Source organism: Haloterrigena sp. KLK7 (genome assembly GCF_037914945.1).
GTDB lineage: Archaea > Halobacteriota > Halobacteria > Halobacteriales > Natrialbaceae > Haloterrigena > Haloterrigena salinisoli.
Map to the genome: position 1 here is coordinate 2358087 of NZ_CP149787.1, position 115343 is coordinate 2473429.

Consider the following 115343-nt stretch of genomic DNA (forward strand, 5'->3'; position numbering starts at 1 on the left):
CGCCGACGCTCAGTACTCGAGATCGTCGGTGCACCAGTTGACCAGCAACACGGCGCCGGCGCCGACGAGCGCCATCGCGACGGCGACGCCGGGCGTTCCGAGCGGCGTCTCGCCGAGGTTGCTCCAGACGCGCTCGACGGGCAGTCGCAACGCGCCCACCATCAGACTCACCAGCATGGCAAGCGTCGCGGCCCGGTAGTGCTCGAGGGCGTAGCCGACCGCGTGAGCCATCGTGAACAGGCCGACGACGGCACCGACGCCGAAGACGACGACGACCGATGCAGAGTCGATCACGGGCGCCAGCGCACCGCCGTCGAGCAGGCCGATGAGCCCCTCGATGAACCCGCTCAGCGTCCCGGTCATGTACTCGTACTGGCCGAGGATCAGGAGGAAGAACGCGCCCGAGACGCCGGGGAGGATCATCGCACAGATGGCGATCGCTCCGGCGAGGAGGACGATCGGAAGCCCGTGCGGGACGTCTCCCGCGGTCGTCCCCGAGACCACGAACGCGAGCGCGATCGCCCCGACCGAGATGGCCACGCGCCCGGCCGTCCACCGGTCGATCTCGCCGTAGAGGACGATCGCCGACGCGGCGATCAGCCCGAAGAAGAAGCCGTACGTCGCGACCGGATACGTCGTCGCCGCCCCGTGCATGAGCCCCGAGAGGACCACGATCGCCGTCGCGACGCCCAGGCCGAGGGCTATCAGGAACGGGATCTCCATTCGCTCGAGCTCCGTCCGCAGCCGCGCTCGGGCCTCGGGATCGTGGGGACGCAGTACCGGGCGAAAGGCCCGCGGATCGATGGCCGTGAGCGCCCGGATCAGTCGATCGTAGATACCGACGATGAGCGCGATCGTCCCGCCCGATACGCCGGGGACGACGTCGGCCGCCCCCATCGAGAAGCCCTTGAGATACACGGCGAGAAATTCCCGCATTACCCGGAGCTATTTCGGACGGGGGCAAAAGCGTTCTCACTTTCGGAGGTCGCTGCAGCGAACCGGCTCGAGTACAGCGGATTCGGCTCGAGAATCGACCGCGCCGGCGGCGACCTGCGGTCGCCGTTAGTTGTCTTCGGGCTCGGCGCCGTCCGAACCGGTTTCGTTACCGGTCTGGTTGCCGCCGTCGGTCTGGTTGCCGTCCGCCGAACCGGTGTCGGTTTCGTTGCCGTCGTCGGTCTGGTCACCGCCGTCGGTTTCGTTCCCGCCATCGGTCTCGTTCCCGTCCGCCGACTCGTTGGAGTCCTCGAGTTCGGTCTGCTCGAACCCGTCGACGGTGACGGTGTCGCCTTCGACTACTGCGGTCTCGGGGACCGCCGTTTGGGCTTCGTAGCCGGTCTCGCCCGGCTCGCCGACGGTCACGTTGTACTCGCCGGTCGCCTCGACGGCGCTGTCCGTGTAGCCGTCCTCGACGCCGAGTTCGTCGTTGGTCGCGTACGGGACGGTCAGTTCGAACGAGCCGTCGTCTGCGACTTCGGTCTCCTGCGTGTAGTTGAACGTCCGACCGGCGTTCGTCTCGAGTTCGACCTCGACGGCGGCCGTCGTGTCGTTTCCGAGCACGCCGGCCTCGTCGTCGACGGTCCCGGTGAGCGTCGCGCCTTCGACGCGCTCGAACGTCTTCACCGCGGCGGCGCTCCGGGCGCCGAGGAGCTGCTGGGTCGGGTTCTGCTGGATGCGCTGGATCTGCTGGAATCCCATCTGCTGGACCCGTATCGACGGGCGGCCCTCGCCCGGCGCCGCGAACTCGCCGTCCTGGTAGTAGATCACGTCGCCCTCCTGGTAGCCCAGTTGCTGCAGCTCCTGGGCGGCCTGTCCCTGAATGGCGCCGGGGACGAACACCTGCGCGGCGGCCACGATCGTCGCCGTTCCGGCGTCGGTGTTTTCGTGGACGGTCCGATAGTGCTCGAGGCCGTCCGCGTCGTCGAAGTACAGCTGCGACTGCATCGTGTCGTAGTAGGGGATGGTCCCGTTCTGGTAGTCGTTGATGTTCACCGGTTCCCCGTCCTCGTGGCCCGACGGCGTCACGTAGTGTTCGTAGTTCGGGCCGGACCACGCGGTGATCGCGGAGAACTTTCCGCCGGCCATCTCGTAGTCGATCATCACGTACCGCATCTCCTCGTGGGAGGCGTTCTCGGCCATCGACTCGAGTTCCTCGTTGGACCGGTCGGCCGGGTTCTCGCCGGCGGCGATGGTGTCGAGGACCAGTTCGCCGCGTTCCTCGGACTCGGCGGTCAGGAACGCCGAGGCGGACGGCGCGTTCTGCTGGAACGGGTTCGCGTGGGGGATCCGCTCGCCCTGCGTCGTTATCAGGTGGCCGTAGTCCCACCACGACATCACGCCGTAGGAGCCTTCGGGATAGTCGTAATCCCCGTCCTCGGGGATTTGGTACGTTCCGAAGTAGTCCAACTGATCGGCGTTCTCGTGCTCGCCCCAGTTGCCCGGCTCGGGCGTGTTGTTGGCGAGCCACTCGTTCGACCCCTCCCAGACCATGGTGGCGTCGTAGGACGGGCCGGTGCTATTGGCTTGTTCCCACGAGGTCGAATCGTCGGCGGCGATCGGCGGGAGCAACGGCGCGAACAGCAGGATGACGACGAGGAAGAGCACGATCACCTGATAGGTCTCGATCCCACGGACGGCGTCGATCCCGCCGCGGATGTCGAGATTGAAGATCTCGACCACGTCCGCGATGAAGACGGCGTTGACGACCGCGACCGCGAGCACGAGGTAGTAGGTGAAGCGAACCTGCGTCGCCGTCATACTGATCAGGAACAGCGACCAGACGAGAATCAGCGTGTACTCGGCCCGGAACTCGCGGTCGCGGAACGGCCGAGCGACGAGGAGCGCGAGCCCCGCGAGCATCGTGTAGAAGGCCATGCCGAACTCCGAGCGGACGTGGTCCCTGAAGTTGTCCGGTGGCTGGGCCTCCGCAATTGTGAGTGTCCCCGTACCCGGATTCAGTGGGAGCAGTCGGCTCGTGAGGTTCCCGATTAGCGTGTTGTATAGCCCGGGAAGTGTGAGCCACATAACGAGCAGAATCGCAGCAACGATACCGCCGATCGCGACGGGATAGTATCGACGGTCAAGGTCGCGGTTGTTCCACTCCCGTGCCAGCCAGGCCATGAAGACACAGCCGGCGGCGACGAGGAGGGCAGTGAAGGGTTGTAGGTAGCTGAAAGACGTGACGTTGAATCCGGATTGCTCGATCAGTAGCATTGTCGTCAGCGCGGTCACGCCGAGACTGATTGCGCCGACGAACGCGATGTGATCCGGGGAAACGCCACGGAGGTAGTCCAGACAGAGCTGAATCGCAAAGAAGACGCCGAGGATGCCGACGAGAACGATCGCTGCCGGCCACACCCAGATATACAGCATCATCGCGACCCCCGCGAGGACGCTGTAGATCGTCGGTGCGCGGAGCGCGTTCCAGTCGCGATCGACGATCAGTTCGTAGACGGGCTTTCCCCGTTCACCCGAGCGAAGGGCGGCCATCATCGCGACGACGGCGATCGCCATGAACAGCACCTCACCAACGTGGTGATCGAGTTGCCCGACCGTCGATCTGGTGAGAAACGTCCCCGGTGCGAGTGCGAGTATCGCGATGGAGATGAGTCCGCCGAGCGTGCCGCCGAGCCGACGACCCATGTAAAACACGGGAATCGCGACCAGTGCGGCCATCGCCGGGATCATCAGTAGCGCGACGGCGTAGACGGTCTCCGGTGACGGATCACCGAGGCCGACGATCATCGCGACCGTGACGATTATCTGGTCGAACAACGTTCCGAACTGGCCAACGTAGGTCCCTTCCGGAAATCCGGACCACACCTCGTAGGGCATCGTGTTCGGGTAGTTCTCCGCCGTCCATTCGATCGTTCGCCACTGGTACCAGGAGTCGACGCCCGCGAGGGCGGGACTCCCATCGTCGGTGACAAATTGGTCGTACGCCTGGGTCCGTACCCAGAACATAAACAGCATCACAGCCCCGAGTATGGGGATGTGATACCAGTCAGACCACGTCTCGAGGAGAGAGGGTGACGTCTCGGACTCCTCGACGTGTTCGGTATCCGTACTCATTAGGTTGCACCAGACCCAAGTCAAGAATAAGCCTTGTCATCTACCCGCCCGCGATTTATACCGCTCCCCGCGGTGGGAAGTAACTCGTCACTTTCAACTGAAACAGAAAATAAAAAATTCTGATAGAATCGGAACCAACTAACGAAATCGCCGATGGAATCGATACTAAACAGACGAAATGGGGAACAGTCGCCGATTACGCGATCGGTTCCGAAAGTGGACAGATCTTCGGGCGACTTCGTGTCGAATCGGACACGTTTCGTGAAGGCAAACAGAGCCGATTACTCCAGATAGCCGAGTTCCCGTAGTCGGTCCTTTACTTCGTCTTCCCGCTCGTCGTCGCCCGAGACGCCACCACCAGTGACTGCTTCCGCGCCGATAAAGTCGTAATACTCGGGGTCGCGTTCGGCTGGCTCGGCGCTATCGGCGAAGACATCAAGGACATCGCTGGCTATCGACGTCGGCAACCGATAGCCCAGCGTGTGCAAGACCGTCGGTGCGATATCCGTCAACGTCGCGTCCTCGATGCTCCCGTCGCGGAACGACGGACCGCGTGCGAGGAATATTCCCTCGCGAGCGTGACCGCTAGTATCGACCTCGAACAGTGTCTCGTCGACGTCGAACCGCGAGGAGGCGTGGATCCCTGGCGTTTCGATGATCAGACAGAGGTCCGGTGTGTGGGGTCCGCCCCGATCGAGGCGGTGGAAACGAGCTTCGAGCCCGTTGCGTTCGATCGCGTTTCGAAGCGTGGTTTCGATGTCATCGCAGGTCCGGGCAATCGCGTCGGGCTCGTTCTCAAGGACGTAAATCATCGCGGTCTTCTGACCAACGTCCGCCAGTGCTCTCGTCTCGGACCAGTCGATCCGACCAGTGCTGATGGCGTTATCGAGCCCGAGGCTATCGCCCGTCGGAACACCGGTCAACGCACTTTCGGGGATCAGCTTTCGAGCGACCGTCAGCAGTCCTGCTCGAGCAAGTACGTCGCTGGCGATGTCACGTACCGAACCAAGCGCTGCCTTGGTCGCATCGCCGGAGTCACTCAGTGAGACGAACCCGGCGCGCTCGAGGACGACGTTGACTGCGAAGTTCGCGCGAACCTTCTCGAAGCCGTGATCGCTGATTACGACGACGTCCTCGTCTTCGTGAGCGTCGAGGAACTCTCCTAGCCGCTCGTCGACGCGGCGATAGACCTCGAACACCGGGTTGTCCGGCGAGGCGGGCGGAACGTTTTCGTCTCCCCAGTAGTGGTGTGCGACGCGATCGGTCGCTCGGATCAGACCGACCGCCAGATCGGGGTTTTCGTCTCGGATGAAGTGTTCGAACGCCTCGAACCGCTTGTCGACTAACTCGAGACTCAGATCGATGTAGGCGCGCGATCCTGGCGGTTCGTCGTTCCGGAGTTTGTATCCGTCCACGAGGTCGGTCAGTTCGTCCCACCGTTCCGGCGGATGTGCGTACTCGTCCTTGTACTCGGGAGCAGCCGCGATGATCGTGCCGTCAATGGCCTGCCACGGATAGGAGCCCGGGATGTTGAACACGACCGACGATCCGCCCTGATCGTCGACGATGTCCCACATCTTCCCGGGGACGAACTCGTCGTGACTGAGGTCGTTCTCGCGCGTTTCGCGGTTGAAGTGCGTGAACCCGTACATGTCGAAGTCCGGCGGGTCCCGCCCCGTCGCGAACGCCGGCCACGCGGGGACCGTGATCTCGGGGACCGTACTCTCCAGTTCGCCGTGAACGCTCTCCTCGAGCAGGCGCTCGAAGGTCGGAAGCCGTCCGGACTCCACCCACGGTTTGATCAGCGAAAACGTCGCACCGTCGAGTCCGAGAATGATCATGTCCGTCGTGACGCGGGCGACCGGCAAAAGGCGTATGGTCTGCTCGACTGGCGCTGTTTCGTTAAGCGTGAGAAGTGAGGCAGTACGGTTTGTGGTGCTCTATGCCAAAAACCGACCGTCTCAGTGGATGTAGCGGCTGGATCAATTTGAGTTTTGTGGAGCGAGAACGGACACCGCGTCAGCTGATGGAGTTCGGTATTCGACTACATCTTGCAGGTCCCCCGCTTTCGAATATCGTTCGAAAATTAGAGAAGTTCGGTATCAAACCCAGTCGTAAGGCAGTCTACGATTGGGTTCACAAGTGCGATCTACAGCCAGCAGATGACGAGAATCCGAATCACATCACACTTGACGAGACGGTGATTCAACTTGATGACCACCACTATTGGCTGTACCTCCCGGAGAAACACGACCTTGATGATGCCCTGTTTCTCATCGATGGAGTAAAACATCTCCAGACTGCACTCCGTCGATCTGGGCTCCGATTTTGATACGAAAAATATGGAAATCGGAACGCTGCTAAACGTGTCTTTCGTGAGATAAAATGACCCACCTCTTCGTTCTCAAACTATTTTACTCACGCACAACCGACAACAGCCGAATCGTGGCTCCAAGCCTTCACCATCTGGCACAATGCTACGAACTAAACATGGCCGAGAGCGCAAGCAGAAGAGTACAGCGTTCACGGAAGCATATCGTTACGGAGGTCGCGGAGTACGTTGACGGCATCGATACGAATCCGTTCGCTCAGTAGCAACAACGCCGTGAAGTAGGCCCCCGCGCCTGTGCCGAGCAGGATCGAAATACGGACCCAGCCGTGAGCGTCGCCTAATTGTGATTTGAGGGCGTAGACGACAGCCGTCATTAGGAGCATCGATACGATTTGAACACTGACGTCGACCAGCGCTGACGACGGAATCCGCTCGTTGAGGAAGTAAAATAGACTGGCGACACTTGCGCCGAACGCGAGTACCGTCGCACACGCGATCCCCCATGAACCAAACGTCATCGTGAGCGGAATTGATAATATACCATAGACACTAATGAGAAGAACACCACTGACTGCGTACAGGCGCGGCTGTCCCGTGCCAAGGAAGAACATCTCGAGTCCCTCTCGATAGCCGTTGAATAAGTTTGCTATACCGAGTATCGGGAGCAAGGCGTTCGCCATTCCCACCACTCCAATGAAGGGGAGCGTTAACGTCCCCGGATCGTTCGCATAAAGCGTGAGCAGCAATCCATTTCCGATGACGGCCCCACCGCCGATCATTGGAATCGCGAACAGACCAGCATAGGTGAATACGTTGGTCAGAAGACGAGAGACATGTTCGTGGTCATCGCTTTCCGTCAAAGCAGAGAACTGCGGAAACGCCACCTGTGCCAGTGCAGACGAGAACAACATTGACGCCTCGGTAATTCGAAATACGTTCTGATAGACACCTGCCGATCCGGGGCCAACGAACTGGCCGAGAAGCAGATAATCGGCCTGTTTGAATAGCTGGCTGGAAACGCTCTGGATATAGGCATACTTTGAATAGGTAACGAAGTCTCGAAACAGTTCAAGTGAAGGTCGCGCAGGAATAACACGTGCGAACCCAACGTATGAAATCAGGAATACGAGAAACTGGCCAGCTATTAGTCCCCAAATAAGCCCGAGAACGCCGAATCCTGCGACAATCAGCGCCGCCTGAATCGGTACAATAAGTGCGTATCGACCGTTTTCTATCGCCCCGACGAGAGCGACGCGCTGTTTCCCTTCTAGAAATGCTCCTGATAGTCGAAACAGGCCCCACGAGAGTACGCTGAGGGGAACGAAAGAGGCAGCGTTTACACCGACGATCCGGTTGACCGAATCCTGTAACATGAAAGATAGTATGGTGACAACAACGACACCCGCCAAGAGAATCAGTGCACCACTTGTGAACTGTCGTGCTTCTTGGTTCTTCTCGCTTACCCGCTTAACGACAGTTGGATAGAGTCCGAAACTGACTAGATTAGCTGCCACCATCTGGATACTGAAAAAGATCGCATAACTGCCGATTCCGGCGAATCCGAGCTCACGTGTAAAGATAACGGTTCCAAGAAAGCCTGCGAATGTCCCGAATACATTCGTGATGAAACGTTTCGATATTTCTGCTCCAACCTTCATTATTACAGATAACCTAGTTCGAAGAGTCGTTCTTTAATCCCGTCACTGCCGATAGCAACCATCTCTATCCCGACGAAACCGTAGTATTCTGGATCGTTTTCTATAGCTCCGATTGTCTCCACAAAAGAACAAAAGGTCTCGTCAACTTTCAAGGTCGGCAAGTGAGTGTATGGCCGGCGCATTGACTTCCCCTCTCGTTTGATGTGGCGAAAACAGCTTCCCGATATATCGTAGTCGGTCGCGTAGCAAAGTGCGGTTTCGGCTCTGTCAGAGAGACGTTCATATTCGTCGTGACGTAGTCAACTGGCAAAAGGCGTATGGTCTGCCCGACTACTCGAGGTATCCGAGATCAGAGAGCCGCTGGGCGACCGCATCGTCCTCGGTTGCGGCCTGCTCGCGGACCGCGTACTCGGGATACGACGCCGGCTCCGGCGCGTCGACCGCTGGAAGGGGATTGCCGTCCATCCCCTCGTCGGGAGCGATGCCGAGCGACGCCAGCACGGTCGGGGCGACGTCGAACAGATGTGCGCCCGATAGGTCGGCTTCCGCGTTGACGCCGGTGCCCGCGATCGCGACGATGCCGTCCCGTTTGTGGTTGTACGGTTCGGGATCGTCGAACTGCCCGCCGATGACCGCCGACAACGAGTGCTGGAAGTCGGTCGGAACGACGAGCACGTCGATGGCCTCGTCGGCATACGGCCCGTTGATGTACCGCTCACGCCTGACGACCTCCTCGAAGACCGGCGTCCCGTCCGGCGTCGTTGCCTCTGACAGTAGCGCGATCAGAGCGTCGCGAGCGCCCTCGTACTCGTCGGCAGGGACAACGCCGTCGGGATCACGTCCCTTGACGTTCAGGCGGACGCCCAGTTCGGACGGCGATCGGAGGTACGCCCGCGACGCCGTGAAATCCACGGCGTCGCTGGCGGCGAAGACGGCGCTGACGGGCACGTGCCTGCCGACGAACTCGGCGAGGCCGACCCGTTCGAGGACGGCTTTTCCCCGCTGATACGTCAGGCCAGTGCCGGCGGCGGCGGCCGCGAGCCGCTCGAGGATCGGCGACCCCGAACTCCCGTTGTCGCTCTCAGTCAACCGTTCGTCTTTGATCTGGAACCACGAGGGGACGCCCTGTCCGTCCCGCGTGGTCTCCACGATCTCCTCCTCACGGAGGTACTGATTGACCCGGAACTCGTAGCCCTCGTACTCGCCCATGCCGTGATCGCTGGCGACGACGACGGTGTCGGGGTCGCAGTCGTTGAGGATCGCTCCGACCTGCTCGTCGACCGCGCGGTAGATCCGCCGCACTTTCTCGCGGTCGCCGGGGAAGTCGTGGAACACCGCGTCCGTCTTCTGGAACTGGACGAAGCCGAACTCGGGTTCGAACCGGTCGGCGAGGTAGCAAAACGCCTCGCCGCGCAGCCGGCTGAGCTCGACGTAGTCCTCGAACTTCTCCTTGCCGGCGCGCTCGTCGGTCTCTCTGCGAGCGTAGACGCGGTAGTCACCGACCGCCTCGCGAACATCCTCGAGGATCCCCGCCGGCTGACACTGCGGGTCCTCCGAGGCCAGATAGCCCGGAATTACGGCGCCGTCGATCTCGGGCGGGGGGCTCGTCACCGGGACGTTGACCACGACGCTCGTCAGCCCCGCGTCGTCGGCGTACTCCCAGAGGCTCCGGTGGCGCACGTCGGTCGCGTTCACGATGTCCCAGTCGTAGCCGTCGAATCGCAGAAAGTCGAAGACACCGTGTTTACCGGGATTGACGCCGGTGTACAGCGACGGCCACGCGCTCGCGGTCCAGGGCGGGATTTGGGACGTCAATTTCCCTGTCACTCCGTCCGCAAAGAGCGACTTGAGATGCGGCAACTCACCGTCCTCGAACAGCGGCCGGAGCACCGGGAAACAGGCAGCGTCGAGTCCGAACAAGAGGGTTTTCATGTCTCGAAGCATCGGACCCTCGGGCTTAAATGTGCTTTTCGTCTCCGGTCGCTATCTCGTACCGCTCGTCTCAGTGTCACTCGAGCGCGTCATGAGCGCGGTGTACGGCGAAAATTCGATTGATATTGATAAGTAATAAAGAGAACTACTGCTCGCAAGCCGACCGGAACCACCCAACTCGTCACCAAGAACCGCTCCCGAGTCGGGCGTCAGCGGGGGTTTTAACCGTCCGGCCCGCACCGCCTCGACCATGAATCCCGACGCTGTCAGCGTGGCGATGCTCCATCAGGAACCACACCCAGCCCACCGCGGATTCGCGGAGGCCGTGAGTGCGGACCTCGTCGACTACCACCGCCTCTCGCTCGGTCCTCTCGAGGAGACCGTCCTCGAGGACGGGCTCAACGGGGTCGTCTATCCGGACTACGATGTCTATCTCGTCGAGGGGTCGCGACCGCTGTATGCTGCGCTCACCCGTCGGTTCACGCGCGGTGGGAAACTAGTCTATCTCTGTGCCGACCACGGCCTCTGCCAGCTCGGAAACGCGGACTTCGAGGGGGATTCGGCGCTGAAGTCGCTGATCGGCAGGTTCGGGACGCCGATCATTCGCGGCGTCGGGCGCCGCGGCATCGACGGTGTGATCGCCGTGTCGGAGTTCGCTGCGGAGTTCACTCGCCCTGTCGTCGGCCCCGAGACGCCGATCGAGATCGCTCATCCGTTCGTCCAGCCCGGGACGTACGACGCGCTCGGGGACGTGACACCCGACATCGAGTCGAACGTCGCGGTCACGGTCGCTCGTCCGTGGCGGTACAAGGGCATAGATATGCTCGTCGACGCGTGGCCGCGGGTCCGCGAGGCCGTGCCCGCCGCCGAACTCCACGTCGTCGGCGGCGGTCATCCCGAGGCCTACGGCGAGACGCCGGGCGTCCGTGTCCGAGGATACGTCGAGAACCTCGCCGACGCGTTCGCGCCCGCCTCGTTGTTCGTCCAGCCGTCGCGGATGGACACGTTCCCGGTCAGCACGCTCGAGGCGATGCGGGCTGGACTCGTTCCGCTCGTCACGCGGACCGCGGGGACGCGGTCCGAAGCCCGCGAGATCGATCCGTCCCTCGTCGTGGAACCCAGCACGGACGCGCTCGCTCGCGGCGTCGTGGAGTACTTCGAGCGCGGTCTGGCCGACCGACGTGAACTCGCGGCCCGCGCCCGGGAGCGCGGCGACCGGTTTGATCCGGACTCTAGGACGGCCGCGTTTCGCGAGTCATTCCGTGAGGTACTCAAAGCACTTTAACCCGGAGAGAGCGATTCCCCATCCATGACTGTCTACGTCGTCGGTCTCGACGGAGCCGACTGGTTGCTTCTGCGGCCGTGGATCGAGGAAGGACACCTCCCTGCGTTTTCTCGAATACTCGACGATGGCGTCGCGGGTGACCTCGAGAGCACCCTCCCGCCAGTCACGTTTCCCGCGTGGAAGTGTTATTCGACTGGAAAGACACCCGGGAAACTCGGTGTCTACGAGTGGTTCGCGTACGACCGGCGAACCAACGAGATCGCTGCCAACGATGCCAGTGACTTCCGGTCGCGGGAATACTGGGACGTGCTGGCCGACCACGGCCACCGTGCCGGCGTCGTCAACATGCCGACGACCCATCCGGCCGACGCCGGCGGGCGAACTGCTGACGACGGCGTGTTCGTCGTCGCCGGCAGCCCCGCCAGCGAGCGCAAGCAGTTTACCGCTCCCGACTCGCTGAAAGACGACTTGCTCGAGGCGATTCCCGCCTACCGCGTCAAGCCCGATCTCGTGCTCGACGAGGCGACGCCCGACGAACTGGTCGCCGAAGCGACGGCGCTGTTCGAACAGCGGTTCCGCACGGCGACGTGGCTCGCCGACGAGCGGGACTGTGATCTGGTCCACACGACGCTATTCGCGACTGACACGCTCCAGCACCGGCTCTGGGACCGGCCCGAGAAACTGCGGGCGGCATACGAACGCGTCGACGACCTGCTCGCGGACCTGCTCGAGCGCGACGACGCGGAGGCGGTCGTGCTCATGAGCGACCACGGCTTCGTCGAAATCAACGAAATATTCCTCGTGAACCAGTGGCTACTCGAGCGCGGCGACCTCGCGATCAAGGAGTCGGAGACGCGGGACCTGCTGGCGACCGTCGGCCTCACGGAGGAACGGCTCAAGCACCTCGTCGACCGGCTGGGACTGGTCAACCTCGCCCAGTCACTGGTTCCGGAGTCGGCCCAGCGGTTCTTCCCAAGCGAGAGCGGCCGTATCGCGATTCAGGACGCCGCCATCGACTGGGAGCGAACCAAGGCCGTCTCGCTTGGCCGCGGCCCGATCTACGTCAACTGGGATGCATTCTCGAGCGACAACGCCGTCACACGGTACGCATCGGAGCTTGCCGCCGACCTCGAGGCTCTCGAGACGCCCGCCGGCGATCCCGTCGCGACCACCGTTTACGATCCGGCCGACGTCTACACCGGCGACCGACCGCGCGGCCCCGATCTCCTCGTCGAGTACGCGCCGGGCGTCGACGCGCCCGAGGCGATCGGCGGCGCCGTCTTCGGCGAGACGACCGAGTGGCTCGCGACCCACCGTCGGACCGGTGTGTTCGCGGCGTGGGGGGAAGACGTCGCCGAGGGGAGCGCGGACCTCGAACTGTACGACCTCGCGCCGACGCTGCTGCATTACCTCGGCGTGCCCGTCCCCGAGGATGTCGACGGCGACGTGCGGTTCGACGTGCTGACGGGCGAGCCCGCGGAGCAGTCGATTGAGCGGGGGCCGCCGACCGCCACCGTCACGCGCCGACGGGGTGCCGGCGAGGAGGTTGAAGAGACGCTGCGGGAACTGGGATATATGGAATGATTTCCGGAGGGACTGACAAATGAACCCGCTCAAACGGTTTCCACGACTGAACAATGCTTGGATGGATCTCAAGCACCGGACCCGCCATCAACTGCGGCGCCGGGACCGCAAGGTCGCGTTCGAGGCGACCGTCGAGGAGCCGCGAAACGTGCTCGTGGTCGTCGTGGACTGCTTGCGCGCCGATCACGTCAGCGGTTTCGGCTACGACCGGGAGACGACGCCCGCGCTCGATGCGTTCGACGCCGCCGCCTTTTCGAACGCCAAGGCGCCGAGCACGTGGACGTTCCCCTCGGTGCCGTCGCTGCTGTCGGGACGATACCCCCACGAGCACGGTGGCCGGTTCGAGACCGACCCGCGGAACCTCTCGGCCGAGCAGTTTCCCCGCCGGCCTCGCGCCGACATCGCGACGCTCCCCGACCTGCTGGGGACCGCGGGCTACGATACCGGCATGGTGACGGCGATTCCGATGGCCGAGAAGGCGGTCGGCGACCGGTTCCAGTCCGTCTCGGTCCGGTATACCGCCGCCGAGGAGCGGGTGGCCGCGGCCCGCGACTGGATGGCCGACCGCGATCGGTGGTTCTGCTATCTCCACCTCGGCGATCCACACGTCCCGATGAACGTTCCCGACGCGCACCGCGAGACGTTCGACGTGCCGTCGATGGCGGAGCTCAACGACTGGCGGTTCCGGGAGACGACCGACGGCGAGAGGTTCGAGGAGTACCGCGACGCCCGCATTCGCGCCTACGACGCGGCGATCAGGGGGGTCGACGACGCCCTCGAGACCCTGCTGGCGGACGTCGACGACGAGACGGTCGTCGTGGTCTGTGGCGACCACGGCGAAGCCTTCTGGGAACACCCGGATCTCGAGCGCCGGCTGAACGACGATCCGCGGGGCTACTACGCGACCGACCACGGCCACAGCGTCCTCGAGGAGGTCGCACGGGTCCCGCTGTGGGTGCACGCGCCCGGCGTCGACCGGACCGCGTTGGATCGTCCCGTCTCGCTGGTCGACATCGCGCCGACGATCCTCTCGGCGCTGGGCGGGACCGTTCCAGATGGCGTCGCCGGCCGCTCGCTCGACGAGACCGCTGACGCGGATGCGGACGACCGGACGCTGCTCTGCGAGGAAACCGCCTACGGCTACAATCAGCGCGCGGTGTGGCACGAGGGCCGGAAGGCGATCATTGTCCCCGAAACGGAGACGACGCTGGCGTTCGCGCTCGAGGACTACCTCGAGGGCGAACCGCTGGAAACGATTCCCGATGCCCTCGAGAAGGCGCTCGAGTCGTTCGACGGCGGCGTCGAGGGAGCCGACCGGATGGCCGTCGACGACGACACGCGCGATCGACTTGAGGAACTCGGCTATCTGGAGTGAGAGCTATACGCACTCGAGAATTTGATGGATAGATAATACGTTTGATTCAGATTGTTACGCCTGAATCCGCATACAATGACATGATAGTGGATCTGAAGTTCGTTCTGACCGTAAATAGGACGTTCCGTTGCGATTGATACGGATCGATCACTAATATGAATAGAATGATCTATTGGCAAACAGGGAACAGCCAACCGGAACTACAATTAACATGTACACATAGTGTAAACCTCGATGGAACAGAAGTTGAATCTCGGTTGTGGAGACGATTATCGTGACGGGTGGGTCAACGCCGACGTTCGCTCCGAGGTTAGTCCGGATGTAGTCATCGACCTCGACAGTCTCCCGCTTCCGTTTCAAGACGATACGTTCGATCGAATACTGCTCGACAACGTCTTGGAACATACCGTTGACCAGTTGGCAGTATTGCGCGAACTGCATCGAGTCAGCGAACTGAACGCCGAAATTACGTTTCGCGGACCCCACTGGAACAGTCACGGTGCATGGATAGATCCGACGCATACACGCCCTTTCTCTCACAAAACGTTCGAACACTACCTCGTGGCCGATCTATTCGATGTGGTTCAGGTGTCTGCAAAGCGGATCCGATTCGGACGGTTACTGCCCCCTAATATCGCTCTCAAAGTCGCGGACCATATTGGACAGGTCGTTAGCGAAATCGAAGTTACCGTTCGAGTCCGCAAATGATACCCCGCCGAATAGTGCCTCAGAGATAGCCGAGATCACGCAGGTGATCCTCAACCATCGCGTCTTCCTCGTCGATGCCGACCGACCCGTCCTCGCGGAACCGACGCATCCGCTCCTGGTGGTCGTCTAACGCCTGCGAAAGCTCGTCGTACTCCGGACGCCCGTCGCCGGAGCGATCGTCGGCCGGCGATTCTGCCGGCGCCTCGGTCACGTCGAAACAGAACTCGCCGTCGTCAGCGTGGCGAAGCAGTTTCCAGCCGTCGGCTCGGCGCGCACAGCATCGTCCGTACTCGATCTGCCGCCCGACGTCGCCAAAGGCGTACTCGCGGGCGCCGATCTCGCCGTCGGCAACGGGCAGCGCAGACGCGCCCTGCCAGCCCTCGAATGGCGGTCGGCCGACCGCGTCGGCGATCGTCGGTGCCACGTCGAGGAGGCGAATCTGGCCGTCGACGGCGTCGCCGTCGCGGTCGGGGTGGTGGAGGACGAACGGCACCCGAACAATCCCCTCCCAGAACTCTGGCGGGTGGCCGGCGTGGCCATGTTCGCCGACGAGTTCGCCGTGATCGGCCGTAAACAGGATTACTGTCTCCTCGAGGAGATCCCGCTCCTCGAGGGCGTCCAGCAGTGCATCGAACTGGTCGTCGATGTAGGCGCACTCGGCGTCGTAGAGCTGGCGGATCAACTCCCACTCCTCGTCGGTGACGTCCTCGGGGTGGTGGGTACCCTTCCGGGAGAGGCCGCGGCAGCGCGACAGCGAGAGCGGTTCGTCGAGGAACTGCTGCTGGTAGGCTTCGGGCGCTTCGTAGGGATGGTGGGCGTCCATGTAGTGGAGCCACGAGAACCAGTCGTCCGACTGCTCGTCGATCCACTCGAGCGCCCGCTCGTTCAGCGACGCCGCGCGCTCGTACTCGCTGTCGGCATCGGTTGCGCCGGCCAGGAGCGCATCGACGCGGTTGTATACCGTCTCGATGGTCCTGAACAGCGCACCGTTCTTGTCGAGGTTCGACTGGACGAACTGTTTGAGCCGGCCCGCTTCGGCCGTCCCGCTGGCGTCGTACATCGTCTCGAAGCCGCGATCGTAGTGGTAAGAGCCGCTGGCGAAGTGGTTGTCCGTGTATCCGGCGGTCGCGAAGCCCGCGTCCGAGAGCATCTCGGCCAGCGTTCGAATGTCGCCGTCGGCATCGCGGGGCGGAATACCCAGTCCCTCGATGCTGGCGAAGTGACGGCTCGCGTGGATGGCCGGAAACGATGCGGGCGTTGACGGGCCATTGGCGATACACTCGGTAAACTCGACGGCGTCGTCGGCGAACGACCGGGTCGCGGGCATTACACTCGAGGTCACCCGGTCGGCGCGCAGCGAGTCGACGGTCACCAGGAGGACGTTCATGTGGACTCGAAGTCAGCGGACCCTCAAAACAGTACTTACCTGCCGACGCGACTCCGCGAGCCAGCGTACCGGTCGACGAGGCGGTCAACGACGTCGTCCCAGTCAGGAATCCCGCCGGCGTCGATCTCGCGATCGACCGCCTCGCGAACGGCGTTCGCGACCGATACCGGTGACGGATCGGTGACGCCGACACAGCCGTTGCGATTGATCCAGTCGGTCAGCGCGCCGGCCGCTCTGACGACGCACGGCGTTCCGGCGGCCAGCGCTTCGGCGATCGTCATTCCGTACGCTTCGAACGACGACAACGACACGTACGCGTCCGCTCCCGCGTAGAGGTTCGGGAGTCGATCATCGTCCACGAATCCGAGAAACGTCACTCGATCCGAGACGCCTTCCGCTCGGGCAATACGCTCGAGGGCCGATTTGTACGAACCGCGTCCGGCGACTACCAGTTCGTACGCGGGGAGATCGGGGAGCGCACGGATCACGTGCTGGACGCCCTTGTACTCCTCGAGACGACCGACTGACAGGAGATATCGCCCGTCCCGTCGTTCGGGATCGGCGGTCGCGAACCGATCGACGTGCAGGCCGTTTGGAATCACCGTGGCATCGACACCGAAGTCCGCACGGAGTTGCTCACGTTCCCAGTCGCTGACGGCGATTACGTCGTCCGCTCGCCGAACGGCCCACCGACCGAACGGGCGATAAAGCGAGAGCAACGCATCCCGAACGTCGTCGGCGCTACCGCCGTGGTAGTGAGTCGTCACAATGAACCGTTCGTCAGTAACGCCGAGAGCGGCGAAGAACAGCGGAAACGCGTGGTAATTGTGTGCGTGAACCACGTCTGCATCGAACCGACGGACCGCACGGGTCAGTTGGGGTGCGACGTAGAACGAACCACTGGGACTGACGGAGCGAAATCGGCGAACGCGAATGTCGTCGACGATACTGGTTGCCGTCACGTCGGCTCCGGCGTCCGTGCTAAATACCGCGACGTCGTGGCCGTCGGCGGCGAGCCGCGTCGCGACCTCCTTGACGTGGGTTTCGACGCCGCCGGTACGAGGCGGATAGCGGTGCGTGACGAACAGTAGTCTCATTCGAATGCCTCTCGCAATTCGGCATCGACGTCCCACGTGCCGTCCGAGTCACCGACGACCAGCGAGACGCTGGCCCGCAGCAGCGACACCTGCGCGTCGAATATCGAGTACAGCGCCTGTACGGGTCCGAGCAGGTCTTTTTGTCCGAGGTACGCGAACAGTCCGACGGTGGCCGGACCCACTAGGCCACTGATACCGAACAGCGATACGACCGCACTGGTTCCGACGACTAACGTCGCCGCCAGCAGCCACGGCGACACCACCATGAACCACCAGTTGAACGGCAACACGAGCTTCCCGTACCGTCCGTACCGGCCCAGGGCATCCCGATGTTGAACTAATAGCCGAATCAACCCCATTCCGCGTCTATCCTTCTGCTTTCGTCGTTTCACGAACTCGGAGTGGCTCGCCTCCATGTACTTCACGGCAGGGTCGAAGATAACGCGGCCGTCCTGCCGTCGGATCTTCAGCGCCAGTTCCGTGTCGTCGGCCAGCGAGTTCGGATCGATCGGTAGCAACGCGTCGTTTTCGAATGCAGAGAACGGCCCGTGGAAGATCAGCGTCGAGTCGAGATGGGATTCCAGTTGCTGAATGTGACTCTGGACGCCCCGGTAGCCGGACTCGACCTCGCTGCCGCCGAGCACTTCGACGTTGCGACCTGTCACAGCTGCAATGTCGTCGTCCGCAAGATTCGCGGCGGCCTCACGGAGGGCGTCTGGCGCGAGTTTGGAATCACAATCGGTCTTCACGACCATTTCGTTCGACGCGGCGGCGTAGGCGTCGTTGAGCGCCGGCGCGAGTCCGCGGCGTTCGTCTTCCTCGAGCAATACCAGATCGGGCGCCTCCAGGTCCTCGAAGTACTCCCGGATGATCGTCCGCGTATCGTCGGTCGAGGAATCCACTACGACGAGTTCCACTTTCTCCATCGGATACTCGAGCGCGAGCAGATCGTCGAGTTTCGTTTCGACGATCTGTGCTTCATTGTACGTCGGCAGGACGATACTAACCGTCGGTTCCGCGGGCGTTTTGTCGGCGGGCGACCCCTGTGGTCGGATCCACGCATAGAGCGCGAGGTAGCAGAGATACGGGAACGCCGTAAGGAAGAGAAGTGTGACCGCAGCGACGGCAAGTACGTTCATGGACCTCCGTTATCAGCGTTCGATGAAAATCCCTTCGTAGTCAGATAGTATCGCATAGATTCGCTCACTTGTTTGCGGCTTGTGAAATCATTCTTCATTCCACAGTTGTACCGTTGGGACTCCGCACTGGTCACAGACGATTGCGGTATTCCCCTTGTACTGATCACGAACGAGCGACCCGTCACTACAATACGTACAGTCGCGATGCTCGAGTTGAGCGAGGAGATCGCGTTCCGAAGGAACCCGTAAGCGATCGGATACAGAGGCCATTTCGCGATTAATGATTTACGGAACGCAAATACTTTCTGGGAACACCTTTCCGTCAGCTATCTTCTACGCCTGCCGTCTCGTCCAGCCAGCGATCGCGGCGAGTACGAGTTGCCGGACGCGATCGTCCTCCTCATCCAGTCGGGGCGGACCATCGACGCGATCCGAATAGACGGCTGGCGCATCGACGTAGTCTACCCGAAGACCGCGAAGCGGCCGAGAAACGCCTGTAGAACGACGATGAGGCAGTCAAAGCGGCGGCGACAGCCGAATAACGACACGACTCGAGTCACTCGTCGTCGTCGACCACCCATCGAAGCGGAATTCGCTGCCCAGTAGGACCGAACCGCTCTCGCTGACCCGCTGACGACGAACGGACCTGAGCGAAGCGAATAGCAAGCGAACGCTCGAGACCATCGAGACTAGCAGAGCCGAGTGACGACGCCCTCGAGAGACCAACAAAAACGCCCTCGAGTCCAACCCGAGGCCCTACCAGGGCTCGTTCTTCAGTCCGAGTTTGTACGCGATCATATTGGTCGTCACGTGCAGGATCGGTGTGAGGATCACGACGACGGCGATGACGCCCCACGTGAAGACGTCGGTGAACCAGTCGGTCGCGAGCAGCGCGGTCAGGGGGAGCGAGACGACGACGAAGTCCAGTTGATCGAGGCCGGGGAACATCGCGCCGCGCTGGCGGCCGGTGCGTCGCTTCAGGAACGACGCGAGGATGTCCCCGAGCATGGCCCCAGCGGCCAGTCCCAGCGCGGCGAGGGGTGCGAACTCGGGAACGTCGATGCCGGTCGCGTCGCTGACGCCGGGCGCGAGCAGCGTCAGTAGACCCGCGAGGGCGAGACCGGCGGTGATCCCGGCGGCGGTGCCCCGCCAGGTCTTGCCGTCGCCCAGCATCCGCGTGTCGCCCCACATCCGGCCGCCGTCGATCGGGCGCCCGCCGCCGGCCAACACCGCGGCGTTGTTCGGAACGTAAGCGGGCAACATCGCCCAGAACGCGATCACGATTGTCTCGAGTATTGCCATATCCGCCGGAACGAACCGGGGTGTCTTAACCGCCGGTGGTTCGACACGAACGAGTCGGCACTTCAGTCGCCGTAGCCCTGTATCAGCGGCATCGCTCACGGCACATCATTGTGAACCCTCGAGGACGACTCCACGCCCAGTGTAAACAGTATCTGTAATAACTATACACGAAAAACTTTTAGCATTCCTCGTCGATCCTCGTCGTAGGGCCTGTTATCATGTCCCGAGATATTTTCGACGACGCCGAATACGAACGCCGGGTCTCCCGGACGAAGGAGCGATTGCGCGAGGAGGACCTCGACGCGATCGTCGTCTCGGATCCGGCCAACATGAACTACCTCACCGGCTACGACGGCTGGTCGTTTTACGTCCATCAGGCGGTCATCGTCACGCCCGACCGCGACGAACCGGTCTGGGTCGGCCGCCAGATGGACGGCGGCGGCGCTCGAGCGACCACGTACCTCTCCGACGAGAGCATCCTGTCCTACAGCGACGACCACGTCCACTCGCCCCACGATCTCCACCCGATGGACTACGTGGCCGGCGTCCTCGAGGACTTAGACGTCGCGGACGGTCGCATCGGCCTCGAGATGGACGCCTCCTACTTCACCGCGAAGTCCTACACGCGCCTCCAGCAGAACCTCCCCGAGGCCGAGTTCGATGACGCGACGCTGCTGGTCGGCTGGGTCCGGATCAAGAAGTCCGAGCGGGAACTCGAGTACATGCGCGAGGCCGCGCGCATCTCCGAGAACGCGATGCAGGCGGGGCTGAACGCCATCGAGGAAGGCGTCCCGGAGTACGAGGCCGCCAGAGCGATCTACGATGCCCTCATCGCCGGCACCGACGAGTACGGCGGCGACTACCCGTCGATCGTTCCGCTGATGCCCTCGGGCGACCACACCGATACGCCCCACCTGACCTGGACCGACCGCGAGTTCGAGGACGGCGACCCGGTCATCATCGAGCTCTCGGGCTGTCGCCACCGCTATCACTCCCCGCTGGCTCGCACGACGTTCGTCGGCGACCCGCCCGCGGAACTCGAGGAGACCGCCGACATCGTCGTCGAGGGGATCGAGGCCGCGCTCGACGCCGTCGAACCGGGGGTCACCTGCGAGTCCGTCGAGCGGGCCTGGCGCGAGACGATCGCTCAGTACGGCCTCGAGAAGGAGGACCGCATCGGCTACTCGATGGGGCTGGGCTACCCGCCGGACTGGGGCGAGCACACCGCGAGCATCCGTCCCGGCGACGAGACCGTCCTCGAGGAGGACATGACCTTCCACATGATCCCGGGCATCTGGACGGCGGAAGTCGGAATGGAGATCAGCGAGACGTTCCGGGTCACCGGCAGCGGCGCGGAGACGCTGGCCGACTTCCCGCGGCAACTGTTCACGACGTAACCCGGGCCACACCGACCATGGTACACTCGCCATACTACTGACCACGCGATCACTATCCGACAGATGACTACGACACCCCCCACGGAAGCGGCCGAAGCCGAACCGGACGAGACGCTCGATTCGGCGCTCGTCACCGCCCGGCGCCAGTTAGAGCGCGCGGCGACCCACGTCGACGTCGATCCCGGCGTGATCGAGCGATTGAAACACCCGACCAAGGTCCAGCAGGTGTCGGTCCCCCTCGAGCGCGAGGACGGGAGCGTCGAGGTCTTCACCGGCTACCGCGCCCAGCACGACGATGTTCGCGGTCCATACAAGGGCGGACTGCGTTTCCATCCCGAGGTGACCGCCGAGGAGTGTACCGGGCTCTCGATGTGGATGACCTGGAAGTGCGCGGTGATGGACCTCCCCTTCGGCGGCGGCAAGGGCGGTATCGCCGTCGATCCGAAGGGCCTCAGCGAGGACGAGACCGAACGGCTCACCCGACGGTTCGCCGAGGAGTTGCGCGACGTCGTCGGACCGACGAAGGACGTCCCCGCGCCGGACATGGGCACCGACGCTCAGACCATGGCGTGGTTCATGGACGCCTACTCGATGCAACAGGGCGAGACTATCCCCGGCGTCGTCACCGGCAAACCGCCCGTCATCGGCGGCTCCTACGGCCGCGAGGAGGCGCCCGGTCGCTCGACGGCGATCGCCGCCCGCGAGGCCGTCGACTACTACGACCGCGATCTCTCGGACACCACGGTCGCCGTCCAGGGCTTCGGCAGCGTCGGCGCCAACGCCGCCCGCCTCCTCGAGGACTGGGGCGCGACCGTCGTCGCCGTCTCGGACGTTAACGGCGCGATCCACGACCCCGACGGGCTCGACACCCACGCGATCCCGACCCACGAGGAGGAGCCGGAGGCCGTCCTCGAGCAGGACGCCCCCGAAACGCTCTCCAACGAGGCGATCCTCGAGCTCGACGTCGACGTCCTGATCCCCGCGGCCGTCGGCAACGTCATCACCGCGGACAACGCCGAGGCGATCGACGCGGACATCGTCGTCGAGGGCGCCAACGGTCCGACCACGTTCGCCGCCGACACCATCCTCGAGGAGCGCGGCGTCCACGTCATCCCCGACATCCTCGCGAACGCCGGCGGCGTGACGGTGAGCTACTTCGAGTGGCTCCAGGACATCAACCGCCGGCAGTGGTCCCTCGAGCGCGTCAACGAGGAACTCGAGGAGCACATGCTCGAGGCGTGGGCCGACGTCGCCGCGGAAGTCGAGGCGAAGGAGCTGACGTGGCGCGACGCCGCCTACGTCGTGGCGCTGTCGCGGATCGCCGAGGCGAAGGAGACGCGCGGGCTCTGGCCGTAAGTTTCTCGCAGGGCTACTGTCCAGACGTTCTCCTGCCGGCCGTGTGAGCGGCCGATAGCGGGATATCGATCTCCTATCTGCGTATTCGAGAGTCGTATCGCTCGAGGTCCAGTAGCCTCCTCAGACGGTAACTATTCGATCGGGCCGACGGACAGGTCACTCGAGACCGATGTACGATCCGAGCTGCTCGGTGACTTCGTCGACGATCCCCTCGGCCAGCACGCCGAGTTCGCGATCGATTCGAGTCGCTTCGACTGACGCGACCGCCCACGGGAGAATCGAACTGCTCTTCGGCAGACCGCCGTCGACGAGATCGTCGTCGTCGATCGGAACGCGTTCGTCGTACCACGTTTTCGTCGAGAGCGTGAGTGCGATGTACTGCTCGCCGTGAAACGGCGTCTCGTCCGTACCGATGATCAGCCACGGCCGACTCGCATCGTCTCCTTTGAACGGATCGTCTGCGAAGACGATCGAACCTCTCTCGTACGTCATTCCCGTGCCCGCTCACTCGCTTCGACCCACTCGTCGTGATCTTCCTCGCCGTAGAGTTCGTTGAACCGCTGGATCGTCCGATGAAACTGGTGTGCACGACGGAGCCGTTCCGTGTCGTCCGTAATGGCCCAGTACGATCCCTTGTGCCGGACGAGATCCCGTTCCTTCAGCCGGTTGAGTACTGCCGATATCGAGTTTTCGTTGACGCCGGCTCGGTCGGCGATCGTCGACGCCTTCCACGCCTTGTCCCTGTTCTCGTAGAGGAACCGGAGCACTCGTTCGGCGTTGCTCGGCTCCTCGAGTTCCGCAGGGGATCGCTCCTCGAAGTCCTCGATATCGATCGACATACACGTGACAACGTTCTGTATCGACAAAAGCGTATCTATGGTACTATTAGTACGCTATGTACGGACGTATGTATTGTATCTACCGTACTCTCAGTCAGCGTTTCGATGGTGATGCCGAACCGGCGCCAATCGGAGTCGGTTATCGAGCGAGGACGAGGATCCGCGAGAGCACGCGTCACCGCACCCGATCGTCTAGACAGACTTGTTCCGTCCGACGAACATGTATTTCTGGAAACAAAAACGTAATCGGTACGACGAGAGACACGTCGATATGGCCAGTTTCGTCGGATTCCTCACGAAGGGATTCGAACTCGCCGCCGCGGTCGGCAACCTCGAGGTCGCCCGCCGAACGGACCGTGGCATCGACCGCGAGTACCTCGTCTTAGGCTTCAGCCTTGGCATGGCGTACCGAATCCTCGAGTCGGAGTACGTCGGCCGATTTCGAGAGCACCCGCTGCGATACCTGACCTTCCTGTCGCTGTGGCTCGCGATCACGCGGGCCGTCCTCCCGATGGACGACGAGTCGGTCAACTACTCGGTCGGGAGCGGCGTCGGCATCGGCTCGCTCGTCTATGCGGTCGTCGACCGAAAGCGGGAGTCACAGTAAGTTCGCACTGGGCTCGAGTCCCCTCGTCGCTGACTCGAGTCACCTCACTACGGCCGCGAGTTTCTCGACCGGGTGGGCCGGATAGTCCCCCTCGTGGCCCTCGAGTTGGGTCCGACAGGAGGCCCCGGGCGCGACGACTTCCTCGCCGTCGCTGTCGGCGACCTGCTCGAAGAGGATCGATCCGATCGTCCGGCTCAGCGAGTAGTGTTCGGCCTCGTAGCCGAAGCTCCCGGCCATCCCGCAACAGCCCGAATCGAGGGCGTCGACCTCGTAGCCGGCGGCCTCGAGGACGCTCGCGGCGTGGCCGTCCTTCTTCGTCGCCTTCTGGTGGCAGTGGCCGTGGTAGGTCAGCCGGCCTCGAGCGGCCCCCTGGTCGACGCCTGCCTCCGCGAGCAGGTCGAACCGATCGACGTACTCCATGACGCCGTAGGTGTTCGCCGCGACGCGCTCGACGTCGCGGCCCGAGAGCAGGTCCAGGTAGTCCGACTGGAGCATCACGGCGTCGGAGGGCTCGACGAGGACGACCTCCCAGCCGTTCGCGACGAACGGCTCGAGGGCATCGACGTTCGTCCGCGCGCGCTCCCGCGAGAGATCGAGGAAGCCCTTCGAGTGGGCCGGTCGCCCCGTCGAGGTGATCCCGTCGGGGACCGTGACGTGAACGCCCGCGGCCTCGAGCACCCGAACCGCGGCCTTCCCCGCCTCTGGGTGGTTGTAGTTCGTGTACGTGTCTGGGATGAGCACGACCCGTCGACTGGCCGACTCGCGCGGTATCTGCGCACCGCCCCGCTTCTCGAACCAGTCCTCGAGGCTCTCGCTCGCGAACGTCGGCAGATCGCGCTCGCGGGCGATTCCGAGGATCTTCTCGGCGATGGCGTCCGATCCGGGAAGCGACGCCGCCCAGTTCGACAGCGGCGCGAGCGCGCTCCCGACGGCGTTCAGCCGGTCGACGTTCGCGAAGAGCCGATAGCGGAGGCTCGCGCCGTTCTTCTGATGGGCGGCGTGCTCTACTTCGGCCTTGAGCTTCGCCATGTCGACCTCGCTCGGGCAGTCCCGCGCACAGCCCTTGCAGCCGATACAGAGGTCCATGATCTCCGCTACGAACTCCTCGTCGGTGGCGTCGGTCTCGAGGTCGCCGCTCATCGCCTGTCGGAGCATGTTCGCCCGCCCGCGGGTGCTCAGGCTCTCCTCCTCGGCCGCGCGGTAGGTCGGACACATCACGCCGCCGGTGGTCTCCTGCTCGCTCCGACAGCCGCCGCAGCCGTGGCAGAGTTCGACCATCCCCTGGAAGCCGTTGTCGGTGTCCCACTCGAGGGCGGGTTCGAAGCCGGCCTCGAACTCGTAGCTGGGGTCGAACCGGAGGTTCTCGGTCATGCGGTGGTCGCCGCAGACGTTTCCGGGATTCAGGAGCCAATCGGGATCGAACGCCGTCTTCAACTCGCGGAACAGCTCCCAGACGTCGTCACCGTAGAGCTTGCGGTTCCACTGGGTGCGGGCGCGGCCGTCGCCGTGCTCGCCCGACACGCTCCCGCCGTACTCGACGACGAGGTCGGTCACGTCGTCGGCGAGGGACTCGAACGCCTCGAGTCCGGCCGCCGACTTCGTGTCGACCAGCGGCCGCATGTGCATGCAGCCGGGACCCGCGTGGGCGTAGAAGCTCGCGAACGTGTCGTACTCCTCGAGGACTTCCTGAAAGTCCGCCACGTAGTCCGCGAGGTTCTCAGTTGGGACGGCGGTGTCCTCGATGAAGGAGATGTGCTTCTCGTCGGAGGTGCGAGAGAGCAGAATGGGCGCCGCGCTCTTGCGGAGCTTCCAGAGTTCGGCGATCCCGTCGGGGTCGTGGGCCTCGAGGGCGTCGAACGCGCGGATCGGCGCCGAACTGCCGATCTCGGAGTCGCTCGAATCCGGCACTTCGTCGTCGGGCAGCCGATCGGCCAGCAGGTCCGCGACCTGCTCGCGGCCGTGGTCGTCGTCCTCGCCGTAGAACTCGACGAGCAGCGCGGTCTCGGTGCCCGCGGGGAGTCGCTCGGCGACGGCGGCGAACTCTTCGGTATTTTCCGCGAGTTCGATCAGGACGTCGTCGATCGCTTCGACGGCCGCCGGATCGTGGTTCCGGACGATGGTGTCGACGTCGGCCATCGCCTCGAGCAGGTCGCGGTAGGTCAACAGCACCACCGACGTCGTTTCGGGCACGGGCTCGAGCGAGACGGTCGCCTCCGTGACGACGCCGAGGGTCCCCTCGCTGCCGGCGAAGACGCGGGCGAGGTTGACGGTCGCGTCGGGGTCGGGTTCGGAGTCGGCGTCGATCGCGACCGACTCCGCGGCGGTCTCGTCGAAGGCCTCGGGCGTCCCGTAGGCCTCCGCGACCAGCCGGTCGAGGTTGTACCCCGAGACGTTGCGCTTCAGTTGCGGGAAGACATCGCCGATCGCCTCGGCGTCGTCGTCGATCACGCGGCGCAGCGCCTCGTGGATTCGCTCGAGGAGCGCCCCGTCGAGGTCGGCTCGCTCGCGGAGCTCCGCCACCGTCACCTCGCCGAACCGCTCGACTGAGCCGTCGGCGAGGACGACCTCCACTTCCTCGACGTAGGCGTCGGTCTTCCCGTACTGCAGCGAATGTGCGCCGGTCGAATTGTTGCCGATGGCGCCGCCGACGGTGCTGCGGTTGCCCGCCGCGGGGTCCGGCGCGAACTTCAGCCCGTGAGCCTCGAGGGAACCGTTCAGATCGGCGAGGACGGTTCCGCCCTGGACGGTCGCCCGCCGCGCGTCGGGGTCGATCTCGAGCACGTCGCCCATGTGCGCCGTGAAATCGAGGACGACGGCCTCGTTGACCGCCTGTCCGGCGAGGCTCGTGCCGCCGCCGCGCGGGAGCACCGGGATACCGTGCTCGGCGCAGTAGCCGACGACGCTCGCGACGTCGTCGGTCGAGCGCGGGAGGACGACGCCGATCGGCGTCATCTCGTAGGCGCTCGCGTCCGTCGCGTACAACTGGCGGCTGTACTCGTCGAAGCGCACTTCGCCGTCGATGCGCTCGCGCAGCGCCGCCACGAGCGCGGGGCGGTCGACGTCGCCGCCGACGTAGTCGTAGTCGGCCCGCGGATCCGCTGCCGGATCTCCCTCGCGGGGATCCGCCGGCGGCCCGAGTTGGCTCTCGTCCGGAGTCGACGTCTGGTCGCTGTGGTCGGTCGTGGAACGCTGGTCTTCCGTGGCCATCGTACTGATTAGCTCCCGCCCGGCTGGTAGACGGCGTTCTCGAGTTCGCCCTCCTCCGCCTCGAGCGCCCGGAGGTTATTCGCGACGACGTCGGCCAGCCGGTCCCAGTGTTTCGGCGTGTGGCCGCCGGTGTGGGGCGTGAGAAGGCAGTTCTCGAGGTCCCAGAGCTCGTGGTCGCTCGGGAGCGGTTCGGGGTCGGTGACGTCGAGGGCGGCCCCGCGGATCCCCTCGTACTGCAGCGCCGAGACGAGCGCGTCGGTGTCGACGATGCCCCCGCGGGCCGCGTTGACGAGCACGGCCTCGGGCGGCAGCGTCGCCAGCGCGTCCTCGTCGACGAGATTGCGCGTCAGGTCGTTCAATGGACAGGCGAGCACGACGTAGTCGCTGCGGGCGAACGCCTCGTGGACGTCGTCCTCGCCGAAGCCGAGCACCTCGTCGGTCGGGCCGCCCTTCTCGGGCGTGTAGCGGATCCCGATCGTCTCGACCTCAAAGCCCTCGAGGCGCTGAACAACTGCCTGCCCGATCGAGCCGAGACCGACGATCGTGACCGTGCTGTCGGTAAATTCGTGTGACTGGAAGTGGCGCCACTCGTTGTTCTCCTTGCGGCGCCAGCCCTCGTGGAGGTTCCGCGCGAAGACGAGCATGTTGGCGATCGTCTGCTCGGCGATGCCGGGCGCGTGGATCCCGCCGGCGTTCGTCACGGCGACGCCGCGGTCGGCCAGCGCGTCCATCGGCACGTGGTCGGTACCGGCGAACGTACAGGCGAACAGCTCGAGGCGGTCGGCCTCGGCGAGCAGCGCCTCGTCGATCGTGATGCCGGTCACGACGCGCGCCTGTGGGACGAGTTCGCGCTCCTCCCTGGGCGTCCGCGCGAGCGCGACGGTGTGCTCGGGCAACCGCTCGCGGAGGGTCTCGGCGTACGATTCCATCGACAGCCCTTCCGTCCCCTCTCGGAGGACGACGACGTCTGGATTCGTGCTCATATGCGGTGGTGTGCGTCCCGACGACGCGTTACCGTACGGTTGTCATCGATTCTCTTATCCCTTTTGTGTAGTCGACGTCAACACTGATTGTGTATAATTAAGTCACTGGGCCGCGTCAGCGACTCGCATGAACGTGCCGATCCGGGACCGACTCGTCAGCCTCCGACGGAGCCTGCACCGCCACCCCGAACCCGCGTGGCGCGAGTTCTACACCACGGCCCGCCTCGTCGAGGAGATCCGGGCCATCGGCGTCGACGAACTCGCCGTCGGGCCGGACGCCTACGACCCCGCCGACCGCATGGCCGTGCCTGACGACGACCTCGAGCCGTGGATCGAACGCGCCCGCGAGCGCGGCGCCGACGAGGCCCTGCTGGAGCGCATGAGCGGCGGTAACACCGGTGCGGTAGCGGTGATCGACCGCGGCGAGGGGCCCGCGATCGGGCTGCGCGTCGACATCGACGGGCTGTTCATCGAGGAGTCGACCGACGCGGACCACGACCCCGCGAGCGAGGGCTTTCGCTCGGAGATCGACGGGACGATGCACGCCTGCGGCCACGACGCCCACATGACCTGGGGACTGGCCGTCCTCCAGGCGATCAAAGAGAGCGACTTCTCGGGTCGCTTCGTGGTCTTCTTCCAGCCCGCCGAGGAGACCGGCGGCGGCGGGTGTCCGATGGCGAGAAGCGAGTTCGCGGACGGGCTGGACTACCTGCTCGCCGTCCACGTGGGCCTCGACCATCCCACGGGAGAGGTGATTGCAGGGATCGAGAAGCCGCTCGCGATGTGCCACGTCGATCTGACGATCGAGGGCACCTCCGCCCACGCGGGGAAGGCGCCCAACGAGGGCGACAACGCGATGCACGCGATGGGGGCGGCGATCGAGAACGCCTACGGCATCCCCCGCCACAGCGACGGGATGACCCGGGTGAACATCGGCAAGGCCGAGGCGGGGACCGCGAGCAACGTCATCGCCGAGCGCGCTCACATGGAGGCCGAAGCGAGGGGCGAGACGACCGCGTTGATGGAGTACACGCGGGATCGCCTCGAGCGGACGGTGCGGAACGCGGCCGAGATGCACGGCTGTCGGGCCGAGTTCGACGTCGTCAGCGAGTCGCCCCGCGCCGACAGCGACCCCGAACTGCAGTCGCTGGTCAGCGAGGTGGCGGGCGAGGTCAGGGGAATCGACCGCGTCGTCCCGGCGGCCGACTTCGGCGCGAGCGAGGACGCCACCTTCCTGATGGAGCGCGTCCAGAAAGACGGCGGCCTGGCGACGTACATGATCGTCGGCACCGACCACCCCACGAGCCACCACACGCCGACGTTCGACGTCGACGAGCGCAGCCTCGAGCACGGCGTCGACGTCCTCGTCGGCTCGATCCGGGAACTCGAGCGCCGGCATCCGGTCGCACGGACGGAGGCGGCGACGGACCCGGTCGCGGACGCCGGGGAGGGCGGCGAATGAGCGGGAACCGATCGACGAGCGGGCCGCTCGTCACCCGCGCGGACGTCGAGACGGCCCGGGAGCGCATCGACGACGTCGTCCACCGGACGCCCCTCGACACCTCGCGGACGTTCGCCGACCTGAGCGGCGCGGCCTCGGTCGGGCTCAAACTCGAGAACGTCCAGCGGACGGGCTCGTTCAAGATCCGCGGGGCGTACAACACGATGGCCCAGCTCTCGGACGCCGAACGCGAGGCGGGGGTCATCGCCTCGAGCGCGGGCAACCACGCGCAGGGCGTGGCGCTGGCCGGCCAGTTGCTCGGTATCGAGACGACCATCGTCGTCCCCGAGGTGACGCCTGCCGCGAAGATCGAGGCCACCCGCGGCTACGGCGCCGAGGTCGTCGTCGAGGGCGACATCTACGAGCGATCCTACGAGTACGCCGTAGAGCGCGCCGACGAGACCGGCGAGACGTTCGTCCACCCCTTCGACGACGCGGCGATCGTCGCCGGTCAGGGAACGATCGGTCTGGAGTTACTCGAGCAATACCCCGACCTCGACACCGTGCTGGTCGCGATCGGCGGCGGCGGGCTGATCGCGGGGATCGGGACGGTGCTGAAGGCCCACGATCCGGATATTCGAGTCATCGGGGTCCAGCCCGAAGGTGCGGCCCACGCGAAGCCGTCCCTCGAGGCCGGCGAGATCCGCCAACTCGAGGCCGTCGACACCGTCGCGGAGGGGATCGCGGACACGCGGATGCTCGAGACGACCTTCGAGATCGCCCGCGAGGTCGTCGACGACGTGGTCAGCGTGAGCGATCGCGAGATCGCCGCCGCCGTGGCGCTGCTGGCCGAGCGCGCGAAGACGGTCGCCGAGAGCGCCGGTGCGGCGCCGCTGGCGGCCGCGCTTTCGGACGAGGCGGCTCGCGACCTCGAGGGCGAGCACGTCGGCGTCGTCGTTTCGGGCGGCAACGTGAACCTCACCGAGCACGCGGAACTGACGCGAACGGGCCTGCACGAACTCGAGCGCTACGCGGACGCGAGGCTCGCCGTCGAGGGGTGGCCGACGACCGTCGGCGAGGTGGCCGAGACCGTGGAATCCGAAGGCGCCGAACTGGACGTCCTCGAGCGCGCCCGCCGGACGTCGGTCGACGAGCCGAATCGGGTTCCGATGACGATCGGCCTCGAGGGCAGTGGACGGGGGCATCTCGAGGGAGTTCTGGAGTCGTTAGACGCGCTCGAGGGGGTGTCGGTCCTCGAGCGCTCGCTCGAGTAACGGTTCTCTCTCAACGGGCCGTCCGATTACTGTTGGCGCGCTGAACCGCGACGGAGTCGCGGTTCGACTACCGCGAGGGATGAGTGAGGGAGCGGGAGCGACCGAGCGAATCGGCTGGGGAGGGCGTGGCGTTCCTCGTTGCCACGATTCGTGAGTCGATGGTGATGTCGCTGTTTCGAATCGAGGGATGACGAAAACGAGTCCGCTGCTCGTACTGGCACCTGGGGATTTCCACACCCACCCCAGCCGATTCGTTCGCTCCCACCGGTCGCTCACTCATCCCTCGCGCAGGATCGGATCGGGGCTCGACGGTCGCTCGCCCCGATACAGCGCGCGCCACCGCAGTCAATACTCGAGTTGTAAAACGATAGTGAAACAGTATCCGTTTACCGAACCGATTCGCGACGGTCGGCGACGCGCTCGAGCCGCGCGGAGAAACGGAAATCGATCGCGGAAATCGACGGTCGTCCTTACGCGACTTTCGCGCTCGGGCTGACGGCCTCGATCGCTTCGAGGAAGATGCCGATCCCCAGTTCGATCTCGCGCTCGCTCGAGTCCAGCGGCGGCAGCAACCGGATCGTCTTCTCGCCACAGCCCAACGTCAGCAGGCCGCGCTCGAGGGCGGCTTCGACGACGGCGGACCGCCGTTCGGGGGTATCGAACTCGACGGCGAGCATCAGGCCCTTGCCGCGGACGTCCACGACGGAGTCGGGCGCGTCGTCGCGCAGGAGTTCTTTGGCCTGCTCGCCGCGCTGGGTCGCGTTGTCCAGCAGGTCGTGTTCCCGGATGGCCTCGAGGGTGAACGCGCCCATCATCGAGCCGAGCAGATCGCCGCCGCCGAAGGTCGACCCCAGCCGGTTCTTCTCGCTGGGGAAGACCTCCGAGCGGGAGATCGTCGCGCCGACGCGCAGCGCCTTCGCGCTGGCGATGACGTCGGGTTCGATCGGGTAGTGATCCGAGGCCCAGATCTCGCCGGTGCGGCCGACGCCGGACTGGATCTCGTCGACGACCAGCGGGATGTCGTACTCGTCGGTGACGTCGGCCACTTCCTGCATGAACTCCTGGCTGGGAAAGCGGTAGCCGCCGACGCCCTGAATCGGCTCGAGCGCGAGGAAGGCGATCTCGTCGGGGTTGACGTGGCCGCCCTCCGGCGAGAGCATGTTTCGGAGCTGCGAACTCCCGCCGGCGAAGAAGCCGCAGTCGCAGCTGTCGGCGTCACAGCCTCGATCGGCGCAGAACGGGACCGTCTCGATCCCGCTGATCTCGGGGTAGTGGCGCGTGTAGACCTCCTTTGACTTCGTCAGCGAGAGCGTGCCGAGCGTGCGGCCGTGGAAGCTGCCCGCGAAGGCGACGCCGTACTTCGCGGGGGCTCGATAGTCGTGGGTGATCTTCATCGAGTTCTCCATCGCCTCGGCGCCGGAGTTCGAGAGGAAGACCGTGTCCATCCCGTACTGACTCGATACCGCGGTCAGTTTCTCCATGAGGTGACTCGAGCCGGGGACGTCGGCCTCGTCGGGGTTCGGGCCGGAGCCGAAGTACATGTCCTGGCCCGCGATCTTCATCGGTTCGACGAGGTCGAACTCGCGGACCTTCTCGAGGACTTTCGGGTTGTTGTACCCCAGCGGCGCTGCACCGATGTGGCAGGTGAAGTCGAGGAGGACGTTGCCGTCGACGTCGGTGACGAACGGGCCGTCGGCCGCCCGCGTCACGTCCCAGACGAAGTCGTGGGAGTACTCGCTGGGCGCGGAGTGCTCCTGATGGAAGTCGACCCATTGCTGCGCGTTCGGACCCGGAAGCGCGTCCGCGTCGGGTTCCGCCGTGTCCCTATCCATACACAGTTTATGTATACCTCGTACATTAAAACTTGTTATCGGTTGTCGAAGAGCGCGGCGCGGAACGCGAGCGGACGCCGACGAAAACGGGCAGCATGACGGCCGACGCGGGTCGGCCGGCGCGGCGGAGGGCCGCAGGCGATTCAGTCGTCGTCCGTTTCGACGGCGCCGCCGGGACCGGACGGCGATTCCGTTTCCGGCTTCCTGCTCGAGCCGATGAGGACGGTTTCGTCCTGCAGGAGGACTCGACCGTAGTTCGATCCGAAGTCCTTGATCAGCGAGCACATCGCGAGGAAGCAGACGAAGGCGAAGGGCGTTCCGGTGATGATTGCCGCCTGTTGGAGCGTGTTCGCGCTGCCGGTCCCGCCGAGGATCATCAGGATCGCCGCGGTCATCCCGAGGACGACGCCCCAGAAGATCCGGTTGATGTTCGAGGGTCTGGCCTTCCCGCCGGTCGTCATCATCGAGACGGCCAGCGTCGAGGAGTCCGCGGACGTGACGAAGAACGTCGTCACGAGGACCAAGAACATGTACATCAACGCGGTTCCGACGGGAATCGTCATCGAGGAACCGCCGACGTTCAGCGTGAACTGCAACGCCTCGAAGAGGATGAAGCCGGAGACCTCCGCACCGGCCTCGCCGGCGATCACCGCACTGAAGTCCGCGACGCCGTTATGCTGGGCCCAGACGGCGGTGCCGCCGACGAACGTGAACCACGGAATCGTGGCCCCGGAGGTCGCGACGATTCCAGTGAAGGCGACTTCGCGGACGGTTCGACCTTTGGAGATGCGGGCGATGAACAGGCCCGCGAACGGCGACCACGAGAGCGCCCACGCCCAGTAGAAGACGGTCCAGGCGTTCATCCACTCCGTGGCCGCCGGGTCTCCCGCACCCATCGGTCCGGCCCCGGTGAAGAGGCTCATCGAAACGAAGTCGCTGATCATCCCGCCGAACGCCTGCGTACCGAGCAGGATCAGGAACAGCGTCGGCCCGACGATGAACGTCCCAAACATGAGGACGACGAAGAGGATCATGTTGAAGTTCGAGAGTCGCCGGATCCCCTTGTCCACCCCGAGTACCATCGAGGTCGTAAACAGCAGCGTCATGAAGGTCACCACGGCGAGGATCCCGATGTTCCCCATGCTGATACCCCACTGGTAGTCCAGCCCGGTGACGAACTGGCTCCCGATGAAGCCCAGCGAGGTCGCCACGCCGCCGATCGTCGCGAACACCGCGAGGATGTCGACGACCTTCGCGGTCGGTCCGTCGAGGTTCTCCGCACCGAGGATCGGCGTCAGCGCCGAAGACACCCGAAGCGGGACGTTCTCGTAGTTGTACGCGAAGTAGCCGATCGCGATCCCCATGATCGTGAACACCGCGAGCTGCGGGAGCGCCCAGTGGAACAGCGTCTGCTGGACGGCGACGGTCATCGCTTCGGCCGAACCGCCCTCGACGCCGCCGAACAGCGGCGAGGGGCTATCGTAGTAGAACAGCGCTTCGGTCGGCCCCCAGAACACGACGCCCGCCGCGAACCCCGCCGAGTACAGCATCGCGAAGAACGACAGGAAGCTGTACTCCGGCGACTCGTCGCCTAACCTGATCGATCCCCACGGGCCGACGATCAGGAACAACAGGAACACGACGATCAGGAAGACGATCAGCAGCAGCGCCCAGTTGAACGCACCGAGCATCGAATCGTTCAGCGAGGAAATGCCGCTCTCGACCGTACTGGGACTGATGAAGAACGCTGCGATCACGCCGACGGTCAACAGCGCCCCGAACGCGAAGACGATCGGATCGATCTCCTCGAGGAACGTGTCGACCGCTCCCTTCTCGGCGTCGCTCATCGTCTCACCCCCGTACCCGGACAGCAGCGTGCTGATTGACCGTGCCTCCACCTGCCAGCCGCCATGCTGCGTGATGGCATACCGAGTCAATCGACAGCGTACACAATAAGTGTTTCTCACTCCGCAGTAATATCTACGAATTGCGTTTATTGGACGTTCGCTCGAGTGGCCCGACCGATCTCGAATCGATTTTAGGCATTTGAACGCGGAAACCGGGAGGAGGCGTACGTTCATTTAGATACACTCCGTGAAAAACACATACCATAACTATCTGACGGGTTTGGGGCGAACTGTGTGCCCGTTCGAGCGGCGAGGGTAGCAACGGTCGCCGCGGTCTCGAGTCGCGTCCCTCGCCGAGACGCGCTCGGCGAGGACGGTGTTCGCCGGCGAGAACGGTGCCGGTCGTCGATCGACGCGGACTCGAGTTCGTCCGAGCGGCTGGCGAGAACGCGCAGACGCGTGGGTGCCGACCGATGGCCGGCTCGAAGACGTGCGGGTATCAGTCGACGTTCGACGGCGATTTCGCCACGTCAGTTCGTCAGTTCGTCGAGTTTCCGGTCGCGTACCTCGGCGCTCTCGCTGACGCGGTCGGCGAACTCGTCGACTCGGTCCTTGATGTCCTCGCGGGTCGCCTCGGGAGAGAACCCGTCGGACATCGTCAGCAGGCGGACGAACGCCCGGAGCTCCTCGTCGGTCAGTTGGGCGAACTCCTCGTTTTCGAGCTTCTCGATGACCTCGTCGACGTCGATCTGGCCGACCGGTTCGACGTTGAACTCGACGTTGACCATCCGGTAGTTCGAGCCCGCGAGGCGCTGTTCGGCCTTGCCGACGCCCTCCGAGAGCATGTCCTTGAACGGGGTGTGATACCCCATCGTCCCGAGGTGGAGGAAGGCGAGCATGTCGGTGATTCCCTGCGTGTAGGCGTCCCGATCCTCGTCGTCGGGATCGAAGACGGTCTCGCGGTCGCGTTCCTCCATGTACTCGAAGAGGATGCTGAAATCGAGAATCGCGTTACGCACCCGCCGCCGGATACGGTTGCGCTTCTGTTTCTTCGAGTGATCCGTGTAGTCGGTCTTCCGACCGAGCAGGAAGTCGCGATCGGAGGGGGTGAGAATGCCGCGCGGTCGATCCGAGTCGGCCGCCGTCCGTAGGGACTCCGGCACGTCGTCCTGGCTCATACAGGACACACAGTCGGCCCGTGAATTAACGTTTCTGTTGCGGAGAACGTGATTATCACCGGACAGCTTCGTCCCTCGGGTCGGGTCTGCGCCGGAACGAACTGCGTTTGGCAGGGTGGAGCCGACGGCTCACGTCCGGAGCGTCTCGAACGTCTCGAGGACGCGCGGCCAGTGGTCGCGGTCCGCTTCGGCGTAGCCGTCCGCCGAGCCGCCCGTGACGAACTGCGCCGTTCGCTCGCGGTCGGCCGTCGGCAGATACGGGACGGTGATCGCGTGCCCCGCGTCCGGATACACCAGGTGCTCGTAGTCGCAGTCGTGACGCTCGAGTCGGTCGACCGCGATATCGTGGAGCCGCACGGAGTCCCACATACGGTCCGAACCGCCCGAGACGAGGAGCACCGGACCCGCGATCGACTCGACGGGGATCGTCGCCTCGGCGATCGTCCCCTCGTCGGCGTCTTCGAGCGACTGCGAGTAGCCGGGCTCCATCTCCATCGGCGGCCGCACGTCCCAGACCGAGTGATCGTCCGTGTAGGGGACGGACGAAACCGGCTCGTCGTCCGCCGTCCACGACGGGCCCGGCGGGAACTCCCGCCGTGAGATGCCCGCCCAGACGACGCCGCTCCCGTTGACCGAGACGACGGGCCCGACCGACTCGAGTCGGCTCCCGACGAGGAGCGCGAGTTCGCCGCCCTTCGACGTCCCGAACAGCCCCACGTCGGGGCCGCGAACGCCGTCCCGTTCGCGCACCGACTCGACGGCGTTCTCGACGGACTCGAGTGGCACCGCCACGAGTTCCGTCGGGAGGTTCTCGCGTCGACCCTGCCAGTCGAAGTACTGCAACGCGAGCGCGGCGAACCCGTGCGACGCCAGCAACTGCGCGATCCCGTCGGCGGGTTCCCCGCTCGATCCGTGGAGTACGATCACCGCCGGCGCCGGTTCCTTCCCCGGCGGCTCGTAGAGCCGGCCGACGAACGACTCGCCGTCCACCGGTTCGGACTCGACTCCCGGGCCGCCGAACTCGCGTTCGATCGTCGTCGAACCGAGCGGTTCTCCGTCGCGTTCGACGCGGACGGTCAGTTCGTCGCCGTCGCGTTCGGGTTCGTACGGGTCCGACCCCTCGGCCGGCGTCGCTCGCTGGACGAGTTCGATCACGCCACCCGTTATCTCGCCGTCCGCAGACGTCGCGGACTCGAGGTCGAGTGTCCCCGCCGGCGTGTCGTAGGTCGCGCTCGCTGCCCAATCGCGGCCGCTCCGGTCCGTCAGCGAGACCCGGATATCGACGGTTTCGACGGGAACGTCCGTGATCGTGAGGTCGATCCGCTCGTCGACCGAAACCGCGGTCGGACCTTCGAATCCGACGTCCGTTCCGGCTCCTTCGTTCGCGCCTTCCCGCTCGGTCGGAGCAGACGCGCCGTCGTCGCGTTCCGCTTCTCCAGTCATGCGTTACGGGACAGTGTACCGCCGGTCGCCCAATAGGTGTTCGGAGAAATACATTTCGGTAAGCGATCTTCGAGAAGGATATTTCAGTCCCGGATTTGATACGAACACCGACGTTCCCGACGAAGATGGCTACCGAACGACAGGTCGATGTCGGTCGCTCGCGATGGGAGCGTATGGACGGAGACGTGGATCCGGAGGCGGTCGCGGAGAGCCTCTCCGCGCTGGCCAACCCGTTACGGGTTCGAATACTGCTGGCGCTCGCGGAGACGCGCCGGCCGAATTGGGACCATCGGGGCATGAGTTACAGCGATCTCCGGTCGGCGGTGGACGTCGAGGACGGCGGACGGTTCAACTATCACGTCAACGAACTCCGCGATCGGTTCGTCCGGAGGGAGGAGGGACGGTACTGGTTGACCACCGCCGGGTCGCGCGTCGTGGACGAGATCTACGCCCGGACCTTCTCGGGCGGTCACGAGTCGGTCTCGGGACCGCTCGAGTGGACGTGTCCGGCCGGCGGGAAGCGACTCGAGGCCGCGGTCGATAACGGCGTCATCACCGCGTCGTGTCCGGAGCACGGCGTCCTGTTCGACATGATGCTCTCGTTCGGTTCGCCCCGAAACCGCGACCCCGACGAACTGTTCGCGTGGGCCAACCGTCGGGCGCTGTGGTATCTCGAGTCCGTCTCCTGGGACGTGTGTCCCCACTGTGCGGGACGCTTCGGTGAGGCGACGATCACGACCCACAGTCCGGAGCCGGGGAGCCGGCTGGAAACGTTCGGGTTGGATGCCTCGACGCTAGTGATGGCCGAGATGCGCTGTCGACAGTGCGGCGTCTCGTTCCGGATTCCCGCGTTCTACTACGCGCTGACGCGGGCGCCGACCGTCGCGTTCCTGCACGACCACGGCATCGACTACCGGACGCCCGAACTGGAGTACGGATCGACCGCGTGGGACTGCGAGAGCGAGGCGCTCGAGGACGGCGTGTTGGTTCGGTTCGAGATCGACGGCGACCGGTTCGAGATCGAACTGGACGGCGCGCTCGATACCCGGACGTACCGACGCGCGTCGGCGACCGAGGACCAGTGACTGGTCTCGCAGAAGCCGTCCAGTCCGTCCGCGACGTCGCGAATCGGTTCGGTAGCTCGATCTACCTCAGACCGGCCGTCGGGAGAGTTCGATCGCGGTCTCGGCCAGCACCGAGACGCCGATCTCGAGGCTCTCCTCGTCGACGTCGAACGTCGGCGTGTGGTGGTTCGTCGGGTGATCCGTGCCGACGAGCACGTACGACGCGAGGCCGCCGTCGTCCTGCACGCGGTCCATGAGGTACGTGACGTCCTCGCTGACGCCGAACTCCGTCGACGGCACGACGCGCTCGACGCCGTCGACCTCGCGAGCGACTCCCCCGACGAGGTCTCGGAGCGCGGGATGGCTGTCGGCTCGCGGCGACTCGCTGATGACCCGCGGCGTGACGTCGCAGTCGTGCATCTCCGCCGCGGCGTAGCAGACCCGCTCGAGCTCCGTGCGCATGTACTCCATCAGGCCCGTGGTCTCGCCGCGGACTTCGGCTTCCATCGTGATCTCCTCGGCGATGACGTTGCTCGCGGTACCGCCCTCGATGTGGCCGACGTTGACTCGAGTCATCCCGTCGCTGTGCCTGGGGATCGCGTAGGCGTTCTGGATCGCGGTCGCGGCCGCCTGCATCGCGTTGCCCCCCTCGTTGGGTGCCTTCCCCGCGTGAGCGCTCGCGCCCTCGAAGGTCGCCGTCAGGTGGGCCATCGCCAGCGGCTTCTCCACGCCGGCGACGATCTCGCCGGTGGGGTGGTCGAGGCCGACGTGGACCGCCAGCAGGTAGTCGACGTCGTCGAGGTAGCCGCCCTCGGCCATCGCCTTCCCGCCGCCGGAGATCTCCTCGGCGGGCTGGAAGAACACCGTCAGCGTTCCCGAGAACTCACCGCTGTCCCGAACGGCCTCGATCGTCCCGAGGGCCATCGCGATGTGGGCGTCGTGGCCGCAGGCGTGCATGTAGCCGTCGTGTTCCGAGCGAAATCCTTCCGCGACCGGTCGGTGGTCGTCGGCCGTCGACTCCGTCATCGAGATCGCGTCGAGATCGACGCGCAGTCCCACGTTCGGTCCCTCGCCGCACTCGACGACCGCGACGACGCCCGTGTGACCGCCCGCGGTTCGCTCGAGGACGTCCTCGCGAACCCCCGCCTCGCGCGCCCGCTCGATCCAGGGCTCGAGTTCCTCGTCGTCGGGCACGGCCATGCGGTCGTCGGTCGCCAGCGCCTCCCGCCCGACGGCGATCTCGTCGACGCCGAGTCGCTCGAGTTCGTCGACGATCCGGGCAGTCGTCTTGAACTCCCGCCAGCCGGGTTCCGGATGACGGTGGAACGCCCGCCGGAGGTCGGACAGCCTGGTTCGCACGTCGTAGGACATTCTTGCCGGTACTAGGCGCGGGAGATACTTAACCGTAGTCAACGATCGTTTATCGGTTACGCAGTATCAATTGAAAACCGATCGCCACGGCGGGAACCGGGTGGGGAATCGGAACGCTACTCAGCCGACGTACGCCGTCGCGTCCATCTCGACGCGGACGTCCTCGGGGAGCCGCGAGACCTCCACGCAGACGCGGGCCGGCGGTTCGTCGCCGAACCGCGCGCCGTAGGCCTCGTTGACCCGCTCGTAGTCCTCGAGGTCGGTCAGATAGACGGTCACCTTGACGACGTCCTCGAGGCCGTCACCGCCGGCGTCGTCGACGACGGCGGCGATGTTCTCGAGGACGCGGTCCGTCTGATCCCGGATGTCGCCTTCGACGGGCTCGCCCGTCTCGGGGTCGACGGGCCCGTAGCCGGAGACGTAGCACGTGTCGCCGGCCAGCACGCCCTGCGAGTAGGGGTTGTCGGTGCTCGGTGCGCCGTCGGTCTCGATGGGGTCGGTGTCTGCCATGGTGACTCGAGTGGAGGTGGATCGGATTCGGCTCAGGCGGCCCGTTTCGCTTCCGCGGTCGCGTGCTCGATCGCTTCGACGACGACGTCCAGCGCGGTCTCCGCGAGGTCGCGGGTGAGCACGAGCGGCGGGAGGAACCGCAGGACGTTGCCCGTCCGGCCGGCCGTCCAGACGAGGACGCCGTGCTCGAAACAGTACTGCTGGATCGCGTCGACGAGGTCGCCGTCGGGCCGGCCGTCCGCGTCGACGAACTCGGCGCCGATGAACAGTCCCTTGCCGCGGACCTCGGCGAGTCGGTCGGTCTCGTCGGCCGCTTCCCGGAGCCGTCCCTGGATGTACTCGCCGAGGTCGCGAGCGTGGGCGAGCAGGTCGCGGTCCTGGATGTACTCGATGGCGCGGGTGCCGGCGCGCATGCCGACGACGTGGCCCCGGTAGGTGCCGGCGTGGTCGCCCGCGCCCCACGTGTCGAGATCCTCGTGGTACATCGTCGCCGAGAGGGGGAAGCCGACGCCGCCGAGCGCCTTCGCGGAGGTCATCACGTCGGGGGTGACGCCCTCCCAGTCGCTGGCCCACCACTGGCCGGTGCGGCCCAGTCCGCTCTGGATCTCGTCGAAGACGAGCGTGATGTCGTTGTCGTCCGCGATGTCGCGCAGCCCCCGGAGGAAGCCCTCCGGCGGCGTGACGATGCCGCCCTCGCCCTGGATCGGTTCGACGATCATGCCGGCCGGATTGGCCAGGCCGCCGTAGGGGTCCTCGACGATCGCCTGCACCTCCTCTAAGGCGTGATCGACCGCCTCTTCGGGGGTCTTCCCCTGCCGGAAGGGGTAGGGGTACGGCGCGTGGACGACGTCCGACAGGAGGGGGGTGTAGTGGCCCTTGAACTTCTTGTTCGACGTGACGCTCATCGCCCCCGTCGTCGCGCCGTGGTAGGCGCCGCGGAACGCGATGAGGCCGTCGCCGCCGGTGTTGTACTTGGCGAGTTTGATCGAGGCCTCGATGGCGTCGCTGCCCGTCGGGCCGCCGAAGACGACCTTCTGGTTGCCCTGCAGCCCCGACGGCGCGATCTCGTCTAACTTCTCGATCAGCTCGAGTCGGGCCTCCGTCGGGAAGTCGACCGTGTGGACGAACTTGTCCGCCTGCTCGTGGACGGCCTCGAGCACGTACGGGTTCGCGTGGCCGACGTTCAGGACGCCGATCCCCGCGAAGAGGTCGATGTAGGTGTTGCCGTCGGCGTCGCGGACCGTCGCACCCTTCCCTTCCTCGAAGGCGATCGGGATGTCGTCGGGGTACGCGACCGCGCTGCTGTCGATCTCGCGCTGTCTCTCGAGCAGCTCTCGGGTGTTCGGCCCCGGGACGGAGTCGACGTTCGGTGCGTCATCGAAGTGGAGTTCGTCGATCGGCGGTCCTGCCGTCATACGTCACTCCAGGTGAAACAGATATTAATAGCTTGTCCACAATATCCATACCAACCATACACAGATACCGATGACATATGGTGGGCACGGATCGACTCGGGCTCCGCGTGACGCTTCCGTTCTTCCGTCCAGTTTTCGGGTCGAACGGCCCCGAACCGACAGTGTACGTGCTCAAGCATCGACGGAGCGAGCGAACCCGCTACTCGAGCCGGTTCACCGTGGAAATCGGGAACGGTGTCTCACGCTTCGGTGACCGAGCGTCGGGTCCCATCGCATCGAAGCGAACGGATCGATCTGAGAAACGGACAAACACCCTTCTGATTCGCGGCCGAATGACCGACTATGATCCCGCCGATCGCGAACCACTTCGTCGCCGGGGAGTCGCCGGCGACGGCCCTCGAGCACGTCCGCCGGCTGAACGATCGCGACGTGAAGGCGATCCTCAATCTGCTGGGCGAACACTACGACGACCGCGACGCCGCGGCCGCCGACGCCGCCGAATACCGGCGACTGGTCGACGACATCGCGAACTCGAGTCTCGAGGCCTGCATCTCGGTCAAGCCGTCGCAACTGGGACTGGATCTGGGCGAGGACGTGTTTCGGGAGACGCTCGCGGGCGTCGTCGACGCGGCCGCGGACCGCGACGTCTTCGTCTGGATCGACATGGAGGACCACACGACGACCGACGCGACGCTCGACGCGTACGAGGAGCTCGCTCGAGCGCACGAGGGCGGCGTCGGCGTCTGCGTACAGGCGAACCTCAAGCGCACCCGCGAGGACGTCGAACGGCTCGCGGACGTGCCGGGCAAGGTCCGGTTCGTCAAGGGGGCCTACGACGAGCCGGCCGATATCGCCTATCGCGACGCCGACCGGGTCGACCGGGAGTACGAGGCGCTGCTCGAATACGCCTTCGAACACTACGACGGCGGCATCGCGGTCGGTAGTCACGACCCCGCGATGATCGACCACGCGATCGACTGCCACGAGACCCACGGCACCGACTTCGAGATCCAGATGCTGATGGGCGTCCGCGAGGACGCCCAGAACGAACTCGCCGCGGAGTACTCCGTCTACCAGTACGTCCCCTACGGCGACCGGTGGAAATCGTACTTCTACCGGCGGATGACCGAACGGACGGCGAACGTCCGATTCGCGCTCCGTGCCCTCCTCGACCGCTAAAGGGAAGGGCTCATTAGCCCCTAGTGTGAGGTGCTGTACATGGCTTCGTGGAAGCGGGATTTCGCGAGCGGGCTGATCGTCCTCGGCCCGATTCTGGTCACTCTCTACGTCATCTACTGGCTCTACGGCCTCGTCGCCGGGCTCACGCCGGGGCTCATTCTCCAGCCCGAGGCCCTCCAGCCGTTCATCCCCGGTGACGGCGCCCAGGCCCAGCAGACTCGGGAACAACTCGCCCAACTCCTCCGGGTCATCGTCGCGCTGACCGTCTTCACCATCCTCACCTTCTCCGTCGGCTACCTCATGCGGACGACCGTCGGCGGTCTCGTCGAACGGGTCGTCGACAACGTCGCGAACCGCGTCCCCGTGATGCGGGTCGTCTACAACGCCTCGAAAATGGCCGCCGAGACCGCGTTCGGCGAACAGGACTCGCTACAGAAACCGGTCAAAATCGAGACGTGGGACGGACTCCGGATGACGGCGTTCAAGACGGGAAAGACGACCGACGACGGCCGCGAGGTGCTCTTCTTGCCGACGTCGCCGAACATCACGACGGGCTTCGTCGTCGAAGTCGAACCCCACCGCATCACGGAACTCGACGAGGACGTCGAGGACGCCCTGACGCGCGTTCTCAGCGCCGGTTTCGGCGACGCGAACCGCAACCGCGGGATGGACGCCGGCGTCTCGATCGACGTCGTCGACGAGACGAGCGCCGGCGCGCTCGAGGACGCCGACGACGACTGACGCTCGACGCGGCCGTGCGGCCGTTTTTTCGGTTCCGATTACGACGCCTGCCGTTCGCCGTTCCCAGACTACGGTCGCCGTTCCGAGACTACAGCCACTGCTTCGGACTCCGAACGCGAACCGGTGCGACGGTCGGACGCGGCTCGGTGCGATCGGCCCCTAGACGCCCTGACTCATCAGGTGACTCCGCAGCACGTCGCCCTCCTTGTTCCCGGCGGTCGTGTTGACGATGACGACCGTCTCGTCGCCGTCGAACTCGCCGCGCTCGGCCAGCTCCCACGCCCCGCTCGCCGCCGCGGCCGGGCTCGGCGCCAGCTCGAGCCCTTCGTGCGTGGCGACCCGAACGCCGGACTCGAGGATGTCCGGATCCTCGGTCGCGACCGCCCCGCCGTCGGTCTCGCGGACGGCCTCGAGGACGCGCGAACTCGCCGGCGGATCGGCGATCTCGATCTCGCCGCAGATCGTGTCCGGTCGTTCGACGGGTTCGTGTTCGTCGCGATCGCTCTCGAGGGCGTCGACGATCGGCGCACAGCCCGCGGCCTGCGCGGCGTACAGCGGCGGGAGCTCGTCGATGAGTCCGAGTTCGCGGAGCTCCGTCGCTCCCTTGTACGCCCCCACCAGTCCGACGCCGACACCGGTCGGGTAACAGATCGCGTCGGGGACCTCCCACTCGAGGCCCTCGAGGATCTCGAAGAGCGTCGTCTTCGCCCCCTCGTGGCGGTACGGCGTCTCGAAGGGCTGCAGCGAGTACCAGTCGTCGTGCTCGCCCATCCCCTCCTCGTAGGCACCGACCGCGTCGTCGAACCGACCGCCGACGACGTTCATGTCGCCGCCGTGGACGTTGATCATCGCCTTGTTCGTGAAACTCGAGCGCGAGGGGACGTAGACGTGGGACTCGAGGTCGGCTCGGCCGGCGTAGGCCGCGGCCGCCTGGCCGCCGTTGCCCGTCGACGCGAGGGCGACGTCTGTCGCCCCGTGCCGGGCGGCGGCCGTCGCGGCGACCGATGCCCCGCGGTCGGTGGTCGACCCCGTCGGATTCCGGCCGTCGTCCTTGATCAGGACGCGTTCGACGCCGAGTTCGTCGGCCAGGTCGGGACAGTCGACCAGCGGCGTCGCCCCTTCGTTGGTCGTCACCGCCGACTCGCGGGGGAACGGGAGCAGTTCCTCGTAGCGCCACTGCGAGTCGAACGGTCGGTCCGCGAGGGTCTCCCGGTCGAGGTCGATCGCGTCGTACTCGTAGCTCGGATCGAGAAAGCCGTCGCAGTCGGGACAGCGGTGCGAGACGGCTTCGGCGTCGTAGGTAGCCCCGCAGTCGACACACTCGAGTCCGGCGAAGGCGTCCGTCGTCTCCATACGCGAGTGTTCGCGGGGTCGGACTTGTAGTCACTGAAAGCCAATACGCACCTGCTCGCACTCGCGCGAGCAGTGTGCGACTCGTTTCAGTTGCTACAACGGGCTGTTCATCGGTGGACGGCCGTCGTTCGCCGCGGCTGACCGTCGTTTGACGGGGTATCGCGTTCGACGGCGGAAAAAAGCGAACCGGTTCAGACCGCGGGCCGTTCGGCCGACGGTCGTTCCCGCGTCTCCTCGAGCGAGACGGGGTGAAGTCGCTCCCAGGTCTGCCCGATGACGTAGTAGGCGCTCACGAGGGCGTAGAACGACACGATCGCGCCGAGGATCGCCCCGAGAATCGCGATCTCGGCGAGTATCCCGGAGAGCAGCGCGCCCGCGAAGACGATCCCGACGGCCTGCAGCCAGCCGACCGCGTACGTCCCGGTCGCGAGGCTCGGACGCAGCGCGTCGAACTCGAAGCCGGCGCCGAGTCGGCCCTCCGTCGCGAAGCGGGCCAGCGCGGCGGGGACGGTGTAGGCGACCGCGGCCATCGCCGCGAGCGTCACCAGACTACTGATCCCCAGCGCCACGGCGCCGAGCGTTCCCGGGTCGCTGCCGACCGCCAGCCAGACGCCCCCGAACAGGAGGCCGCCGACGACGAACGGAAGCAGGCCGTACGCCAGGAGGATCGCGATCGCTTTTACGCCGTCGACCGTCAGCGCGCCCCAGTCGTCGAATTCCGGCGCCTCGTCCTCGCCGCGGCTCGTTCGCTCGAGCACGCGGACGACGTAGCCCCAGACGAGAACGGCGGGGAGCACCAGCACGCTCGCCAGTACGAGCAGTCCGCCGATAATCGTGATCTTCCAGGCGTCGTCGCTGTTCTTCAGGTAGGTTACCGCGGTAGTGAGCATCGTCTCGTCCTCGACCGACTGCCGTCTCCAGCGTGGTCGTCCTAATATACGCTTGACAACTATATAAAGCTGCGTGAGGCGCGGAATTCGACAGGTAGGATTCCTGTAGTTCGAGAACTCGAATATCGAATACCGGTTTTAGTCAGGGAAGAGATGGCATCATCGCGTCGCTATCGCGGCGTCTCGAGCGACGGTCTCACGGCCCGAAGCACGCACTGCGTCACCGCTGTTCGAGTCGCGTCGCTGGCGCGATCGGAGTTCGAAGGGAGAGAGAAAATCCGTCAGTTGTCGCCGGTCTTCGACTGCCACTCGTAGTCGCGGCGCTTGGCGGACTTGCCGAAGCCACACGACGAGCATTCCTTCTTCTTGGTGTGGTAGGACTTCTCTCCGCAGCGACGACATTTGGTGTGGGTCGTCTTGTTCTTCTTTCCTTGGCTTGGGGTTCCTGCGCCAGTCATGGAGTGATCGAAACGACGTTGTCGCCGCGTATAATCGTTGTGTCTTCGACCGGCGCCTCTTCGTCGACACCGGCTTCCGGGATCGTCACGTCCTCGAGCACGAGGTTCATGTGCTGGTCGTAGCCGGCGAGATCGCCGACGTACTCGCCGCCACTCTTGAGTCGTACCGTGACGCGTTCGCCGAGCGACGCCTCGAGGACGTCCAGCGGTCGTCCACTCATACGAAAGACCGCAGGTGACGGACACTTAATCGTACCGGTCCTGTGTCCGACTCGACGGTTCGACCGGGCATAATCGCTCGTTTCCGATCGGTGGACGGTAGCACGGATCGATAGGGAGACCGATCAGTTCGGCTGAGTGGTTCTGAATGACGTGCTGGTCCGACTCGAGATACCGATACGCACCGCCGAGGACCGAGAGCTTCCGAGGACGAGACCGTCTGCGTGGCTTCGAAACGCGACGGCCGGCAAACAGTATAAGTATCCAGTCGTCGAATCGCTACACATGGGCGATACGAAGTTCACCCTCATCGAGTTGCATCTGGACGGCGACACCCAGTTCGGCCCCGGATCGATCGGCAGTGCACTGCCGTTCGGCTCCACCGAAACCGAGTCCGAGGAGACGCCGGAGTACGAGCCCGAGACCGACGTCGACGACTCCGAGGACGAGGAGTCCGGCGGCAGCAAGGCCATCGGCGCCGTCATCGCGCTCGTTACGCTCGTGGCCATCGCGGCGGCCGCCAAGAAGTTCCGCGGCGACGACGAGGACGACCTCGAGGCCGAGGAGGAACCGGACGTCATCGTCAACTGATCGGCGACTGACGAAACTGACCGACGGCGAGCGACCGAACGCTTTTGCGCGTCCTTCCCGTACCCGTAGCCGTGAATCTCTATCGCAGCGCCCGGGCCGTTGCCGGGGCGTCCGGTGACGATATGATCGACTGGCAGTCCGCGGCAGACGCCGCGAAGGCGGTGACCGAGCCCGGCTCGCTCGAGCTCGAGCCGGGCGAGCGCGAGGCCTACGCCCGCGACGTGCGGGAGGCCCGCGAGGCCATCCGATCGGTCTCGGGCGTCGAGTTCGACGTCCCCGACTCCATCGAGATCCAGAACCGCCACCACTGGATGGACGCCAACATCGCGACCTTCGAACGCGTGATGGGCACCCTCGAGGACCAGGTGCCGGCCGGCGCCTTCCCCGGCGTCGCCCGAACGATCAACACGGGGACGATGACCGTCCTGCTGGCCTTCCTCGGACGGAACGTCCTCGGCCAGTACGACCCGCTGCTGCTGGCGAACGACCCCGAAGAGACGCACGCGCTGTACTTCGTTCGACCGAACATCCTGGGCGCGGCGGAGAAACTCGAGGTCGAACCCGACCGGTTCCGCCGCTGGATCGCCTTCCACGAGGTGACCCACGCCGCGGAGTTCGGCGCCGCGCCGTGGCTCTCCGACCACCTCGAGGAGCGCATGGAGGAGGGCATCGCGAAGCTGTCGGACGGCTCGTTGGACCGCGCGTCGTTCCAGGAGCTCGACGCCGCGATGACCGTCGTCGAGGGGTACGCCGAACTGCTGATGGACCACGCCTTCGACGACGAGTACGCGGACCTCCGCCGGAAACTCGACGCCCGCCGACAGGGCCGCGGGCCGCTCCAGAAGCTGTTCCGCCGTCTGCTCGGTCTCGGACTCAAGGAACGGCAGTACGAACGCGGGAAGCACTTCTTCGAGACGGTCGTCGAGAACCGCGACCTCGAGACGGCGAGCCTCGTCTGGGAGGGGCCCGAGAACCTCCCGACGCAGGACGAACTCGACGCCCCGACGATGTGGCTCCAGCGCGTCGATCGCTGATCGCGAATCGATCGATTCCCCGCTCTCCCCGTCGGACTCGAGCCGTTCCTACCCGAGGACCCAGAGCAGGTACCACAGTAACGCGCCGCCGGCGACGAGTCCGCCGACCGTCATCAGCCCGACGATGACCGGCGGCGCGCCGCCCCCGAGTGCCATCGTGCCGCCGGAGAGGCCGACGAGCAGGACGAACACGCCCTTGAGCCGGATCGACGGCTCCGTCAGCGAACTCGAGTCGGCGGACCGACGCCTCGAGTCGCGGTCGGGGCCGCGACTCATAGCTCGTCGGCCGTACTGACGTGCATCGTCGCGAACCGCCACGCTGGCCCGTCTCCGGTTCCGTTCCCCTCCTTATCGCCGCTCTCGTTCCGAACGAGTGTCCCGCTCCATCGCGTCTCGAACCGCTCGTTCGCACCGGTCTCGGTGTCCGTCCACGTCATCGTCACTTCGTCGGCGAACGTCGCGAACGCGTCGCGCTCCGAGACGACGAGGCCCTCGCTCTCGACGGTCCAGTTCGCGGTCGTCGCGGTCTGCTCTCGCAGCGCCTCGCGGACCGACTCGAAGCCGAACAGCGACTCGCTGATCCCGAATTTGACGGTCGACTCGTCCTCGAGGAAGTACGGCGCGAGGGGCTCGCCGCTCCGGAGCGCGTCGTAGTAGTCGCGGACGACGGCCGCGGCTCCGTCAGCGTCTCCGTCGCTCATACCTGGTGCCTCGGAAGCCGATCCCATAGAGTCACCGGACGCAGTCGCAGGCGCGTTCGGGGGACTCGAGGTGGGAAGCACGTCTGCTCGTCGTGCGACGAAAGTGCTGCTCGAGTGTTCGCGAACGAAGTGAGCGATTACCCGCCGGAGCGGGGTGAAACCCCGCGGAGGCGGCCTTTTTCATCGAAGTCCGCGAGAGCGGCGCTCTCGCGGGCCCATCAGAAATCGAAGATTTCTGAGGACGTTTTTGCGCCGAGTGGTTCGCCGTAGGCGAACCCGAGGCGGAAAAAGTTCGGTGGAAAAACTTCGGTTCACATAAAGCCGCGATCGACCTCGTCGGTCTCGATCAGGTCCTCGAGTTCCGCGTTCAGCAGTTCGTCGGCCTCCTCGAACCGCTCCGAGAGGTCCTCGAGTTCGTCGGGGCGGTCGTACTGGTCGTACTCCATCGGCCCGAACGCGGGGCTCTCTAAGGCCTCCATGACGTCGTCGAAGAGGTCCTGCGGTCGCGTCGGCGCGTCGGCGTGGGTCTCGAGGACGGTCTCGAGTCGCTTCGAGACCGTCTCGGCCTGCTCCTCGTCCTCCGGAGGCGACTGGACGGCGAACCGCCCGCCGGTCTCCTCCTCGGGGAGGAAGGCTCCGATCTCGTCGTCGAGGCTGCGGGCGACCCGCGTCCCGACGCCGCGGACCTCGAAGGGGTTCTTCGCGTAGGTCTTCAGGAAGAAGACCCCGGCACCGGGATGCGCGAGGTACATGTCTTCGCCGACGCCGGCGGCGCGGTCGCCGGCGACCGCGCGCCAGTCCTCCGGGTCGACGTCTCGCTCCGTGACGTCCTCGAGTATGTCCTGCCACTCGCGAATCCGCATACGCGTTCGTTGTGACGCGGACAGAATGAACGTATCGGTCGCGCCGAAAGCCGCCACTGCCGCCGAGTCATCGTCGCTTTCGCCCCTCTCGCTCGTCGGTAAGAACCGAAAGGGATACGATGCCTCCCCTGACAGGGAGAGTAACCACTGCTTGCCATGTCCGCCCGTCAATCACCTTCGTTCGTCGAACTGTTTCTCGCTACGCCGGCGAAGAGTTGCCTGCTCGCGCTCGGCCCGCTCGCGCTGGCGCTCGGCCAGCTCGGGAACAGCTACGTGAACGGCATCTCCCCCGCCGTCTCGATCGGCTTCGCCGTCGTCATGATCTGCTTCGCCGTCGTCGCGACGCGTCACCACGCCGCCGAACACCGCCTCCGGCGACTCGAGAGCGACCTCGAGTCGAACTTCGGATCGACGCGGTAAGCAGCACTCGTTTTGGACGCGGTTACGGGCTCCGTTCGATCCCGACGCAGTCCCGGATTCGTATCGGCCCGTCGGGGCTCAGGCCCGCGCGGAGTCCGTCGCGACCGACCGCGCCTCGCGCGCGCCGTAGGCGTTGTAGCCGGCCAGCGCCGCGATGAGCAGTCCGGAGGCGAGCGTGCTCCAGAACGGGCTCTCCGACAGTCCCAGCCCCGCTTCCATCTCGAGCAGCGCGGGAGCGACGATCAGCCAGACGCCCAGCAGCGCGACCAGTCCCGAGACGCCGACGCTGAGCGGGATGTCGTTGGCGAGCCGGTAGTAATTGTAGGCCGCCGCGGCGAAGACGACGGTCCCGACGAGGACGTTGTTCCAGAACGCGGCTCCCGAGACGTCGTAGAGGACCACGACCGACAGGGCGACCCACGCGCCGATGACGGCGATGATCCCGCTGATGACCGAGATCTTTCGCCGGCGCTCCTCGTTCGCGATCTGGGTCGTCTCGTCGCGGCGGTCTCGCCCGGGATCGTCTCGGTCCCCGACCCCGGTCCCGGAGTCGACGTCGTCGGACGGCGACCGCATTCCCTCGTCGCGGTCGGCGCCCCCTTCGACACCGCCCGATCCGTCTCGATCGCGGTCGTCGCGGTTCGAGTCGCTCATCTCGGTCGACGGTTCGACGGAATCGACAAAAACGACGGCGACCGTTCCAGCGTCTGGTACGAACAATCGCCGGTAATCGATCGTTACGCTGACGAATGCGGGCGATTCGACGCGTAACCGTTCGCCGCTCCGACAGCTTCCGGACGTCGTGCCCGCACCGGCGACCGATAGCGTTTTTGATGGCTCGCCCCTGACGGATAGCCGTGCACGTACGCGGAACCGTCGCGGGCGAGGTCGAGGTGCGCTCGGTGTCGACGAAGTACGGCGAGAGCGACCTGGCCGAAGTGCCGCTGCGCCTCGAGAGCGACGGCGACGATTCGACGAGCGCTGACGCGCCGACTCGAGACGCCGGTACCGGAACTGACGCCGGCGGGCAGACGACCCTCGCGGACGCCCGTGAGACGACGACGGTCACGCTGTGGAACAAGTGGACCGAGTCGGCGGAGTACCTCGAGCCCGGGATGGAGCTGCTCGTCACCGACGCCGAGGAAGAGGAGTATCAGGGCGAAACGCGGTACGAGACGACCGGCGACTCCTACGTCGTCGTCGAGCCCTCTTTCCTCGTGAACGTGACGTCGCTGCGCAACTGGGTCGAGTGTCCCCGCCTGTACTACCTGAACAAGCTCTCGGGCGTCCCGCTGAACTACCCCGTGGTGAAGGGGACGCTCGTCCACGAGGTCTTCGGCGACCTGCTGCGGGGCCGCGACCTCGAGGAGTCCATCGAGGCCCGCGTCGAGGAGCGCGGCCTCCAGCTCGGCCTGCTCGGCGAGACCCCCGACGCCGTGGCGGAGGACGTCCGCGAGAACGCGAAGGCGATCGAGGGCTGGCTCGAGCAGGGCCGCCTGACCGAGGAAGACAGCTGGCGCTCGGAGCAACTCCTCATCAGCGAGACCTTCGGAATTCGGGGCCGCGCCGACGCGATCCGACGGGGCGCGCCGGTCGAACTCAAGACCGGGAAGAACCTGAAGAAGGAACCTCGGTTCAAGGACAAGGTGCAGGCCGCCTGCTACGCGCTGTTGCTCGAGGAACACGGGGGGAGCGTCGACACCGGCACGCTGCTCTACACCAAGAACTCCACGCTGGAGCGAAACGAGGAGACCGGCGACCTCACGCCCGCCAAGGAGTTCTCGATGGGCGACGGGCTGCTGAAGTTCGTCGTCCGCCTGCGCAACGAGCTCGCCGCGATGGAGATCAAGGGCGACGTTCCCACGGGGTACGAGGGATCTGCCAAGTGCGAGTACTGCTTCGAGCAGGACACCTGCATGGTCGTCTCGGGGCGGCTCGATCAGGAGTCGAAGGCCGGCCAGATCGGCGCGGCCCTGCCCGAGGAGGAACGCGACTACTTCGATCGGTTCTATCGGGCGATCGAGGAGGAGCGCCGCGAGGTCCACCGCGAGTACGCCAAGCTCTGGGAGCAGACGGCCGAGGAACGCGCCGACGACGACCGCGCGCTGATCGACCTCGAGTTCCTCGAGCGACGGAAACTCGCGGAGGGTCGCTGGGAGTTGCGCGCCCGGCGAACCAGCGGCGCGAACTCGAAGCTCCGGGAGGGCGATCTGGTACTGGCCAGCGACGGGGACCCAGTGCGCGGTGATTCGGAGCTCGCCCGCATCGAACGGTTGGACGACGAAATCGTTCTCACGGCCGACGAGCCCGTCGAGGTCACGCGGCTGGACGTCTACCCCTCCGAGTTGACGACCGACCGGCTGCTGGTCGCCATGCACGACTTCCTGCTGAAGGGCAGCGACCGCCGCAAGGACGTGCTCTTCGGTCGAGCGGAGCCGGAGTTCGAAGCCATTGACGAGATCTTCATCGACAACAACGACGCGCAGGACGAGGCCGTCCGGATGGCCGTCGGCGCCGAGGACTTCGCGCTGATCCACGGCCCGCCGGGCACCGGGAAGACCTACACGATCGCTCGCGCCATCCGCGCGATGGTCGAACGCGGCGAGCGCGTCCTGCTGTCGGCGTTCACCAATCGCGCGGTGGACAACGCGCTGGAGGCCTTACTCGAGCAGTTAGACGACGTGATCGACGAGGACCGCGTCGTCCGCGTCGGCTCCGAGAGCGGCGTCCGCGAGGACATGGAGCCGTACCGCCTCGAGCGCGCCGGCGATCCCGAGGAGCGCGTCGCCGAACTCGAGAACGCGCAGGTCGTGGCCGCGACGACGGCGACCTGCGGCTCTCGAGTCATGAAGGAGCAGTCGTTCGACGCGGCGCTGGTCGACGAGGCCGCCCAGCTGACTGAACCCGGCACGCACGCGGCGACGAACCTTGCCGACCGGTTCGTCCTCGTCGGCGACCACGAGCAGCTACCGCCCGTCGTGCGGGCCGAGAACGACCTTACCGAATCGCTGTTCGAGCGCCTCGTCGACCTCCACCCCGAGGCCGGAGTCATGCTCGACCGCCAGTACCGCATGAACCAGCGCATCCAGGTCTTCGCCTCCACCGAGTTCTACGACGGGGGATTGCGGCCGGCGACGCCCGAGGTCGCCGGGCGAACGCTGGACGACCTCGAGGGCGTCGCCCGCGAGGCCCTCCCCGCCGAGCTGCGGGATCCGGTCTCGTTCGTCGACGTCGAGGGCGACGGCGGACGGTACACCGACAGTGAAGAGGCCGCGCGGATCGCCGACCTGATCGAGACCTACGAGGCCGCGGGGCTCGAGCGCTCGGAGATCGGTGTCATCGCGCCCTTCCGCGCGCAGGTCTCGGAGATATCGAAGCACGTCCCCGACGACGTCGCGGTCGATACCGTCGATCGTTTCCAGGGCTCGAGTCAGGAGGTCATTATCGTCTCCTTTACCGCGACCGGGACGCTCGAGGGGCCGATCTTCGAGGACTACCGGCGGATCAACGTCGCGCTCACGCGGCCGAAGCGCGCGCTCGTGCTCGTCGGCGATTCGAACGCGCTGGCGACGGACCCCGTCTACGAGCGGATGCTCGAGTGGGCGACCCGCTGAGGTGTCGGGCACCGGCGGTCCACCGTCGCCGCCGTCGCTGCGGTCGGACGCTGCCGTCGATTTCGGTGGCGACGCCCCTCACTCGGGTTCCCGAACGACGATTTCGCCCGTTTCGCGGACGGAGACGCGGTAGCCGTGTATCGTGAACCTAACTTCGGTGCTCCCGTCGCCCGTGTGAGCGATCAGCCGGTCGAGGGCGATCGGATCGATGTAGTCGTAGAGCGTGAATTCGAGGGCGGTCGGATCGACGTTCTCGAGCGCGGCGATCGTGCGCACGACCGCGATACTGGTCGGCGTCTCGTCGTCCGGCGCGTACTCGAGCACGACCGGCGCGCCGTCACCGTCGTCCGGAACCCAGCGGTCGGTGGACATCCAGTGGACCGTTCGTCGCTCTCGTCCGTGATGCTGTCATGCGGACAGTCAGGGTTTTTAAGTTCCCGTCGGGCGGGAATCGGTGATCGGCGCTCGGAACGCCGCCCGAGGGAACCGTCACTGATCGTCGGCTCGAGAGCGCGCGTCGGCTTCGTCGAACTCCGCCGATAGCAGCCTCGATATCGCGCGCCGAAGGCGTTCGGAGACCGACTGATCCGAAATGTCGAACTCGTCGGCCAGTTCCGTAATCGACACCTCGCGGGGGACCTCGTAGTAGCCGCGCTCGATGGCGGTCACGATCGCTTCGTACTGCTCGGTCGTCAGTCCGAGACGTTCCGGTCCCGCGGTCGACCGCTCCCGAAGACTCGCGACCTCGACGTCGATGTCCCGCTCGAGGAGGCGACGGTAGGTCTGGGTGGCGCTCTCGCGCTCGGCGAATCGCATCCGGACCGACCACGTTCCGCGGGTGGCCGACGCCGCGAGTATCGTCCCGCCCTCCTCGAACAACACCGACCCGTTCTCGTAGATATCACAGGCGTCGGGAGCGAATCGAATCTCGTACAGCCACTCGTCGCCCGCAGCGTCGACCAGCGAGTACGCGTCGACGGTGGGATCCGTCTCGAACGCCGACTCGAGCGCCGATCGCTCGACGCCGCCGAACCAGAGCCCGGGGACGTCGCTCGCGGCCGTCTGCTCCATGCGACAGTAACACGACGGCAGACGGTCGAACACGTCGTCGAGAGCGGCGTTCGCGGCCGCCAGCTCGAATTCGACGAACGTCGCCATCCTATGGTATTAATTGGCATACATCGCTATTAAAACGCGGGGCTTACGGTCCGACCCGGTTCGACTCGATTCGGGCAGTCTCGCCGAAAGACGAACGTTTAGGTTCGGAAGTGAGAAACGAGAATTGACATGCGTCTCGAGGAGCCCAGCGCGGCGATCCGCGAGGCGTTCCCGGCGGCGTACGCCGACCTCGTCGTGTTCGTCACGGAACTCGGCGGGACGACGGTCCCGATGCTCGTTCTCGCCGTCCTGTTCTGGTCGGGGCGTCGCCGCCGGAGCGCGCTCGTGATCAGTTACGCGGTCGCCGGACTCGGGCTCTTGCTGTCGATCAAGACCCTGCTCGGACTGCCGCGACCGCCGGCGGACGCCCTGTTGATCCCCCTCGAGGGCGAACGCGAGGGGTACGGCTTCCCGAGCGGCCACGCCTTCGCCGCGACGGTCGTCTACGGCGGCCTCGTCGTCGCGTACGATCGGACGCGGGACGGCCGCGCGCTGGCGGCCGCCGGAACGCTCGTCGCGCTCGTCTCGCTCTCCCGAGTCGTCCTCGGCGTCCACTACCTCGGTGACGTGATCGTCGGCGCGGCGCTCGGAGTCGCCTTCCTCGCCGCGATGACTCGTCTCACGAAGGGCGATCCGCGCCGCGGCTTCGCCGTCGCGTTCGGACTCGCGCTCGTCACCGTCGTCGTCGCGGGCGCCAGCGACGACTCGCTGCTCGGCCTCGGCGGAGCGATCGGCGGTCTCTGCGCCGCCGGGTGGATCGATCGCCTCCCCGAACTCCGAACCCGACTCGAGACGGCCGTGCTCGTCGCCGTCGGTAGCGTCGGCGTCGCCGCGCTCCAGTTCGCCGAAGCGCTCGTCACGGCCGCGCCGGCGCTCGTCGCGCTCTACGCCGCACTCGTCGGATGGGTGCTGCTCGCCCCGATCGCGGTCGGCCGCCTCGCTATCGGTGCGGCCGACGCGTCCCGGGCGTAATCGAACGCTCGCCGCGTCGCGTCTCGAGTCCGAGAGTCCGAACGCGGACCGGCGACGCTTTTCACGGTTCGCGTGCGACCCGTACGCATGGACATCCCGCTCGGAACCGGCACGATCGACGTCTCCCTCCCGGACTGCGAGGTCACGGTCGCGCGACCGGCCGGCGGCACCCCCGTCGACGTCCGCGCGGCCGCCGAACGCGCGCTCGAGGAGCCGATCGGCCCGCCGCTCGCGGACCGCGTCGATCCCGACGACGCGATCGCGATCGTCGTCACCGACATCACTCGAAAGGCGCCCGACGACGTGCTACTGGACGTCCTGCTCGAGCGCCTCGAGAGCGTCGGCGTGGCCCGCGAACAGGTGACCGTGGTCGTCGGACTCGGCCTCCACCGACCGATGACCGACGACGAGATCGTGGAAATGCTGGGACCGCACGCGGATCTGGCGGTGAATCACGATCCCGAGTCGGTGGTGGACGTCGGCGCGGTCGGACCGGACGGCGACGTCCCCGTCGAAATCGGCGAGCCCGTCGCCGCGGCCGACGCGGTGCTCTCGACGGGCGTCGTCGAAACCCACCAGTACGCGGGCTTCAGCGGCGGGGCGAAGACCGTCGTCATCGGGACCGGCAGCGAGTCGATCATCCGATACACGCACGGTCCCGAGATGCTCGCCCGCGAGGGCGTCCGCCTCGGCCGCGTCGCGGGCAACCCCTTCCGCGAGACGATCGACGCGGCCGGCGACCTCGCGGGGGTGGACTTCTCGATCAACCTGAGCTACGGACCGGCGGGCGTCCTCGGCGTCCGCGCCGGCGACGGACGGCGCGTCGTCCGCGAACTCGCCGCGGTCGCTCGAGACGCCCTCTCGGTGCCGATCGACCGCGAGTACGACGCCGTCGTCTGCGGCGTCGGCGCGCCGAAGGACGCGAACCTCTATCAGGCGACCCGCGGCGCGACCTACGTCGCGCTCGGCGACCGCAATCCGCTCCGCGAGGGGGGCCGGCTCGTCGTCCCCGCCGCGCTTCCGGAGGGAGCGGGCGACGGAACGGGCGAGAAGCGGTTCTATCGCCGCCTCAGCGGCGCGACCGACGCCGACTCGCTGTACGAGGCGATGCGCGAGGGGTACGAACCCGGCGCCCAGCGGGCGTTCGTCGTCGCGCGGGTCCTCCGCGAGCACGACCTCTACGTGACGAACAGCGAGGCGCCCGATATCGTCGAGGAATGTCTCATGCACGCCGCGAGCGACGTTTCGGACGCCGTCGAGCCCGGAAGCGACGTGCTCGTCGTTCCCGACGCCCTGAACACGCTGCTCGTCGACGGCTGAGCGACGGTCGACCGGACGGCGAACGACGCTCGGGCGGTCACGCTGCCGGCTCGTCGACCGCGGGCAGCGTCACGGAGAACGTCGAGCCCTCGCCGGGTTCCGACTCGACCCAGATCTCCCCACCGTGGCGCTCGACGATTCGCTCACAGAGCGCCAGCCCGATGCCGGTTCCGTCGTACTCCTCGCGGCTGTGCAGGCGCTGGAAGACGTCGAAGACGCGGTCCTGATCCTCGGGGTCGATGCCGATCCCCTCGTCGACGACCGAAATCTCCCACATCGCTCCCTCGTACTCCGCGGCTTCACCGCTTCGTTTCGAGGCGCTACGCGCCTCGCACCGCTCGGCCTCGAGGTACACCCGCGGCGGCTCGTCGCCGCTGTACTCGAGGGCGTTCGACAGCAGGTTCTGGAACACCTGCCGCAGCTGGCTGGCGTCGCCCCGCACGCGAGGCAGCGGTTCGGTCTCGACCTCGGCGTCGGTCTCCTCGAGCTGGAGCGAGAGGTCGTCGAGGACGTCATCGAGCAGGCGCTCGAGGTCGACCGGTTCGAACGGATCGCCCCGCGTTTCGACCCGGGAGTACTCGAGGAGGCCGTCGATCATCTCGCGCATCCGATCGGCGCCGTCGACCGCGAACTCGAGGAACTCCTCGCCGTCCTCGTCCAACTCGTCGGCGTACCGGCGCTCGATCAACTGGAGGTAACTCGAGACCATTCGCAGGGGCTCCTGGAGGTCGTGGCTGGCCGCGTAGGCGAACTGCTCTAAGCGTTCGTTCGACTCCTCCAGTTCGCGCTCGCGCTGTCGGTGCTCGGTGATATCGCGAGCGATCGCGATCATGTACTCCTGATCGAGTTCGACGTGGGCGACGTTGACCTCCGCCGGGAAGGTCGTCCCGTCCTTCCGCACGTGTTCGCCCGTGATCGTCATCGATCCCTGCGCCTTCACGTCCTCGACGTGGGATCGCCAGTCTCCGATGTCGTCGAACACGTGGTCCATCTCGGGCACCGTCAGATCGAGCAGTTCCGCTCGGTCATAGCCGAGGCGACGGCAGGCCGTCTCGTTAGCGTCGAGGAACCGCCCCGACTGCGGATCGATCACCAGCACGCTGTCGTTGGAGTAATCGAGGAGCGTCCGGAACAGCTCGAGTTCCCGCTCGCGCTCCTTGCGCTCGGTGACGTCCCGGAAGTAGACCGACAGCCCCGTCTCCGAGGGATAGGCCCGGACCTCGAACCAGCTGTCGAGCGGCGCGGGATAGTACTCCTCGAACGAGACGGTCTCCTGGTCGTACATCGCGCGTTCGTACTCCGTCTTGAACTGCTGGCTCATCGCCTCTGGGAACTCGTCCCACACGTACTTCCCGACGAGCGTTCGCCCCTCGGGGTTGATCAGTTCGTGGGCGCGCTCGTTGAGGTACGTGAAGTTCCAGTCCCCGTCGAGGGCGAAGAAGGCGTCCGAGATGCGGCCGTAGATCTCCTCGAGCTCTCGCCGCGTCCGCTCGTTCTCGAGCGCCGACGCGAGGACGTTCGCGACGCTCCGGAGGAAGGTGGCGTCGCGGTCGGTGAACTCGCGGCGCTCGGTCGCGTACGTTCCCAGTACGCCCCACGGGTCGTCGACCGAGCCGACGATCACGCTGACGCCGCTGGCGACGCCGTGGTCGGCGAGCAACGCGGGCTCGGAGAGCCGTTCCTCGGTGCGGATATCGTCGACGACGATCGGCGCCTCGGTCAGGAGCGTGACCCCCGCCTGCGAGTCCGGGTCCGCGGGCACCGTCGCTGAGCCGACCAGTCCCTCGCGCCAGCCGACGCCGTCGCGCAGGAAGAGTTCGTCGCCCTCGGGCAGCAACTCGAGCAGCTCCACGTACTCGGTCTCGAGGACGTCCGAGACGGCGACGACGGCCTCGTGGAGCAGTCGATCGAGATCGTCGGTCTCGAGGGCTCGCTGTCCGAGCTCCGCGACGACTTCCTGTTGCCGAACCCGACGACGGAGCTCCGCGTCGGCCTCGGGCGTCGAATCCATTACCGACGTATAGGGGTGAGCCGTGGGTAAAACCTTCTATCGCACTGTCATTATTTCGAGAATATTCAGTATATTGACCCGTGTCGGACGGGGAATCGTCGGAACGAGAACCGGCGTCCGTCCCTCCGCTGCGTCGACGATCGATCGTCCGCGCCGAACTCGGAGTGAACCGTGGCGGTGACCGTTCGCTAGGCCGACGAGTAGTCCGCCTTGCCCTCGTCCTCGCTCATTCGGACCCAGTACACGCGGGTGTACGGCAGGTGAATGTAGCCGTCGTCGAGTTTGATCCGAAGGCCCTGAACCTTGCCCGAATCGGTGATGTTGCCGGCGTCGACCGTTTCCTCGGCGGTCCCGTCCGGTCCCTCGTATGCGACTGTCGCCATGGCAGAGGAAGCGCAGCCGTGCCAATAAGACGCATGCAAGCGAATTCGGGCCCTCGGTCGCAGTCGTTCCGGGCGGAGCCGGACGTCAGTCCTCGCCGTCCGCGTCCGCCCAGAGCGGGTAGAGATCGTCCTCGATCGGATCGGTGATCGACTCGCCGTCGAGCACGAGCGCGGGGTCGCCCTCGCCGACCGTTCCGATCTCGCTCCCCTCGAGACCGGCCGCCTCGAGCGCCGCGAGACAGTCCGCGACGTCGTCGCTCGGAACCGTCGCGAGCAGCGCCCCGGAGCCGAAGATCCGCAGCGGATCGACGCCGGCGGCCTCACACAGTTGCGCCGTCTCCTCGCGGATCGGGATCGCCTCGCGATCGACGTCGAGTCGGACGCCCGACGCGCGGGCGATCTCGAGCAGGCCGGCCGCGACGCCGCCCTCCGTGGGGTCGTGCATCGCGGTCGCGTACTCGCGGACCGCGCGGGCGTCGGGGACGACGCTGATCTCGTCGACGAAGGCCGCGGCGCGCTCGCGGACGGCGTCGTCGACTCCGAGGTCGTCGCCGAAGTCGGCCGCGAGGATGGCCGTTCCCTCGAGCCCCGCGGCCTTCGTGATGACGACGCTGTCGCCGGGTTCGGCGCCGCCGGTCGGGACGAACGAGTCGGCGGTCCCCATCGCGGTCAGCGACAGGAGGGGACGCTCGAGCTGGTCGACGTACTCCGAGTGGCCGCCGACGATCGTCGCGCCGACGTCTCGGGCGGCCGCGTCGAGGTCGCCGGTGATCGCCTCGAGGTCCGTCTCCTCGTCGGGGAGCATGATGACGACGGTCAGCCACCGCGGGTCGGCGCCGGAGGCGGCGACGTCGTTGCAGGCGATCGGCACCGCGAGGGAGCCGACGCCCTCCGCGGCCAGCGAGATCGGGTCGGAGCTGACCACGAGGGTCTCGTCGCCGCCGAACGGGGCGATGGCGGCGGCGTCCTCGCCGTTGGCCGGCCCCTGGAGGACCGTCTCGTCGTCGGTTCCCGTCCGCTCGAAGACGTGTGCGAGCAGGTCGTCCGGACTCACCTTGCCGGGCATACCACGAACTCCGTCGATCCGCGGTTTGTAGCTGTCGAAGGAAGCGGTGACGTCGACGGAGCGGAAGACCGCTCAGGCGTCGGGCGCCACCGCGTCCATCGTCCGCCGGATCTCGTCCTCGTCGGCGCCCCGCGGGAAGCTGACCGCGACGGCGTCGATCCCGTCGACCGCCTCGTAGCGTTCGAGTTGCTCCCGAGCAGTTTCGGGGTCGCCGAACGCACAGAGATCGTCGAGGATGTTCTCGTCGACCAGTTCGAGGGCGCGCTCGCGGTCGCCGTCCTGCCAGGCGTCGTGGACCTCGACGGCCTCGTCGTACCCCTGGCGCTCGAGGGCGTCCCGGTAGAAGGTGCCCATTCCGCCGACATAGAAGGCGACGTGCTGACGGGCGAGCTCGCGGGCCCGTTCGGTGTCCTCGAGCGCACAGCAGGTGACGCCGGCAGTGATCCGTACCTCGTCCGGGTCGCGGTCGCCGAGTTCGGCGCCGCGCTCGATGTCTTCGACGCGGTCCGCCATGCCCTCGGGCGTGAGCATGATGCCGTGCCAGCCGTCGGCGAACCGACCGGCGAGTTCGACGGCCTTCGGTCCCATTCCGGTGACCTCGACCGGCGGCTGGGGGTCCGGGGCCTCACAGCGCAGCCGGAAGCCCGAGAGCTGGAAGTCGTCGCCGTCGTACTCGACCGTCTCGCCCGACAGGACCTGCCGGACGATCTCGACGGTCTCACGGGTTCGCCTGAGCGGGTTGCCGTACTCCATCCCGTGCCAGTTCTCGATCACGACGGGGCCGCTGGGCCCGAGGCCGAGTCGGAATCGCCCGTCGGAGACCTCCTGGAGCGTCGCCGCCGTCTGGCCGAGCAGCGCCGGCGATCGGGAGTAGGTGTTGAGGATGCTCGAGCCGATATCGATCGAGTCGGTCCGTTCGGCCATCGCCGTCAGGACGGTGACGCCGTCCCGCCCCCACGTCTCGGGGAGCCACGCGCAGTCGTAGCCGCCCTCCTCCGCGCGTTGCGTGTAGTCGACGATCGAGTCGACGGTCGGCTGGGCCGCGACCGGCAGGTGAACGTCTCGGTCTGTCATCGTTGTGCACAGACCAGCGCCGTCCTTTTGGGTGTATGGGAATTGGCAGCACGATCACTCCCGTTTACGGATCGCCTCCGGCGGACGGGCGGTCGTCGTTCGGCCATCTGCTCCCGACGGAGCGCGCTGGCGAACCACAAGGTTCCGTTCGCTACGCGGTGAGCGGCTCACCGACGGAATTCGGCGGCCGCTCCTCGACGGGAACGGTGAAGTAAAACGTCGATCCATCGCCCGGCGCCGACTCGACCCAGATGTCTCCGTTGTGGCGCTCGACGATCCGTTCGCAGAGCGCCAGGCCGATGCCCGTTCCGTCGTGCTCGTCGGGGGGATGGAGGCGCTCGAACACCTCGAAAACGCGGTCGGGTTCGTCCGTGTCGATGCCGATTCCCTCGTCGCGGACGGCGATCTCCCACTCGTCCCCGTCCCGCTCGGCCGAGACGCGTACGCGGGGCGGCTCCTCGCCGCTGTATTCGATGGCGTTGTCCAGCAGGTTCCGGAACACCTGTCGAAGCTGCTCTCCGTCGCCGTAGACCTGCGGGAGCGAGTCGACCGCGATCTCGGCGTCGCTCGCTTCGATTCTCGGCCGGAGGTCAGCGCGGACGTCGCTCAGGACGGTATCCAGCTCGACGGCCTCGAACGTGTCCGTCTCCTTGTCGACCCGGGAGTAGTCGAGCAGGGCGTCGATCATTCCGCGCATTCGATCGGCGCCGTCCACCGCGAAGTCGATGAACTCCCGGGCCTCGGCGTCGAGTTCGTCGGCGTACCGGTTCTCGAGCAGTCGGAGGTAACTCGAGATCATCCGAAGCGGTTCCTGCAGGTCGTGAGAGGCGGCGTAGGCGAACTGCTCCAACCGTTCGTTCGATTCCCGCAGATCGCGTTCGTACGCGACTCGTTCGGTGACGTCCGTGCAGGTGAGCACGGCTTTTCGCCGCTCGTCGTCCCGCAACGGTTTGCCGCTGATCAGTAGCCACACGCGCTCGCCGTCGGCTCGCTCGAACCCGATCGGACCCTCGTGAACGGTCTCCCCGTGCTCGACGATTCGATAGGACGGACTCTCCTCCGGAGCGAGCGGCGTCCCGTCCAACCGGATCGGATCGAACAGGTCCGTGCGCTCCTCGTAGCCACCGATAGCGTCCGACGTGTACCCGAAGAGGTCCCGAATCTGATCGTTGAGGAAATCGAACGCGCCGTCGCCGTCGAGCGTCGCGATCCCGATCGGCGCCGTCTCGACGAGTTCCTCGATGAAGTTCCGTTCCTCGCGCAGCGCCTGCTCGCTCCGCTCGGCTTCCGCCGCGCGCGTGAGAGCCCGTGCTTCCATCACTCCGACCCCCAGACCGGCGATACTACCGACCGCCGTCTGCAGACCGATCTCCCGTATCGGGTCGCCGAGGGTGGCCTCGGGATTGAGCGCGAGCAGGCCGGTGACGCCGAGCAGCAGTACCAGACCACCGAAACACCAGCCGACGATGCGCGGATACCGATCGGGCGGGAGATCGCTTCGTCGTATCCGATACCCCCCGTAGAGGAGGACGACGGCGGGTCCGGCGAAGAGAACGAAATCGGCGAGCGCTTCCCTGACGGAGCTATCCGCCATCACGTCCTCGCTCACCTGAACTGCTCCCACGAGGACGAACAGTCCCCCGAGCGCCGAGACGAAGCGGATTCCGTTCGCGGTCGCGAAACGCCTCCACGGGGACATACCGTCCGTTGCCATCCATCGAGTTGTGAATGTTGGGATCGATGCGGCCGTTTCCAATAGGGCGCGACGGCGTCCCCGTCCGCTGGCCGTGAGGAGGCGGAGTCGATCGAACGGAGACGGGCGATCCTAGACGTCGCTCTCTTCGCTGATCTGCGGGACGCCCTGGGCCGTGATCGTCTCGCCGACGATGTACGACGAGGCCGGACTCGCGAGGAACTGCGCGAGGTCGGCGATCTCCTCGACGGTACCGATGCGGCGGGCGACCTCCTCGCGGTCGATGTTGTCGGCGGAGACGCCCATCTGGCTCTCGACGCCCGGCGTGGCGACGAAGCCGGGAGCGATGCAGTTGACGCGGACGTCGTCGTCGGCCCACTCGTAGGAGAGCGTCGTCGTGAGGTTGATGACCGCGGCCTTGGCGGCGCCGTAGGGGCTCATCATCGGCGAGCCCCGCTGGCCGGCGACGCTGGCCAGGTTGATCACCGAGCCGCCGCCGTCCTTGAGGTGCTCCGCGGCGGCGTGGGTACAGTGGTACGTGCCGTTGACGTTGATGTCGATGATCGTCTCCCAGCCGTTCGGCGAGATGTCGTCGAAGTCGGCCATGAAGGAGGCGCCGGCGTTGTTGACCAGCACGTCCAGCCCGCCGAACTCCTCGACGGTCGCCTCGACCAGCGCCTCGACGGCGTCGCGGTCGGTCACGTCGCATTCGACGGCCAGCGCCTCGCCGGGGCGCTCGCTCTCGTTGATCTCCTCGGCGACGGGGTCGACGTTCTCCTGTTCGCGCGAACAGACGACGACGTCGACGCCGTCCGCGGCGAACCGCTTCGCGATGCCCCGCCCGATGCCGCTCGAGGAGCCCGTGACGATGGCGACGTCGCCGTCGACGCTGAACTGCTCGGTGCTCATCCGCGATCACCCGTGACTCGCTGTTTCGCTTCCATTGTTAGTTCCACTCGAGTATACGCAGAGTTTGTTAATAAAGGTGAGCACAGACACCGTACCGTTAAGTGAGTGGCAACCGGTGACACGGATACGCAGACAGCGGCGGGTCGGGCGCGGAGCTCTCCGGCGACGGCTCGCGAACTCTCAGCTATGACAGACGACACCCCTCAGAACGATCCGACGGACGAAGATTCGGACGACGCACCGTCGAACGAAGCTCCGGACGACGTACCGCGGTACGGACCGAACCGACAGCAGGAGGTCTACAGCCGCGGCATGCTCGAGGACGAACCGCCCGAGTTCCCCGTTTCCTACGAGGACCTCGTCGAGCGCGCCCGCGAGGAGCTCGACGAGGAGGCGTTCGCCTACGTCGCCGGCGGCGCCGGCTCCGAGTCGACGGTCCGGGCGAACGACCGCGCCTTCGAGAAGTGGCAGATCGTCCCTCGAATGCTGCGGGACGTCTCGAGTCGCGACCTCTCGGTCGAACTCTTCGGCACCGAGTACCCCGCACCCGTCCTGCTCGCGCCGATCGGCGTCCAGGAGATCCTCCACGAGGAGGCCGAACTCGCCGTCGCCCGCGCGGCCCGCGAGTTCGAGATTCCGATGGTCCTGAGCTCCGTCTCCTCGCACACGTTCGAGGACGTCGCGGACGAACTGGGCGACAGCCCCGGCTGGTTCCAGCTCTACTGGAGCGCCGACCGGGACGTCGCCGCGAGCTTCCTCGAGCGCGCCGAGGACGCGGGCTACGAGGCCGTCGTCGTCACGCTCGACACGCCGAAGATGGGCTGGCGCGAGCGGGACATCGAACTCGGCTATCTCCCCTTCCTCGAGACCCACGGCCTGCAGAACTACTTCGCGGATCCCGCGTTTCGGGACCGACTCGAGGCCGATCCCGAGGACGACCCCGTCTCGGCGATCCTCTCGTGGAAGGAGTGTTTCGGCGACGCCTCCCTGACGTGGGACGATCTCGAGTGGCTCCGCGAGCAGACCGACCTGCCGATCGTTCTCAAGGGCGTGCTCCACCCCGACGACGCCCGCGAGGCGGTCGATCGGGGCGTCGACGGCCTGATCGTCTCGAACCACGGCGGCCGACAGGTCGACGGCGCGATTCCGGCGCTCGACGCGCTGCCGGACGTCGTCGACGCGGTCGACGAGGCCACGGAGGCCGACGAGGAGTTCTCAGTCCTCTTCGACAGCGGTATCCGCCGCGGGAGCGACGTCTTCCGGGCGGTCGCGCTCGGCGCCGACGCGGTCCTGCTGGGCCGGCCTTACGCGCTCGGCCTCGGTATCGGCGGCGAGGACGGCGTGCGCGCGGTTCTCGCGAACCTGCTGGCCGACGTCGACCTGACGGTGGGCCTCTCGGGGTGTGCGAGCATCGACGAGGTCGACCGCTCGACGGTACGGAGGGCCGAGCGATGAGCGGGGACGACGTCGGTACCGGTGACGGCAGCGATGCGGGCGGTGCCGACACCGACGCCAGCACCGCGCCCCCGGAGTGGGAGGCCGTCTTCTGGGACATCGGCGGCGTCATCCTCGACCTCGAGTCCGTGCAGGGCGCCCACGCGGCGTTCGTCGAGGGCCTGGTCGACCAACACGGCCTCGAGCTGAGCGTCGAGGAGGCCGTCGACGTCTGGCGGACGGCCGTCGGCGACTACTTCCGCGAGCGCGACGGCACCGAGTTTCGCTCGGCCCGCGAGGGGTACGCGAAGGGGGTCGAAGCCCTCGTCGGCGAGGAACTGCCCCGCGAGACGTGGGAGCCCGACTTCGAGGAGACCGTCAATGCATCGATCGAACCGATCCCGGGCGCGCCGGAGACGATCGAGGCCCTCGCCGAGCGCGACCTCCACGTCGGCGTCATCAGCGACGTCGACGACGAGGCGGGAAAGGAGATGCTCGAGCGGTTCGGCGTCCGCGAGCAGTTCGACTCGATCACGACCTCGGAGGAGGTCGGCCGGACGAAGCCCGATCCCGTGATCTTCGAGACGGCCCTCGAGAAGGCCGGCGTCGCCCCCGAGCGATCGCTGATGATCGGCGACCGGTACGACCACGACGTGAGGGGCGCCGACGAGGTGGGAATGCACGGCGTCGCGTTCGGCGCCGAGGACGGCCCGGCCGTCTCCTATCGGATCGAATCGCCCGAGGAGGTGCTCGAAATCGTCGACGGGACGTGACTCTCGCGCTCGCGCCTCCGCGTCCGCGTCGTCCGCCGGCCGCTGTACTCTCGACGGAGATCGAACCGCTCGCGACCGTCGCGACCGTGCTGATTGATAACTCTCACCTCATGAACATTGTAAGAAAGAGATTCCAGCGAAACTATTTTCGTAAAGGAGAGAGGCGTTAGTACTGTCCACGAATGTCGAGCGCGCATCGCGATCCGACGGAGTTCGCCGCATCGTCACCCCTCACGCCATGAGCGACGAGTACTACGACCGACTGGTCGACGAAGACGCGCTGGTCGCGTACCTCTCCGAGCACCTCGGGGAGGTCGACGACTACGAGATCGAGCGCCACCAGGAGGGCCACTCCAACGAGACGCTGTTCGTCACCTGGGGCGGCGAGGAACTGGTCATCCGGCGGCCGCCGCCGGGCGAGACCGCCGACACCGCCCACGACGTCCTCCGGGAGTACCGGGTGACGAAGGCGCTTTCCGACACGGACGTCCCCGTCCCCGAGACGAAGGTGGCCTGCGACGACCACGACGTCATCGGCAGCGACTTCTACGTGATGGAACGCCTCGAGGGCGACGTCCTCCGGGAGGAGGAACCCGAGCGGTTCGCCGACCCCGACCACCGCCGTCGGATCGGTGAGGATCTCGTCGACACGCTGGCGAAGATCCACCGGCTGGACTACGAGGAGATCGGCCTCGGCGAGTTCGGCCGACCCGCGGGCTACACCCAGCGCCAGGTCGACCGCTGGGGCAAGCAGCTCTCGTGGGCGTTCGAGGTCACCGAGGACGAGCGCGAGGTGCCCGACCTCTACGACGTCGGCGACTGGCTCCAGGAGAACGTCCCCGAGGACCACCCGCACTCGCTGGTCCACGGCGACTACAAGTTGGACAACGTGATGTTTGCACCCGGCACGCCGCCGGCGCTCAACGCCGTCTTCGACTGGGAGATGGCGACGCTGGGCGACCCGCGGGCCGATCTGGGCTGGATGCTCTCCTACTGGCGCGATCCGAAGGATCCCGACCCCGAGATTCCGGAACTGGTCACGCGGTTCATGGAACGCGAGGGCTACCCGACCCGCGTCGAACTCGTCGACCGCTGGGAGGAGCTGACCGGCCTCGAGTTCGAACGCGAGCGGTTCTACCGGACGCTCGCGGTCTACAAGCTGGCCGGCCTCGGCGAGATGTTCTTCCGCCGGCACCTCGAGGGCAACGCGGACAACCCGCTGTACCCGAAGATGGAAGACCGCGTGCCGGCGCTGGCCGCGCGGGCGAAACGGATCCTCGAGGGCGACGAACCGCTGTAGCTGGGCCCCGAACGGCAATTTCGCTTTTCGGGGCGTGCGTTTCTCGAGCGAGATCCGTCCGGTCGTCCAGCGGCCGTATTGGCCGCTATCGGCCCGAATCGGCTGGGGAAGGCGTGGAACCATCGCCGCCGCGTTGCGTTCGAACGGCAGGCCGTAGATATGCGATCGTCGTCGAGAGTGTGGACGACTTACCGTCGCGACGGGGAGTTTCGTGACCGTTCAACCGCGCGCGACGGACGGCCACAGCGTTATCCCGCTCGCAGTCGTAACTTCGAGGATGGCAGACGATAAAAAGGGCCGAAACAAGCAAGCGGACGACGAGGAGCGACGCCAGCGAGAGCGAGAACTCCAGGAAGCGCGCGACCGCGGCGATGAACCCGAACCGGTAGACGCCGCGCTCGAGGACGCACTCGACGATCTGGACGACAACCTCGAGGACCGCGAGTACCCGACGACGGCCGACGAACTCGTCAGCGCCCACGGAGACCGCGAGATCGAGACGGAGGACGGATCGAAACGCCTCGAGGACGTGTTCGATCCGGTCGACGACGAATCGTACGACTCCGCCGACGAGGTTCGGAATCGGATTCGAGAACTGACTGACCGCTGACCGGGTGATCGATCGCTGAGCGGAGCGGCCGACTCGAGCGGACCCACGAGCAGTCACAGCCCGCGAAAGTAAACTCGACTCAATATTACTTCCGTTCATCGAGAAACCGAATCGACGAACGCACTGTACAACCGAAGACAACGCGCTTAACATTGCTAAGCAAGTGTCGGTGGTATTAAGACGATTCCGAGCGACACCATGACTATGTCACTCGACAGCATCGACCGCGTCGCCGTGCTGGGCGCGGGGAACATGGGACACGGGATCACCGAAGTGACCGCGATGGCCGGCTACGACGTCACGATGCGCGACATCAAAGACGAGTTCGTCGAGGACGGCTACGAGTCCATCGAGTGGAGCCTCGAGAAGCTCGAGGAGAAGGAACTCATCGACGAATCGGCCGAGACGGTCCTCGAGCGAATCGACACCACGACGGATCTCGAAGCGGCCGTCGCCGACGCCGACCTCGTCATCGAGGCCGCCCCCGAGGACCTGGACCTGAAACACGACATCTTCTCGGACCTCGAGGAGTACACCAGCGAGGACACCCTGCTGGCGACCAACACCTCGAGCCTGCCGATCACGGACATCGCGGAGGCCGTCGATACGCCCGAGCGCGTGCTCGGTCTGCACTTCTTCAACCCGCCGGTGAAGATGGACCTCGTGGAGGTCATCTACGGGCAGGACACGAGCGACGAGGCGGCCGAGGCCGGCTACGAGTGGGTCGAGTCGATCGGCAAGACGCCGATCTACGTCCGCAAGGACGTCCGCGGCTTCGTCGTCAACACGATCGTTGGCCCGTTCGGCGGCGAGCCCGCGTTCATGGTCTCGAACGGCGAGGCGACGATCCGGCAGGCCGACGCGACGATGGTCCACGAGCGGGGCTATCCGATGGGACCGTTCGAACTCGCCGACCTGACCGGCATCGACGTCGGCTACCACGTCCGTAAGGAGGGGGGGAGTCCGATTCCGCCGATCACGGAGGAGAAGGTCGAGGCCGGTGAGCTCGGCCAGAAGACCGGCAAGGGCTTCTACGACTACGAGGACGGCGACGGCGCCGACTACGAACCCGAGGACGCGGGCGACTTCGACTGGCTCCGCGTCGAGGCCCGCATGATCAACCGCGCCGCGTTCCTCGTCGGCGAGGACGTCGCCACTCCCGAGGAGGTCGACACCGGCGTCCAGCTCGGGCTCGGCTTCCCCGAGGGCATCTGCCGCCGCGCGGACAAGATCGGCCTCGACGAGGTCTTAGAGAAACTCGAGACGCTCCACGAGGAGACGGGCGCCGACCGCTTCGAGCCCCACCCGTACCTCGAGGAGCTCGTCGCTGAGGGCGAGACCGGCGAGGACGCCGGCGCGGGCTTCTACGACTACGGCGACGACGAACTCGGGCCCTACCACGACCTGAACTACGACCTCGAGGACGGCGTCCTGCAGGTCGAACTCGACCGCCCCTCGCGGATGAACGCCCTCTCGGGAGACCTGCTCGCGGAGATCGACGACCTGTTCTCGTCGATCGACACCGACGAGGTTCGGTGTGCGACCATCGAGGGCACGGGCGACCGCGCGTTCAGCGCCGGCGCCGACATCTCCGAATTCAGCGACGCCGAGCCGACGGACCTGATGGACGTCACCCCCGCGTTCGAGACGGTCAACGATTTCCCCCGTCCCGTCCTCGCGAAGATCGACGGCTTCTGTCTCGGCGCCGGACTCGAACTCGCGCTCGCCTGCGATCTGCGCGTCGCGACCGAGCGCTCCGCGTTCGGCGCCCCCGAGATCACCCTCGGGCTGATCCCCGGCGGCGGCGGCACCCAGCGGCTCCTCCGCGTGCTCGGGGAGACCCGCGCGAAGGAACTGGTCTTCCGCGGCAACCACATCGACGCCGACCGCGCCGAGGAGTGGGGACTGATCAACCGCTCGGTCGAGCGCGACGACTTCGACGATACCGTCGAGGAGTTCGTCTCCGACCTGCGAAACGGCCCGCCGATCGGCCTCGAGGTCGCCAAGAAGGTCATGAACGAGGGCCAGGACGCGAGCATGGAGGCCGCCCTCACGATGGAGAGCCAGGGCTTCGGTCTGCTGTCCAGCACCGACGACGTGCTCGAGGGCACGACGGCCTTCGCCGAGGACCGCGATCCGGAGTTCGAGGGCGAGTAACGGGATGCAGGAGTCAAACGACGCGACCGATGCAACCGATGTCCCCGATACGGACGACGCCACCGGCTGGCCCGAGTGGCAGTCGTTCGTCGACAGCCACGGCTACCTCTCGTGGCTCGACGTCCGCGTCGAGTCCCTCGAGGAGGGCCGTGCAGTCCTCGCCATCGACCACGACGAGGAGTTCGAGAACCCGGTCGGCAACGACGGGTACGACCCGATCCACGGCGGCATCGTCGCCACGCTGATCGACACCGCCAGCGCGTTCGCGCTTCGCTCGACGTTCGACGACCCGAGCGGGGCCGGGTTGACGACGACCGACCTCAACGTCTCGTATCTCCGGCCGGCGACCGGCGACCTCCGGGCCGAGGCGGAGGTCGTTCGCGCCGGCAAGACGTCCGGCGTCACGCGGGTGTCGGTCACCGGCGCCGACGGCGAGGCGGCCGTCGGCCGGACGACCTATCGCCTCTTCCGGAGCGGCGGCGCCGAGAGCGCGGCTGATCGCTGACTCGGCGCAGTCGTTGGCCGGTACGGGACCGGCCCGGCCCCCGCTGACCGACGTGGAGTCGACGAAAGACGGGATGGGACCCGCGTACTACTCGGTCTGATCGCTGCGCAGGTCCTCGTAGATCTGCGGGTCGGTCCGGAACTTGAGCACGTTGTGGACCGAGGAGTTTCGGATGTTCGCGATGACGTCGCCGTGTTTCTTGTAACAGTCGTGGATCCACTTCGAGATCTGCTCGGAGCTCCGGAACATCATGACGGTCTTCCACTGGTACTCCCCGTCGGAGAGGAAGTAAAACAGCGTGTGTTTGCTGCCCTGAATGTACTCCATCGCGTCGCGCCACCCGTCCTCGAAGTGTTCGGTGTTGAACTTGAACTCGAACAGCGCGAAGGTGTAGTACTCTTCGTTGGGGATGATCGCCTCCCTGAACACGCCCTCGTCGCGCATTCGGCGGATCGACTCGCTGACGGTGACGTGCGAGACGTCGATGTCGTATTCGGACTTGAGGACGCTCGTCAGTTCTCGCGAGGAGAGCTGTGGGTCCTTCGAGAGCTCACAGAGGATGGCGATGTCGCGATCCTTGAAGTCCCAGTTCGGTTGGTCGTCATCAGTCATATAAGTGGTCTGTTTTATACGCTGGCATTATGTTTCCATTCATTTCAGAAAGTCGAGCAGGCGGTCGCCGTAGGCGTCCGATCGGTCCTCGGGGACCCAGTGATAGGCGTCCGACAGCGGTTCGAGCGTGGCGTCGTCGATGTCTTCGGCCAACCGCTCGGCGTAGTCGTAGGGTTGCATCACGTCGTCTTCGCCCCACAGCAACAGCGTCTCGGCCTCGATCGCACCGTAGTCGATCTCGGTCGTGTGGTTCGTGTTCGTCGCGACGGCGTCGCGGACCAGCGACACGTGACCCGCGTCGGTCAGCCACGGGGCCTTCATCCCCGCGACGAACTCCGGATCGGCCTCGCCGTAGGCGCCGTCGACGAACGCCGACTCGAGGCGGGCCTCGAGCTCCTCGCGCTCGAGGTCGGCCGTCGACGGGAGTCCGAGGGTCGAGACGAACTCGACGGGCCAGGAGTCGTAACAGACGGCGTTCGAGAGCACGAGCTGCTCGACGGCGTCCAGGTTGTGCGCGGCGAACCGCAGGGCGACCCCGCCGCCGATGTCGTGGGCGACGAGGACGACTCGGTCGATACCGAGGTCCTCGAGCAACCCCTCGAGCATCGCCTCCTGGGCGCGGATCGAGCGGTCGAAGCCGTCGTGCATCGCGGAGTTCCCGTAGCCGACCATGTCCGGCGCGATCGTCCGGCGCTCCTCGGCGACCGCGGGGACGATATCGCGCCAGAGGAACGACCAGGTGGGGATGCCGTGGAGGAAGACGACGGGCGGTTCGTCGTCCGCGCCGTCCGCCGCTGGGCCGTCCTCGTGGTAGGCGACCTCGAGGTCGTGGCCGTCGACGGTGACGGTGGTCGTCGCCTGCTCGTCGCTCCACGTCTCGTGGTCGACCATCTAGCCACCTCCGCTCGCGGTTGCGAGCGCCGAAACGGGCCGACCGTCCGAAATCGTTCGTGCCTCCGACTGTGCCATACACCCGATTTGGTTTCCATTGTAAAGTTAGTTTGGGACCACGGTTTCGGACCGCCGACCGACGAACGTGTGGGATCTACTGTCTATCATGCTGGCAGAATAATATTTTAGGTGGTAGGAATAGTATAGTGTCTTAGAGAAATTATGTGTAGCGTTGAGCGAGAGTCGAATTGAATTCGACGAAACGATAGTCGATAGCGGACCCCTCGGTCGTACGAGCTGGAACCGATAGCTGCGTGGTTCAGGCGTACCACGCGGCGAATCGAGGCGAAACGGACTGGAAGCGAGATTCGGATCACCGGATGTAATACGATCATCGTCTCGGAGACGAGATAACCACCGACACCGGCTTAATCGCCTCACTCGTAGCCGATAGGCGCGCGATCGACGTCTCTTCTCGCGGATCGCTGATCGATGTATACGGCGACGTGGTGCCCGTTGTATCGAGTTCACTTCGACCAGAATACCATATTAGTGACTATGAAGAATATATGATATAGTCGCTGTCGGATAGCCGCTCTCGTGTCGGAGCGGGAACGGTGGTCACGTGAAGTTTCGGAGAGGCGATCGGACGCCGGTAGCGACGGAACGCCGGCAGCGAATCAATGGAAAGCGAGCGCTGGATAATTCGGGACCAGATCTCATGCGCTGCGGTCGGATAGCTATCGATCTCGCATCGCCGTGGTCGCCACCGAGTATCGGACCGAGGCAACGAACCGACTGTGATCGGACAGTTTCGATGGCCGGATCGATACGGATGCGATTCCGACGAACGGGTCCGAACCGATGGCCTCCGTCGGCGACGCCGCGTTCTGCGCGCTATTCCTTTCGTTTGATGAGGAACTTCATGTCGCCCTGAAACACGACGGTGTCGTCCTGGTTCGTCATCTCGGTGTCGAGGACGACGATCCCGGCGTCGTCGTGTTCGACGTCCTTCTTCTCGCTGACCTCCATCTCGAGCGAGAGCGTGTCTCCGATGTAGACCGGATTCGGGAGATCCATGTAGTTCATCCCGAGGAAGGCGTACGCGGTGCGCTCGACGATCCCGGTTCGGTAGACGAAGCCCGTCGCCTGGACGAACGTCATCGGACCGTGAGCGATTCGGCCGTCGAAGGGACCGTCCTCCGCGTACTCCTTGTTCGTGTGCAGTTCGGTCCAGTCGCCGGCCAGCGCCGAGTGCATGACGAAATCGCTCTCCGTGACGGTTCGGCCGACGCTCTCGAACTCCTGGCCCGGTTCGAAGTCCTCGAAGTGATGCGGCTCGTAGCTATATGCCATACGTGAACGTCCCTCTCATGACACAAATAATTTACCTCAGTGATGGGTAACAGAGACGCGACCGAGATCGATGCGAGTCCGCGATCGATGCTGCTCGAATCGATGACCCTACTGCCGGGGCGTCCGTACACCACGGAGATATCACTACGGTCGGTCGACGCTGTCGGCGTCGGTTCCGACGCGACCGGTCGACTCCCTCGCGTGTCCGATCGACGGTGCGACTCGACGCGACGTCCCGAAGTGGCTATCTGTGGTCGTACACGCGTTTCACTTTGCCGACCTTCGTGCGCTCGATACTGCCCGGTTCGACGACGTTCAGTTCGTCCGGCGTAAACGAGAGGACGTTCGATAACCGAGTGAGGATTCGGTCTCGAAGCTCCGCGACGTCGCCGTCGAACCCCTCTTCCAGTTCGATCGTGAGTTCGAGGGTGTCGAGCGTGTCCTCGCGATCGAGGTCGATGCGGTAGTAGGGCGCGACCGCCTCGAACTCGAGGACGACGGCTTCGATCTCGCTGGGATAGAGGTTGACGCCGCGGACGATGATGAGGTCGTCGGCGCGGCCGGTGACGTTGTCCATTCGGACCATCGTGCGGCCGCACTCGCATTCCGCAGACGTGAGCGTAGTGAGGTCGCCGGTTCGGTAGCGGAACACGGGCAAGGCCTCCTTCGTGAGCGTCGTCAACACGAGTTCGCCCTCCTCGCCCTCCGGAAGGGGTTCTCCCGTCTCCGGGTCGACCACTTCGGGATAGAAGTGGTCCTCCCAGATGTGCAGTCCCTCCTGCGCTTCGTGACACTCGTTGGAGACGCCGGGACCGATGATCTCGGACAGCCCGTAGATGTCGATCCCCGTGACGTCGAGGCGCTCCTCGATCTCCTCGCGCATCGGATCCGTACAGGGTTCCGCCCCGAAGATCACCGTCGACACCGGCAGCTCGCTGACGTCGACGCCCATCTCCTCGGCCGTCTCCGCGAGATACAGCGAGTACGACGGGGTACAGGTGAGGACGTCGCTCTCCAAGTCCTGCAACAGCTCCACCTGCCGCTGGGTCTGCCCGCCGCCGATCGGGATGACCGTCGCGCCGAGTTCCTCGATCCCGTAGTGGAGGCCGAGCCCCCCCGTGAACAGGCCGTAGCCGTAGCCGTTCTGGACCGTTTCCCCCGGTTCGACGCCGGAGGCGGCGAGACACCGGGCGACGACTTCGCTCCACACGTCCAGATCGTCCTCGGTATAGGAGACGATCTTGGGTTTGCCCGTCGTGCCCGAGGAGGCGTGGATCCGCCGGACGTCGGCGTCGTCGACGGCGAAGAGGCCGTCGGGGTACTCGTCGCGGAAGTCCTCCTTCGTCGTGAACGGGAGCTTCTGGATATCGTCGACCGTCTGTACGTCCTCCGGCGCGATGCCCGCGGCGTCGAGTTCCCGACGGTAGTAGTCGACGTTCTCGTAGGCGTGGCGCACGGTTTCGCGGAGCCGTTCGTTCTGTAGCTCCCGGATCTCCGACCGGGGGGCTGTCTCTATCTGCTTATAACTCATCCTCACTCAACAATCCGCAGTCCCTCGATAAAAATCATGTGGTGGTTACACATACCACTGAGAAACAACAGAATTGACAGGAGGAACCGACCGAGACCCTCGTCGGGCAGCGAACGATGCAGTCGTCCGAGTCCCGTCGCGACGCCCGTCGAACCCGCCGCACATCGCCGCCAGACCGAACCGCGCCGCTACGGACGCACCGGTCGCTCCGCGGGCGGCAACCGGACCGCCTCGACGATCGGTTCGTCGAACGACAGTCGCATTCGGAGCTCGTTCCCGCTCCGGTCGATCGTCTCGAACCCCATCCGGCGGTAGACGTGGACGGCGCGTTCGTTCGCCGCATCGACGTCGAGTACGAGCGCCTCGTGGCCGGCGTCGGCCGCGCGGGCGACGACGTGTCGACAGAGCTCGCTCCCGATACCGCGGTCGTGATAGCTCGGATCGACGAACACGACGAACTGCGGTTCCCGACTCGAGCGCGGCGAGTACGCCGCGTGACCGACGATTCGTCCCTCGGACGCGGCGACGACGTTGGTGCCGCGCTCGAGCAGCCCCTCGAGCCAGTCTTCGATCCGATCGCGGGTCGCCGGCGGGAGTCCCATCGACCGGTGGCGATCGGGATAGTCGACGTACATCGAGACGAGGTCATCGAATCGAGACGCCGAATACGGGACGACGAGGACGGGGTCGCCGTGCCTGTCGATAAACCGCGGGCAGCGCGGCGGGCAGTCAGCCGTTCCGGTACAGTGCTCGGGGTTCCAGACGGGGCAGGCATCGGTCGACATGGGCGTTCACGTCCGAAACTGAGGCGCCCCTGAACCACAATACCACACCCCGTATATCTGCGGTGTTTATCCCGCAGCGGGGGACTGTGCGATCTCCTCGAGCCCCGTTCCCGTTCGTCGTTGCGGGTCGGACGACAGTCGGCGGTCACTCGTCGGGGCTGACGGTGACGACTGGCCTGTCGGTTCCGAGGATGACCGACTGGGTCACGCTCCCGAAGAGCACTTTCCCCGTCGGCGTCCGTTTCCGGCCGGCGAGACAGATCATGTCGACCTCCATCTCGTCGGCCGCCGCGATGAGTTCCGACGCCGGGTCGCCGCTCGTCTCGTAGTACTCGTAGTCGACGCCGCTCTCGTCGAAGACCGTAGCGGCGTGGCGGACGCCGGCGAGTTGCTGGACAGAGAGCCCCTCCGGGTTCTCTTGGAACACGTGCGCGAGGACGGCCGTGATCTCGTCGGACGAACCGGGAAGCGATTCGATCGTCGACGCCTGTGCTCGCGCGCGATTTTCGTCGGTATCGAGTCCGACCAGTATCCGAAACATATCTCGCGAATAGACACCATTTCACATAATATTCCGGTTCGTTCCCGCACGGTGGGTCGTCAGAGCGGACACCTCGGCCGTCCGTTCGTCGAATGCGACCGGAACGAAATCGACGAGCGTCGGCGGATATCCGGACTCGACGGGCCGCTCGAGTCCCGATCCGACCTCGAGGGCCGAACGGCGGTTCGACGGGCGCATTCGTCAGTATACTTGCCACAACCGGGGACGGATCGTCGCGGGATATCGGCGACGACGACCTATAAAACCGCCATAAAACGGGGTCGATTTTTATAGGATGGTGTAATCTACTGGAGGTATGGTTCGGGATAACAGGCCGCGTGGCCGGAGACGTGACGTACTGAAAGCAATTACCGCTGGTAGTACGATCGGGATATCCGGACTGGCCGGTTGCGTCGGCGATCCGGACGAGCTGGGTGGCGGGGACGACGAGAACTTCGACACGGTGCAGTTCGGCGTTCTCGAGCCGAGGACCGGCGAGTTCAGCTCCCTCGCGAAGGAACATTACCAGGGAACCGAACTGGCGATCCGGCAGATCAGCGACAGCGACGAGTACGACTTCGCGATCGAACACGAGGAGTACGACACGCAACTCGACCCGGCGACGGCGACCCAGCAGGCCCAGCAGGCGGTGCAGTCCGACGGCGCGCAGTTCATCAGCGGCTGTATCTCGAGTTCGGCCGCGCTCGCGATCAACAGCTTCGCTGCCGATAACGAAGTCGTCTACACGCCCGGAGCGGCGGATATCTCGATCACGGGCGAGAACTGCAACGAGTACGTGTTTCGGTTCGAGACGAGCACCGCACAGATCGCGGAGGTGATGGCCCAGTGGACCGCCGACGAACTCGGCGATCGGATCGTCTATCACATCGCGGACTACGCGTACGGCGAGTCGGTACTGAACGAAGTCGAGACGCGAATGGAGTCGATCAGCGACTCCTACGAGCGGGTCAACGTAACCCGGTCGGATCAGGGCTCGACGAACTTCGAGGCGTTCATCAGTCAGATCGCGGACGTCAGCGACGAGGCCGACGCGCTCGTCGTGGGGATGACGGGTGCCGACCTCGCGATTTTCCTCTCGCAGGCCAGTTCGCGCGGCCTGCCGGACGAGATCCCCATCGTGACGACGACCGGATCGTTCCGGGCCGTACGGGCGGGCGGCGGGGCGGGAGTGTACAACACCTACAGCGGCGTCCGGTACGTTCCGGAGCTCGAGACCGGAGACAATCAGGAATTCGTCGAGGCCTACGAGAACGAGTACGACGCCCCGCCGGACAACTTCTCGCGCGTCGGCTACGAATCGATCCGTATGGTCGCGAACGGCATCCGCGAGGCGGGGTCGCGCGCTCCCGCGACGGTCAGGGAGACGCTCTCGGGCATGGAACACGACACGATCTTCGGCTCCAACCAGTTCCGGCCGTGCGACCAGCAGGCGATGAATCCGGTCTGGATGGGCGAGTGCGTCGAACCGGATTCGGGGGAGCTCGCCGACGTCGAACTCCTGACCCAACTCTCCGGTGAAGAGGCCGCACCCAGCTGCGAGGAGACCGGCTGTGAACTGTAACACGCCCATGAGGAACGTCATTCGATAACCAATGGTTGGTGGAATCTTACAACAACTGGTCGACGGGCTGACGATCGGCGTGGTGTACGTCCTCTTGGCCGCCGGGCTGTCGGTCATCTTCGGCGTCATGCACGTCATCAACTTCGCTCACGGCGAACTGTTCGCGCTGGGCGCGTACTTCGCCCTGGCGCTGATCGCGCCGTTCGGCGGGACGGCGTTTTTCGCCGCGTTGTTCGTCGCACCGCTGCTCGTCGGTCTCCTCGGCGTCGCGATCGAACGGTACACGGTGCGACCGTTGTACGGACGGAATCCGCTGTACCACATTCTGTTGACGTTCGGGCTGGTGCTGGTCATCAACGACCTGATCTACCTGATCTGGGAGCCCGGCAACGTCAACCTCCCGACCCCGGCGGTCCTCTCGGGAACGATCGACGTCGTCGGACTCAACGCCAGCGTGTACAACATGTTCGTCATCGTCTTCGGCGCCGCGATGGCGCTCTCCGTCTGGGCGACGCTCGAGCACACGAAGTACGGTCTGATTATTCGTGCGGGTTCCCAGGACCGGCAGATGGTCCGGAACCTCGGTATCGATATCGATCGCTACTATTCGCTGGTCTTCGGAATGGGGGCGGCGCTCGCCGCGGTCGCCGGGATCATCCTCGGCGGCTACCAAACGGTCAGCCCCGAGATGGGGATGTCGGTCATCATTCCGGCGTTCGTCATCGTCGTCCTCGGCGGCCTGGGCAGCTTCAAGGGGGCCGTCGCCGGCGGGCTCCTCGTCGGCATCATTCAGACGCTCCTGCGGACGTACGCGCCGATCCTCGAGGGAATGGTGATCTTCCTGCTGATGATCGGGATTCTCCTCGTCCGGCCCCGCGGACTGTTCGGAGTCGAGATGGAGGAGGAAGGCGGCGAACTGCTGACCGGATCCGGCGGCGTCCTCGACGATCGGACCCGGAAGCGGGTCGGACTCGCGGCGATCGGGCTACTCGCCGTGATCCCGCTCGGGGCGGGGACGTTCTATTCGACGTACACGGTCACGCTCGTGATCGAGATTCTCGTCTGGGCGCTGTTCGCGCTCAGTCTGGACTTCGTGATGGGGTACACCGGACTGGTCTCGCTCGGTCACGCGCTGTTCTACGGGCTCGGCGCGTACGCCGTCGCGATCGCGTTACTGCACGTGAGCCAGTCGGCGTTCGTCGCGATCGCGCTCGCGATCGTCATCTCCGCGGCCATCGCGTGGGTCGTCGGTTACCTCTCGATCCGCGTCTCCGGCGTCTACTTCGCGATGATCACGCTCGGCTTCGCCGAACTGTTCTACAACATGCTGTACCGACTCGAGATCACCGGCGGCTCCGAGGGGTTGTTCGGGATCTCGACGTACTACGGGATCGCCGGGACGGGAGTGGCGCTCGACGAGATCGGTCTCTTCGTCGGTCCGGTCGCCCTGACCGGGCAGTCGCTGTTCTACTACATCGCGTTGACCGCCCTGATCGGGTCGTTCCTCCTCACCCGACGAATGCTCAACTCGCCGTTCGGGTCGGTCCTCAAGTCGATCCGCGAGAACGAACAGCGAGCGACGTTCCTCGGTTACGAGACGACCCGGTACAAACGCCGCGCGTTCGTGGTCAGCGGGGCGCTGGCCGGCCTGGCCGGCGGGCTCTTCACGCTCAACTCGGGGTACGCGGCGCCGTCGTTCGCCTACTGGCTCCACTCCGGCGAGGTGATCGTGATGGTCATTCTCGGCGGGATGGGGACGCTCTACGGGCCAATCATCGGCGCGACCGTGTTCTTCGGCCTCGAGGAGATCCTCACCGACTTCACGCCGCGATGGCGACTGGTGCTCGGGACGATTTTCGTCCTGTTCGTGATCTTCCTCCCGCGCGGACTGGTCTCGCTTCCGGCTCGGCTCAAACCCCTCGTGACGAGGGATTCGGGTCGGGGCGCGGAACCGACCCCGGACGACTCGGGCGTCAGAGGTGACGACTGATGGCTACGGAACCGATCGAAACGGACGACCGAGGCGCGGACGAGACGATCCTCCGAACGGACGAGCTGGTCAAGAAATTCGGGCAGTTCACCGCGACCGATCGCGTCGATCTGACGGTCGAACGCGGCGAGTTCCGCAGTATCATCGGTCCGAACGGTGCGGGAAAGACCACGCTGTTCAACCTCGTCACCGGCGCGTTGCCGGTCACCGACGGCCGGATCTACTTCGACGGCGAGGACATCACGACGCTCTCGCCCGCGGAACGCGTCCGCCGCGGCATCGGCCGCTCGTTCCAGATTTCGAATATCTTCGGCGGACTCAGCGTCCGCGAGAACGTCAGGTTGGCGGCGCAGTCGATCGACCGTGATCGGTACGGGTTCGTCGAATCGCTGTTCAAACCGACCGACCGGTACGACGGGATGAACGACCGGACCGACCGGATCCTCGAGCGCATCGGACTGAGCGACGTCGCCGACGAGGAGGCGAACGCGCTCGCGTACGGCGACAAGCGACGGCTCGAGATCGGCGTCGTCCTCGCGACCGAACCCGACCTGGTGTTGTTCGACGAGCCGACCGCCGGCATGAGCGTCGAAGAGACCAGGGAGACGATCGAGCTGATCGAAGACGTACTGGTCGACCAGACGCTGCTGCTCATCGAACACGACATCGAACTCGTCATGGAACTCTCCGACCGCATCACCGTGTTGAATCGCGGGCAGATCCTCGCGGAGGGGACGCCCGACGAAATCGCCGCGAATCAGGACGTCCAGGACGCGTATCTCGGGGGGATGATGGAATGAGCGCCGAACCGCTGCTCTCGGTCGACGCGATCGATTCGGGATACGGGGACACGCAGGTGCTTCGCGAGCTATCGCTCTCGATAGCCGAAGGCGAGGTCGTCTCGCTGGTGGGCCGCAACGGCGCCGGCAAGACGACGACGCTGCGGACGATCATGGGTATCCTCGAACCGTCGAGCGGCACCGTCCGCTATCGGGGCGAGGATATTTCGACGCTCGACGCGACGGAAACGGTCGCTCGCGGGCTCGCGCTCGTCCCCGAGGAGCGCCAGATCTTCCCCGAACTGACCGTTCGAGAGAACCTGCAGATCGCCGACTACGGCGGTGCGTCTGACGTCGATTCGCTGTCGATCGAGGAAGCCCTCGAGATGTTCGAGAACCTGAAAGCGCGGACGGCGAACGCCGGATCGTCCCTGTCCGGCGGCGAACAGCAGATGTTGGCGATCGCCCGCGCGCTCGTCGGCGGCGCCGATCTCATCCTGCTCGACGAGCCGACCGAGGGACTCGCGCCGTACATCGTCCAGGACGTGATGGACATCGTTCGCGAACTCAACGACCGGGGCATCACCGTCTTGCTCGTCGAGCAGAACGTCCACGTCTGCCTCGAGCTCGCGGACCGGAACTACGTCATCAATCAGGGCGAGATCGTCTACGAGGGGACCGCCGCGGAGCTCGAGGCGAACGACGAGATCCTCGATCGGTATCTCGGCGTCACCGCGTAATCGCCGCTCGAACGCGTTTTTCTGCGCGGTACCGTCTACAGCGCCGTCGTCTCGTCGGCACCGTGTCGGTGAACCGGTACGCGGAAAATCGGTGAACCGGTACGTGGAAAACAGTGGAACGCCCGCGACTGAAGTCGCGGGAGTAGTCACGGTTTGTACACGCGTCCTCGAAACGTCGCGATCCGATCGTCGGCCTCGTCCGTGACGACGACCTCGTACTCGGCCGTCCGACCGCCGCCGTGGGTCTCCGCCGCGGTCGCGGTGAGAACGGCGCCGACCTCGACGGCCTCGAGGTACGAGACGTTCGTCTCCAGTGCGACCGCGGTCTCCCCGTGGGAGTTCGACGCCGCGGCGAAGGCCGCGTCGGCCAGCGAGTAGATCGCCCCGCCGTGGGGCGTACCGTGGAAGTTCGTCAGGTCCTCGCTCACTTCGAGGCGAGTGCTCGCGGCCCCCGGCTCGAGGTCGACGAGTTCGATACCGAGGGTCTCGCAGTAGGCGTCGCTCTCGATGCGCCGACGAACCGTTTCGATGTCTGCCATACGGTATCACACCGATACGGAGGTAAAAGTATCTAGCGGCGGCTGAATCTCAGCTGAAAATCTGGCGGAACAGCGCCGCCTCGCCGCGTCGGAGTCGCTCGAGAAACGCCGATTTACTGATTCCGAGCTCGTCAGCGACCGCCTCCGACGAGACGCCCCGGGGGATAGTGAAGTATCCCATCTCGAGGGCCGTCCGAAGGCACTCCTCCTGGGCCGGCGTGAGGTTCCATCGGTTGCCGGGAGATTCCTTCGCTTCGGCCCGCATGGGATAGACGCGCTCGAGCGTGACCCCGACGGTCTCGCCGGCGGCCTCCATGACGCCCTTGAGGACGTCGCGACCGACGACCGCGCCGAAGATCATCGCCGCGCCGTCGCGGTATCGCAGCGTCTCGACGATGAGTCCGCCGTCGATCAGTCGGTGGACGACGCAGGGCTCTTTCGACAGGCAGCGGTACCGATAGCGGCCGTCGGTCCTCGAGACGTGCAGGTACGAGATCCGGTCGTCGTCGTCGAGCACTCGAGTGAGCCGCTCGCTCTTGGGCGAACTGAACTTAAGGAGATCGTAGCCGTCGCTGCGGTGCTGTGGCGGCTGCGCACCGATCTCGACGTCGACGTCCCGCGTCGCCTCCGAAAGCGGGCAATCGTCGTTCTGAACGCGGAATTCGACCGCGAGACATTCGTCGATCATGACGGATATGACCTCCGTTAACACCCGACAGTATTTAAAACCGCGTTATACGGCGGTCAACCCCTAAGGGTCTATCCGTCGTTCGTTCGGACGAAACGATGGACTTGGAGACTGCCAAAGAACGCGCGGGGCCGCGGGAGTTCAGCCCCGCCGACGACCTCCCCGAGGAGTACCGGAAAGCGGCCACGCGGATGATCGAGTTCCACGCGAACAGCGAGATCATGGGCGCGTACTTAGAGCGCCCGTTCATCCGTCAGGCGCCGAGTATCGATCGCAAGCTGGCGTTCTCCGCGAAGGTGCAAGACGAGATCGGCCACGGACAGCTGCTCTACCGCGCCGCCGAGTCGCTGGGCGTCAAGACGCGCGAGGAGATGCTGGACGACCTCGCCAACGGCGACGGGAAGTTCTTGAACTGCTTCCACTATCCGATGGAGGACTGGGTCGAGACGCCGATGATCGCCTTCTTCGTCGACGGCGCGGCGATGCGTCGGCAGGCGACGCTCCGACGGACCAGCTGGGAGCCGTACGCCCACGCGATGGACAAGGTGTGTTTCGAGGAGGGGTTCCACGTCAAACACGGCGAGGACATCCTCGCGGAACTCATGTCGGGCTCGAAGAAGGAACAGCGGATGACTCAGGAGGCCTTCGAGGAGTGGTGGCCCCGCATCATCCAGTTCTTCGGTCCGACCGACGACAAGAGCACCCACCACGACTTCGCGGCCTCGGTGGGGCTCAAACAGCAGTCCAACGACCAACTGCGCAACGCGTTCCTCGACCAGTACATCCCCAAGGCCCGAAAGTACGGCCTCGAGATCCCGGACGAGCCCCGGATTCGCGAGCGGGACGACGGCACCTACGAGGTCGCGGAGGACGACCTCGACTGGGACGAGTTCTTCACGATCGCGAAGAACGACTACGAACCCGGTCTGGACCAGATCAACGGCCGTAAGGCCGCACAGGAGGCCGTTCAGTGGGTCCGCGATACGATCGAGGGAGACGCTTCCGCCGCCGGCGGCCACGCGCCGCAGGCGGCCGACTGACCATGATATGGGAAGTATTCCGCCAGGAGAAGACCGGCCGATATCACACGCACTGTGGCAACGTCCACGCGCCGGACCGCGAGATGGCCAAGCAGTTCGCCGCCATCCAGCACGGTCGGCGCAAGCCGACCAACAGCCTCTGGGTCGTTCCCAGGGAGGAGATCGGCGAGATCGACTCCGAAGACGTCGCGTTCGGCGGGACGACCGACAAGAGCTACCGGTGGGCGACCGCGTACAACACGACCGGCACGGACGCGAGCGAGGTCGTCGAGTCCGAAGACGAACAGGCGACCGCCGAACGACAGCGGGGTGACGACTGATGGCGGCGAGCCTCGAGAACCCCGACGAACTCGACGAGCGCGAGCGGACGGCCCTCGAGACGCTGCTGAAGCGGCTGGCCGACGACGAGTTCGTGCTGGCCGAACGCTACACCGAGTGGCAGGTCCGCGCGCCGAGCCTCGAGTCCGACCTCGCGCTGGCGAACAACGCCCAGGACGAACTCGGCCACGCCCGCCTGTGGTACGACGTCCTCGGCGACGTCGGCCTCGAGGAGCGGGACCTCGTCTACGAGCGCGATCCCGGCGACTTCCGGCACAGCACGCTGGTCGAACTCCCCTTCGAGGAGGGCGACTGGGCCGACGCCGTCCTCCGGTCGTACCTCTACGACGTCGCCGAGGACCTCCGGCTCGAGGCGCTCGTCGACTCCACCCACCCGAAGATCGCCGACCGCGTCGGGAAGATCCGCAGCGAGGAGGAGTACCACCTCGAGCACGCCCAGAACTGGCTGGAGCGGCTCGCCGACGACGGCGAGGGCCGCGAGCGCCTGCAGGACGCGCTCGACCGGCTGTTCCCGTACGCGTTCACGCTCTTCGAACCCGTCGACCCCGACGTCGAAGACGATATCGTCGACCTCGGGCTTCGCGACGCGACCCTCGAGGAACTCGGTGAGGAGTGGCTGTCGATCGTCGTCCCGTACCTCGAGTCGCTCGACCTCGAGCTGCCGGTGGACGGGCGCGCGGGCGACGATACCGACGAGTTCGAGTTCGAAGTGACCGAGGACATGCTCCCCGAGGAGCGCGGTCGCGACGGGACCCACACCGACGCGTGGTTCGACCTCTACGAGGAGTTCACCCACACCTACCGCGAACTCGGGCGCACCGAGACGACCAGAATCATGGACAAACCAGAGTGATGAGTAGCAATATTCCGGACGACACCGACGCCACGCCCTGTGCGTACACCGACTACGACGAGGGCGAGGCCGTAGACGACCTTCCTGCGACCGGCGCCGACGCGACCGGCCTCGCGGCCGACGTGTGGGACGCCCTCTACGGGATCGAAGACCCCGAGATGCCGATCAGCATCGTCGATCTCGGCCTGATATACGGCGTCGACGTCGACGACGGCGCCGTGACCGTCGACATGACGCTCACCTACTCGGGGTGTCCCGCTCGAGACATGCTCACCGAGGACGTCGAAGCCGCGGTCGCCGCCGTCGACGGCGTCGACGACGTCGAGTTGCGACTCGTCTGGAGTCCGGAGTGGACCGTCGAGATGGTGACCGAACGGGGGGAAGAAGACCTGCGAGAGTTCGGGCTCAGCGTATGAGACGGAACCTCGATCCGAGCGTCACGACCAGCGGGGAGGCGACGGGCGCCGAGTGTCCCTACTGCGAGTCGACGGACACCGTCCGCGAACACCCGAAGGGGCCGTCGCTCTGCCGGTCGATGCACTACTGTAACAGTTGCGAGCAACCGTTCGAGAAGTTCGAGTGATCGGCCTCGAGCCCGCGAGGGCTCGAGACCGGCGACCGAGCGAAGAATTTTGCTACTCGATACCGTGCCCTAGCGCGGGCGACCATGTCAGAGACTATCCAACACACTCGCCGGGAGGAGCTGCGGGAACTGCAGTCCGAACGACTCCGCGAGACCGTCGCGTACGCCTACGAGAACGTCCCCTTTTACCGGGTAGCCCTGGACGAGGCCGGCGTCGCGCCGTCGAATATCGAGCAGATCGACGACGTCCGAATGCTTCCGTTCACGACGAAGGAGGACTTCCGCGACGAGTACCCCGACGGCCTCTTCGCCGTCGACGACGCCGACGTCCGGCGGATCCACGCCTCCTCGGGCACGACGGGCAAACCCAAGATCGTCGCCTACACCGAGGACGACCTCGAGCTGTGGGACGAGGTGATGGCGCGGTCGATGGACGCCGCGGGCCTCGAGCCGGGCGAGACGTTTCAGAACGCCTACGGCTACGGGCTCTTTACCGGCGGGCTCGGCTTCCACGGCGGTGCCGAAGCGTTCGGGGCGACGGTGATCCCCGCGAGCGGCGGGAACACCCAGCGCCAGGTCGAACTCGCGCGCGACCTCGAGAGCGACGCGATCGGCTGTACGCCGTCGTACGCGCTCTACTTCGCCGAGACGGCCGCGGAGATGGGCGTCGATCCGCACGAACTGCCGCTCTCGACGGTGCTCTACGGCGCCGAACCCTGTACGGAACCGATGCGGGCGGAGATCGAAGAGCGTCTCGACGCGACCGGCATCGAGAACTACGGACTCTCCGAACTGATCGGTCCGGGCGTCGCCGTCGAGTGCCGCGAGGCCCAGAACGGGATGCACATCTGGGAGGATCACTTCTATCCCGAGGTCGTCGATCCCCGAACCGGCGAGGTCCTCCCGGAGGGCGAGGAGGGCGAACTCGTGCTCACGTCGCTCACGAAGGGGGCCCTGCCCGTGCTCCGCTACCGAACCGGCGACCTCACCACGCTCACGACCGACGAGTGCGAGTGCGGTCGCACGATGGTCCGAATGGACGGCGTCACCGGCCGCGCCGACGACCTCATCATCGTCCGCGGCGTCAACCTCTACCCGAGCCAGATCGAAGCCGTCGTCCTCGAGTTCGAGGCGGTCGCGCCCTACTACCGCATCGATCTCGATCGCGAGGACACGCTCGACACCCTCGAGCTCACGATCGAACTGGCCGACGACTTCGACGGCGACCGGGACCGACTCCGAGGCGAGATCCTCGAGCGACTACAGAACGCGCTGTCGTTCACGCCCGACGAACTCGAACTGGTCGAGTACGGGACCCTCGAGCGAACGGAGGTCGGGAAGGTCAAACGCGTCTACGATCACCGCTGAACCGGATCGCGGTCCCCCGAGTGACGTCGAACGCGTCCCGCCGGACGGCACCGACTCCCACTTTTAATACGGTTCGCGAGACAGTGTCGTGCATGGACATCGAAGCCTTCTTCGAGGGCATGCCGTTCGCCTCCCTGCTCGGGATCGACGTCACCGAATGCGAGGACGGGCACGCCGAGGGCCGCCTCGAGATGAGCGAGGACCTCTCGTGGAACGAGGACCGGCTGATGGCCCACGGCGGCGTCACGTTCACGCTCGCGGACACCGTCGGCGGCGCGGCGCTGGTCTCGCTGGTCGAGCAACCCGTTCCGACGATCGACATGCGGATCGACTATCTCAACGCCGGCACCGGCGACCTCTACGCGGAGGCCGACGTCGTGCGCTGCGGGAGCGACGTCGGCGTCGTCGACGTGGACGTCTACGCCGAAGACGACGGGGAGTCTCCCGGCGACGGCGACGCCGACGGTACGCACATCGCCGACGCGCGCGGGGTCTACAAGACCGGCTGATCGCTGCGCGTTCCCTCCGCGTTCCGTTTCGTCCCGTCCGGCTATCGACCCGGCCGTCCGCTCTACTCGAGTTGCGGAGCGACGTCCTCACCGAGCCGATGGATACAGTCGATCATCTCGTCGGTGCCGACGCCGGGATGGTACGTCCGGAAGACGAAGTGGACGTCGTCGCCGAGCGCCTCGCGATACCGCTCGAGTTCGTCGACGACCTGCTCCGGCGTCCCGAAGATCGCCTGCTCTTTCAGCTCCCGCTTGCGCTCGGGCTCGAGTTCGTCGACGGACTCGCCGGAGAAGATCTCCTGGTACCGTCGCTGGATGTAGAAGTAGCCGTCTCGCATCGTCTCCCAGGCGTCCTCGCGGGAGTCGCCGACCCAGCCGTGCTGGAGGACGTAGATCGTGAAGTCGCCCTCGAGGCCCTCCTCCTCGCGGACCTGCCTGATATCCTCGACGCGCTTGCGAACGCCCTCGACCGAGAGCGCGGAGGGAGCACACCACGCGTCGCCGATTCGAGCCGCCCGCCGAACGGCCGGCTTCGCGCCGCCGCCGAGCATGATCGGGACCGTTCCGTCGACGGGCTTCGGCGTGATCGAGACGTCCGTCGGCACGTCGTGGAACGCGGAGTCGTAGCCGAGGTCGCCCCCGCTCCAGGCGCCCCGGAGGAACGGCACGAGGTCTGCGAGCCGCTCTGCCCGCTCGTCCTGTGGGACGCCGAAGACGTCGAACTCCCGCGGGTTCGAGCCGATCGCGAGCCCCAGCGTCAGTCGGCCGTCGGCGAGCAGATCGACGGTGGCGGCGTCCTCCGCGAGCCTGATCGGGTCGTACAGCGGTCCGAGTGCGACGCAGCTGCCGATCTCGAGGTCGTTCGTCTCGGCGGCCATTGCCCCGAGCGCGGGCATCGTCGCCGAGAGGTAGCCGTCCTCGGCGAAGTGGTGTTCCGAGACCCACGCGCTGTCGAGCCCCGCGGCCTCGATCTCGCGGGTCAACGCGAGTACCTCGTCGTACAGATCGCTCGCCTCGCGGTCGTCGTCCGGCCGCTGCTGGGCGGTGAACAGGCCCGTCCCGAGTTTCATACGCTCGATATCACGCGGAATCGGCTTAATTCTTGGCGAGTCGGCTATTCGTCGGGCTCGAGCGTAGTGTAGCGTTCTCCGGAGTCATCGAGGACACTACGAAAGCCCCTGGCCCCTTTCATTCCCGCCCGTACCGGCTGGTCGAGCAAGCCACCGCGGGTGGGAGTGAAAGGGGGCTGGAACCGTCCGGTCGATGGACTCGTTGCCGTTGTGCGCGCTCCCTCGGTCGCGTGCGTACGTCGTCCGCCTTCCCGGACGGTTCCAGGGCCTTTCGCGGTGTTCGTGACGAGTTCACCGGCGTTCGAGGTGTCTCGAACCGGGCGGCTAGTGGTCGATGACGGTGATCTCCTCGACCGGCCACTGGCTCAGAATTTCGACGCCGTTTTCGCGGACGACGACCATCTCCTCGACGCGAACGCCCTGCCGACCGGCCGGCTCCTGGGTCTCGACGGCCATCGTCATCCCCTCCTCGATCTCGATGGGGTGATCGGGCGAGAGGCCGCGCCAGATCAGCGGCACCTCGTACAGCTGCAGTCCGAGTCCGTGGGCCCAGTGGTTCGTGGTCAGCTGCCAGTGTTCGTCGGCGTCGTAGTAGTCGGCGTGTTCGCCCTCCATGTCCGGGAACCCCTCGGCGATCTCGTCGGTCGTCGCGCCGGGTTCGATGCGCTCGAGCACGTCGTAGAGGTTGTCTCGAGCCGTCTCGTACGCCTCTCGCTGCTCGTCGGTCGGCTCGCCCACCGAGAAGGTGCGGTAATAACACGACCGGTAGCCGAGGTAGCCGATATTATAGAAATCGGCGTAGACGAGGTCGCCGGGGCGGATCGTCCGGTCGGTGGTGTTGGCCTGGTGTTTCGGCCACGTGTTGGGGCCGGAGGTGAGGTAGCCGCCGCCGACGAACGCGCCGTGGCGCCACAGTTCCTCGACCGCCTCTCCCCAGACCTCGTTCTCGCGCTTGCCCGGTTTCGCCGCGTCCGTGATCCGCTGGAAGCCGGCCTCGCAGATCGACGCGACCTGACGCAGGCACTCGATCTCGTCGTCGGTCTTGACCTTGCGGGCGTCCTCCATCACCGACTGCGCCGTTCCCGGATCGATCTCGAGGCCCTGGTCCTCGAGCGCGGCGAGCAGCCCCCGGTTGCCGACGTCGACGCCGAGCGTCTCGTCGGCGACGCCGTACTCGTCCATGGCCTCGTGGACCGTTTCGGCCATCTTCGAGAGCAGGAACTGCCGTGCCGACGGGCTGCCGGAGGCCCGCGGAACGTTCCCGAGGCCGGGACAGGCGTAGCGGATGTCGTGCAGCCAGGGACAGTTGAACCGCTGGTTGCTCGCGTGGTCGGCGGTGTCCCAGTGGACGACGTCGCCGTTCTCGGTCAGCAGCGTGTAGTGGTCCGCGCCGCTGCCGCCGGTCATCGCCAGTCCGGTGACGTACCGGATGTTCGGATCCGAAACGAGCAGCACCGCGCCGAGATCCGTCTCCCGAAGGCGCTCGAGGGCTCGCTCTTTGCGCTCTTCCCGAAGTCGCTGCGTGTCGATCCGTCGCTCCCAGTCGACGGCCTGCGTACCGCGGGTGCCTTCCATGAAGTCCCGCTCGTAGAACGTCATGTCGTGGCGTATCACAGGGATTCACTAAATCGTACCGCTGGCGGTGATCGGCGAGGGACACCCGTCTATAAGGTCGTCGACGTACTGTGTTCCCACATGCCAATACCCGGCTACGATCCGGAAGATATCGACGAGATGCTCGAGTCGCGCCTCGGAGACGACGAGATCGAGAGCAAGCTGACCGAATCGGAACTCGAGCGCTACCGAGCCGGCGACGAGAACCTGATGGACCTCCTCGACGAGGAGGAAATCGAGCGGGTCCGCGAGCGCGGGGAGGGCTCGGACTGAGTCGAACCGCCGAATACGGCGGGTCAGACCGGGTCGAGGCCCGCTTCCTCGCGCAAGACGTTGATGTACTTTCGGAACCCCGACTCGAGGTCGTACTGGACCTCGTACCCGAGGTCCTCCTGTGCCGTCGTCATGTCGAGGTTCTGCGTCCAGGGGAGTTCGCCGTCGTCCGAGACGTCGACGTCGGCGTCGGGCAGGATCGATTCGACGGTCTCGGCGGCTTCGCGGACCGTCGCGAGCACGCCGCGGACGTTGTACACTCGCTGCGACAGGTCGTCTTCGGGCGTGAACGCCGCCTTCCGGAACGCCTGGGCGATGTCCTCGACGTGCTGCCAGTCGATCGCTTGGTCGCCGTACTCGACGCTGTAGGACTCTCCGAGGGCGGGTTTCTCGATGATGTTCGCGAGGAACGCCGACCCCCCCGTTTCGCGGTAGGGACCGTAGGCGACGGTCGGGCGGAGCGCGACGTGGTCGAGACCGTAGTCCTCGTGATAGACCCGGGCCTGATGTTCGTTGTACTCCTTGGTCGCGCCGTAGAGCGTGTCCGGATAGACGAGTTCGTCCTCGTCGACCCACTCCGCGTCGTAGTTGCCCGGTGGGGCGTAGACCGCCGCCGAGGACGCCCACGCGACGCGCTCGATCTGATCGTCCAGCGTGCACGCCGCCTCGAAGACGTTGTTCGTCCCCATGACGTTCACGTCGGCCGCCGCGCGGGGGTTCTCGCGCGCCGTCGTCGTCAGCAGCGCCGCGAGGTGGACGATGTGGGTCGCCCCGGTCTCCTTGACCGCGCGGATCACGTCGGTCGACTCGGAGACGTCGCCGCGCCGAACCTCGACGTCGTCGGCGACGCCGAGTTGCTCGAGGATCTCCGTGTCCGTCGAGAGGTCGTACGCGACGACGTCGTGTCCGTGTTCGAGCAGGTCCTGTACCACGTAGGAACCGATGAAGCCGGTTCCGCCGGTTACCAGTACGGTAGCGTCGTCTGTCATGTGTGGATAGTGTGTCGCTGGGTCACGTATAGGTTGGTGATCGTTCTCAGCCGCCCGCGGATCCCGTCGTCGCGCATCGCTCGTCACTCGTGGAGCCCGCCGACCGATTCGTAGAACGAGGAGGCCAACGTGGCGGCCATGTCCTCCTCGCGGTCGATTCGCACGTCGATGACGTGGGGGACGTCCGCCGCCTTACCGTCCTCGAGCGCCGCGGCGAACGCCTCGGGATCGGTCGCGCGCGTCCCGACGGCGCCGAAGGCTTCGGCGGCTTTCACGAAGTCCGTGTCGTGGAACTCGACGCCGGCGATGTCGCCGTCCTCGCCCTGCATCTGTCGGACCATCCCGAGGCTGGTGTCGTTGAGGACGACGAACGTGGGCGCGACGCCGTATTCGACGGCGGTCTCGACGCTGTTCATCGTCATCGAGAACCCGCCGTCGCCGGCGACCGCGACGACGTCCTTCCCGGTGGTCAGGGCCGCGGACACCGCGGCCGGGTTCGCCCAACCCATTCCGCCGACGCCGCCGCTGCCGAAGTAGGTGCGGACGGCCGGGGTCTGCAGGTAGTACAGCAGCCAGAACCGGTTGTTCCCGGAGTCGGCGGTGACGACGGTGTCCTCGTCGACGACCGCTTCGATCTCCGCGACGGCGCGCTGGGGCTTGATCGGGCTCGAGTCGTCCTCGCACTCGGGCGCGGCGAACCACTCTCTCGCCTCGGCCGCCCGCTCTATCGCCCAGTCGTTCGACGCCTCGCCGGCGTCCGCGAGCGCGGCGAGGCTCTCCTTCGCGTCGCCGACGAGACCCACGTCGGCGGGGTAGACCCAGCCGGCGTTGCGGGTATCGACGTCCGCGTGGACGATCGTCTGCTCGTCGGGACGGATGAACTCGGGGGCCTGCCAGTTCGTGTCCATCGGGTTCAGCCGGCAGCCGACGACGAGCAACGTATCGGCCTCGCTGACGACCCGATTCGCGCCCTCGTGTCCGAACGACCCCATGACGCCGGCGGCGCGGTCGTCGGTCTCGGGATAGGTCGATTTGCCGAGATAGGAGGTAACGACGACGCAGTCGTACGCCTCGGCGACCGCCGCGAGTTCGTCGTAGGCCTGCGCGGCGTGGACGCCGTTGCCCGCGACGATCACCGGGCGTTCGGCGGCCTCGAGCGCCTCCGCGGCCGCCGCGACGTCGCTCGCGGTCGGCGCGGCGTCCCAGGTCCGCGTCTGCTCGGACGCGTCCCACGCGGGCGGCGTCGGATCGTCGGGCACGTCGTCGGTGATCGCGTCGCCGTCCAGGATGACCGCGGTCGGACCGGGACGACCGGCGACGGCGTGTTTGAACGCCAGCTGCGTCGAGCGCAGCGTTTCGACCGGCGTGCGCGGAAACCACCACTCCTTGGAGACCCCGTCGAGGATCGAGGGGAGGCTGAACCCGCCGTAATCCCCGCGGGCTTGCTGGTACGGCGCCAGCGTCGAGTACTCGCCGCGTTCGGAGGCCTCGGTGAGCACGACCATCGGCGACGACGACAGCCGCGCCTCCATCTGACCGATCATCCCGAGACTGCCGATCCACGGTCCCTGTCCGGCGAGAACGCCCGGCCGCCCCGTGAGCCGGCCGTAGGTCTCCGCCATGACGCTCGCCTCGCGCTCGTCTCGCGGTCTGACGAGGTCCACCGCCGATTCGGGGAGGTGCTCGAGCAGTTCGATGACTCGGCCACCCGGATAGCCGAAGACGTACTCGACGTCGAGGTCCTCGAGCGTCTCGACGAGTGCGGACGCGGTCGTCGTCATTCGTCGGCGTCCACGTGCACGGTCTCTTCGACGACCATTCGCGGCCCCGCGCCGGGGTCGGTGAACTCCGCGGCGTCGTCCATGACCTCCCGACCGACGTCCGACTCGAACGCCTCGTTCATGGCCCGTCCGTCCTCGAACGCGAGCTCGAGGACGCCGTCGTACTCCGCGTCGTCGGGGTTCGTCGGTACCGACGTGCTGTACCGTTCCAATCCGGGGAGTTCGCGGGCCATCTCGGCGTGGTCGCCCTGCCACCGTTCGACGAACTCGTCGTGGCTGTACTCGACGTCCCGGACGAGAAACTCGACCAATGTTATCATGCATCCACACTGTTGCCACCCGGCGACTTTGTTCTATCGGTGCGGTATGTTCCCTTCGATCACGGTGACTGTCAACACGAACCGAAAAACTATGTGCGTCGACCGCGGTCTCCATTGTATGCCCGAGATGCCAGCGATGCGCGTCGATCACGTCGGGATCGCCGTCGAATCGATCGGCGACGCCGAAGAACTGTTGTTCGTCCTCGGTTGCGAGAAGATCCACGAGGAGGCGAGCGAGTACGGTGCGTTCACATGGGCGACGTACGTCCTCGGCGACGCCTCCCGGCTCGAACTCATCGCTCCCGAGGACGGTTCGGAATCGTTCCTGACCGACTTCCTCGAGCGACGCGGCCCCGGCCTCCACCACGTCACGCTCGAGGTCGCCGACCTGGAGCGCGCAGCCGACGTCCTCGACGCACGCGGCGTTCCGGTCGCCGATTACGCCGAATTCGAACACTGGGGCGAAGCGTTCGTGGCGCCGTCGAACCCGACGGGCGCGTTGCTCCAGCTCATGGAGTACTACGACGGGTACGCGGAGACCCGCGAGGCGGGTCGGCGGCTGTTCGTCCGCGGCGAGCCTCTCTGACACCGCTGCGTCGGACGGTCGGCGTCGGGGTTTTCGGACCACGACGGCGTGCGGGGCGGTCACAGCCCTCTCCATTTATTGTACTGTGCGGAAAACACAGTCGTGATGTACAAACACGTCGCGTTACTGGTCCGTAAGGACGGGATGTCCCACGAGGAGTTCGTCGACTACTGGCAGGAGAATCACACGCCGATCGCCCGCGAGATCGAGGGCGTCGTGCGCTATCAGCAGGTGTTGCCGACTGAACCGGACCACGCCGAGTTCGACGGCCTGGCGGAACTGTACTTCGAGGACCTCGAGGCGCTCCACGACGCGCTCGGCAGCGAGGGCTCGCGCGACTACGACCCCGAGAAAGGGAAGGCGAAGGAGGCTCGCGAGGACGTCGACAACTTCCTCGCGATCGAGGAGCGACCGCGGTTCATCGGCGAGGAGATCGTCCAGAAGGACGAGATCGACGGCGACAGCGTGGAGCGTAGCTCCACGAGCAACCGGACGAAGTCCGGTGACACCGACGGTCTGTACAAACACTCCGCGTTCCTGGTCCGCCAAGACGGGATGAGCCACGAGGAGTTCGTCGACTACTGGCAGGAGAATCACACGCCGATCGCCCGCGAGATCGAGGGCGTCGTGAAGTACAACACGGTCCTCCCGACCGATCCCGAGAACGCCGAGTTCGACGGCGTCGCCGAACTCTACTTCGAAGACCTCGAGAAACTGTACGACGCGCTCGGCAGCGAGGGCTCGCGCGACTACGACCCCGAGAAAGGGAAGGCGAAGGAGGCCCGCGAGGACGTCGACAACTTCCTCGCGATCGACGAGCGGCCCCGGTTCATCGGCCGCGAGCGCCTCGTCAAGGCTGCGGAGTGATCGCATGTCTACCACCGACCGCGACTTCGAGAGTCAGGTCCGCGACGCGTTTCCCGAACTCGAGCACATCGACGACGCCGACCTGCGGGACCGCGTCGTCGAGGCGTGGGTCCTCGGGTTAGAGCGCGGCGGCTGGCGGCGGATCGAAGACATCCCGTACGCCTGGAACATCCACGACGTCACGAACGTCGAACACGTTCGCGGCGTCGCGCGCATCGCGCTCGAGACCGCCCGCGAACAGCGGGAGTTCCACGGCGCCGATCCCGACATCGACGTGATCGTCGCCGCGTGTCTCCTCCACGACGTCGGCAAGTGCTACGAGTATCCCGACTTCGTGGACGACGACCTGCTCGCCGATCCCGATCCGCGATACGTCAGCGAGGAGATCCCCCACTCCATCTCGGGGTACGCCCTCGCCCACGAGGTCGGCTGTCCGCTCGCCGTGCAACGCGCGATCCCGCACTTCCTCGGCGAGGTCCCCACGCGCACGCTCGAGGCCGAACTCGTCAAGAGCGCGAACTCCGCGTCGTCGAACGCCATCACGCAGGCGACGATGGGAATCACGCTCCAGGAGTGGGTCGAGGAGTACTCCCAGACCTCGTAGTCGTTCGACCGTCGCCGGCGCGGGTTCGCCGGTCTCTCGGTTCGATCCGGCGAACCCGCGTTCGAACTCCGCGAACGAAACCGAGAGGCGTTCGAACAGCGGGAACAACTTTTTGCCAATCCGTCACGATTGTGAACGCATGGCAAGCGAATCACAACACAGGTCGGTCGAAACCGTCGAGACGGCCTTCGACATCGTCGACGTGCTCAAACGCAACGACGGTGCCGGGATCACCGACATCGCCGACGAACTCGCCCTCGCGAAGAGTACGGTTCACCGACACGTGAAAACGCTCGAGTCGCGGGGGCTGCTCGTCCGGGAGGGCGACGTCTACCGCATCAGTACGTGGTTCCTCGACTACGGCATTCACGTGCGCAACCGCCACCGGTTGTACGACGTCGTCAGGCCCAAAGTCGACGAACTCGCCGCGGAGACCAACGAGAAGGTCTGGTGCGTGATCGAAGAGCACGGGATGGGCGTCCACATCTACGGCGCCGAAGGACGACACTCCGTCAAGACCCACGCGCGGATCGGACAGCGGACGTATCTCCACCAGTTCGCCGCCGGTAAAGCCATCCTCGCGAACCTGCCCGACGACCGCATCGAGTCGATCCTCGAGGACTACGGCCTCGCCGCACAGACCGACCAGACGATCACCGAGCGCGACGCGCTCTACGACCAGCTCGCGACGATCCGCGACAGGGGATACGCGTTCAATCGCGAGGAGTCGGTCATCGGCGTCCACGCCGTCGGCGCCCCCATCAGAAACGAGTCGGGAACGGCCATCGGCGCGATCAGCGTCGCCGGCCCCGCGAACCGACTCCGCGGTGACCTGATGACCGAGGAACTCCCCAACCTCCTGCTCGGGGCGACCAACGAAGTGGAGATCAACCTCGCTCACTCGTAGCGTTCCCACCGTCGCGCCTGCTCGTAGCAGCGCTTACTCTCACCTGCTCGTCACTGAACTCGTTTCTGCCTCCTCTCACCGAACACACCGACTCGTCTCACCGACGAACTCGTGCTCTCCGCCGGTTCGTCGCCGAGTGACCGCCACCGAGTTCGAATCTTTCGAACGGTATTCGGCGCGCATCACTCTGGAGAACCGATTCCCTTGATATCCGGCGTCTCGAGCGCTCGTTCCGGGATTCCGTTGTTCGTCCCTCGGGCCAATCCGGTCTGTACTTACAGCGGTGCCGATGTAATATATCGGTGTAAGAGGCAATTGATTACAAGGGTACTACTGTAATTCAGTTGGCCGCGTTCGTGACGACGGTCGTTTCCGTAATTCGAACGGGGGAGGGGAGGAGAAGTCGGTTCCCCGAGACCCGAGCGACTCGCTCGACGGACACTGATCGACGGGCGGCAATCCGACTGGGGGCGACCAGACCGCGCGGATCGACGGTTGCGGACGGCTGACGGACTACAGATCGAGGAACGCTTCTGCGTTCTCCCAGAGGATTTTCCGCTGGGTTTCCTCGTCGAAATCGAGGGCGGCGAACTGCTCGAGCCACGGTTGCGGTTCGAGCATCGGGTAGTCGGTCCCGAACATCACCTTGTCCGCGAGGAGGGACTTGGCGTACTGCAGCACCTGTTCGTCGATGTATCTCGGCATCCACCCCGAGAGATCCATGTAGACGTTGCCCTTCTGCTGGCAAATCGCGAGCTGTTCTTTCTCCCAGGGGTAGGCGGGATGTGCGATGAGAATCCGGAGGTCCGGGTGGTCGGCCGCCACGTCGTCGATCAACATCGGGTTGCCGTACTTGATCTTCAGGCCGCGACCGCCCGGTGAACACGCGCCGAGAGTAGAGTTGCCTCCGTGAAAGACGACTGGAACCCCGAGGTCCTCGATGGTGTCCCACAACTCCTCGTACTCGGGATCGGACGGGTCGAACCCCTGGGCGATCTGCTGGAACTTGAATCCGGAGAGATCCAGATCCTCGACGCAGCGGATCGCCTCCTCGACGCAATCGTCTTTGAGCGGATCGACGGAGCCGAACCCGATGAAGAAGTCGGAATACTCGTCACGGACCTCGGCGACGTAGTCGTTCGGCACGGGCGGATTGCCCGTGTTCGTTTCCGCGTCCCAGCCGAGCAACACGGCTCGGCCGACCCCGGCCTCCCGATACTCCGCGATCATGTTTTCGTACGTGTCCGGCTCGAGGTCGGCACCGAACCGATCGGCCGCGTCTCTCATCATCTGTCCGCCCGCGTCGTGGAGGAACTCGCTCGTCGGCTGGTGAGCGTGCGTGTCGATCGCGCGCGACTCCTCGAGTACCGTGGGAGAACCCATACCACGACCGACGTGAGGACGGCATATGTATTTTCCCACGAAAGACGAACGCGCTCGAACATCGGTACCGGCAGTCGACGATCTACTCGACAACGATGATTATCGGATAAAATATAGATATTTAGTCCAAACATCTCGATTATATGTTTGGGAGAACCCATCCAGTAATTCATATAGCGACGCTAGAGGGACCATATACTGCTTTTAGACGGCTTATCTCTTCTGACGGATGTTAGATGTGATAATGTCGCCGGTCATCTCTATCTGACGATTTCGAGATCATTGGACCCTATATACCGTGTCCCCCATACCTACGGCACAGTAGACAATATATCTATATATTTGTAGAATGTCATAGAAGACTATCTGGTAGTAACCGCGGACAGTATGCTGTTGGAGAACCATATCGAAGGGGACCGACCGCTAATCGTTCAATTCACTTATATATCTCCGGACACGTGGCGGGGGTCGGTGATTCCGATATCGAGTGCGAGAGAACCGACGCGCTCGAGCGCGTCGAGAGAGTCCACGAGCCTGCTCGGGAGACTCGCGTCTCGAGCGCCTAGTCCGTGGAGAGTCCGCGAAGCGACTCCTCGCCGATCTCCGCTAGGACGTGCTCGTGGAACGCCTGCAGGGCGGCGCTCTCGTCCTCCGCGAGGACGACGTCGCTGGCCGACAGCGTCGCCAGCCCGAAGGCCCGCGGCGTCGGCGAGTCGAGCAACTGTCGTTCGATCTCGAGGTCGCCGGCCGCGATGTCGCCGACGATCGCCTCGATTTCCGCGACGTTGAGTTTGTCCTCCAGTATTTCGCGGTAGGTCTCCTCGATGACCGCGAAGTCGTCGAGATCCTCCGCGAAGCCCAGCAGCATCTCGCTCGAGACCTGCTGTTCGCTCGCCGACTTCTCGTAGCCCTTGTAGCGTTTGAGGATCATCAGCGAGCGGGTCGCGTTGATCCGGAAGTACCGCTGGAGGAGATCGGTGCCTGAGAGGGCGTTCCGGAGGTCCTCGCGCACGTCGTCGGCCTCGAGGTCGTCGACGATCCCCTCGATGTCGACCTTGCGGTTGAGGGGCATCGAGAGGACGAACCCGTTGTCCGCGACGGCGACGCGAACGTTGGCGGTCGCCTCCTGGGCGCACCGGTACGCGAGGAGTCGCGAGAGGCCGTCGTTGAACTTGCGGCCGTAGGTGGAGTGGACGTAGTAGTGGCGCTCGTACTCGTCGCGGTCCCGGACGACCTCGATCGCGAGTCGGCCCTCCGTGCTGACGCTCTCGGCGTCCGCGTAGCGGATCTGGTGTTCGAACAGGCGCGCGATCGCGCGGACGCTGTCGTCGTCGAGCGGGAACTGCCGGAGCCACGCGCGGACCCGCGGGGGACCGCCCTCCTCGTAGCGCTCGAGGAGGGCGCCCTGGAACTCGAGGATCTCCCGCCCGAGGTCATAGGAGAGCGGCAGGCGCTCGGAGTACCACGAGGGGACGGTCGGCCGCGCGCTCGTGCGGTCGACGTAGACCTTCGACCCGCGGCGGTAGCTGTACTCGAAGTGGTCGCCGCCGAGGACGAAGACGTCGCCCTTCTCCAAGGTGTCGAGGTAGTTCTCGTCTAACTGTCCGACCCACTCGTCGCCGGCGCGCGTGTAGACGTCACAGGTGAAGGAGTCGGGGATCGTCCCGATGTTGGTCATGTAGATGACGCGGGCGAGTCGGCCGCGCTTGCCGATCAGCGGCTGGCCGACGGGATACTCCTCGTGGTGGTGCTCGCCGCTGGGCGGATCGTTCTCGTCGCGCCAGATCTTCGCGTAAACGTTCTTCTCCTCTAACCCGGCGTAGTCCGCGGTGAGGTATCGGGCGAGCGACTCCCACTCCTCGTCGGTGTAGTTCCGGTAGGGGTAGGCCCGCCGCAGCGTGCCGATCACCTCCGACTCGGGACGGATCTCCGCGATCGCCATCCCGTAGACGTGCTGGGCGGCGACGTCCTGGGCGTTCTCGGGGATCGCGACCGAGTCGACGAACCCCTCTTCGGCCTTTTTCAACATCACGGCGCACTCGAGGAGTTCGTCCCGGTCGAGGGCGATCACCCGACCCGTTACCGTTTGGCCGACGCGGTGGCCCGCGCGGCCGACGCGCTGGAGCAAGGCCGCGACGGACTTGGGCGAGCCGACCTGGACCACGAGATCGACGTGGGGCATGTCGATCCCCAGTTCCAGTGAGGTCGAGGAGGTCACCACGTCGAGGCTCCCCTCCTTCAGCCGCCCCTCGACGTCGTGGCGGACCTCCTTCGAGAGGCTGCCGTGGTGACAGCCCGAGTTCTCCTCGTCGTAGGCGTCGAACCCCTCGCGGAGGTTGTGCAACACCCGTTCGGCACCGGATCGGGTGTTCGTGAACACGAGCGTGTTCGTGTGTTCCTGAATGTGCTCGTGGAGCATCCGATAGAACCGCTCCTGGACGACCTCGCGGGGCGTGTGAATCAGGTCGTCGGTCGGACACTCGAGTTCGATGTCGAACTCGCGGGCGAAGCGGGCGTCGACGATCTCGTAGTCTCGCGACGGCCCGCCGGGCTCTTCTCGGCCAACCAGAAACTCCGCGACCCCTTCGAGCGGTTCGATCGTCGCCGAACAGCCGATCCGGGTGATGTCGTGGTCGACCATCGCCTCGAGCCGCTCTAAGCTCACCGACAGGTGGGTGCCGCGCTTGCCGGAGGCCAGCGAGTGGATCTCGTCGACGATGACGTACTCGACGGTCCGGAGCTTCTCGCGGAACTTCGGCGAATTGAGGAGAATCGCGAGCGTCTCGGGCGTCGTGTTCAGGATGTGGGGCGTCTCCTCGAGCATCTTCTGGCGGTCGCTCGAGGAGGTGTCGCCATGGCGGATGGCATGGCGGATCTCGCCCATCTCCGCCCCGTCGTCCCGTTCCGCAATGACGGATTCGATCCCTTCGAGGGGCACCTCGAGGTTGCGGTGGATGTCGTTCGCGAGCGATTTGAGGGGAGAGACGTAGAGACAGTAGACGGAGTTCTCGAGGCCGTCTTTCGAGTCGCGATCGAGCTTGTACAGGTAGTTGATGATCGAGAGGAACGACGACATGGTCTTCCCGCTCCCGGTCGGCGCACAGACCAGCGTGTTCGTTCCCTCATGGATCTTCGGGATCGCCCCCTGCTGTGGCGGCGTGAAGAAGCCCTCGTTCTCGGGAACGAACTCGCCGAACTCCTCGAGCCACCACTCCTGGACCGCCGGCTCGAGGAGATTGAAGACGTCGCCGTCCTCGATCGTCGCGGCGTCCGGATCGAAGGGGAGGTCGGCGTCGGAGACCGGCAACTCGAGGCGCTCGTTCCCGCTCATTACCGTCGTCTCCGGGGCCGGTATGTAAGAGGGTTTGGACAGCGGGGTGAAAGTGAATGCGTTCGAACGAGGGCGGCGTGGCAGTTGCAAGCCTCGTATATATGTTGTCGATCGGCGACAGACCGAATCGGAAGAAGTGCGGTCGTCCTCACGTAACTGCGGAGTTGGACGAGCCGATTAGTCGCCGTGTCCCGCCGCTCGAGTCGCGTAGTCGCCACTGCGGACAGCCCATACTCGACCCATATCCATGACTCGACTGACTCGGCGTCGACTGCTCGGTGCGCTCTCGCTTTCGACCGGCGCGGGCGCGCTGTCGATCGCAGCGCGAGAGTTCGGTCCGTTCGCGTCGGATTCCGAGTCCGATTCGGACGCCGACGCGATTGCGTTCGACCCGGCCGTCGACGGATTCGGGTTCGATAACTACGCGACGCCCCCCGAGTCGCCGTCGCCGAGCGAGTTCATCTCCCGGAGCGACCTTCGGGACCGTTTGACGTCGGTCGTGAACCCGTCGCTTCTCGACTGGGGCGGGCTCTCGCTGGACGGCGCGCTGCGGTCGGGGATCGGCGCGATCGTCGATCGGCTCCTCTCGAACGCCGACTGGTTGTTCGGGACGAAGGGGTACTGCTACGGCATGGCCGCAGTCGCGCAGTGGTACGCCGAAGTACCGACCGCCGTTCCCGTCGCCCGGGACTCGGCCAGCGAGATAACCCGGATCGACGTGCCGGTCGACCGCTCCGCGACGCCCGTGCGGGACGATATCGAACGGTTTCATCGAAGCCAGTTCACCGATGTCAACTCGTGGGTGCAGCGGTGGCCGCTTCTCCGCCCGGAACGGATCGACTACCGGTCGCAGGCGCGCACGCTCCGCGACGCGATCGACGAGTACGGGTCAGCAGGGGTGACCATTACCGGTGAAAACGTCGTCGAGGGCCACTACGTGCTCTGCTACGAGTACGACGAGGGCGACACCGACGTGACGTTCGCCGCCTACGATCCGAACGTCGCCGCGGACGAGTACGCGACAGCGGCGACGTCTCGGACCATCGGGATCGACACGTCCGCCGGCGAGCCGCTGCTAGGGTCGTACGCGGCGGAGTACGATCGGTTCCTCTTCACTCGCGAGGACCGAGTCACGAACGAGCAGGCCAGAGCGGACAGATCGGAACGGGGTCGATAGCGCCGATCGGATCGCGTTCGGCACTCCGTCGGTTACAGCTCCGTCACGACTTCCACGCCGCGGGTCTCGTAGTCGCTCATCGCGGCGAGCCGATCCGAGACGTCCTCGAGTCCCACGCGCCGCGTGACCAGTTTCTTGGGCTCGAGACGGTCGCCTTCGATCATTCGAAGGAGCTCGTCGTACCGCGAGGGCGGCATCCCGCGGGAGCCGACGACGGTGACGTCCCAGCGGGTCAGCTCGTCCATCGGCAGCGAGACCTCCCCCTCCTCGGCGCTGGTCGTCAGCCCGATCTGAACGTGCGTCCCGCGAATGCGGAGGCAGTCGACGCTGTTGCGGCAGGTCTCGGCGCGGCCGAGCGCGTCGACGGAGACGTGGGCTCCGCCGTCGGTGATCGACTCGATCGCGGACGGGACGTCCGCCGCTCCGCCTCCGTCCTCGAGGGCCGACGCGTCGATCGTCTCCTCGGCGCCGAGGTCGGCGGCCATCCCGAGCGGTTCCTCGCGGACGTCGACGGCGATCACCCGTCCGCCCAGCGCGGTCGCGATCTGGACGGCCGCGAGGCCGAGGCCGCCGCAGCCGTGGACGGCGACCCAGTCGCCCGCGTCGATGTCGGCCCGGTGTGCGAGCGCGTGGAACGCCGTGACGTACCGACAGCCCAGCGCGGCGACCGCTTCCGGGGCGACCCCGTCGGGCAGCGTCGTGACATTGAACTCGGCGTGGGGGACGTGGACCTGTTCGGCGAACGCGCCGGGAACGCTCGACTCGAAGCCGAGCGCGTAGCCGTCCTCGCAGACGTTGCCGTGGCCGTTGCGACACTGGTAGCACGACCCCTCGCCGAGGTTGAACGGGACGGCGACGCGGTCCCCGACCGCGAGCGCGTCGACGTCGTCGCCGACCCGCGCGACTCGGCCCGCGGGTTCGTGGCCCAGAATCTGTCCGAGCGGTACCTGATCGTCGGCCCACTCGCCGTGGCCCCGCCAGGCGTGCCAGTCGCTCCGGCAGATGCCGCAGGCCTCGACGTCGACGACGACGCCGTGGGGTGCGAGTTCGGGCGGATCGACCGACTCGATCGACAGCGGTTCGCCGTAGGCCTCGAGCACAGCAGCGCGCATACCGCCGCCAACGAGTGCGGGGGAGGTAATGGCTCCGACATGCGGTCCGCCAGCGGGCTCCCCGCCTACCGGGGCGAGCGGACAAGACTATGCTTATCGGTCAGGGCGTGCGAGAGTCCAGCATGCGCGTCACCTTTCTCGGAAGCGGCAGCGCGATGCCGACCGGCGAGCGGTTCCAGACGGGGATCCTCGTCCAGAACGACGGCCGAACCCTGCTGATCGATTGCGGATCGGGCGTCCTCCACCGCCTCCAGCAGTCCGGCGTCGGCTACGAGAACGTCTCGAGCGTGCTCCTCACGCACCACCACCTCGACCACGTCGCCGACCTGCTCCCGCTGATGAAGGCCCGCTGGCTCGCCGGCGAGGAGCACCTCGAGGTCGTCGGGCCACAGGGGACGAAGGCCCTGCTCGACGACCTCCTCTCCGTCCACGAGTACATGCAGGGCAAACTCGACCTGCAGGTGCGGGAGGTCGTCGCCGGCGAGTTCTCCGTCGCGGGGTTCGACGTCTCGGCCTACGAGACGCGCCACTCGCTGCCCTGTCTCGCCTACCGGTTCGGCGATCTGTTCACCTTCAGCGGCGACAGCGAGGCCTTCCCGGGGTTGGCGAACTTCGCCGACGGCTCGGCCATTCTGGCCCACGACTGTTCGTTCCCCGACGACGTCGACGTCTCGAACCACCCCACGCCGGGGACGCTCGGCGAGGCGCTGGCCGGCCACGAGATCGGCCGCGTCTACCTGACCCACCTCTATCCGCACACGGACGGTCGCCACGACGAGATGCTCGAGTCGATCGGCGCCCGCTACGACGGCGACGTCCGGTTCGCCGAGGACCTGAAGACGATCACGATCGAGTGAGCGACTGATCGCTCGCGAGTGAGCGGCCGATCGCCCGCGAGCGGACGGTACTGCAGGCGAATCGCGGTCAACCGGCGACACGGCTTCGCGGTCGGATTTGCGATTCTTTCACATCCTGACAGGAACATCCGAACTGGTATATGGCCCAAGTTTGTAGGATCATAACAACAGAATGGTCGCCAGAGTCGAAACGGTTGATTTCGGAGGCGAGATCGGATGAGCGTGCCGGATAGGATCGCAGACGCGGTGACGAGTCACTCGCTGATCGTCATCGCTGTACTCCTGCTCCTGACGGCGGCCGTCGGCGCCGGAATGCCGATGGTCGAACAATCCTCGTCGCTCGATCAGTTCGAGAGCGAGTCCGAGGAGGCGAAGGCCCTCGAGCGCATCCAGGGCAACTCCGAGGGCGGGATCGACCCCTACTTCGCGACGGAGGGCGACGAGAACACGACCAGCGTTCAGGTGATCGTCCGCGGTAACGGCGACAACGTCCTCACGCAGGAGTCGCTGGTCTCGTCGCTCGAGTTCCAACAGGAGCTCCGAACCGACGAGTCGATCAACGAGACGCTGGCGGAGAACCGGTCGATCACCGGCGTCGAGAACCTCGTCGCGTTCACCGCGATCAGCGGCGATCTCGCCGAACGAGAGGCGGTGCTCGAGAGCGGACTCAACGACACGCTGACGCTGCAGCGCGAGTACCTGAACGAGACCGCCGCCGGCGACGAGGAGGCGGCCGCCGAGACCGAAGCCGAGATCAACGCCACGATCGAACAGTCGGCCGAAACGGCTGAACTCGACGACCAGCAGGCCGCCGAGTACGAGGAGTTGGTCCAGCAGGCTCGAGAGGTCGAGTCCGGCCGCTGGGAGATCGAACAGCAGACCGACGACTACGAGGCGAGCGAGGAGTACCGGAATCTGACCGCGAACCTCGAGCAGATTCGCCTCGGTGCGACGACCGGGATCTTCGAAGCCGAATACGCGCAGCTACAGGAGGGTACCGTCCCGCTCGAGGAGCAGATCGCGGCCCTCGAGAGCCTCGACGACGAGGCGTACGAGCGGGTCCTCGTGCAGACGCTCTCGGACGACGGTAGCGGGGAGAACGTCGCGCTCGCGCTGATGCCCTCCTCCTACGAACCGGGCAGTACCGAGGCCGAGACGCGGATGACGTCGGTGACGCAGGCGACCGCGAGTGAGACGACGGGCGGCGGGATGGGCGGCGGTGCGATCAGCGATCGAATCGTCGAGAGCCAACTCGAGATCCGCGACCTCGCGAACGCCCAGGACGAGGACTACATCGTCTTCGGGGGCGGAGTCATCACCGACGAGATCGACCGTTCGATGGGCGACAGCCTCGCCATCGTCGGTCCGTTCGCCCTGCTGTTCGTCGTCGTCGCCCTGCTGATCGCTTACCGGGACCTGATCGACATCGTGCTGGGCGTCGTCGGCATCGTCGCGGTGCTCGTCTGGACGTTCGGCTTCATGGGCTGGGCCGATATCGCGTTCAACCAGATGTTCGTCGCGGTGCCGGTCCTGTTGATCGGGCTCTCGATCGACTACGCGATCCACGTCTTCATGCGTCATCGAGAGCAACGCGAGGAAGACGGACGGACCGGGTCCGTCCGCGGCTCGATGAAGATCGCGCTGGCCGGCGTCGGCGCCGCGCTCCTCTGGGTGACGGCGACGACCGTCATCGGCTTCCTCTCGAACCTCGTCAGTCCGATCGGCCCCATTCGGGAGTTCGGGATCGTCAGCTCCGTCGGGATCGTCGCCGCGCTGATCATCTTCGGCGCGCTGATCCCCGCGATGAAGGTCGAACTCGACGAGTTCCTCGAGTCGCGCGGCTTCGACCGGCGCAAGCGCGCGTTCGGGACCGGCGGCGGTCGCTTCAGCGAGGTGCTGACAGTCGGCTCGACGGCCGCCCGGAAGGCGCCGCTGGTCGTCCTCGTCCTCGTCGTCCTGCTCTCGGTAGGCGGGGTCTACGGCGCGACGCAGGTCGACACCAGCTTCCAGGAGGAGGACTTCCTCGCGGAGAGCCCGCCGGCGTGGACCGATAACCTGCCGGGCGGGATGAGCCCCGGCGAGTACCAGGCCAAGGACGATCTCGACTTCGTCAACCAGCACTTCCAGCGCGAGGACAGCCAGGCCCAGATCCTCGTCGAGAGCGACGGCGGCGGCGTCGACGACCCCGAACTGCTCGCGGCGATCAACGAGACGCGCGACGACGCCGCGGAGAGCGACGTCGTCTACACGATGGCGAACGGCGACGCCGACGTGCGGGATCCGCTGTCGACGATGGAGTCCGTCGCCGCGCAGAACGAGTCGTTCAACGAGTCGTTCCGGGCGGCCGACACCGACGGCGACGGCGTCCCCGACGAGAACGTCTCGGCGCTGTACGACCAGCTGTTCGAGACCGACGAGGAGGCCGCGAGTCAGGTCCTCCACCGGACCGACGACGGCGAGTACGACGCTGCACGGATGGTCATCGGGATCGAGGGCGGCGCCAGCGCCGCCGACACGACCAGCGAGATGCGCACGTTCGCCGACGACATCGAAGACGACAGCGACGGCCGCTGGACCGCCATCGCGACCGGCGATCCGATCGTCAGCCACATCGTCGAGCAGGACCTGCTGAACACCGTCCTCGAGAGCCTGCTGATCACGCTCGTGGCCGTGTTCGTCTTCCTGTCGGCCGCCTACTGGCTGACCGGCGACAGCGCGGCGCTGGGCGCCGTGACCCTGCTGCCGGTCGCGTTCACCGTCAGCTGGATCCTGGGGACGATGTACCTCATCGGCATGCCCTTCAACGTGCTCACGGGGATGATCACGAGCCTCACGATCGGGCTCGGCGTCGCCTACAGCATCCACGTCAGCGACCGCTACACGCTCGAGCTCGAGCGCCAGGGCAACGTCTGGGCGGCGCTGCGGACGACCGTCACCGGCACCGGCGGCGCGCTGCTCGGCAGCGCGGCGACGACCGTCGGCGGCTTCGGGACGCTCGCCTTCGCCATCCTGCCTGCGCTGCGCCAGTTCGGGATCATCACCGGGCTGACGATCACCTACGCGTTCCTCGCCAGCGTCATCGTCCTGCCGTCGCTGCTGGTGCTGTGGACGCGGTACTTCGGTCCCGACGTCTCGTTCGACGCGCCGGGATCGCCCGCCGGAACGGCGACCGCGAGCGACGGCGGCCGCGAGACCGAAACGGACGTGGCGACCGACGCGAGAGACGGAGACGATTCGGAGGGAGAGGAGTGACGACCGACGAGAGTGAGGCCGTCGACGCGTTCGAGCGCCTCGGACTCACCAGCTACGAGGCCAAGGTCTTCATCGCCTTACACCGGCTGGGGTCCGGCGCGGCGCGCGACGTCGCCGACGTGACCGACGTGCCCCGCTCGCAGGTGTACAGCGTCGCCGAGAGTCTGGAGAACCGGGGGCTGCTCGAGATCCAGCAGTCGAACCCGATCCGCTATCGGCCGGTGAGCATCGAGGAGGCCCAACAGACCCTCGAGGACCGGTTCGAACGCGAACGGGAACGGGCGTTCGACTACGTCGACGCGGTCAAACAGGAGGCGACGAGCGAGGAGACCCAGGAGGACATCTGGACCGTTCGGAGCCGCGAGCGCGTCGACGACCGCGCCGTCGACCTCCTCTCGGGGGCGACCGAGAAGATCGTCATCGGGATGCGGCTCCCGGAACTGCTCACGGAATCGATCGTCCGGACCCTCGAGGAACGCGCCGCGGCCGGCGTCTCGGTGATCGCGATCAGTCGGACCGACGAGATCCGGGAGCGACTCGACGCCGTCGACGGCGTCGACGTCGAGACGCCGCCAGCCTATCGAGAGGGCGACCAGCGATCGGGACGCATCGTCATCGCCGACGACGACGGGATCCTGTTGAGCGTGGTCGACGACGACGGGAGCGAAACGGCGATCTGGAGTTCGGGATCGCTGTTCGCCTCCGTGTTGATCCAGTTGATCGACGCCAGCGACGAACTGCGACACGACCCCGAGTAACGTCACGCCGGCGCTCGGTTTTCGCCGCTACTCGAGTCGATACCGTACCAGCGCCGCGATCTCGTCGAGATTCGACGGCTGCTGGCCCGGGGGAACTCCGGAACCTTCGCCGCTCTCTCTCTCGTTTCGTCCCGTTCCACGCCGCGGCACCAATTTTTCACTCGAATTATTGTAAATGCAGGATATCGTCCGATAGATCTATGATCGATCGAGATTTCCACTTACAATCGATTATTATGTATAATATTTATTATATTTATGGATTGTGGGCGTTCGCCCACCGTGATTCGGGAGTGAGATAATATTTATCACGATAGTAAATCCCACAGTGCCGATCAATGGCACGGAACAACCGAACCGACGATGATGACGAAGCCGATCCGATCGACTATCCGCGTCGATCGGTGTTACGAGCGGGAAGTATCGCCTCAGTGGCCGCACTGGGGCTCTCGGCGACCGGTCTCGGGACGAGCGACGACGGAGACGGAGGCGGAGACGATATCACGGCGCTCGTCGACGAGTTGACCCTCGAGGAGAAACTCCAGTTAGTCCAGGGAGAAGGGTTCTCCGAACAGGTCGACGGCGAGCAGGTCGCGACCGGGTACGTACAGCCGATCGAGCGCCTCGGGATTCCGTCGTTCGAGATGATCGACGGTCCCGCCGGTGTCGCCCCGCCACCGGAGCGAGAGGCCACCGCCTTTCCCGCGCCGATATCGCAGGCGTCGACGTGGAACACGGACCTGCTCCGCCGGTTCGGCGTCGCGCTCGGAGCGGAAGCGAAGTCCGACCGCTGGGATATGGACGTCATGCTCGCACCCGGGGTCAACATCACTCGCGTTCCGCAGGGCGGGCGGACCTTCGAGTACTTCGGCGAGGATCCCCACCTCACGTCGCGCGCAGCGGTCGAGATCATCGAGGGCGTCCAGTCCGAAGACGTCATCGCGACGGTCAAACACTATGCGGTCAACAACTGGGAAGGGAACCGACACACCGTCAGCGCGAATATCGACGACCGACCGCTACGCGAGATCTATCTGCCGGCGTTCAGAGCCGCCGTCGAGGAGGCCGAGGTCGGCTCGGTCATGTCGGCGTACAACCGGGTCAACGGGACGTACGCCAGCGAGCACCACCGTCTCCTGACCGATATCCTGAAAGAGGAGTGGGAGTTCGACGGCTACGTCGTCTCCGACTGGTGGGCGACCCAGAGCGCGGCTCCCTCGGCGAACGCGGGCCTCGACCTCGAGATGCCCGGCGGCGGGGGCTTCGGCGATCCGTACTCGGGCGAGTACTTCGGCGACGACCTTCGGCAGGCGGTCGAGGACGGCGAGGTCAGCGAGGCGACGATCGACGAGATGGTCACCAGGATTCTCGCCACTCGAGCCCGGTTCGGGCAACTCGAGGGCGACCGGGACCCGGGTGCGATCGACACGCCCGAACACCGGGCCCTCGCCCGACAGCTCGCCACGGAGGGGTCCGTCCTGCTGAAGAACGAGGCGGAGGTGCTGCCGATCGACGCGGGAGCGATCGACTCGATCGCGGTCGTCGGTCGCGCGGCCGACGAAGCGACGACCGGCGGTGGCGGCAGTTCGCAGGTCGTCCCGTCCTACGCCGTCAGCCCCCTCGAGGGCGTTCGGGAACGAGTCGGCGACGACGCGAGCGTCGAGCACGTGGGTGCCGACGGAGACGACGCCGTTGTCGACATCGACGAGGCCGCCGCCGCTGCCGAGGAGACGGACGTCGCGCTGGTGTTCGTCGACCGACCGGCGACCGAGGGCGACGATCAGGAACACCTCGACCTCCCGGGCAACCAGGCGGAGCTGATCGAGCGCGTCGCCGGGGCGAACGACCGCACCGTAGTCGTCCTGAACACCGGTGCGCCGACGATCATGCCGTGGATCGATTGCGTCCCCAGTGTGCTCCAGTCGTGGTTCCCCGGCCAAGAGGACGGGACCGCCACGGCCTCGCTGCTGTTCGGCGATGCGACCCCGTCCGGAAAGCTCCCGATCACGTTCGCGGAGCGCGAGGCCGACTATCCGGCCACCGAGGAATCGGAGTATCCCGGCACCGACCGCGGCGACGGCTACCCGGTCGCCGACTACACGGAGGGAATCTTCGTCGGCTACCGCTACTTCGACGAACACGACATCGAGCCGCTGTTCCCGTTCGGCCACGGCGAGTCCTACACCGAGTTCGAGTACTCGAACCTGCGGGTAAACCCCGGTCGCGTCGATCCCGACGGGACGGTGAACGTCGTCGTTCACGTCGAGAACGTCGGCGACCGCGAGGGTGCCGAGGTCGTCCAGGCCTACGTCGAGGACCGCGAGGCGAGCGTCGATCGACCGCCGAAGGAACTCGCGGGCTTCGAGAAGGTCCGGTTGAAACCGGGCCAGCGGCGCGCGGTGACGATCCAGATCGACGCGGACGACCTCGCGTTCTACGACGAGGACGCGGGCGAGTGGACGCTCGAACCCGGTCCGTTCGCGGTCCGCGTCGGACGCTCCGCCGGCGATATCCGACTGCAGGAGTGTTTCGAGGTGGCAGCGAAGCCGCCGGAGCGCGACGGCTAGCCGACCGACGGCGGACTCACTCGAGTCGATACCGTAGCAGCGCCGCGATGCCGCCGAGGTTCGACAGCTGCTGACCGGGCGGGAACTCGCTCGAGAAGACCGTCACCTCGCCGCCCTTCTGTTCGGTCGTGCGGACGATTTCGTCGACGCTCAACTCCCACTCGCCGTCGGGGCCGCGTTCCTTCTGTAATCGATCGTCGAGGACGAGCAGGTGCTCGATCGCGCCGAACTCGGCGGCCTTCTTCACCTGGTCGGGACCGTAGGCCGCTTTCGCGCCCTCGGCCATGCGGCGCGTGAGTTCGTCGATGTACTCGGCCTCGCTCTCGATGCGGGTCTCCTGTTGCACGTCGGCGACGGCGCCGCGCTTGAGCACCTCGTGGACGCCCCGGTCCCCGACGCTGGCCGTGTCGACCATCGTGATCTTCTCGGTGAGTTCGGATTCGTTCTGCTCGATGTGCTTGTAGGCGTCCTGCTTCGTGAAGCCGGGCCCGGCGAGGATGATCGCGTCCGCGTCCTGTCGCTTCAGGACCGTCGCGAGTTCGTCGAACAGCTCCGAGCGCCCGCGGGCGTACTCGCCTTTCCCCGTCGTCCCGGTGATCGTCGCCCGCTCCTCGGTGCCGTACTGGGCGACCGTGTGGACGTGGGCCTGCCCTTCCTCGACGGTGGCGATGGCGACGTCCGGGTTCTCGGTGGCCTCCTCGGCCTCCTCGAGGCGGGCCTCTTGGTCCGGTTTGAAGCGCTTCTCGATCGAGAGCTCGTCGCGTTCCTCGACGTTCAGCGTGTGGTGAAAGCCCAGCTGGTCCTCCCGCGAGCAGGCGACGATCTCGCCGCCGACCCGCAGTCGATTGGCGAACTTGTGGAACTCGACGTCCTCGACGGCGATAGCGACCCACATGTGCTCGCGCTCGCCGCCGGTGTCGCGCATCTGGTCGTCGTTGCGCTGGATCCGTCGAGTCGTATCGCCCGCGACGCGGTCGCCGGGCTCGAGGACGTACTGGAGGTGCCAGAGGTCGTCGACGCTCTCGGGGACGACGGTCACCCGTTCGCGTCCGCCCTCGACGTGCTCCCGGTCTTTGATCTGCATGGGCGTGGCTTCGCGTGGGTGGGGTAAGTGGGCTGCGATCCTCGAGACGACGTCTGCGGCCGAATCGCTCCGTCGAACGGGCGCTCGAGTCCGTACGCGTCACCGGACGTGGTCCGCGTGGCTCACCGGTCGCGGTCCGCGTGGCTCGCAGTGAGGGATGGTATCGCGGATCGTCGTCTCGGACCGCTGTACCACCTCTTTTGTATCCCCCACACCACGGGACGGGTAAGCGATGAGTTCCGAGACCGGGCCGACGCCGCCGTCCGATCGGATCGTCGGCCTCGACGTGCTGCGGGGAGTCGCGCTCCTCGGGATTCTACTGGTCAACGTTCGAGTGTTCTCGATGCCGTCGGTGGTGCTGACGAACCCGACGACGTACGGCGACCTGACCGGGGCGAACTACTGGGTCTGGTTCGTCGGCCACGTCTTCGGCCAGCAGAAGTTTCTCACGATATTCACGCTCCTGTTCGGCGGCGGCGTCGTGTTGTTCACCCGCAGCGCCGAGAAACGCGGCCGGTCCGCGGTCGACGTACACGTCCGGCGGTCCGTCTGGCTCGTCGTCGCCGGACTCGCACACGCCTACCTGCTGTGGTACGGCGACATCCTCGTCGCCTACGGGATCTGCGCGATCGTCGTCGGCTTCCTTCGCGATCACGACGCGCGGGATCTGGCGGCCTTCGGGCTCGCCCTGCTGGCGGTCCCGTCGCTCCTCGAGGTGGCGTCGGGGCTCACTACGGATCCGGCCGCGATCGCGGACTCGTGGCGGCCGGCCGAGGCGGTGCTTCGGTCCGAAATCGAGACGTATCGCAGCGGCTGGCTCGCCCAACTCGACCATCGGGTCCCGACCGCGTTCCAGCGCCAGACGTCGGGCTTCTTCGGCTACAGCGCCTGGCGCGTCACCGGCTCCATGCTGCTCGGGATGGCGCTGTTCGAGTGGGGCGTCCTGACGAACGACCGCTCGTCGCGGTTCTACCGCCGGCTGATCGGCGTCGGGGCCGTCAGCGGGCTCGCCGCGATCCTCGCCGGCGTCTGGTACATCGAGGCGAACGACTGGGCTGCCGGTGCGGCCCTGTTCTGGCGGCAGTTCAACTACTGGGGGAGTTTCCCCCTCGCCGGCGCGTACATCGGGATCGTGATGCTGTTCTGCCGGTGGCGGCCCGCGGGACTCGCGACCCGTGCGTTGGCCGCCGTCGGCCGGACCGCCTTCAGCAACTACATCCTGCAGACGGTCCTCGCCACGTCGATCTTCTACGGCCACGGGCTCGGGCTGTTCGGGCGGCTGACCCGAGTCGAGGCCCTCGGCGTCGTCCTGCTCATCTGGGCGATACAGATCCCGCTGTCGGTCCTCTGGCTGCGGTACTTCCGGTTCGGCCCGCTCGAGTGGCTCTGGCGCGTACTCACGTACGGCGAACTGCAGCCGCTTCGGTACGGCCGACGCGAGGACTGACTGCCGACGCGGACGGATCTCACCGGCGAGGCCGGGCTTCACTGTTAGGGCGCAGCGGTATCCCCGGTGGGTGCTAATATGTAGCATGAAGCTCGCACACGTCACGCTCCTCGAGGACTTCGGTACGCGCTCGGTCGCGGTCCACGCGCTCATGGTGCTCGCGTTCGCCAACGCGGTGCTGGCGGGGCTGTTCCTCGCCGGTCAGGTCGGACTCGTCTCGTTCGTCGCGCTGCTCAACTTCACCGCCGGGCTGTGGGTCGCCCACTCGGTCCACTCGCTCGGGAACGCGGTGGGCGACGGCGAGTACGCGGGGGTCCTCAACGAACTGGTCGACGGCGGCGCCGACGAATCCGATCGCGGGCTGAACACGGGTCGGTTCGGTCGACTGCTCGCGCTCGTCGCGGCCGTGACGGCCGTCGCGCTGTTGACCTCGGCGCAGGTCCTCCCGGGAGACGTCGTCCCGATCGCGATCGTCGCCGTCGGCAGTATCGCCGTCGTGACCGCGATCACCGGGTTCCTGATCGCCCTCGGCGCGTCCTACGACGAGAATCAACGGCAGACGATCGACCGGATCGATCGGAACGAAGCGGCGGACGGCGGCGAGATCGACGGCTGACGCCGGCGGAGTCGAACGCCGATCTCAGGAGAGTTGCGCGGTGACGTCGGTCGAGGAGACCATCCCGAGGTAATCGTCCCCCTTCACGACGGGCAGGTGTCCGATGCCGAGGCCGGTCATCATCGCGGCGACCTCCTCGAGGTAGAGGTCCGGCGGCACGGTCTCGACGGACTCCGTCATCACGTCCCTGACCGCGACGGCGGTCGGGTCGCGGCCCTCGGCGGCGGCGTTCACGAGATCGGTGCTGGTGACGATCGATGGGGGATCCGTCGTCACGACCAACGCGGTGATTTCCTCGTCGCGCATTCTCGTCGCGGCCTCCTGAATCGTCGCGCTCTTCGAGATCGTCTCGAGCGGCGTCGACATCACGTCGTTGACGCGGGTTCCGTTCGTCGGTGACATACGCCTACGTACGGTAACATCCCTCATGGCTTTTACCCACGCCCGTACGAATTCGCGTCCGCATTCGACGCGCAATCCCGTCTCGGACGGCGCCGTCACGCCGGCGACCGACCGGTGTCAGTCCCGCATCTCCTCGAGTTTCCCTTTCGCCTTCTCGATCCCGGACTCGAACGTCTCCTCGATCTCTTCGACGGTGCGTTCGACGTAGCGGACGCGCTCTTTCGGAACGCGGCGAACGACGTCGTCGCCGTTCTCGTTGGTCCCGTACGCGAACAGCCAGTGATCTTGGAAGTAGGCGATGTGGTCGTTGTCGACGGTCGCGCGCTCGAACTCGCCCGTCGCGGTCTCGTAGACGATCGTCGCCTTCCCCAGCTCGAGGTCGGTCTCGGTGTCGGTATCGATATCGGCCATGATCGGTTCGTCTACAGTCGGCGGTGTAGACCTGGACCCGGCACGTGCAGCCTGACCGACGGAGACCGCCCCGTTCGTCTCGGGATCGGGGCCTGGCCGACGACCACCCCGTTCGTCAGCAGCGTCGCGTGTGCAGGTGCTGTGACGGCA

At 65.8% G+C, this 115343-nt stretch carries 103 protein-coding genes and 2 pseudogenes; 49 read left to right on the forward strand and 56 right to left on the reverse strand.

Going from position 1 to position 115343, the window contains the following annotated elements:
- Positions 1–9 precede the first annotated feature (9 nt).
- From WD430_RS11605 to WD430_RS11615, 3 genes are all read right to left on the reverse strand, one after another.
- Positions 10–936, reverse strand: coding sequence for a DUF368 domain-containing protein (locus WD430_RS11605; protein ID WP_339102609.1), 927 nt, complete (start codon positions 934–936; stop codon positions 10–12).
- Between the two features lie 126 nt (positions 937–1062).
- A complete protein-coding gene (locus WD430_RS11610; protein WP_339102610.1) occupies positions 1063–4068 on the reverse strand; it encodes an oligosaccharyl transferase, archaeosortase A system-associated in 3006 nt (1001 codons plus the stop codon).
- 281 nt (positions 4069–4349) lie between these two features.
- Positions 4350–5909 carry an alkaline phosphatase family protein gene (locus WD430_RS11615; RefSeq protein ID WP_339102611.1) on the reverse strand — a complete coding sequence of 520 codons (1560 nt, stop codon included), beginning with the start codon at positions 5907–5909 and terminating at the stop codon, positions 4350–4352.
- Positions 5910–6010: 101 nt separating this feature from the next.
- Here WD430_RS11615 and WD430_RS11620 point away from each other — a divergent pair.
- Positions 6011–6556, forward strand: a pseudogene (locus WD430_RS11620) (IS6 family transposase).
- Between the two features lie 35 nt (positions 6557–6591).
- Here the strand turns inward: WD430_RS11620 and WD430_RS11625 are convergent.
- Positions 6592–8058 (reverse strand): oligosaccharide flippase family protein, encoded by a 1467-nt coding sequence (locus WD430_RS11625; RefSeq protein WP_339102612.1) that lies wholly within the window; start codon positions 8056–8058, stop codon positions 6592–6594.
- Positions 8059–8388: 330 nt separating this feature from the next.
- On the reverse strand, positions 8389–9990 hold the full coding sequence (locus tag WD430_RS11630; RefSeq protein WP_339102613.1) for an alkaline phosphatase family protein: 1602 nt from the start codon (positions 9988–9990) through the stop codon (positions 8389–8391).
- 250 nt (positions 9991–10240) lie between these two features.
- On the opposite strand from WD430_RS11630, the gene WD430_RS11635 reads away from it, so the two are divergent.
- From WD430_RS11635 to WD430_RS11650, 4 genes are all read left to right on the forward strand, one after another.
- On the forward strand, positions 10241–11275 hold the full coding sequence (locus WD430_RS11635) for a glycosyltransferase family 4 protein (protein ID WP_339102614.1): 1035 nt from the start codon (positions 10241–10243) through the stop codon (positions 11273–11275).
- Positions 11276–11299: 24 nt separating this feature from the next.
- Entirely contained in the window at positions 11300–12859 is a 1560-nt protein-coding gene (locus tag WD430_RS11640; protein WP_339102615.1) for an alkaline phosphatase family protein, read from the forward strand.
- Between the two features lie 61 nt (positions 12860–12920).
- Positions 12921–14234, forward strand: coding sequence for a sulfatase-like hydrolase/transferase (locus WD430_RS11645; RefSeq protein WP_339102616.1), 1314 nt, complete (start codon positions 12921–12923; stop codon positions 14232–14234).
- Between the two features lie 234 nt (positions 14235–14468).
- The gene (locus tag WD430_RS11650; RefSeq protein WP_339102617.1) at positions 14469–14942 is read left to right on the forward strand and encodes a methyltransferase domain-containing protein; all 474 of its coding nucleotides are present in this window, start codon (positions 14469–14471) and stop codon (positions 14940–14942) included.
- A 19-nt stretch (positions 14943–14961) separates the two neighbouring features.
- Here the strand turns inward: WD430_RS11650 and WD430_RS11655 are convergent, their stop codons facing one another.
- The 4 genes from WD430_RS11655 to WD430_RS11670 form a co-directional block, all read right to left on the reverse strand.
- Positions 14962–16329 (reverse strand): sulfatase, encoded by a 1368-nt coding sequence (locus WD430_RS11655; RefSeq protein WP_339102618.1) that lies wholly within the window; start codon positions 16327–16329, stop codon positions 14962–14964.
- Positions 16330–16364: 35 nt separating this feature from the next.
- Positions 16365–17426, reverse strand: coding sequence for a glycosyltransferase family 4 protein (locus tag WD430_RS11660; protein WP_339102619.1), 1062 nt, complete (start codon positions 17424–17426; stop codon positions 16365–16367).
- Positions 17423–18565 carry a glycosyltransferase gene (locus tag WD430_RS11665; RefSeq protein ID WP_339102620.1) on the reverse strand — a complete coding sequence of 381 codons (1143 nt, stop codon included), beginning with the start codon at positions 18563–18565 and terminating at the stop codon, positions 17423–17425. The genes WD430_RS11660 and WD430_RS11665 overlap by 4 nt, the downstream gene beginning before the upstream one ends.
- A gap of 87 nt (positions 18566–18652) precedes the next feature.
- A complete protein-coding gene (locus WD430_RS11670; protein ID WP_339102621.1) occupies positions 18653–18835 on the reverse strand; it encodes an HVO_A0556 family zinc finger protein in 183 nt (60 codons plus the stop codon).
- 43 nt (positions 18836–18878) lie between these two features.
- Here WD430_RS11670 and WD430_RS11675 point away from each other — a divergent pair.
- A pseudogene (locus WD430_RS11675) lies at positions 18879–19065 on the forward strand (UTP--glucose-1-phosphate uridylyltransferase); the annotation flags it as partial.
- A gap of 256 nt (positions 19066–19321) precedes the next feature.
- Here the strand turns inward: WD430_RS11675 and WD430_RS11680 are convergent.
- Positions 19322–19867 carry a CDP-2,3-bis-(O-geranylgeranyl)-sn-glycerol synthase gene (locus tag WD430_RS11680; protein WP_339102622.1) on the reverse strand — a complete coding sequence of 182 codons (546 nt, stop codon included), beginning with the start codon at positions 19865–19867 and terminating at the stop codon, positions 19322–19324.
- A gap of 218 nt (positions 19868–20085) precedes the next feature.
- Between WD430_RS11680 and WD430_RS11685 the strand changes: the two genes are divergently transcribed.
- Together WD430_RS11685 and gdhB are read left to right on the forward strand one after the other, a co-directional pair.
- Complete coding sequence (locus tag WD430_RS11685; protein WP_339102623.1) at positions 20086–21264, forward strand: M24 family metallopeptidase; 1179 nt, start codon at positions 20086–20088, stop codon at positions 21262–21264.
- A gap of 63 nt (positions 21265–21327) precedes the next feature.
- A complete protein-coding gene (gdhB, locus tag WD430_RS11690; protein ID WP_339102624.1) occupies positions 21328–22620 on the forward strand; it encodes a glutamate dehydrogenase GdhB in 1293 nt (430 codons plus the stop codon).
- Positions 22621–22776: 156 nt separating this feature from the next.
- On the opposite strand, the gene WD430_RS11695 is transcribed toward gdhB, so the two are convergent.
- Positions 22777–23112: a type II toxin-antitoxin system PemK/MazF family toxin gene (locus WD430_RS11695; RefSeq protein WP_339102625.1), complete on the reverse strand. Its 336-nt coding sequence runs from the start codon at positions 23110–23112 to the stop codon at positions 22777–22779.
- Positions 23109–23459, reverse strand: a complete 351-nt coding sequence (locus WD430_RS11700) for a MarR family transcriptional regulator (protein WP_339102626.1) — start codon at positions 23457–23459, stop codon at positions 23109–23111. Before WD430_RS11700 ends, WD430_RS11695 begins: the two co-directional genes overlap by 4 nt.
- Before the next feature lie 271 nt (positions 23460–23730).
- Between WD430_RS11700 and WD430_RS11705 the strand changes: the two genes are divergently transcribed.
- Complete coding sequence (locus WD430_RS11705) at positions 23731–24066, forward strand: hypothetical protein (RefSeq protein WP_339102627.1); 336 nt, start codon at positions 23731–23733, stop codon at positions 24064–24066.
- 39 nt (positions 24067–24105) lie between these two features.
- On the opposite strand, the gene WD430_RS11710 is transcribed toward WD430_RS11705, so the two are convergent.
- The gene (locus WD430_RS11710) at positions 24106–27273 is read right to left on the reverse strand and encodes an FAD-linked oxidase C-terminal domain-containing protein (protein WP_339102628.1); all 3168 of its coding nucleotides are present in this window, start codon (positions 27271–27273) and stop codon (positions 24106–24108) included.
- Positions 27274–27281: 8 nt separating this feature from the next.
- Complete coding sequence (locus tag WD430_RS11715) at positions 27282–28256, reverse strand: D-2-hydroxyacid dehydrogenase (protein WP_339102629.1); 975 nt, start codon at positions 28254–28256, stop codon at positions 27282–27284.
- Positions 28257–28383: 127 nt separating this feature from the next.
- Here WD430_RS11715 and WD430_RS11720 point away from each other — a divergent pair, with 127 nt between their 5' ends.
- Together WD430_RS11720 and ilvA are read left to right on the forward strand one after the other, a co-directional pair.
- A complete protein-coding gene (locus WD430_RS11720; RefSeq protein ID WP_339102630.1) occupies positions 28384–29718 on the forward strand; it encodes an amidohydrolase in 1335 nt (444 codons plus the stop codon).
- Complete coding sequence (gene ilvA / locus WD430_RS11725) at positions 29715–30971, forward strand: threonine ammonia-lyase (protein WP_339102631.1); 1257 nt, start codon at positions 29715–29717, stop codon at positions 30969–30971. The genes WD430_RS11720 and ilvA overlap by 4 nt, the downstream gene beginning before the upstream one ends.
- Positions 30972–31441: 470 nt before the next feature.
- Here ilvA and WD430_RS11730 read toward each other — a convergent pair whose 3' ends face one another.
- From WD430_RS11730 to WD430_RS11745, 4 genes are all read right to left on the reverse strand, one after another.
- Positions 31442–32803 carry an aminotransferase class III-fold pyridoxal phosphate-dependent enzyme gene (locus WD430_RS11730; RefSeq protein ID WP_339102632.1) on the reverse strand — a complete coding sequence of 454 codons (1362 nt, stop codon included), beginning with the start codon at positions 32801–32803 and terminating at the stop codon, positions 31442–31444.
- 143 nt (positions 32804–32946) lie between these two features.
- Positions 32947–34650: a BCCT family transporter gene (locus tag WD430_RS11735; RefSeq protein WP_339105816.1), complete on the reverse strand. Its 1704-nt coding sequence runs from the start codon at positions 34648–34650 to the stop codon at positions 32947–32949.
- 530 nt (positions 34651–35180) lie between these two features.
- Positions 35181–35828 (reverse strand): hypothetical protein, encoded by a 648-nt coding sequence (locus WD430_RS11740; RefSeq protein ID WP_339102633.1) that lies wholly within the window; start codon positions 35826–35828, stop codon positions 35181–35183.
- A 129-nt stretch (positions 35829–35957) separates the two neighbouring features.
- Complete coding sequence (locus tag WD430_RS11745; protein WP_339102634.1) at positions 35958–37271, reverse strand: acyl-CoA thioester hydrolase/BAAT C-terminal domain-containing protein; 1314 nt, start codon at positions 37269–37271, stop codon at positions 35958–35960.
- Between the two features lie 173 nt (positions 37272–37444).
- Here WD430_RS11745 and WD430_RS11750 point away from each other — a divergent pair, with 173 nt between their 5' ends.
- A complete protein-coding gene (locus WD430_RS11750) occupies positions 37445–38356 on the forward strand; it encodes a winged helix-turn-helix domain-containing protein (protein ID WP_339102635.1) in 912 nt (303 codons plus the stop codon).
- Between the two features lie 66 nt (positions 38357–38422).
- Here the strand turns inward: WD430_RS11750 and WD430_RS11755 are convergent, their stop codons facing one another.
- From WD430_RS11755 to WD430_RS11765, 3 genes are all read right to left on the reverse strand, one after another.
- A complete protein-coding gene (locus WD430_RS11755) occupies positions 38423–39706 on the reverse strand; it encodes an amidohydrolase (protein WP_339102636.1) in 1284 nt (427 codons plus the stop codon).
- A gap of 120 nt (positions 39707–39826) precedes the next feature.
- Positions 39827–40216, reverse strand: coding sequence for a Rid family detoxifying hydrolase (locus tag WD430_RS11760; protein ID WP_339102637.1), 390 nt, complete (start codon positions 40214–40216; stop codon positions 39827–39829).
- 32 nt (positions 40217–40248) lie between these two features.
- Positions 40249–41631 carry an aspartate aminotransferase family protein gene (locus WD430_RS11765; protein WP_339102638.1) on the reverse strand — a complete coding sequence of 461 codons (1383 nt, stop codon included), beginning with the start codon at positions 41629–41631 and terminating at the stop codon, positions 40249–40251.
- A 342-nt stretch (positions 41632–41973) separates the two neighbouring features.
- On the opposite strand from WD430_RS11765, the gene WD430_RS11770 reads away from it, so the two are divergent.
- Positions 41974–42810, forward strand: a complete 837-nt coding sequence (locus WD430_RS11770) for a proline dehydrogenase family protein (protein WP_339102639.1) — start codon at positions 41974–41976, stop codon at positions 42808–42810.
- Positions 42811–42849: 39 nt separating this feature from the next.
- On the forward strand, positions 42850–43551 hold the full coding sequence (locus tag WD430_RS11775; protein WP_339102640.1) for a DUF502 domain-containing protein: 702 nt from the start codon (positions 42850–42852) through the stop codon (positions 43549–43551).
- Positions 43552–43710: 159 nt separating this feature from the next.
- On the opposite strand, the gene WD430_RS11780 is transcribed toward WD430_RS11775, so the two are convergent.
- The 4 genes from WD430_RS11780 to WD430_RS11795 form a co-directional block, all read right to left on the reverse strand.
- On the reverse strand, positions 43711–44904 hold the full coding sequence (locus tag WD430_RS11780) for a threonine synthase (RefSeq protein WP_339102641.1): 1194 nt from the start codon (positions 44902–44904) through the stop codon (positions 43711–43713).
- 191 nt (positions 44905–45095) lie between these two features.
- Complete coding sequence (locus WD430_RS11785; RefSeq protein ID WP_339102642.1) at positions 45096–45794, reverse strand: DUF4013 domain-containing protein; 699 nt, start codon at positions 45792–45794, stop codon at positions 45096–45098.
- A 281-nt stretch (positions 45795–46075) separates the two neighbouring features.
- Entirely contained in the window at positions 46076–46252 is a 177-nt protein-coding gene (locus tag WD430_RS11790) for a 50S ribosomal protein L37e (protein ID WP_138244220.1), read from the reverse strand.
- Positions 46249–46473 carry an LSM domain-containing protein gene (locus WD430_RS11795; protein WP_008894159.1) on the reverse strand — a complete coding sequence of 75 codons (225 nt, stop codon included), beginning with the start codon at positions 46471–46473 and terminating at the stop codon, positions 46249–46251. Before WD430_RS11795 ends, WD430_RS11790 begins: the two co-directional genes overlap by 4 nt.
- 283 nt (positions 46474–46756) lie before the next feature.
- Here WD430_RS11795 and WD430_RS11800 point away from each other — a divergent pair, with 283 nt between their 5' ends.
- The gene (locus WD430_RS11800) at positions 46757–47062 is read left to right on the forward strand and encodes a hypothetical protein (protein WP_339102643.1); all 306 of its coding nucleotides are present in this window, start codon (positions 46757–46759) and stop codon (positions 47060–47062) included.
- A gap of 71 nt (positions 47063–47133) precedes the next feature.
- Entirely contained in the window at positions 47134–48096 is a 963-nt protein-coding gene (locus tag WD430_RS11805) for a zinc-dependent metalloprotease (RefSeq protein ID WP_339102644.1), read from the forward strand.
- Positions 48097–48144: 48 nt separating this feature from the next.
- Here WD430_RS11805 and WD430_RS11810 read toward each other — a convergent pair whose 3' ends face one another.
- From WD430_RS11810 to WD430_RS11820, 3 genes are all read right to left on the reverse strand, one after another.
- Positions 48145–48372, reverse strand: a complete 228-nt coding sequence (locus WD430_RS11810) for a hypothetical protein (protein WP_339102645.1) — start codon at positions 48370–48372, stop codon at positions 48145–48147.
- Positions 48369–48797: a nuclear transport factor 2 family protein gene (locus WD430_RS11815; protein WP_339102646.1), complete on the reverse strand. Its 429-nt coding sequence runs from the start codon at positions 48795–48797 to the stop codon at positions 48369–48371. The genes WD430_RS11810 and WD430_RS11815 overlap by 4 nt, the downstream gene beginning before the upstream one ends.
- 311 nt (positions 48798–49108) lie before the next feature.
- Complete coding sequence (locus WD430_RS11820; protein WP_339102647.1) at positions 49109–49660, reverse strand: hypothetical protein; 552 nt, start codon at positions 49658–49660, stop codon at positions 49109–49111.
- A gap of 156 nt (positions 49661–49816) precedes the next feature.
- Between WD430_RS11820 and WD430_RS11825 the strand changes: the two genes are divergently transcribed.
- Entirely contained in the window at positions 49817–50080 is a 264-nt protein-coding gene (locus WD430_RS11825; RefSeq protein WP_339102648.1) for a hypothetical protein, read from the forward strand.
- A gap of 78 nt (positions 50081–50158) precedes the next feature.
- Here WD430_RS11825 and WD430_RS11830 read toward each other — a convergent pair whose 3' ends face one another.
- Entirely contained in the window at positions 50159–50734 is a 576-nt protein-coding gene (locus WD430_RS11830; protein WP_339102649.1) for a hypothetical protein, read from the reverse strand.
- 203 nt (positions 50735–50937) lie between these two features.
- Between WD430_RS11830 and WD430_RS11835 the strand changes: the two genes are divergently transcribed.
- Positions 50938–53694 (forward strand): AAA domain-containing protein, encoded by a 2757-nt coding sequence (locus WD430_RS11835; RefSeq protein ID WP_339102650.1) that lies wholly within the window; start codon positions 50938–50940, stop codon positions 53692–53694.
- Positions 53695–53772: 78 nt separating this feature from the next.
- On the opposite strand, the gene WD430_RS11840 is transcribed toward WD430_RS11835, so the two are convergent.
- Entirely contained in the window at positions 53773–54066 is a 294-nt protein-coding gene (locus WD430_RS11840) for a HalOD1 output domain-containing protein (RefSeq protein ID WP_339102651.1), read from the reverse strand.
- 117 nt (positions 54067–54183) lie between these two features.
- Positions 54184–54852 (reverse strand): helix-turn-helix domain-containing protein, encoded by a 669-nt coding sequence (locus WD430_RS11845; protein ID WP_339102652.1) that lies wholly within the window; start codon positions 54850–54852, stop codon positions 54184–54186.
- A 129-nt stretch (positions 54853–54981) separates the two neighbouring features.
- Here WD430_RS11845 and WD430_RS11850 point away from each other — a divergent pair, with 129 nt between their 5' ends.
- Together WD430_RS11850 and WD430_RS11855 are read left to right on the forward strand one after the other, a co-directional pair.
- Positions 54982–55824 carry a phosphatase PAP2 family protein gene (locus tag WD430_RS11850; RefSeq protein ID WP_339102653.1) on the forward strand — a complete coding sequence of 281 codons (843 nt, stop codon included), beginning with the start codon at positions 54982–54984 and terminating at the stop codon, positions 55822–55824.
- A gap of 87 nt (positions 55825–55911) precedes the next feature.
- Positions 55912–57144, forward strand: a complete 1233-nt coding sequence (locus tag WD430_RS11855; protein WP_339102654.1) for a lactate racemase domain-containing protein — start codon at positions 55912–55914, stop codon at positions 57142–57144.
- Positions 57145–57181: 37 nt separating this feature from the next.
- Here the strand turns inward: WD430_RS11855 and WD430_RS11860 are convergent, their stop codons facing one another.
- The 6 genes from WD430_RS11860 to WD430_RS11885 form a co-directional block, all read right to left on the reverse strand.
- On the reverse strand, positions 57182–59155 hold the full coding sequence (locus WD430_RS11860; RefSeq protein WP_339102655.1) for an ATP-binding protein: 1974 nt from the start codon (positions 59153–59155) through the stop codon (positions 57182–57184).
- Positions 59156–59343: 188 nt separating this feature from the next.
- A complete protein-coding gene (locus tag WD430_RS11865) occupies positions 59344–59538 on the reverse strand; it encodes a hypothetical protein (RefSeq protein ID WP_339102656.1) in 195 nt (64 codons plus the stop codon).
- 85 nt (positions 59539–59623) lie between these two features.
- The gene (locus WD430_RS11870; RefSeq protein ID WP_339102657.1) at positions 59624–60604 is read right to left on the reverse strand and encodes an AIR synthase family protein; all 981 of its coding nucleotides are present in this window, start codon (positions 60602–60604) and stop codon (positions 59624–59626) included.
- A 72-nt stretch (positions 60605–60676) separates the two neighbouring features.
- A complete protein-coding gene (locus tag WD430_RS11875; protein ID WP_339102658.1) occupies positions 60677–61678 on the reverse strand; it encodes a TIGR04024 family LLM class F420-dependent oxidoreductase in 1002 nt (333 codons plus the stop codon).
- A 151-nt stretch (positions 61679–61829) separates the two neighbouring features.
- Positions 61830–63377 carry an ATP-binding protein gene (locus WD430_RS11880; RefSeq protein ID WP_339102659.1) on the reverse strand — a complete coding sequence of 516 codons (1548 nt, stop codon included), beginning with the start codon at positions 63375–63377 and terminating at the stop codon, positions 61830–61832.
- A 126-nt stretch (positions 63378–63503) separates the two neighbouring features.
- Positions 63504–64280, reverse strand: coding sequence for a glucose 1-dehydrogenase (locus WD430_RS11885; RefSeq protein ID WP_339102660.1), 777 nt, complete (start codon positions 64278–64280; stop codon positions 63504–63506).
- Positions 64281–64466: 186 nt separating this feature from the next.
- Between WD430_RS11885 and WD430_RS11890 the strand changes: the two genes are divergently transcribed.
- The 6 genes from WD430_RS11890 to WD430_RS11915 all read left to right on the forward strand — a co-directional run bounded on the left by WD430_RS11890 (position 64467) and on the right by WD430_RS11915 (position 71059).
- Entirely contained in the window at positions 64467–65735 is a 1269-nt protein-coding gene (locus tag WD430_RS11890; protein ID WP_339102661.1) for a lactate 2-monooxygenase, read from the forward strand.
- Positions 65732–66487 (forward strand): HAD family hydrolase, encoded by a 756-nt coding sequence (locus tag WD430_RS11895; RefSeq protein WP_339102662.1) that lies wholly within the window; start codon positions 65732–65734, stop codon positions 66485–66487. Before WD430_RS11890 ends, WD430_RS11895 begins: the two co-directional genes overlap by 4 nt.
- Before the next feature lie 238 nt (positions 66488–66725).
- Positions 66726–67787 carry a phosphotransferase family protein gene (locus tag WD430_RS11900; protein ID WP_339102663.1) on the forward strand — a complete coding sequence of 354 codons (1062 nt, stop codon included), beginning with the start codon at positions 66726–66728 and terminating at the stop codon, positions 67785–67787.
- Between the two features lie 277 nt (positions 67788–68064).
- Entirely contained in the window at positions 68065–68397 is a 333-nt protein-coding gene (locus WD430_RS11905) for a DUF5789 family protein (protein ID WP_339102664.1), read from the forward strand.
- A gap of 204 nt (positions 68398–68601) precedes the next feature.
- A complete protein-coding gene (locus tag WD430_RS11910) occupies positions 68602–70554 on the forward strand; it encodes a 3-hydroxyacyl-CoA dehydrogenase NAD-binding domain-containing protein (protein WP_339102665.1) in 1953 nt (650 codons plus the stop codon).
- 4 nt (positions 70555–70558) lie between these two features.
- Positions 70559–71059, forward strand: a complete 501-nt coding sequence (locus WD430_RS11915; RefSeq protein ID WP_339102666.1) for a PaaI family thioesterase — start codon at positions 70559–70561, stop codon at positions 71057–71059.
- 87 nt (positions 71060–71146) lie between these two features.
- On the opposite strand, the gene WD430_RS11920 is transcribed toward WD430_RS11915, so the two are convergent.
- The 6 genes from WD430_RS11920 to WD430_RS11945 form a co-directional block, all read right to left on the reverse strand.
- On the reverse strand, positions 71147–71671 hold the full coding sequence (locus tag WD430_RS11920; protein ID WP_339102667.1) for a winged helix-turn-helix domain-containing protein: 525 nt from the start codon (positions 71669–71671) through the stop codon (positions 71147–71149).
- 39 nt (positions 71672–71710) lie between these two features.
- The gene (locus WD430_RS11925) at positions 71711–72562 is read right to left on the reverse strand and encodes an alpha/beta hydrolase (protein ID WP_339102668.1); all 852 of its coding nucleotides are present in this window, start codon (positions 72560–72562) and stop codon (positions 71711–71713) included.
- An 897-nt stretch (positions 72563–73459) separates the two neighbouring features.
- Positions 73460–73918, reverse strand: coding sequence for a MaoC/PaaZ C-terminal domain-containing protein (locus tag WD430_RS11930; protein ID WP_008894191.1), 459 nt, complete (start codon positions 73916–73918; stop codon positions 73460–73462).
- Positions 73919–74162: 244 nt separating this feature from the next.
- Entirely contained in the window at positions 74163–75449 is a 1287-nt protein-coding gene (paaK, locus tag WD430_RS11935) for a phenylacetate--CoA ligase PaaK (protein ID WP_339102669.1), read from the reverse strand.
- A gap of 188 nt (positions 75450–75637) precedes the next feature.
- Positions 75638–76234, reverse strand: a complete 597-nt coding sequence (locus WD430_RS11940) for a GNAT family N-acetyltransferase (protein WP_339102670.1) — start codon at positions 76232–76234, stop codon at positions 75638–75640.
- 145 nt (positions 76235–76379) lie between these two features.
- Positions 76380–76775: a universal stress protein gene (locus tag WD430_RS11945; RefSeq protein ID WP_339102671.1), complete on the reverse strand. Its 396-nt coding sequence runs from the start codon at positions 76773–76775 to the stop codon at positions 76380–76382.
- Positions 76776–77091: 316 nt separating this feature from the next.
- Here WD430_RS11945 and WD430_RS11950 point away from each other — a divergent pair, with 316 nt between their 5' ends.
- Genes WD430_RS11950 through WD430_RS11965 form a run of 4 tightly spaced genes read left to right on the forward strand, consistent with a single transcriptional unit; the run spans position 77092 to position 81866 of the window.
- The gene (locus WD430_RS11950) at positions 77092–78357 is read left to right on the forward strand and encodes an ABC transporter substrate-binding protein (RefSeq protein WP_339102672.1); all 1266 of its coding nucleotides are present in this window, start codon (positions 77092–77094) and stop codon (positions 78355–78357) included.
- A 31-nt stretch (positions 78358–78388) separates the two neighbouring features.
- Positions 78389–80347 (forward strand): ABC transporter permease, encoded by a 1959-nt coding sequence (locus WD430_RS11955; protein WP_339102673.1) that lies wholly within the window; start codon positions 78389–78391, stop codon positions 80345–80347.
- Positions 80347–81147 (forward strand): ABC transporter ATP-binding protein, encoded by an 801-nt coding sequence (locus tag WD430_RS11960; protein WP_339102674.1) that lies wholly within the window; start codon positions 80347–80349, stop codon positions 81145–81147. Before WD430_RS11955 ends, WD430_RS11960 begins: the two co-directional genes overlap by 1 nt.
- Positions 81144–81866, forward strand: coding sequence for an ABC transporter ATP-binding protein (locus WD430_RS11965; RefSeq protein ID WP_339102675.1), 723 nt, complete (start codon positions 81144–81146; stop codon positions 81864–81866). The genes WD430_RS11960 and WD430_RS11965 overlap by 4 nt, the downstream gene beginning before the upstream one ends.
- A gap of 146 nt (positions 81867–82012) precedes the next feature.
- On the opposite strand, the gene paaI is transcribed toward WD430_RS11965, so the two are convergent.
- Both paaI and WD430_RS11975 read right to left on the reverse strand, forming a co-directional pair.
- Positions 82013–82405, reverse strand: coding sequence for a hydroxyphenylacetyl-CoA thioesterase PaaI (paaI, locus tag WD430_RS11970; RefSeq protein WP_339102676.1), 393 nt, complete (start codon positions 82403–82405; stop codon positions 82013–82015).
- Between the two features lie 49 nt (positions 82406–82454).
- A complete protein-coding gene (locus WD430_RS11975; RefSeq protein ID WP_339102677.1) occupies positions 82455–83093 on the reverse strand; it encodes a helix-turn-helix domain-containing protein in 639 nt (212 codons plus the stop codon).
- Positions 83094–83191: 98 nt separating this feature from the next.
- Here WD430_RS11975 and paaA point away from each other — a divergent pair, with 98 nt between their 5' ends.
- The 7 genes from paaA (at position 83192) to WD430_RS12010 (ending at position 87785) form a co-directional block, all read left to right on the forward strand.
- Positions 83192–84133 carry a 1,2-phenylacetyl-CoA epoxidase subunit PaaA gene (gene paaA, locus WD430_RS11980; RefSeq protein WP_339102678.1) on the forward strand — a complete coding sequence of 314 codons (942 nt, stop codon included), beginning with the start codon at positions 83192–83194 and terminating at the stop codon, positions 84131–84133.
- 2 nt (positions 84134–84135) lie between these two features.
- Entirely contained in the window at positions 84136–84453 is a 318-nt protein-coding gene (gene paaB / locus WD430_RS11985; RefSeq protein ID WP_339102679.1) for a 1,2-phenylacetyl-CoA epoxidase subunit PaaB, read from the forward strand.
- Complete coding sequence (gene paaC, locus WD430_RS11990) at positions 84453–85325, forward strand: 1,2-phenylacetyl-CoA epoxidase subunit PaaC (RefSeq protein ID WP_339102680.1); 873 nt, start codon at positions 84453–84455, stop codon at positions 85323–85325. The genes paaB and paaC overlap by 1 nt, the downstream gene beginning before the upstream one ends.
- Complete coding sequence (gene paaD, locus WD430_RS11995) at positions 85325–85741, forward strand: 1,2-phenylacetyl-CoA epoxidase subunit PaaD (RefSeq protein WP_339102681.1); 417 nt, start codon at positions 85325–85327, stop codon at positions 85739–85741. Before paaC ends, paaD begins: the two co-directional genes overlap by 1 nt.
- A complete protein-coding gene (gene paaE, locus WD430_RS12000) occupies positions 85738–85908 on the forward strand; it encodes a 1,2-phenylacetyl-CoA epoxidase subunit PaaE (protein WP_339102682.1) in 171 nt (56 codons plus the stop codon). Before paaD ends, paaE begins: the two co-directional genes overlap by 4 nt.
- A gap of 84 nt (positions 85909–85992) precedes the next feature.
- Entirely contained in the window at positions 85993–87276 is a 1284-nt protein-coding gene (gene paaK, locus WD430_RS12005; protein ID WP_339102683.1) for a phenylacetate--CoA ligase PaaK, read from the forward strand.
- A gap of 92 nt (positions 87277–87368) precedes the next feature.
- Complete coding sequence (locus WD430_RS12010) at positions 87369–87785, forward strand: PaaI family thioesterase (protein WP_339102684.1); 417 nt, start codon at positions 87369–87371, stop codon at positions 87783–87785.
- A 62-nt stretch (positions 87786–87847) separates the two neighbouring features.
- On the opposite strand, the gene WD430_RS12015 is transcribed toward WD430_RS12010, so the two are convergent.
- Together WD430_RS12015 and WD430_RS12020 are read right to left on the reverse strand one after the other, a co-directional pair.
- Entirely contained in the window at positions 87848–88855 is a 1008-nt protein-coding gene (locus WD430_RS12015; RefSeq protein WP_339102685.1) for an LLM class flavin-dependent oxidoreductase, read from the reverse strand.
- Positions 88856–89179: 324 nt separating this feature from the next.
- Positions 89180–90454, reverse strand: coding sequence for a M24 family metallopeptidase (locus WD430_RS12020; RefSeq protein WP_339102686.1), 1275 nt, complete (start codon positions 90452–90454; stop codon positions 89180–89182).
- Between the two features lie 96 nt (positions 90455–90550).
- Between WD430_RS12020 and WD430_RS12025 the strand changes: the two genes are divergently transcribed.
- Positions 90551–90742: a hypothetical protein gene (locus WD430_RS12025; RefSeq protein WP_339102687.1), complete on the forward strand. Its 192-nt coding sequence runs from the start codon at positions 90551–90553 to the stop codon at positions 90740–90742.
- A 23-nt stretch (positions 90743–90765) separates the two neighbouring features.
- Here WD430_RS12025 and WD430_RS12030 read toward each other — a convergent pair whose 3' ends face one another.
- The 3 genes from WD430_RS12030 to WD430_RS12040 form a co-directional block, all read right to left on the reverse strand.
- A complete protein-coding gene (locus WD430_RS12030) occupies positions 90766–91731 on the reverse strand; it encodes an NAD(P)-dependent oxidoreductase (protein ID WP_339102688.1) in 966 nt (321 codons plus the stop codon).
- 83 nt (positions 91732–91814) lie between these two features.
- Positions 91815–93512, reverse strand: a complete 1698-nt coding sequence (locus WD430_RS12035; RefSeq protein WP_339102689.1) for a thiamine pyrophosphate-binding protein — start codon at positions 93510–93512, stop codon at positions 91815–91817.
- On the reverse strand, positions 93509–93832 hold the full coding sequence (locus WD430_RS12040; protein ID WP_339102690.1) for an EthD family reductase: 324 nt from the start codon (positions 93830–93832) through the stop codon (positions 93509–93511). The genes WD430_RS12035 and WD430_RS12040 overlap by 4 nt, the downstream gene beginning before the upstream one ends.
- A gap of 118 nt (positions 93833–93950) precedes the next feature.
- Here WD430_RS12040 and WD430_RS12045 point away from each other — a divergent pair, with 118 nt between their 5' ends.
- From WD430_RS12045 to WD430_RS12060, 4 genes are all read left to right on the forward strand, one after another.
- Entirely contained in the window at positions 93951–94418 is a 468-nt protein-coding gene (locus WD430_RS12045) for a VOC family protein (RefSeq protein ID WP_339102691.1), read from the forward strand.
- Positions 94419–94523: 105 nt separating this feature from the next.
- A complete protein-coding gene (locus WD430_RS12050) occupies positions 94524–95285 on the forward strand; it encodes an EthD domain-containing protein (protein WP_339102692.1) in 762 nt (253 codons plus the stop codon).
- A gap of 4 nt (positions 95286–95289) precedes the next feature.
- Complete coding sequence (locus WD430_RS12055; protein ID WP_339102693.1) at positions 95290–95889, forward strand: HD domain-containing protein; 600 nt, start codon at positions 95290–95292, stop codon at positions 95887–95889.
- Positions 95890–96028: 139 nt separating this feature from the next.
- The gene (locus tag WD430_RS12060; RefSeq protein WP_339102694.1) at positions 96029–96796 is read left to right on the forward strand and encodes an IclR family transcriptional regulator; all 768 of its coding nucleotides are present in this window, start codon (positions 96029–96031) and stop codon (positions 96794–96796) included.
- Between the two features lie 513 nt (positions 96797–97309).
- Here WD430_RS12060 and WD430_RS12065 read toward each other — a convergent pair.
- Positions 97310–98179 (reverse strand): amidohydrolase family protein, encoded by an 870-nt coding sequence (locus WD430_RS12065; protein WP_339102695.1) that lies wholly within the window; start codon positions 98177–98179, stop codon positions 97310–97312.
- A gap of 562 nt (positions 98180–98741) precedes the next feature.
- Positions 98742–101510 carry an ATP-dependent helicase gene (locus WD430_RS12070; RefSeq protein ID WP_339102696.1) on the reverse strand — a complete coding sequence of 923 codons (2769 nt, stop codon included), beginning with the start codon at positions 101508–101510 and terminating at the stop codon, positions 98742–98744.
- A 247-nt stretch (positions 101511–101757) separates the two neighbouring features.
- On the opposite strand from WD430_RS12070, the gene WD430_RS12075 reads away from it, so the two are divergent.
- Positions 101758–102687 (forward strand): hypothetical protein, encoded by a 930-nt coding sequence (locus WD430_RS12075; RefSeq protein WP_339102697.1) that lies wholly within the window; start codon positions 101758–101760, stop codon positions 102685–102687.
- Between the two features lie 32 nt (positions 102688–102719).
- Here the strand turns inward: WD430_RS12075 and WD430_RS12080 are convergent, their stop codons facing one another.
- The gene (locus tag WD430_RS12080) at positions 102720–103799 is read right to left on the reverse strand and encodes a zinc-dependent alcohol dehydrogenase family protein (protein ID WP_339102698.1); all 1080 of its coding nucleotides are present in this window, start codon (positions 103797–103799) and stop codon (positions 102720–102722) included.
- Between the two features lie 122 nt (positions 103800–103921).
- Between WD430_RS12080 and WD430_RS12085 the strand changes: the two genes are divergently transcribed.
- The 4 genes from WD430_RS12085 to WD430_RS12100 all read left to right on the forward strand — a co-directional run bounded on the left by WD430_RS12085 (position 103922) and on the right by WD430_RS12100 (position 111233).
- On the forward strand, positions 103922–104656 hold the full coding sequence (locus tag WD430_RS12085; protein ID WP_339102699.1) for an MBL fold metallo-hydrolase: 735 nt from the start codon (positions 103922–103924) through the stop codon (positions 104654–104656).
- Positions 104657–104872: 216 nt separating this feature from the next.
- Positions 104873–107908: an MMPL family transporter gene (locus WD430_RS12090; protein WP_339102700.1), complete on the forward strand. Its 3036-nt coding sequence runs from the start codon at positions 104873–104875 to the stop codon at positions 107906–107908.
- Positions 107905–108666 carry a helix-turn-helix domain-containing protein gene (locus WD430_RS12095; protein WP_339102701.1) on the forward strand — a complete coding sequence of 254 codons (762 nt, stop codon included), beginning with the start codon at positions 107905–107907 and terminating at the stop codon, positions 108664–108666. Before WD430_RS12090 ends, WD430_RS12095 begins: the two co-directional genes overlap by 4 nt.
- Positions 108667–109004: 338 nt before the next feature.
- Positions 109005–111233 (forward strand): glycoside hydrolase family 3 C-terminal domain-containing protein, encoded by a 2229-nt coding sequence (locus WD430_RS12100; protein ID WP_339102702.1) that lies wholly within the window; start codon positions 109005–109007, stop codon positions 111231–111233.
- 16 nt (positions 111234–111249) lie between these two features.
- On the opposite strand, the gene WD430_RS12105 is transcribed toward WD430_RS12100, so the two are convergent.
- A complete protein-coding gene (locus WD430_RS12105) occupies positions 111250–112317 on the reverse strand; it encodes an mRNA surveillance protein pelota (RefSeq protein ID WP_339102703.1) in 1068 nt (355 codons plus the stop codon).
- A 232-nt stretch (positions 112318–112549) separates the two neighbouring features.
- Between WD430_RS12105 and WD430_RS12110 the strand changes: the two genes are divergently transcribed.
- Both WD430_RS12110 and WD430_RS12115 read left to right on the forward strand, forming a co-directional pair.
- Positions 112550–113764 carry a DUF418 domain-containing protein gene (locus tag WD430_RS12110; RefSeq protein ID WP_339102704.1) on the forward strand — a complete coding sequence of 405 codons (1215 nt, stop codon included), beginning with the start codon at positions 112550–112552 and terminating at the stop codon, positions 113762–113764.
- An 85-nt stretch (positions 113765–113849) separates the two neighbouring features.
- Entirely contained in the window at positions 113850–114380 is a 531-nt protein-coding gene (locus WD430_RS12115) for a hypothetical protein (protein WP_339102705.1), read from the forward strand.
- A 24-nt stretch (positions 114381–114404) separates the two neighbouring features.
- On the opposite strand, the gene WD430_RS12120 is transcribed toward WD430_RS12115, so the two are convergent.
- Both WD430_RS12120 and WD430_RS12125 read right to left on the reverse strand, forming a co-directional pair.
- Positions 114405–114782, reverse strand: a complete 378-nt coding sequence (locus WD430_RS12120) for a CBS domain-containing protein (protein ID WP_345786454.1) — start codon at positions 114780–114782, stop codon at positions 114405–114407.
- A gap of 117 nt (positions 114783–114899) precedes the next feature.
- Positions 114900–115193 carry a hypothetical protein gene (locus WD430_RS12125; RefSeq protein WP_339102706.1) on the reverse strand — a complete coding sequence of 98 codons (294 nt, stop codon included), beginning with the start codon at positions 115191–115193 and terminating at the stop codon, positions 114900–114902.
- Positions 115194–115343: the final 150 nt, after the last annotated feature.

Bases quoted from the DNA above. Each gene is read 5' to 3' on its own strand.
- WD430_RS11605 (WP_339102609.1), bottom strand. From the start codon at position 936: ATGCGGGAATTTCTCGCCGTGTATCTCAAGGGCTTCTCGATGGGGGCG.
- WD430_RS11610 (WP_339102610.1), bottom strand. From the start codon at position 4,068: ATGAGTACGGATACCGAACACGTCGAGGAGTCCGAGACGTCACCCTCT.
- WD430_RS11615 (WP_339102611.1), bottom strand. From the start codon at position 5,909: ATGATCATTCTCGGACTCGACGGTGCGACGTTTTCGCTGATCAAACCG.
- WD430_RS11625 (WP_339102612.1), bottom strand. From the start codon at position 8,058: ATGAAGGTTGGAGCAGAAATATCGAAACGTTTCATCACGAATGTATTC.
- WD430_RS11630 (WP_339102613.1), bottom strand. From the start codon at position 9,990: ATGAAAACCCTCTTGTTCGGACTCGACGCTGCCTGTTTCCCGGTGCTC.
- WD430_RS11635 (WP_339102614.1), top strand. From the start codon at position 10,241: ATGAATCCCGACGCTGTCAGCGTGGCGATGCTCCATCAGGAACCACAC.
- WD430_RS11640 (WP_339102615.1), top strand. From the start codon at position 11,300: ATGACTGTCTACGTCGTCGGTCTCGACGGAGCCGACTGGTTGCTTCTG.
- WD430_RS11645 (WP_339102616.1), top strand. From the start codon at position 12,921: ATGGATCTCAAGCACCGGACCCGCCATCAACTGCGGCGCCGGGACCGC.
- WD430_RS11650 (WP_339102617.1), top strand. From the start codon at position 14,469: ATGGAACAGAAGTTGAATCTCGGTTGTGGAGACGATTATCGTGACGGG.
- WD430_RS11655 (WP_339102618.1), bottom strand. From the start codon at position 16,329: ATGAACGTCCTCCTGGTGACCGTCGACTCGCTGCGCGCCGACCGGGTG.
- WD430_RS11660 (WP_339102619.1), bottom strand. From the start codon at position 17,426: ATGAGACTACTGTTCGTCACGCACCGCTATCCGCCTCGTACCGGCGGC.
- WD430_RS11665 (WP_339102620.1), bottom strand. From the start codon at position 18,565: ATGAACGTACTTGCCGTCGCTGCGGTCACACTTCTCTTCCTTACGGCG.
- WD430_RS11670 (WP_339102621.1), bottom strand. From the start codon at position 18,835: ATGGCCTCTGTATCCGATCGCTTACGGGTTCCTTCGGAACGCGATCTC.
- WD430_RS11680 (WP_339102622.1), bottom strand. From the start codon at position 19,867: ATGGCAATACTCGAGACAATCGTGATCGCGTTCTGGGCGATGTTGCCC.
- WD430_RS11685 (WP_339102623.1), top strand. From the start codon at position 20,086: ATGTCCCGAGATATTTTCGACGACGCCGAATACGAACGCCGGGTCTCC.
- gdhB (WP_339102624.1), top strand. From the start codon at position 21,328: ATGACTACGACACCCCCCACGGAAGCGGCCGAAGCCGAACCGGACGAG.
- WD430_RS11695 (WP_339102625.1), bottom strand. From the start codon at position 23,112: ATGACGTACGAGAGAGGTTCGATCGTCTTCGCAGACGATCCGTTCAAA.
- WD430_RS11700 (WP_339102626.1), bottom strand. From the start codon at position 23,459: ATGTCGATCGATATCGAGGACTTCGAGGAGCGATCCCCTGCGGAACTC.
- WD430_RS11705 (WP_339102627.1), top strand. From the start codon at position 23,731: ATGGCCAGTTTCGTCGGATTCCTCACGAAGGGATTCGAACTCGCCGCC.
- WD430_RS11710 (WP_339102628.1), bottom strand. From the start codon at position 27,273: ATGGCCACGGAAGACCAGCGTTCCACGACCGACCACAGCGACCAGACG.
- WD430_RS11715 (WP_339102629.1), bottom strand. From the start codon at position 28,256: ATGAGCACGAATCCAGACGTCGTCGTCCTCCGAGAGGGGACGGAAGGG.
- WD430_RS11720 (WP_339102630.1), top strand. From the start codon at position 28,384: ATGAACGTGCCGATCCGGGACCGACTCGTCAGCCTCCGACGGAGCCTG.
- ilvA (WP_339102631.1), top strand. From the start codon at position 29,715: ATGAGCGGGAACCGATCGACGAGCGGGCCGCTCGTCACCCGCGCGGAC.
- WD430_RS11730 (WP_339102632.1), bottom strand. From the start codon at position 32,803: ATGGATAGGGACACGGCGGAACCCGACGCGGACGCGCTTCCGGGTCCG.
- WD430_RS11735 (WP_339105816.1), bottom strand. From the start codon at position 34,650: ATGAGCGACGCCGAGAAGGGAGCGGTCGACACGTTCCTCGAGGAGATC.
- WD430_RS11740 (WP_339102633.1), bottom strand. From the start codon at position 35,828: ATGAGCCAGGACGACGTGCCGGAGTCCCTACGGACGGCGGCCGACTCG.
- WD430_RS11745 (WP_339102634.1), bottom strand. From the start codon at position 37,271: ATGACTGGAGAAGCGGAACGCGACGACGGCGCGTCTGCTCCGACCGAG.
- WD430_RS11750 (WP_339102635.1), top strand. From the start codon at position 37,445: ATGGACGGAGACGTGGATCCGGAGGCGGTCGCGGAGAGCCTCTCCGCG.
- WD430_RS11755 (WP_339102636.1), bottom strand. From the start codon at position 39,706: ATGTCCTACGACGTGCGAACCAGGCTGTCCGACCTCCGGCGGGCGTTC.
- WD430_RS11760 (WP_339102637.1), bottom strand. From the start codon at position 40,216: ATGGCAGACACCGACCCCATCGAGACCGACGGCGCACCGAGCACCGAC.
- WD430_RS11765 (WP_339102638.1), bottom strand. From the start codon at position 41,631: ATGACGGCAGGACCGCCGATCGACGAACTCCACTTCGATGACGCACCG.
- WD430_RS11770 (WP_339102639.1), top strand. From the start codon at position 41,974: ATGATCCCGCCGATCGCGAACCACTTCGTCGCCGGGGAGTCGCCGGCG.
- WD430_RS11775 (WP_339102640.1), top strand. From the start codon at position 42,850: ATGGCTTCGTGGAAGCGGGATTTCGCGAGCGGGCTGATCGTCCTCGGC.
- WD430_RS11780 (WP_339102641.1), bottom strand. From the start codon at position 44,904: ATGGAGACGACGGACGCCTTCGCCGGACTCGAGTGTGTCGACTGCGGG.
- WD430_RS11785 (WP_339102642.1), bottom strand. From the start codon at position 45,794: ATGCTCACTACCGCGGTAACCTACCTGAAGAACAGCGACGACGCCTGG.
- WD430_RS11790 (WP_138244220.1), bottom strand. From the start codon at position 46,252: ATGACTGGCGCAGGAACCCCAAGCCAAGGAAAGAAGAACAAGACGACC.
- WD430_RS11795 (WP_008894159.1), bottom strand. From the start codon at position 46,473: ATGAGTGGACGACCGCTGGACGTCCTCGAGGCGTCGCTCGGCGAACGC.
- WD430_RS11800 (WP_339102643.1), top strand. From the start codon at position 46,757: ATGGGCGATACGAAGTTCACCCTCATCGAGTTGCATCTGGACGGCGAC.
- WD430_RS11810 (WP_339102645.1), bottom strand. From the start codon at position 48,372: ATGAGTCGCGGCCCCGACCGCGACTCGAGGCGTCGGTCCGCCGACTCG.
- WD430_RS11815 (WP_339102646.1), bottom strand. From the start codon at position 48,797: ATGAGCGACGGAGACGCTGACGGAGCCGCGGCCGTCGTCCGCGACTAC.
- WD430_RS11820 (WP_339102647.1), bottom strand. From the start codon at position 49,660: ATGCGGATTCGCGAGTGGCAGGACATACTCGAGGACGTCACGGAGCGA.
- WD430_RS11825 (WP_339102648.1), top strand. From the start codon at position 49,817: ATGTCCGCCCGTCAATCACCTTCGTTCGTCGAACTGTTTCTCGCTACG.
- WD430_RS11830 (WP_339102649.1), bottom strand. From the start codon at position 50,734: ATGAGCGACTCGAACCGCGACGACCGCGATCGAGACGGATCGGGCGGT.
- WD430_RS11840 (WP_339102651.1), bottom strand. From the start codon at position 54,066: ATGTCCACCGACCGCTGGGTTCCGGACGACGGTGACGGCGCGCCGGTC.
- WD430_RS11845 (WP_339102652.1), bottom strand. From the start codon at position 54,852: ATGGCGACGTTCGTCGAATTCGAGCTGGCGGCCGCGAACGCCGCTCTC.
- WD430_RS11850 (WP_339102653.1), top strand. From the start codon at position 54,982: ATGCGTCTCGAGGAGCCCAGCGCGGCGATCCGCGAGGCGTTCCCGGCG.
- WD430_RS11855 (WP_339102654.1), top strand. From the start codon at position 55,912: ATGGACATCCCGCTCGGAACCGGCACGATCGACGTCTCCCTCCCGGAC.
- WD430_RS11860 (WP_339102655.1), bottom strand. From the start codon at position 59,155: ATGGATTCGACGCCCGAGGCCGACGCGGAGCTCCGTCGTCGGGTTCGG.
- WD430_RS11865 (WP_339102656.1), bottom strand. From the start codon at position 59,538: ATGGCGACAGTCGCATACGAGGGACCGGACGGGACCGCCGAGGAAACG.
- WD430_RS11870 (WP_339102657.1), bottom strand. From the start codon at position 60,604: ATGCCCGGCAAGGTGAGTCCGGACGACCTGCTCGCACACGTCTTCGAG.
- WD430_RS11875 (WP_339102658.1), bottom strand. From the start codon at position 61,678: ATGACAGACCGAGACGTTCACCTGCCGGTCGCGGCCCAGCCGACCGTC.
- WD430_RS11880 (WP_339102659.1), bottom strand. From the start codon at position 63,377: ATGTCCCCGTGGAGGCGTTTCGCGACCGCGAACGGAATCCGCTTCGTC.
- WD430_RS11885 (WP_339102660.1), bottom strand. From the start codon at position 64,280: ATGAGCACCGAGCAGTTCAGCGTCGACGGCGACGTCGCCATCGTCACG.
- WD430_RS11890 (WP_339102661.1), top strand. From the start codon at position 64,467: ATGACAGACGACACCCCTCAGAACGATCCGACGGACGAAGATTCGGAC.
- WD430_RS11895 (WP_339102662.1), top strand. From the start codon at position 65,732: ATGAGCGGGGACGACGTCGGTACCGGTGACGGCAGCGATGCGGGCGGT.
- WD430_RS11900 (WP_339102663.1), top strand. From the start codon at position 66,726: ATGAGCGACGAGTACTACGACCGACTGGTCGACGAAGACGCGCTGGTC.
- WD430_RS11905 (WP_339102664.1), top strand. From the start codon at position 68,065: ATGGCAGACGATAAAAAGGGCCGAAACAAGCAAGCGGACGACGAGGAG.
- WD430_RS11910 (WP_339102665.1), top strand. From the start codon at position 68,602: ATGTCACTCGACAGCATCGACCGCGTCGCCGTGCTGGGCGCGGGGAAC.
- WD430_RS11915 (WP_339102666.1), top strand. From the start codon at position 70,559: ATGCAGGAGTCAAACGACGCGACCGATGCAACCGATGTCCCCGATACG.
- WD430_RS11920 (WP_339102667.1), bottom strand. From the start codon at position 71,671: ATGACTGATGACGACCAACCGAACTGGGACTTCAAGGATCGCGACATC.
- WD430_RS11925 (WP_339102668.1), bottom strand. From the start codon at position 72,562: ATGGTCGACCACGAGACGTGGAGCGACGAGCAGGCGACGACCACCGTC.
- WD430_RS11930 (WP_008894191.1), bottom strand. From the start codon at position 73,918: ATGGCATATAGCTACGAGCCGCATCACTTCGAGGACTTCGAACCGGGC.
- paaK (WP_339102669.1), bottom strand. From the start codon at position 75,449: ATGAGTTATAAGCAGATAGAGACAGCCCCCCGGTCGGAGATCCGGGAG.
- WD430_RS11940 (WP_339102670.1), bottom strand. From the start codon at position 76,234: ATGTCGACCGATGCCTGCCCCGTCTGGAACCCCGAGCACTGTACCGGA.
- WD430_RS11945 (WP_339102671.1), bottom strand. From the start codon at position 76,775: ATGTTTCGGATACTGGTCGGACTCGATACCGACGAAAATCGCGCGCGA.
- WD430_RS11950 (WP_339102672.1), top strand. From the start codon at position 77,092: ATGGTTCGGGATAACAGGCCGCGTGGCCGGAGACGTGACGTACTGAAA.
- WD430_RS11955 (WP_339102673.1), top strand. From the start codon at position 78,389: ATGGTTGGTGGAATCTTACAACAACTGGTCGACGGGCTGACGATCGGC.
- WD430_RS11960 (WP_339102674.1), top strand. From the start codon at position 80,347: ATGGCTACGGAACCGATCGAAACGGACGACCGAGGCGCGGACGAGACG.
- WD430_RS11965 (WP_339102675.1), top strand. From the start codon at position 81,144: ATGAGCGCCGAACCGCTGCTCTCGGTCGACGCGATCGATTCGGGATAC.
- paaI (WP_339102676.1), bottom strand. From the start codon at position 82,405: ATGGCAGACATCGAAACGGTTCGTCGGCGCATCGAGAGCGACGCCTAC.
- WD430_RS11975 (WP_339102677.1), bottom strand. From the start codon at position 83,093: ATGATCGACGAATGTCTCGCGGTCGAATTCCGCGTTCAGAACGACGAT.
- paaA (WP_339102678.1), top strand. From the start codon at position 83,192: ATGGACTTGGAGACTGCCAAAGAACGCGCGGGGCCGCGGGAGTTCAGC.
- paaB (WP_339102679.1), top strand. From the start codon at position 84,136: ATGATATGGGAAGTATTCCGCCAGGAGAAGACCGGCCGATATCACACG.
- paaC (WP_339102680.1), top strand. From the start codon at position 84,453: ATGGCGGCGAGCCTCGAGAACCCCGACGAACTCGACGAGCGCGAGCGG.
- paaD (WP_339102681.1), top strand. From the start codon at position 85,325: ATGAGTAGCAATATTCCGGACGACACCGACGCCACGCCCTGTGCGTAC.
- paaE (WP_339102682.1), top strand. From the start codon at position 85,738: ATGAGACGGAACCTCGATCCGAGCGTCACGACCAGCGGGGAGGCGACG.
- paaK (WP_339102683.1), top strand. From the start codon at position 85,993: ATGTCAGAGACTATCCAACACACTCGCCGGGAGGAGCTGCGGGAACTG.
- WD430_RS12010 (WP_339102684.1), top strand. From the start codon at position 87,369: ATGGACATCGAAGCCTTCTTCGAGGGCATGCCGTTCGCCTCCCTGCTC.
- WD430_RS12015 (WP_339102685.1), bottom strand. From the start codon at position 88,855: ATGAAACTCGGGACGGGCCTGTTCACCGCCCAGCAGCGGCCGGACGAC.
- WD430_RS12020 (WP_339102686.1), bottom strand. From the start codon at position 90,454: ATGACGTTCTACGAGCGGGACTTCATGGAAGGCACCCGCGGTACGCAG.
- WD430_RS12025 (WP_339102687.1), top strand. From the start codon at position 90,551: ATGCCAATACCCGGCTACGATCCGGAAGATATCGACGAGATGCTCGAG.
- WD430_RS12030 (WP_339102688.1), bottom strand. From the start codon at position 91,731: ATGACAGACGACGCTACCGTACTGGTAACCGGCGGAACCGGCTTCATC.
- WD430_RS12035 (WP_339102689.1), bottom strand. From the start codon at position 93,512: ATGACGACGACCGCGTCCGCACTCGTCGAGACGCTCGAGGACCTCGAC.
- WD430_RS12040 (WP_339102690.1), bottom strand. From the start codon at position 93,832: ATGATAACATTGGTCGAGTTTCTCGTCCGGGACGTCGAGTACAGCCAC.
- WD430_RS12045 (WP_339102691.1), top strand. From the start codon at position 93,951: ATGCCCGAGATGCCAGCGATGCGCGTCGATCACGTCGGGATCGCCGTC.
- WD430_RS12050 (WP_339102692.1), top strand. From the start codon at position 94,524: ATGTACAAACACGTCGCGTTACTGGTCCGTAAGGACGGGATGTCCCAC.
- WD430_RS12055 (WP_339102693.1), top strand. From the start codon at position 95,290: ATGTCTACCACCGACCGCGACTTCGAGAGTCAGGTCCGCGACGCGTTT.
- WD430_RS12060 (WP_339102694.1), top strand. From the start codon at position 96,029: ATGGCAAGCGAATCACAACACAGGTCGGTCGAAACCGTCGAGACGGCC.
- WD430_RS12065 (WP_339102695.1), bottom strand. From the start codon at position 98,179: ATGGGTTCTCCCACGGTACTCGAGGAGTCGCGCGCGATCGACACGCAC.
- WD430_RS12070 (WP_339102696.1), bottom strand. From the start codon at position 101,510: ATGAGCGGGAACGAGCGCCTCGAGTTGCCGGTCTCCGACGCCGACCTC.
- WD430_RS12075 (WP_339102697.1), top strand. From the start codon at position 101,758: ATGACTCGACTGACTCGGCGTCGACTGCTCGGTGCGCTCTCGCTTTCG.
- WD430_RS12080 (WP_339102698.1), bottom strand. From the start codon at position 103,799: ATGCGCGCTGCTGTGCTCGAGGCCTACGGCGAACCGCTGTCGATCGAG.
- WD430_RS12085 (WP_339102699.1), top strand. From the start codon at position 103,922: ATGCGCGTCACCTTTCTCGGAAGCGGCAGCGCGATGCCGACCGGCGAG.
- WD430_RS12090 (WP_339102700.1), top strand. From the start codon at position 104,873: ATGAGCGTGCCGGATAGGATCGCAGACGCGGTGACGAGTCACTCGCTG.
- WD430_RS12100 (WP_339102702.1), top strand. From the start codon at position 109,005: ATGGCACGGAACAACCGAACCGACGATGATGACGAAGCCGATCCGATC.
- WD430_RS12105 (WP_339102703.1), bottom strand. From the start codon at position 112,317: ATGCAGATCAAAGACCGGGAGCACGTCGAGGGCGGACGCGAACGGGTG.
- WD430_RS12110 (WP_339102704.1), top strand. From the start codon at position 112,550: ATGAGTTCCGAGACCGGGCCGACGCCGCCGTCCGATCGGATCGTCGGC.
- WD430_RS12115 (WP_339102705.1), top strand. From the start codon at position 113,850: ATGAAGCTCGCACACGTCACGCTCCTCGAGGACTTCGGTACGCGCTCG.
- WD430_RS12120 (WP_345786454.1), bottom strand. From the start codon at position 114,782: ATGTCACCGACGAACGGAACCCGCGTCAACGACGTGATGTCGACGCCG.
- WD430_RS12125 (WP_339102706.1), bottom strand. From the start codon at position 115,193: ATGGCCGATATCGATACCGACACCGAGACCGACCTCGAGCTGGGGAAG.